This window comes from Enterobacter cloacae complex sp. P43RS, from assembly GCF_014930585.1.
Classification (GTDB): domain Bacteria; phylum Pseudomonadota; class Gammaproteobacteria; order Enterobacterales; family Enterobacteriaceae; genus Enterobacter; species Enterobacter bugandensis.
Window position 1 is genome coordinate 170,003 of sequence record NZ_JADBRJ010000005.1, and the last position, 115,343, is coordinate 285,345.

Below are 115,343 nucleotides of genomic sequence, written 5' to 3' on the forward strand. Positions count from 1 at the left end.
AAGTGGCCGCTCTCCTGTTTTTCCCCACCGAGGGAACTCCAGAAGCCGTCGTAATCGGCCAGCAGTTTTCCCTCTTTTTTCTTGCGGTAGCGCCAGCTGCGATAAATATGGGTGGCATTACTGACGGCAACAATCTGCGCGACCGGGAATGCGGCTCCGAACGTCATGGCGGCTTCAACCAGCAGGCGTTTCGGGAACAGACCGTGGCAGGCCTTCGTCGCTTTCTGGATCAGCTCATGGGGAACATGCGCTTTCGCCCCCTGCAAACCGCCGATGAACAGCGTCGATTTTCCTTCAAACTGGCAGAGCGTAAAGGTTAGCTCCGCCAGCACCGTATTCTGAACGTCGCAGAAGGTGAGGGTGGCCTCTCCCTCTTTATCCAGGAACGCATCGGCACACAGGCGGACGGTAAATTGCTGTTCATCTTTCCCGGTTAAGGTCAGCAGCGTAGTCCCCTGCGTCGAAAGATAGCCCTTCAGGAGCGTGGCCGGGAGCTGGCGGCTCATGGCCTGATAGTGCCAGTTCAGGGATTCCAGCGCGTGCTGGCGATCCATCTTCACCGTCAGCCAGGGACGATGAAGCCGACACGGCAGACCGGGCTGCACCTGCAGCATCTGCATCAGACGCGGCTGCTTAGCGAGGTTTGTTAACAGGCGAGACGTGCTCACGGGCGTCGCCAGAGAACGCAGCATGAACTTACGGCGATAGGCGGGGTTCTGCCATGCAAGGCCGGGCGCGATCTTGCCGAACGCCAGATTTTTGAAGAGCTGCCAGCCGGATGTCGGCTGCGTCAGGTTTGGAAGAGGTGTATCGACGATAGAAGACATGATAAATCCTGAGTCTTTTGGAATACCGCTATTTCAGCAGGGGAAATATCAACGTCTTGTAAACAAATTAGGGTGATTTCGGAGAACAGGGGTTTCGTTAAGGAGTCGTTTAGATAGAATCAACGTTTATTATTGCCAGAACATTTATTTGGAATATTTATGAACCTCAAGGGAAAACGCAGAACGCTGTTTCTGCTGCTGGCGCTGGTGATTGTAGCCGGTGGATTCTGGTTATGGCAGGTGCTTAACGCGCCTGTGCCGCAGTACCAGACGCTGATCGTCCGTCCGGGTGAACTGCAGCAAAATGTCCTTGCGACGGGCAAACTTGATGCGCTGCGCAAAGTTGACGTCGGCGCTCAGGTCAGCGGCCAGCTGAAAACGCTGTCGGTAGAGATTGGCGACAAGGTGAAAAAAGGCCAGCTGCTTGGCGTTATCGATCCCGAGCAGGCTGAGAACCAGATCCGCGAAGTGGAAGCGACGCTGATGGAGCTGCGCGCGCAGCGTGCGCAGGCGCAGGCAGAGCGTAACCTGGCGCAGGTGACGCTGACCCGCCAGCAGGCGCTGGCGAAAACCCAGGCTATCTCGAAACAGGATTTAGACACCGCCGCGACTGAACTGGCGGTGAAACAGGCGCAGATTGGCACGATCGACGCGCAAATCAAGCGTAACCAGGCCTCGCTGGATACGGCGAAAACCAATCTTGATTACACAAAGATCGTCGCGCCGATGGCCGGGGAAGTGACGCAAATTACCACGCTGCAGGGCCAGACGGTGATTGCCGCCCAGCAGGCGCCAAACATTCTGACGCTGGCGGACATGAGCACCATGCTGGTGAAGGCCCAGGTCTCCGAGGCGGACGTGATCCATCTTAAGCCGGGGCAGAATGCCTGGTTTACCGTACTCGGCGATCCTCAGACCCGCTACGAAGGCGTGCTGAAAGACATTCTGCCGACGCCGGAAAAGGTTAACGACGCCATTTTCTACTATGCGCGTTTTGAAGTGCCAAACCCGAAGGGCGTGCTGCGCCTGGACATGACCGCGCAGGTGCACATCCAGCTGACCGGCGTGAAGAACGTGCTGACCGTTCCGCTCTCCGCGCTGGGTGAATCCGCCGGGGACAATCGCTACAAGGTGAAAGTGCTGCGCAACGGTGAAACGCGCGAGCGCGAGGTGGTGATTGGCGCGCGCAACGACACTGACGTGGTGGTGGAGAAAGGGCTGGAAGAGGGCGAGGAGGTTGTTGTCAGCGAAAGCCTGCCCGGAGCCGCTAAATGACCGCGCTGCTTGAGCTGAAGGACATTCGTCGCAGCTATCCGTCCGGAGACGGCCCGGTGGAGGTGCTGAAGGGCATCTCCCTGCGCGTCGAAGCGGGCGAAATGGTGGCGATTGTCGGGGCATCGGGCTCCGGTAAATCGACGCTGATGAACATTCTCGGCTGTCTGGATAAACCCACCAGCGGTACGTACCGCGTGGCCGGGACGGACGTCTCGACGCTGGACGGCGACGCGCTGGCGAAGCTGCGCCGGGAACACTTTGGCTTTATCTTCCAGCGTTACCACTTGCTCTCTCACCTGAGCGCGGCGCAGAACGTGGAGGTTCCCGCGGTGTATGCGGGCGTTGAGCGGAAGAAACGCCTTGAGCGCGCGAAGGCGCTGTTAACGCGTCTGGGGCTGGCGGAGCGGGTGGAGTACCAGCCGTCGCAGCTGTCCGGCGGCCAGCAGCAGCGCGTGAGTATTGCCCGCGCCCTGATGAACGGCGGGCAGGTGATCCTTGCGGATGAACCGACCGGGGCGCTCGACAGCCGCTCCGGCGAAGAGGTGATGGCGATCCTGCACCAGCTGCGCGATCAGGGCCACACGGTGATTATCGTTACCCACGATCCGCAGGTGGCAAAGCAGGCCGAACGCATTATAGAGATCCACGACGGCGAGCTGGTGAGCAACCCGCCGCCGCGTGAGTCCCGCGCGGCGGCACCGAAGGAAGCGCTGCCTGCGTCGACCGGCTGGGCGCAGTTCTCCAGCGGCTTTCGTGAAGCGCTGACCATGGCCTGGCTGGCGATGGCGGCCAACAAAATGCGCACCCTGCTGACCATGCTCGGCATCATTATCGGTATTGCCTCGGTGGTGTCGATTGTGGTGGTGGGCGACGCGGCCAAGCAGCTGGTGCTGGCGGATATCCGCGCCATCGGGACCAATACCATTGACGTTTATCCCGGCAAAGACTTCGGCGACGACGAGCCGCAGTATCAGCAGGCGCTCAAGTATGACGATCTGGCGGCGATTCAGAAGCAGCCGTGGGTGAACTCCGCCACGCCTGCGGTCTCGCAAAACCTGCGTCTGCGCTACGGCAACATCGACGTGGCGGCCAGCGCCAACGGCGTGAGCGGCGACTACTTCAACGTCTACGGCATGACCTTCAGCGAAGGCGCCACCTTCAACGCCGAACAGCTGGCGGGGAGGGCGCAGGTGGTGGTGCTGGACGCCAACTCGCGCAGGCAGCTTTTCCCCAATAAAGCGAACGTGGTGGGCGAAGTGATCCTCGTCGGCAACATGCCTGCCACGGTCATTGGCGTGGCGGAAGAGAAGCAGTCGATGTTCGGCAGCAGCAAGATCCTGCGCGTCTGGCTGCCGTATACCACCATCTCCGGGCGGATTATGGGCCAGTCGTGGCTTAACTCCATCACCGTGCGCGTGAAGGAGGGCTATGACAGCGCGCTGGCGGAACAGCAGCTGGAACGGCTGTTAACGTTGCGACACGGGAAGAAGGATTTCTTCACCTGGAATATGGACGGCCTCTTGAAAACGGCGGAAAAGACCACACGTACTCTTCAGCTGTTCCTGACGCTGGTGGCGGTGATCTCGCTGGTCGTTGGCGGTATCGGGGTGATGAATATCATGCTGGTGTCGGTAACTGAACGCACCCGGGAGATTGGCATCCGCATGGCGGTCGGGGCCAGGGCCAGCGACGTGCTGCAGCAGTTTTTAATTGAAGCGGTGCTGGTATGCCTGGTGGGCGGCGCGATGGGCATTGCGCTCTCGATGATGATTGCCTTTGCGCTCCAGCTCTTTTTACCCGGCTGGGAGATTGGCTTCTCGCCGATGGCGATACTCACCGCGTTTTTGTGTTCCACCTTTACCGGGATTTTGTTTGGCTGGCTGCCTGCGCGCAACGCGGCGCGGCTGGATCCGGTGGACGCGCTGGCTCGGGAATAACCCGAAAATAAAAATGCCAGCCGATCGGGCTGGCATTTTGACTGCGTGATGTACACAATAAAACAGAGAGCTATGCAACCGTTTCTGCTTCAACGGGTACGATTAGGCTTGCATGATTGCCTTTTGGTCCCTGGTGTACATCGAACCGGACGGACTGCCCGGCTTTGAGCGTCCTGTAACCATCCATCTGAATGGTGGAATAGTGAGCGAAGATATCTTCGCCGCCGCCTTCGGGGCAGATGAAGCCAAACCCCTTGGCGTTGTTGAACCACTTAACAGTACCCATTTCCATGCTTCGACATCCTTCGTAAATCTTATAAATTAAGATGGAATGAACCGGTGGTGGAGTGGGGGCTGTTCAAAACCTCGCCATCTCACGCTTGTACAATTTAGATAAACGAAAGACGTCGTCAAGCGTTTGGCGCTGGAGTTGGGACAATAATCAACCAAAGTTTGAAGCAGTTAACGCTATTGCAACAGTTTGTGACAGACATCGCGGATGACAGTAATAGATGATTGTTATCTAACATCTGAGGTAGATTCAAAGTGGTTATGCAAAATGGGTAAGACCAACGACTGGCTGGATTTTGACCAGCTGGCGGAAGATAAAGTGCGCGACGCGCTAAAACCGCCATCTATGTATAAAGTTATGTTAATGAACGATGATTACACGCCGATGGAATTTGTTATTGACGTGCTACAAAAGTTCTTTTCTTATGATGTAGAACGTGCAACGCAACTGATGCTTACCGTTCATTATCGTGGCAAAGCTATCTGCGGCATTTTTACCGCCGAAGTGGCGGAAACCAAAGTGGCGATGGTGAACGACTATGCGAGGGAGAACGAGCATCCGTTGCTGTGTACGCTGGAAAAGGCCTGATAAGGCATAAAATTGGGGGAGGTGCCTATGCTCAATCAAGAACTGGAACTCAGTTTAAACATGGCTTTCGCCAGAGCGCGTGAGCACCGACATGAGTTTATGACCGTCGAGCATTTACTGCTCGCACTGCTTAGCAACCCATCTGCCCGCGAAGCGCTGGAAGCCTGCTCCGTGGATCTGGTGGCGCTACGTCAGGAACTCGAAGCCTTCATCGAACAAACCACACCGGTGCTGCCAGCCAGTGAAGAAGAGCGCGACACGCAGCCGACGCTCAGCTTCCAGCGCGTGTTGCAGCGCGCGGTTTTCCACGTCCAGTCTTCCGGACGTAGTGAAGTGACTGGCGCAAACGTCTTAGTCGCCATCTTCAGCGAGCAGGAGTCACAGGCTGCCTACCTGCTGCGCAAACACGAAGTCAGCCGCCTTGACGTGGTTAACTTTATTTCTCACGGAACGCGCAAAGACGAGCCTAACCAGGCATCGGATTCCAGCAATCAGGTCAATAACAATGAAGAGCAAGCAGGCGGGGAGGATCGTATGGAAAACTTCACCACCAACCTTAATCAGCTTGCTCGCGTTGGCGGCATCGACCCGCTGATTGGCCGCGATAAAGAGCTGGAGCGCGCGATTCAGGTGCTGTGCCGTCGCCGCAAGAACAATCCGCTGCTGGTGGGCGAGTCAGGCGTGGGTAAAACGGCGATTGCCGAAGGTCTTGCCTGGCGCATTGTGCAGGGCGACGTGCCGGAAGTGATTGCCGACTGCACCATCTACTCGCTGGATATTGGCTCGCTGCTGGCGGGCACTAAATACCGCGGTGATTTTGAAAAACGCTTCAAGGCGCTGTTAAAACAGCTGGAGCAGGACACCAACAGCATCCTGTTTATCGATGAGATCCACACCATCATCGGCGCAGGTGCGGCTTCTGGTGGCCAGGTGGATGCGGCAAACCTGATCAAACCGCTGCTTTCAAGCGGCAAGATCCGCGTGATGGGCTCCACGACGTACCAGGAGTTCAGCAACATTTTTGAGAAAGATCGCGCGCTGGCGCGTCGTTTCCAGAAAATCGACGTCACCGAGCCGTCGGTTGACGAAACGGTGCAGATCATCAACGGCCTGAAAACCAAGTACGAAGCGCACCACGACGTGCGTTACACCGCGAAAGCGGTGCGTGCGGCGGTGGAGCTGGCGGTGAAATACATCAACGACCGTCACCTGCCGGATAAGGCGATTGACGTGATTGATGAGGCCGGGGCGCGTGCGCGCCTGATGCCGGCCAGCAAGCGTAAGAAAACCGTTAACGTGGCGGATATCGAGTCCGTGGTCGCCCGCATCGCGCGTATTCCTGAGAAGAGCGTTTCTCAGAGCGATCGGGATACGCTGCGCACCCTCGGCAATCGCCTGAAAATGCTGGTCTTTGGTCAGGATAAAGCCATTGAGGCCTTAACCGAAGCGATCAAGATGGCCCGTGCTGGTCTGGGGCATGACCACAAGCCTGTTGGTTCCTTCCTGTTTGCCGGCCCGACCGGCGTGGGGAAAACCGAGGTGACGGTTCAGCTCTCCAAAGCGCTGGGCATTGAGCTGCTGCGCTTTGATATGTCCGAGTATATGGAGCGTCACACCGTCAGCCGTTTGATTGGTGCACCTCCGGGCTACGTGGGCTTTGACCAGGGCGGTCTGCTCACCGACGCGGTGATCAAGCATCCGCATGCGGTCCTGCTGCTCGATGAAATCGAGAAAGCGCATCCGGACGTGTTCAACATCCTGTTGCAGGTGATGGACAACGGGACGCTGACCGATAACAACGGGCGCAAGGCGGACTTCCGCAACGTGGTGCTGGTGATGACCACTAACGCCGGGGTACGTGAAACCGAGCGCAAATCCATCGGCCTGATCCACCAGGATAACAGCACCGATGCGATGGAGGAGATCAAGAAGATCTTCACGCCGGAGTTCCGTAACCGTCTGGACAACATTATCTGGTTCGATCATCTGTCTACCGAAGTGATCCATCAGGTGGTGGATAAGTTCATCGTCGAGCTGCAGGTTCAGCTGGATCAAAAAGGCGTCTCGCTGGAAGTGAGCCAGGAGGCCCGCAACTGGCTGGCCGAGAAAGGCTACGACCGCGCGATGGGGGCCCGTCCGATGGCGCGCGTGATTCAGGACAACCTGAAGAAACCGCTGGCGAACGAGCTGCTGTTTGGCTCGCTGGTAGACGGCGGCCAGGTGACCGTGGCGCTGGACCAGGCGAAGAACGAGCTGACGTACGATTTCCAGAGTGCGGCGAAGCACAAGCCGGAAGCGGCTCACTGAGTTGTAAGGTAAAAGCAAAACGGCAACTTCGGTTGCCGTTTTTAGTGTTTACAAGTAAAGATACGTATGGCCACATCAGAAAAAGGTCTCTTCGGCGTCTCTTTTTTATGCTACTGCTCTTTCATTCCATGAGTCTTTGAACATTATGTTCCCATCACAGTAAATCCATTCTATAGATTCATAACGAATTTCAATTTCTTCCATATGCTTACTTGCAACGCCTATTGGAAATAAAATGGGGGAAATCCTTGTAATTTTTACGTTCTCCATCTTTATATTAAAGTATTCTACTTCTATTCCTGCTTCATTAATCCTGTACATTTTAATTAAAGCAGTTTTAAGTGTTCTACCCTGACATACCGCCCTGAATAAATAGGGGGTGAGGCGATCTATCTCTTTTTCAAATGTAATTGGAACATGTAGACGTGTTCCAGTAAGTTTTCCTGTGTTAAAATCTGTAGGAATCCATACAGAATGATTGAACGATTTAAGTTCTGTCGAACCCAATCGTGTCGGCATTAAACATTCACCTGTTATAGGTGAGTTATTTTCATCAGTTAGCCACATATATGCTGGTATAGACATTTATTTTTTTCCTTTATAAAAAAGTACTAATGAAAATATAGTCACTACTATAGATACAATAATTATAAATGAAACCTTGTTATTATTTACTAGAGCCGAAACGAAAATGGAGATCATTATAATAAAAAAAATAATCCCCCAACCTATAAGATCATTAATGCAATCATCTTTAATACTGGTAAATAAACGCTTAACACAACGCCAAAGAAATTCATTTATCAAATCAAACATTATTACATCATTCTCTTTAATGCTTGGGTAATTTCCTCATTCGAGGCTAAGCTAATATTCAGATATCCTGCTTTCAGGATAATCGGTTCGATCAAGAAATACAGCATTTCTAATCCCTCTCTATATAAAGCATTATAAAATAATGGACAAAAATATTTTAGATTATTTGCACTTTCAGCAGCATGTTGAACAATGCCATAAATATTTGCGCCTCCCACCACCCATCCGACTCTGCTACCAATTTTTTTCATTAATGCACCTTGAACTACTAAACTCATCTTATTCCCGTAGCATATATAAGATGTCACAGTATATATTAAACCATTTTTTGAAATGTATTTTATAGAGTAGTGTGTTGTAAAGGGTGTTAATTTCTCAAGGATTGATTTTTTTTCTACTTCACTCTTATTTTTTAGAAGTGTTTCAATGTATATTTTTATCATCCGGAATATAACATCCCGATGCTTTATCAGTTCATACAGAGAAAACAAAAATCTTTTATCCTCAGATATTAGTTTATTACACACATCTTGATAATTGTCTGTGAGACAAGAAGTATAATAAAGTAATCGTGTTACGCCATCCTCCAGACCATTTAAATAATCTATGACCCCCTCTTTAACTCCAGCTAACGCTTTATCTAATCGCACTGCTAGCTCTTTATCGGTTCCAATTTTCCTAATGATTTCTTCGCTGTAATACATAATATATTCCTTTAGTTTAATGCGTTTATCTTCTTATACGAAAACATTTGATCAAGTGATCATGATCTCACTTTTGTTAAATAGGGAAAAAGATTACTCTTTATCATCTTGATGGATGAATGGACTTAAATAATTAATGTGGTGAATATAAAACTGGATTATCAGTTGTTTATTATTTTGATTGGCATATTTTCCGATTTCAAAGTGCGTCCAGAGAAGTAATCACGCATTCCAACCCGTCCTGCACCTCTCTCACTTAAATTACATTATTATTTGTTCTTTTTGGACGTCCTTTGTTGTAGGAGAGGGGGGAGAGCATGTGGCTGCAGAGGAATTTTGCGAGGCGCTTTCCAGTTTCTTTCGAAGTCAGTTGCTGGATAAATCCACAGTAATAAAATAGCGGCGCACCTGCAAAATCAGGTGCCGGGATTGGCGTCCTGATTACACACGAGAAATGATATTGATACGTCAACTATCATCAGGTTCGTTCACACTTTTGAAAGCTAGCGATATAATCCGCAGACTCAATTATGGTGGGCTGAACCGGGGCTTCTTTTGAAGCGCCGATTTCCCCGTGTGAGTCGGTACGCCAAACCGGTTCAGTCTGCCACCTGAGTTGGCGTTCGGGTGGAGATAACACCATTTCACACGGAGTCATGAACAAATGGAACATACAAATTTTTCTCAGTTTTACAGCGAACTCTCCCTCAACCCCGATCTCCCAACCCTGGCCGAGCGCTGCAAACTGCTCACCGAAATCCTGCTCGACTGCAAATCACTCCCACAAACGCAGCCCGTATGTCGTTGCCTCGGGGCTTATCTGGAAGAGGTAAAATCCGGCCTCACAGAATCCATGCGTGATTTTCAGGTGGTGGAATTTGAGGATGAAGCGGAACAATCGCGACAAAAAGAGTGGCTGCTGGAAGATACCGAAACGAAATGTGACTACTGCCGGGCGTTAAACCACGTACTGCTGGTATCGCATTTTGACCGCGATATGCTGCCGCATCTTACAGGACTGCTCCATGACATCACGCATTCTATGGCTGCAGATGTTGTTGCGCCTCAACGTTCAGAAACGGTAGTTCACATTATTTCCTGAATGTAGTTTGTGGCGTCCGGGGTAGGCCCCTGACGCCACTGGCTTGACCCTTTTTTTTGATGATTAAGTAACCTTTTGATTTATATAATGCGAATTTACGTTTCAGAAAAAAGGGTTTAATGCGGGAAAGTTGATTATTTTCTTTTCTAACAATAAGATGGCGTGGTTTCCTTTCAGTTCACTGCCGTACAGGCAGCTTAGAGAAACGATGCGACTTTTGCGGTAACTGGCTTGATAGTTCACTGCCGTACAGGCAGCTTAGAAATTTCTGAAAGCACTCTATATCCAACAACCAGAGTTCACTGCCGTACAGGCAGCTTAGAAATTTAGCATTGACCACGCAGCCAATATCTAAACAGTTCACTGCCTTACAGGCAGCTTAGAAACATGTCGTACCCAGCCAGCTCTAACGACCCTTCGTTCACTGCCGTACAGGCAGCTTAGAAATGTCCGCTTTGCAGCGACGCTTCCATCGTCTGGTTCACTGCCGTACAGGCAGCTTAGAAATTTTTCTGTGTTGGGTGTTGTGGGGTGGAATTGTTCACTGCCGTACAGGCAGCTTAGAAATACGGAACCCAGCTGATTAATCACAGGCTTTGTGTTCACTGCCGTACAGGCAGCTTAGAAATTGTCGATGCCGATGTTTCGCGCCACATTAGTGTTCACTGCCGTACAGGCAGCTTAGAAATCCCGGTCATGTTATCGGTCGGCAGATGCAGTCGTTCACTGCCGTACAGGCAGCTTAGAAATTGGTGGAAGTGGTGACTGGGGATGCTGAATAGTTCACTGCCGTACAGGCAGCTTAGAAAACAAGGTGATTCAGCAAACACTGGATCGCGTCGTTCACTGCCGTACAGGCAGCTTAGAAAACTCTTCCCACCTCGGGTTCAGCAGGCCACCAGTTCACTGCCGTACAGGCAGCTTAGAAATGATGAAGATTTACTTTTGACAAACTGCGCCAGTTCACTGCCGTACAGGCAGCTTAGAAAGCTGACGTTACCGGAACAGAACCGCCTGCAGCGTTCACTGCCGTACAGGCAGCTTTGAAAGCCCCTCTGGGCTTTAATGCCGTGGAAATGGCGTTACTGTCCCACAGACAGTACAAGTAAATCCATCCCTCACAAATATTCACCTTGTCTATTTAAAAACGAAATACCATCATCCACACGCTATCCATTTTCAGATTAAATAAAAATCCCATTCAGGGGTTAATTATATTTCCATGTATATATTATTTGTAAAAATAATACTTTTAAAAAATAATGTGTTTTTGTTTAGTTATCACAGAAATTTCCATTCATTTGATATATATCACATTTGTATTTCTCTCATCTCCGATAACATACCCGCACTCAATACCTTGAAATTAAAGCCGTTGCTATGCCTGCAAACAGCGTTACCCCAACAGATTTAAAAACCATCCTGCATTCAAAGCGCGCCAACATTTATTACCTGGAGAAATGCCGCATCCAGGTAAATGGTGGACGCGTTGAATATGTCACCCAGGAAGGAAAAGAGTCTTTTTACTGGAATATTCCCATCGCGAATACCACGGCAGTGATGCTGGGAATGGGAACATCCGTTACGCAAATGGCAATGCGGGAGTTTGCCCGGGCTGGCGTGATGGTCGGTTTCTGTGGAACGGATGGCACACCGCTGTATTCTGCGAACGAGGTGGATATCGATGTCTCATGGCTCAGCCCGCAAAGCGAATATCGTCCAACGGCGTATTTACAAAACTGGGTCTCGTTCTGGTTTGATGAAGAAAAACGTCTGCAGGCGGCAAAGCGTTTTCAATTTATCCGTTTACAGCAAATTGAAAAACAGTGGGAGAGGCTGCGGGTAAAGCGAGAAACGTCTTTTCAGCCCGATCGGGACGCGCTGGAGACTATTCTGGAGCGTGCGAAGCAGGGTATGGAAAACGCACAGGATCACACCTCGCTGATGCTCCAGGAAGCTTTGCTCACAAAATCGCTCTACAAACTGACCAGCCAGACGGTGGGCTATGGCAGCTTTACCCGCGCCAAACGGGGAGGCGGGGCGGATATGGCGAACCGTTTTCTCGATCAGGGCAACTATCTGGCCTACGGGCTGGCGGCTGTCGCGGCCTGGGTCACGGGCATTCCTCATGGTCTGGCCGTCATGCACGGAAAAACCCGACGCGGCGGGCTGGTTTTTGATATTGCCGATTTAATAAAAGACGCCCTCGTTATGCCGCAGGCCTTTATTGCGGCGATGGAGGGTGAGGATAATCAACAGTTTCGTCAGCGCTGCATCAACGCGTTTCAACAGGCAGAAGCGCTGGATGTGATGATCGCCACACCCACGGTTTAAGTGCACTGCCGTACAGGCAGCTTAGAAGACCAGCACGCCGGCGGCCATCGCTACACTATCGTGCACTGCCGTACAGGCAGCTTAGAAGTTCTGGAACACGACTGTGACCTGGTTGCCGGCGTGCACTGCCGTACAGGCAGCTTAGAAGGTTACCATTTAACGCAAATTCGTTAATATTAAGTGCACTGCCGTACAGGCAGCTTAGAAGAGCGCTTTCCTGGCTGAAGTGCGGGCGCAGGGTGTGCACTGCCGTACAGGCAGCTTAGAAGTTACCGAACGACGTCGGGGTAGTGCGCCTTAAGTGCACTGCCGTACAGGCAGCTTAGAAGTCCTGTTTAAGGATTAAGCCATGTCACCTGATGTGCACTGCCGTACAGGCAGCTTAGAAGAGCAAAATGAGCTATGAAACGCTGACGCGCTAGTGCACTGCCGTACAGGCAGCTTAGAAGATAAGCGCAAGCATGAAAGAGCCTATCCACATGTGCACTGCCGTACAGGCAGCTTAGAAGAAAAAGCAAACAGTATTACATGCGCATGGCTGGTGCACTGCCGTACAGGCAGCTTAGAAGGTAATTACGACGCTTCACGAAGGGTTTAATGCGTGCACTGCCGTACAGGAAGCTTAGAAGTGTGTCCGGTTGATTTACTGCCGTGGCTGGCGGTGCACTGCCGTACAGGCAGCTTAGAAGTACATGGGCCGCCGGTGCGGCGACGTTCGCAAGTGCACTGCCGTACAGGCAGCTTAGAAGACGTCTAACGGTTTCATGATTAACCATCTGACGGTGCACTGCCGTACAGGCAGCTTAGAAGACGGCTATCTGGGCAATGGGCCACGGCGAACTGTGCACTGCCGTACAGGCAGCTTAGAAGTTTCGATTATATCTGCCTCCTGAAGTGGGAGGGTGCACTGCCGTACAGGCAGCTTAGAAGAAAAACAGTCGTCATACGTGCGGCCAAACCACGTGCACTGCCGTACAGGCAGCTTAGAAACGTCGAAGTTTGAGAGGAGGATGGAAGGAAAGGTGCACTGCTGTACAGACAGCTTAGAAATTCAATCGAATTAACCGACAGTACCGGGAGTAGTGCACTGCCGCACACGCAGCTCAGCAAAATAGAAAATAAGGCCTAACAGTCGTCGCACCGTGCACTGTCGAACAGACAGACCTGAAGCTGGAACGAACGGCTAAATAATTGTTCAAATAATCAACAGCACCACTAAAAAATAAGGCCGGGAATATCCCGGCCTTATTTAATATTCATCTGCCATTACAGGCGAAAAAATTAGCGACTACGGAAGACAATGCGGCCTTTGCTCAGGTCGTACGGGGTCAGTTCAACAGTCACTTTGTCGCCCGTCAAAATGCGGATGTAGTTTTTGCGCATTTTACCGGAGATGTGCGCAGTTACCACGTGACCGTTTTCCAGCTCTACGCGAAACATGGTATTAGGCAACGTATCAAGTACGGTACCCTGCATTTCAATATTGTCTTCTTTGGCCATCTAATCCTCTGGGGTATCACTACCAAGTTTTGAACCGGCAAGATAATGCCGAAATTCATCAATTAAGTAAAGAATTGCGCGATTAAAACGCAGCAAAACAGTTTCGGCGCATTGCCCAAGCGTCACGGTACAACCGAACAGGAAGCGCATTCGTAAAGGGGAGACGACAGGATAAACGTCAGGACGTTATCTGAAGCGAGGGTCCCAAACGGCGGCGGGGCAACAGGCAGAAGCTACTCTGCGGCATAATTATAACACCCTCACAAAAAATATGCGGAAAACATTTAAGCATTGGGCATAAAGAGCGTTCCGGGGATCCAGAAGTCGCGTGGGAGCTTCTCCTGACGGCAGGCGTCAAGATGCTCGATATACTGTCGTCGCGGGATGTCAACTGCACCGAGAGAGGCCGTGTGCTCGTTCAGCACCTGACAATCGATCAGGCGTCCGCCGCGCTGGGCAAAGGCCTCGCAGAAGACCAGCAGCGCGGTTTTCGAGGCGTTAACCGCACGGGAGAACATCGATTCGCCGCAAAACAGCGTCCCTTGCGCCACGCCGTACATGCCGCCAACCAGTTCTCCCTTTTCCCAGACCTCAATGGAGTGGGCGTAGCCAAGCTCATGGAGCTGGTGGTAAGCGTTGACGATATCGGGGGTGATCCACGTCCCTTCATGGCGATCTTCGGCACAGCCTTCGATCACCTGCCCAAAGGCGTGATTCAGCGTGACGCGATACGGGGATTTAGCATGGAAACGCTTCATGCTGCGGCTCAGATGGAACTGCGCTGGCCACAGCACGGCGCGCGGGTCGGGAGACCACCATAAAATCGGGTCGCCGGGAGAAAACCACGGGAAGATGCCGCGCTGGTAGGCCATTAATAGCCGCGCAGGGCTAAGGTCACCGCCAAGGGCCAGCAGCCCGTTGGGCTCACGCAGCGCTCCCTCCGGCGAAGGAAACGCGATGTTATGACGAGAAAGCTGGACCAGGCGCATGACAGCAAAACTCCAGTACGCGAGTGAGGACGCTACAAATATAGTCTACAGACGCTGTTTGAACTGGTAGTAGCGACCCTGTTTCGCCAACAGCTCTGCGTGACTACCTTGCTCAATAATGTGTCCGTTGTCCATCACAATTATCCGATCAAAACTTGCCAGCCCGCGCAGGCGGTGCGTCACCATCAGGACGGTTTTTCCTGCCATAACGTTTGCCAGTAAATCAAGGATTTGACTCTCGGTTGTCGCATCAAGCCCTTCTGTAGGTTCGTCGAGCAGCATCAGAGGTGCATCATGCAGCAGCGCACGCGCAATGGCCAGACGGCGCAGCTCTCCGCCGGAAAGCTGACGACCGCCTTCTCCCAGCCAGCTGTTCAGTCCTTCGTCCTCAAGCAGCTTTTGCAGTCCGACCTGCTTCAGTACGGCGCGAAGATCATCGTCCGAAGCCTCCGGCGCGGCCAGCAGCAGGTTATCGCGCAGGGTGGCGCTAAACAGATGCACGCGCTGTGGAACAACGCTCACGGTCTTGCGCAGGGCCTGCTCGCTGAAATCAGTCAGCAACGTGTTGTTAAAACGAATCTGACCGTGCTGTGGATCCCAGACGCGCGTCAGCAGCTGCAGCAGCGTCGACTTACCGCAGCCGGTACGGCCGAGGATCGCAATCCGCTGTCCTGCATTAACGGAAAGGTTGATACCTTCCAGCGCGTTCTGCGCCTGTTTGTCATAGGCGAAGGTCACGTTATCAAGCGTCAGCGCCACCTGCTCAGGCACGGTGGTTTGCCCGGCACTGAACGTGACTTCAGGCTTTTGTTCGGCAATCTGGGTGATGCGCAAGGCAGAGGCGATCACCTGTCCAAGATGCTGGAAAGCGCCCGTCACCGGGGCCAGTGCCTCAAATGCGGCCAGCGCGCAGAAAACAAAGAGGGCAATAAGAGGGCCTGGCTGGGTATTACCGCCAATCCCGCCGGATGCCAGCCACAGCATGGCGATCACCGCCACGCCGCCGATTAACACCATCAGCGCCTGCGAGAAGGCCGTCAGTTCCGACTGGCGGCGCTGGGCTTCATGCCAGTTCAGCTCCGTACTTTCCATTCGGGCACGGTAGCGCTTGCTGGCACCAAAAATGGTCAGCTCCGCCTGGCCCTGAAGCCAGGAGGTCAGCTGCTGGCGGTAATCCCCGCGCAGCCGCGTCAGGTTTTCCCCGGTGGATTTTCCGGCGCGGTAAAAGAGCGGCGGCAGAATGATAAGCGTCAGCAGCATGATCCCGCCCAGCGTCAGCGCAACGGGAACATCCAGAACGGACAGCCCCAGCGTAACTACCACAATCACCACAAACGCGCCCACTATCGGGGAGATCACCCGCAGGTAAAGGTGGTCCAGCGTGTCGACATCCGCAACGACACGGTTCAGTAATTCGCCCTGGCGAAAACGCGCCAGCCCGGCAGGGGAGAGGGGAAGCAGTTTGCTGAAGGTGTAAATGCGCAGGTGCTGCAGGACGCGGAACGTCGCGTCGTGGCTGACCAGCCGCTCGAAATAGCGTCCGGCAGTACGGGTAATGGCGGTACCCCGCACGCCTGCCGCCGGCAGCATATAGTTGAAGCTGTATAATCCGGCGAACCCGGCTACGGCGGAGGCCGACAGGAACCAGCCGGAAAGCGTGAGCAGGCCGATGCTGGCAAGCAGCGTGACAATCGCCAGCACGATCCCCAGCGTCAGCATCCACTTGTGGCGTTTATAGAGCGCAAGATAAGGCAGCAGAGCACGCATCAGATGTCCTCCTGACGGTTCGCCAGCAGGGCGGCGAACGGCCCCTGCGCGGCAACAAGCGCGGCGTAATTGCCTTGCTCAACAATATGACCGTTTTCCATCACCCAGATCTCATCCCAGTCAGCAATGCCTTCCAGCTGATGGGTAACCATCAGGGTGGTTTGCTGCAGGGAAGCGGCGCTCAGGGCCGCCATGACGCGCTGCTCGCTGTGTGAATCCAGGCTGGCAGCAGGCTCATCCAGCAGCATCAGCTGGCACGGGTTCAGCAGCGCACGGGCGACGGCCACGCGCTGTGCCTGGCCGACAGACAGCCCGGCAGACTGATCGCCTACCACGGTATCGACACCCTGCGGGAGCAGCGGCAGAAATTCACTGACCCACGCGCGGTCGAGAACGGACTGCAGTTCGTCTTCACGAGCATCCGGGCGTGCCAGGAGCACGTTTTCGCGCAGCGTGGAAGCAGGTAGCTGAGGGTTTTGTCCGACCCAACTGAGCTGCTTACGCCAGGCGTCGGGATCGAGATTACGCAGTTCAGTTTTGTTTATCCGCAGCGAACCGGTGTAGGCCATAAAACCGGATAACGCATTCAGCAGAGAACTCTTCCCTGAACCGCTGGTGCCGACCAGCACCACGCGTTTTCCGGCGGGCAGGCTAAAGTTCAGCGGGCCAGCCAGCACTTTTCCTTCCGGCGAGAGAATGCAGAAATCGCTCGCTTCGACGGTTACCGGCTCTTTAGCGTTCAGCGCCACGTCACCGCGCTCCGGGTGCGCCAGCGGCGTCTCCAGGAAGGTTTTCAGGCTGTCGGCCGCGCCAACGGCCTGCGCTTTGGCATGATAGAAGGTCCCCAGGTCGCGAAGCGGCTGGAAAAACTCCGGAGCCAGGATGAGCGCGAGGAAACCGGCAGAAAGGGTCACCGCCGTGCCGTAGTGGCCGAAATCCAGCGCGCCGAGATAGGAGAAACCGAAATAAACCGCCACGAGGGCAATCGACAGCGAGGTAAAGAATTCCAGCACGCCGGACGAGAGGAACGCCAGGCGTAACACTTCCATCGTGCGCTGGCGGAAGTCCTGTGATGCCTGGCGAATGTTCTCGGTTTCCGCTTCACCGCGACCAAAAATACGCAGGGTTTCCATCCCGCGCAGACGATCGAGGAAATGTCCGCTCAGCCGGCCCAACGCCAGGAAATTTCGGCGGTTGGCATCAGCCGCACCCATGCCGACCATCGCCATAAACAGCGGGATCAGCGGGGCGGTCCCCAGCAGGATCAGCGCCGCCACCCAGTTCACCGGGAAGATGGCAATAACAATCAACAGCGGCACAAAAACCGCCAGCGCCATCTGCGGAAGATAGCGCGCGTAGTAATCGTGCATATCGTCGATCTGCTCAAGGATCAGCGTCGCCCAGCTTCCGGCCGGTTTACCCTGGATCCACGCGGGCCCGGCTTCCTGCAGGCGGTCGAGTACCTGACGACGGATCTCGTAGCGGATATGCTGTCCGGCGTGGAAGCCGACACGTTCACGCAGCCACACCACCCAGGCGCGCAGGACAAAAACCAGGATCAGAACAATAAAGGGCAGCAGGAGCGCTTCGCGGGGAATGTTCTCCATAATCATGTGATTAAGAATGCGGGCCAGCAGCCATGCCTGGGCAACAATCAACAGACCGCTAACGAACCCCAGAAGACGGGAGATCGTAAGCCAGCGGCGGGAAATAACGCTTTGCTGTTTCAGCCAGCGTGTTAACTCTTGTTGACGGGTTTTTTCCATTGCGTATTTTGCAGGTGACGTTATAAGAAATTAGACATCTGCATGTTACACGCGAGCAAAAATAAAGGCGACCTGTGGCCGCCTTTATTTACGTTTGTTACTGACTTGTAAAGATTATTTACCTTGTTCAGCCAGTCCGTCGAGGTAGCGTTCAGCGTCCAGCGCGGCCATACAGCCGGTGCCCGCAGAGGTGATCGCCTGACGATAAATATGGTCCATCACATCACCGGCAGCGAACACGCCCGGGATGCTGGTCTGGGTCGCGTTACCATGAATGCCGGACTGCACTTTGATATAGCCGTTTTCCAGCTCCAGCTGGCCTTCGAAGATCGCGGTGTTCGGGCTGTGGCCGATTGCCACAAACAGGCCCGCCACTTCCAGCGTTTCGACGTTATCGGTGTTCTGGGTATCACGAATGCGCAGACCCGCAACGCCCATCTGATCGCCGGTGACTTCTTCCAGGGTACGGTTGGTGTGCAGCACGATGTTGCCGCTCGCCACTTTATCCATCAGGCGCTTAATGAGGATCTTCTCGGCGCGGAAGGTGTCACGACGGTGGATCAGATGCACCTCAGAGGCAATGTTCGCCAGGTACAGCGCTTCTTCCACCGCGGTGTTACCGCCGCCGATAACCGCGACTTTCTGGTTACGGTAGAAGAAACCGTCGCAGGTCGCACAGGCAGAGACGCCGCGGCCTTTGAACGCTTCTTCAGACGGCAGGCCGAGATAACGGGCAGAGGCGCCGGTGGCAATGATTAGCGCATCGCAGGTGTATTCACCGCTGTCACCCGTCAGGCGGAACGGACGGTTCTGCAAATCCACTTTATTAATGTGGTCGAACAGGATTTCGGTTTCGAATTTGGCGGCATGCTCGTGCATGCGTTCCATCAGCAGCGGCCCGGTCAGATCGTTCGGGTCGCCCGGCCAGTTTTCCACTTCCGTGGTGGTGGTCAACTGACCGCCTTTTTCCATGCCGGTGATCAGTACCGGCTGCAGGTTTGCGCGTGCAGCATAGACCGCCGCGGTATATCCCGCAGGTCCAGAACCAAGGATTAACAACTTACTGTGTTTGGTCGTGCCCATGAGATCCCCATTGTTGTTGGCAGGCAATGGGCTGGATTGTAGGGAATTTGTTGCCGTAAAAAAAGAGCACTGGGATTTTGCTTTCGATATATGTAATAGCTGCGCCCGATGAATCCAGTGCCGTTACGTCACGTTTTCTACTGAAAACCGCTCGTTTATAAAGCAGTAAAATGAGGATTAATACCCCCCCGTAATGAATATCCGGCATCTTGTACTAAAAAACGATGTTTTGCTTTGACAATCCCCTGCGCATTTGCGAAAACATTCAAGGAAGAAAAAAAACCGCGTTAACCGTATGCCGCATAGGCATGCACGTAAATGCCATTTTTACCGTGTCAGTGAAATCTACGCATGGCGTGGACAGACGCCATACGTGATGTCGGTGACAGCCTTCGGGCAGCGGTCTTCTTACCAACAGAACCCGAATCCGCATCGCGTCTAATACATAACCAGGCGATGTGATGACTAACGGGTACAGGCTCTGAACAGTGATGTGCACAGGGTCCAGGCAGGAGTAGGGAAGGAATACAGAGAGACAATAATAATGGTAGATAGCAAGAAGCGCCCTGGCAAAGATCTCGACCGTATCGATCGTAACATTCTTAATGAATTGCAAAAGGATGGGCGTATTTCCAACGTCGAGCTTTCAAAACGTGTGGGACTTTCCCCGACGCCGTGCCTTGAGCGTGTGCGCCGACTGGAAAGACAGGGTTTTATTCAGGGCTATACGGCTCTGCTGAACCCGCATTATCTGGATGCCTCACTTCTGGTATTTGTTGAGATTACTCTGAATCGTGGTGCGCCGGATGTGTTTGAGCAATTTAACGCCGCTGTACAAAAACTTGAAGAAATTCAAGAGTGTCATCTGGTGTCCGGTGATTTCGACTACCTGTTGAAAACCCGTGTGCCTGATATGTCCGCCTACCGTAAGCTGCTGGGGGAAACCCTGCTGCGTCTGCCAGGCGTGAACGACACCCGTACCTATGTGGTGATGGAAGAGGTCAAACAGAGCAATCGTCTGGTTATTAAGACGCGCTAACACGGAACAGGTGCAAAATCAGCGTAGTTTGATTACACTCCTGTTAATCCATACAGCAACAGTGCCGGGGAGTCCCGGCGCTGTTGTCCGTTTTAGCAAACAGGCAGGATATGCCTGATACCTGGAGAGCCTTTCTTGAGCCAGGAATACACTGAAGACAAAGAAGTCACACTATCGAAGCTAAGCAGCGGACGTCGTCTCCTCGAGGCTTTGCTGATCGTTATTGCCCTTTTTGCCGTCTGGCTGATGGCAGCCTTACTCAGTTTCAACCCCTCCGATCCCAGCTGGTCGCAAACCGCGTGGCATGAGCCTATCCATAATTTAGGTGGCGTACCCGGAGCCTGGCTTGCGGACACGCTCTTTTTCATTTTCGGTGTGATGGCCTACACCATTCCCGTCATAATCATTGGCGGATGCTGGTTTGCATGGCGTCATCGTCAGAACGATGATTACATCGACTATTTTGCGGTTTCCCTGCGCCTGATTGGCGCCCTGGCGCTGATCCTCACCTCCTGCGGGCTGGCGGCGATTAATGCCGATGATATCTGGTACTTCGCCTCCGGTGGGGTGATTGGCAGCCTGCTGAGCTCTGCGCTACAGCCGATGCTTCACAGCAGCGGCGGCACGCTGGCGCTGCTCTGCATCTGGGCGGCCGGGCTGACGCTGTTTACCGGCTGGTCATGGGTGAGCATTGCCGAGAAGATCGGCAGCTTTATTCTGACGATCCTGACCTTTGCGAGCAACCGTACCCGCCGCGACGACACGTGGGTCGATGAAGAAGAATATGAAGATGAGTACGAAGAGGAAGACGATGCGCCGGTGCAACGTCGTGAATCTCGTCGTGCCCGTATTCTGCGCGGTGCCCTGGCGCGTCGCCAGCGCGTTGCTGAAAAATTTGCCAACCCGCTTGGACGTAAAACCGATGCGGCGCTCTTCTCCGGTAAGCGTATGGATGAAGACGAGCAGGTGGAGTACCGCTCAGCGGGTAGTACAGTCGATCCTGATGATGTGCTTTTCTCCGGCAACCGTGCGATGCCGGGTGATTTCGATGAATACGATCCGCTGCTTAACGGCCATACCGTTACCGCACCGGTTGCCGCGGCCGCAGCCGCAACGACAGCATCACAGGCGTATGCCGCGCCTGTCGAAGCCGTGATGCCATCCGCGCCGGTTCCGCCTCCGGAATCCGCTATTCAGCAGCCTCAGGTTGCCTGGCAGACCGCGCCGGGTGTCCACACGCCGGAGCCTGTTATCGCGCCGGAACCAGAGAGCTATATCCCCGTGCAACAGGAGCAGTGGCAGCAGCCCTATCAGCAGCCGCAACCTGAGTATGAACAGCAGCACTATGAGCAGCCTGTGGCCCAGCCTTATCAGGAGTACGTGCCTGAACCGGTTGAACCTGTGCAGCCTTATGTCGAGCCTCAGCCTGAACCTGAGGTGGTGGAAGAGGTGAAACCGTCTCGTCCGCCAATGTACTATTTTGAAGAAGTTGAAGAACGCCGTGCTCGTGAGCGCGAACAGCTGGCGGCATGGTATCAGCCTGTGCCTGAACCGGTGCAGGAACCTGCTCCAAAAGCCCCGTCGGTTTCGGTTCCACCGGTCGACCCGACGCCTGCTGTTGCCCCCGTAGCGGAAAGCGTGAAGCAGGCTACCGCAGCCGCAGCGGCGGCGGCACCTGTCTTTAGCCTGGCAACGGGCGGTGCGCCGCGTCCGCAGGTGAAAGAGGGAATTGGTCCGCAATTGCCTCGCCCTAACCGCGTCCGCGTTCCAACCCGTCGTGAGCTTGCCTCCTATGGGATCAAGCTGCCTTCCCAGCGGATGGCCGAAGAGAAAGCGCGTGGGACGGACTACGAAGATGAGGCTGATGAAATGCAGCAGGACGAGCTGGCGCGCCAGTTCGCCGCGCAGCAGAATCAGCGCTACGGTGAAGACTATCAGCATGATGAACCGATGCTGGAAGACGAAGATGACGCGGCTGAAGCCGAATTAGCGCGTCAGTTTGCGGCAACCCAGCAGCAGCGTTACTCAGGTGAACAGCCAGCTGGTGCGAACCCGTTCTCATTATCGGATTTCGAGTTCTCGCCGATGAAAGATCTGGTGGATGATGGCCCGAGCGAGCCACTGTTCACCCCGAGCGTGATGCCTGAAGCAGAGCCTGTGCGCCAGCAGCCAGCGCCGCAGGCACAGACTTACGCGCAGCCGCAGCAACCTGTTCAGCAGCCGTATGCGCAACCGCAGCAGCCACAACAGCAGCCGCCGCAGTACCAGCAGCCAGCACCGCAGCCGCAGGAGAGCCTGATTCACCCGCTGCTGATGCGTAACGGTGATAGCCGTCCGCTGCAGCGTCCGAGCACGCCGCTGCCTTCGCTGGATTTGTTGACGCCGCCACCGGCTGAAGTCGAACCGGTTGATACGTTTGCCCTGGAGCAGATGGCCCGTCTGGTGGAAGCCCGTCTGGCAGACTTCCGCATCAAGGCGGACGTGGTGAACTACTCGCCCGGTCCGGTGATCACCCGCTTCGAACTGAACCTGGCGCCGGGCGTCAAAGCCGCGCGTATTTCTAACCTCTCCCGCGACCTGGCGCGTTCTCTGTCTACCGTGGCGGTACGTGTGGTCGAAGTGATTCCGGGTAAACCGTACGTTGGCCTTGAGCTGCCGAACAAGAAACGTCAGACCGTTTACCTGCGTGAAGTGCTGGATAACACCAAGTTTCGCGATAACCCATCTCCGCTGACCGTGGTGTTGGGTAAAGATATCGCCGGCGACCCGGTAGTAGCAGACCTCGCGAAAATGCCTCACCTGCTGGTAGCGGGTACCACCGGTTCCGGTAAATCGGTCGGCGTGAACGCCATGATCCTGAGCATGCTCTACAAAGCGCAGCCTGAAGACGTGCGTTTCATCATGATCGACCCGAAAATGCTCGAACTGTCGGTCTACGAAGGCATTCCGCACCTGCTGACGGAAGTGGTCACCGACATGAAGGACGCCGCCAACGCCCTGCGCTGGAGCGTCAATGAAATGGAGCGTCGCTACAAGCTGATGTCTGCGCTGGGCGTGCGTAACCTGGCCGGTTATAACGAGAAGATCGCCGAGGCGGCGCGCATGGGTCGTCCGATTCCGGACCCATACTGGAAGCCGGGTGACAGCATGGATGCCCAGCATCCTGTGCTGGAGAAACTGCCTTATATCGTCGTGCTGGTGGATGAATTCGCCGACCTGATGATGACCGTCGGGAAGAAAGTGGAAGAGCTGATCGCGCGTCTGGCACAGAAAGCGCGTGCGGCAGGTATTCACCTGGTGCTGGCGACCCAGCGTCCGTCCGTGGACGTTATCACCGGTCTGATTAAGGCGAATATTCCGACCCGTATTGCGTTTACCGTTTCGAGCAAAATCGACTCCCGTACCATCCTTGACCAGGGCGGCGCTGAGTCGCTGCTGGGAATGGGTGACATGCTGTACTCCGGCCCGAACTCCACCTCTCCGGTGCGCGTACACGGCGCGTTTGTTCGCGACCAGGAAGTACACGCCGTGGTGCAGGACTGGAAGGCGCGCGGACGTCCGCAGTACGTTGACGGCATTACCTCCGACAGCGAAAGCGAAGGCGGCGGTGGTGGCTTTGACGGCGGCGAAGAGCTGGATCCGTTATTCGACCAGGCGGTTAATTTCGTTACTGAAAAACGCAAAGCGTCCATCTCTGGCGTGCAGCGTCAGTTCCGCATCGGCTATAACCGCGCGGCGCGCATCATCGAGCAGATGGAAGCGCAGGGCATTGTGAGCGAGCAGGGGCACAACGGTAACCGTGAGGTGCTGGCTCCGCCGCCGTTTGATTAACCTTCAGCGATTGCAAAGAAGGGTAAATCAGCAAAAATTAAGCATATTCTTCTGTCGCCTGCCTTCGGGCAGGTCCAGAATAGAAACGGAAACCCCATTTCGGGAAGACGTATTTTAAGGAATAACAATGAAAAAAATCGCCATCGCCTGTGCATTACTCACCAGTTTTGTAGCCAGCAGCGTCTGGGCTGATGCAGCCAGCGACCTTAAAAGCCGACTGGATAAAGTAAGCAGCTTCCACGCCAGCTTCACGCAAAAAGTGACGGACGGCAGCGGCAACGCGGTGCAGGAAGGACAGGGTGATTTGTGGGTGAAACGCCCCAATCTGTTTAACTGGCACATGACCCAGCCGGATGAGAGCATCCTGGTTTCTGACGGTAAAACCCTGTGGTTCTTCAACCCGTTTGTTGAGCAGGCCACTGCGACCTGGCTGAAAGACGCGACCAGCAACACACCGTTTATGCTGATCGCCCGCAACCAGACCAGCGACTGGCAGCAGTACAACATTAAACAGAACGGTGATGAATTTGTCCTGACGCCGAAAGGCAGCAACGGCAATCTGAAGCAGTTCACCATCAACGTAAGCACCAACGGTACCATTAATCAGTTCGGCGCGGTTGAGCAGGACGATCAGCGCAGCAGCTACCAGCTTAAGTCTCAGCAAAACGGCGCCGTTGACGCATCGAAATTCACCTTTACCCCGCCGCAGGGCGTAACGGTGGACGACCAACGCAATAAGTAAGAGGCGTGAGTGAGCAACCTGTCGCTCGATTTTTCAGATAATGCGTTTCAACCTCTGGCCGCCCGTATGCGGCCAGAAAATTTAGCGCAGTACATCGGTCAGCAGCATCTGCTGGCTGCGGGGAAACCCTTGCCGCGCGCTATTGAGGCGGGGCATCTGCACTCCATGATCCTCTGGGGGCCGCCCGGCACCGGAAAAACCACGCTCGCTGAAGTGATCGCCCGCTATGCCAACGCGGACGTTGAGCGTATCTCGGCGGTAACGTCTGGCGTGAAGGAGATCCGCGAGGCGATCGAGCGCGCGCGTCAGAACCGTAATGCCGGACGCCGCACCATTCTCTTTGTCGATGAAGTCCACCGCTTCAACAAGAGCCAGCAGGATGCTTTCCTGCCGCACATTGAGGACGGGACGATCTTCTTCATTGGTGCGACCACCGAAAACCCGTCGTTTGAACTCAACTCGGCCCTGCTGTCCCGCGCCCGCGTCTACCTGCTTAAATCCCTGACCACGGAAGATATCGAAAAGGTTCTGACCCAGGCTATGGACGACAAAGCGCGGGGTTACGGCGGGCAGGATATCGTTCTGCCTGACGACACGCGACGTGCGATTGCGGAGCTGGTCAACGGCGATGCGCGCCGCGCGCTGAACACGCTCGAAATGATGGCCGATATGGCCGAAGTGGACGATGCGGGCAAGCGCGTATTGAAGCCTGAACTGCTCACGGAAATTGCCGGCGAGCGCAGCGCGCGTTTCGATAATAAAGGCGACCGTTTCTACGACCTGATCTCGGCGCTGCATAAGTCCGTACGCGGCAGCGCGCCGGATGCGGCGCTCTACTGGTACGCACGTATCATTACCGCAGGTGGCGATCCGCTATACGTTGCGCGCCGCTGTCTGGCGATTGCGTCAGAAGATGTTGGCAATGCTGATCCACGCGCCATGCAGGTTGCGCTTTCAGCCTGGGACTGCTTCACCCGCGTAGGCCCGGCGGAAGGCGAACGCGCCATTGCGCAGGCGATTGTCTATCTGGCCTGCGCGCCGAAAAGCAATGCGGTCTATACCGCGTTCAAAGCGGCGATGTCGGATGCGCGCGAGCGCCCGGACTACGATGTGCCGGTTCATCTGCGCAATGCGCCAACCAAACTGATGAAAGAGATGGGTTACGGGCAGGAGTATCGCTACGCCCATGATGAGCCTAACGCCTACGCCGCCGGGGAGGAATATTTCCCGCAGGAGATGGCACAAACGCGCTATTATCATCCCACAAACAGAGGTCTTGAAGGCAAGATTGGTGAAAAGCTCACCTGGCTCGCCGGACAGGATCAAAATAGCCCTATAAAACGCTACCGTTAGTTCAATCGTTGCGGTAATGTTGGCAATTGTATCCTTGTGACCGCAGGCTGTGGTCACATTTCCTATTTTAATTCGATAAGCACAGGATAAGCATGCTCGATCCCAATCTGCTGCGTAATGAGCCAGACGCAGTCGCTGAAAAACTGGCACGCCGGGGCTTTAAGCTGGATGTAGATAAGCTGCGCGCTCTTGAAGAGCGTCGTAAAGTACTGCAGGTACAAACTGAAAATCTGCAGGCAGAGCGTAACTCTCGATCGAAATCCATTGGCCAGGCGAAAGCGCGCGGGGAAGATATTGAGCCATTACGCCTGGAAGTGAACAAGCTGGGTGAAGAGCTGGATCAGGCGAAAGCGGAGCTGGACGTTCTTCAGGCCGAAATTCGTGACATCGCTCTGGCTATCCCGAACATTCCTGACGACAGCGTGCCTGTCGGCAAAGACGAGAACGACAACGTTGAAGTGAAGCGCTGGGGTACGCCTCGCGAGTTTGACTTCGAAGTGCGCGATCACGTGACGCTGGGCGAAATGCACGCGGGCCTGGACTTTGCCGCTGCGGTTAAGCTGACCGGCTCTCGCTTCGTAGTAATGAAAGGTCAAATTGCCCATCTGCACCGTGCCCTGGCGCAGTTCATGCTGGATCTGCACACCGAGCAGCACGGCTACAGCGAAACCTATGTTCCGTATCTGGTTAACCACGATACGCTGTACGGTACGGGCCAGCTGCCGAAATTTGCCGGCGATCTGTTCCATACCCGTCCGCTGGATGAAGAAGCAGACAGCAGCAACTATGCGCTGATCCCAACCGCGGAAGTGCCGCTGACCAACCTCGTGCGTGATGAGATCATTGACGAAGACGATCTGCCAATCAAGCTGACGGCACACTCTCCGTGCTTCCGTTCAGAAGCCGGTTCTTACGGTCGCGACACCCGTGGTCTGATCCGTATGCACCAGTTCGACAAAGTCGAGATGGTGCAGATCGTCCGTCCGGAAGAATCCATGGACGCGCTGGAAGAGATGACTGGCCATGCGGAAAAAGTGCTGGAGCTGCTGGGCCTGCCGTATCGCCGCATGGCGCTGTGCACCGGTGACATGGGCTTTGGTGCCTGCAAAACCTTCGACCTGGAAGTCTGGGTGCCTGCACAGAATACCTACCGTGAAATCTCCTCCTGCTCTAACGTCTGGGATTTCCAGGCGCGCCGCATGCAGGCACGCTGCCGCAGCAAATCTGACAAGAAAACCCGTCTGGTGCATACCCTGAACGGTTCTGGTCTGGCTGTTGGCCGTACGCTGGTTGCCGTGCTGGAAAACTACCAGCAGGCAGATGGCCGCATCGAGATCCCTGAAGTGCTGCGTCCATACATGAAAGGCCAGCAGTACATCGGCTAATTCTTTGCCTCACAACAAAAAAGCGCCTTCGGGCGCTTTTTTTATGCCTCTGAATTGACACGACGCAATACCCCCTCCCTCTAAAGTAGTAATACTCCTCCGAATGAAAGTCAGCATAAGACGCTGATAACGAAGTAATTCGTTATTTACAAAACTATATAGCGGTTCGTGCCGCCTCTTTTTTCTTTGTGAGCAACCAAAGTGAGTCTCTATGAAAATCAAAGCGCCTGAAGCGTTAATGGCTGCCGAGGTCACTCGCCGTGGGTTGATGAAAACCACGGCAATAGGCGGCCTGGCTGTAGCCAGCAGCGCCTTCACGCTCCCTTTTACCCGGCTGGCGTCGGCGGCGGACGCACTATCCGCAGCCGCAGCTCCGGAAAAAGTGGTGTGGAGTGCGTGTACCGTAAACTGCGGTAGCCGTTGTCCGCTGCGTATGCACGTGGTGGATGGCGAAATTAAGTATGTCGAAACCGACAACACCGGGGACGATAACTACGAAGGGTTACACCAGGTTCGCGCCTGCCTGCGCGGTCGCTCCATGCGTCGCCGCGTCTACAACCCGGATCGTCTGAAATACCCAATGAAGCGTGTCGGTAAGCGTGGGGAAGGGAAGTTTGAGCGCATTAGCTGGGACGAAGCCTACGACATTATCGCCACCAACATGCAGCGCCTGATCAAAGAGTACGGCAACGAGTCCATCTATCTGAACTATGGCACCGGGACGCTGGGCGGCACGCTGACCCGCTCCTGGCCACCGGGTAAAACGCTGGTCGCGCGTCTGATGAACTGCTGCGGCGGTTATCTCAACCACTACGGCGACTACTCTTCTGCACAGATTGCCGCAGGTCTGAACTATACCTATGGCGGCTGGGCCGACGGCAACAGCCCGTCCGATATCGAAAACAGTAAGCTGGTCGTCCTGTTCGGTAACAACCCGGGCGAAACCCGCATGAGCGGCGGCGGGGTGACGTACTACCTCGAACAGGCCCGCGCCAAATCTAATGCCCGCATGATCATTATCGATCCGCGCTATACCGACACCGGTGCCGGGCGCGAAGATGAGTGGATCCCCATTCGTCCCGGTACCGATGCGGCACTGGTTTCCGCGCTGGCGTGGGTGATGATTACTGAAAACCTCGTCGATCAGCCGTTCCTTGATAAATACTGCGTCGGTTATGACGAGAAAACGCTGCCAGCCAGTGCCCCTGCCAATGGTCACTACAAGGCATATATTCTCGGCCAGGGCAGCGACGGCGTAGCGAAAACGCCGGAGTGGGCCTCCACCATCACCGGTATTCCGGTCGAGCGCATTGTTCAGCTGGCGCGTGAGATAGGTTCAGCTAAACCGGCCTACATCAGCCAGGGCTGGGGACCGCAGCGTCATGCGAATGGTGAAATCGCCACCCGCGCTATCTCCATGCTTTCAATTCTGACCGGCAACGTCGGCGTTCATGGCGGTAACACCGGCGCGCGCGAAGGTTCTTATGAAGTGCCGTTTGAGCGGATGCCGACGCTGGATAACCCGGTTCAGACCAGCATCTCCATGTTTATGTGGACTGACGCAATCGAGCGCGGTCCGGAAATGACCGCGCTGCGCGACGGCGTTCGGGGCAAAGACAAGCTGGATGTGCCGATCAAGATGATCTGGAACTACGCCGGCAACTGCCTTATCAACCAGCACTCGGAAATCAACCGCACCCATGAAATTCTGCAGGACGACAAGAAGTGCGAGATGATTGTGGTGATCGACTGCCACATGACCTCCTCGGCAAAATATGCCGATATTCTGCTGCCGGACTGCACCGCGTCTGAGCAGATGGATTTCGCGCTGGACGCTTCCTGCGGCAACATGTCCTACGTGATCTTTACCGACCAGGCCATCAAACCGCGCTTCGAGTGCAAAACCATCTATGAGATGACCTCCGAACTGGCGAAGCGATTGGGCGTCGAACAGCAGTTTACCGAAGGGCGTACTCAGGAAGGGTGGATGCGCCATCTGCACGAGCTCTCTCGTAAAGCAATTCCCGATCTGCCGGACTTCGACACCTTCCGCAAGCAGGGCATGTACAAGCAGCGTGACCCGGAAGGGCATCACGTGGCGTATAAAGCGTTCCGTGAAGATCCGCAGGCGAATCCGCTGACCACGCCGTCGGGCAAAATCGAAATCTACTCCGAAGCGCTGGCAAAAATCGCGTCTACCTGGGAGCTGCCGGAAGGAGATGTTATCGATCCGCTGCCGATCTACACGCCGGGGTTCGAAAACTATAACGATCCGCTGACGGCGAAATTCCCGCTGCAGCTGACCGGTTTCCACTATAAGGCGCGTGTGCACTCCACCTACGGCAACGTTGACGTACTGAAGGCCGCCTGCCGCCAGGAGATGTGGATCAACCCGATGGATGCCAAAGCACGTGGTATCCGTAACGGGGATCGCGTGCGTATCTTTAACGGTCGCGGCGAGGTACACATTGAAGCCAAAGTGACACCGCGCATGATGCCTGGCGTAGTGGCACTGGGGGAAGGGGCCTGGTACAGCCCGGATGCCAACCGCATCGACCAGGCAGGCAGTATTAACGTCCTGACCACGCAGCGTCCGTCGCCGCTGGCGAAAGGCAACCCGTCTCACACAAACCTTGTCCAGGTTGAAAAGGTTTAAGGAGTAACCGATGACAACCCAGTATGGATTTTTCATTGATTCCAGCCGTTGCACCGGGTGCAAAACCTGCGAGCTGGCCTGTAAAGATTATAAAGATCTCACCCCGGACGTGAGCTTCCGCCGCATTTACGAATACGCCGGGGGCGACTGGCAGGAAGATAACGGCGTCTGGCATCAGAACGTCTTTGCCTATTACCTGTCGATTGCCTGTAACCACTGTGAAGATCCGGCCTGCACCAAGGTGTGCCCGAGCGGGGCGATGCACAAGCGGGAGGACGGTTTTGTGGTGGTGGATGAAGATGTCTGCATCGGCTGTCGCTACTGCCATATGGCGTGCCCGTACGGCGCGCCGCAGTACAACGCCGCCAAAGGACATATGACCAAGTGCGACGGCTGCCACAGCCGCGTAGCGGACGGCAAAAAGCCAATCTGCGTAGAGTCCTGCCCGCTGCGCGCGCTGGATTTTGGTCCGATAGAAGAGCTGCGTCAGAAACACGGCCAGCTTGCCGCAGTGGCACCGCTGCCGTCCGCGCACTTCACCAAGCCGAGTATTGTCATTAAACCTAACGCCAACAGCCGTCCGACGGGTGACACCACCGGCTACCTGGCAAATCCGAAGGAGGTGTGAGATGGGAAGTGGATGGCATGAATGGCCGCTGATGATCTTCACGGTCTTTGGGCAGTGCGTAGTGGGCGGCTTTATTGTTCTGGCGCTGGCGCTGTTAAAAGGGAACCTCAATGCCGAACAGCAGCAGCGTTTAGTGTTGAGCATGTTTGGCCTGTGGGTGCTGATGGGGATTGGATTTATCGCCTCTACGCTGCACCTGGGCTCACCGATGCGCGCGTTTAACTCCCTGAACCGCGTGGGGGCGTCGTCGCTCAGTAACGAAATTGCCAGCGGGGCAATCTTCTTTGCCGTCGGCGGGCTGGGGTGGCTGCTGGCTGCGTTGAAGAAATTGCCTGCGGGCCTGCGCAGCCTGTGGCTGATCGTCACCATGGTACTGGGCGTGGTGTTCGTGTGGATGATGGTGCGCGTCTATAACACCATCGATACCGTTCCAACCTGGTACAGCGTCTGGACGCCGATGAGCTTCTTCCTGACGATGTTTATCGGCGGGCCGCTGCTGGGCTACCTGCTGCTGCGCGTGGCGGGGGTAAACGGTTGGGCAATGCGTCTGCTGCCAGCCGTTTCGCTGCTGGCGCTGGTGGTGAGCGCGATGGTCGCCCTGATGCAGGGGGCCGAGCTGGCAACCATTCACAGCTCTATCCAGCAGGCTTCTGCGCTGGTGCCGGACTACGGTTCGCTGATGGCCTGGCGTGTGGTGTTGCTGGCAGCTGCGCTGGTGTGCTGGATCGGCCCTCAGCTTAAAGGTTATCAGCCTGCACTGCCGCTCCTGTCACTGGCTTTTGTGCTGGTGCTGGCAGGGGAGTTAATTGGTCGCGGTGTGTTTTACGGCCTGCATATGACGGTCGGTATGGCTATCGCCAGCTAATTTCATTTTTCGTTATAAAAAGCCGGGACATAGCGCCCGGCTTTTCTTTTTTTCATTCATGAAATTTTTCGACTGTCGTTTTGTTTTAATTTCGGTCATTAATAAATAAAAACAGATACATAATTAATATCTATAGCAGGCGCTGCATTAGCAGGATAAGTTTTTTAAATCGACAGGGAACATATTGTGCGAGCCGGCTAAATCTGTGGATTGACTTTGTTTTTGCCAGTGGCATGATGCGCACGAAATCTGAACTTCCTCACGGTTTTTAATCCATGACCACCTATACCCGGCCAGTGCTCCTGTTGCTCTGTGGCCTGCTTCTGTTGACCCTGGCGATCGCCGTGCTAAACACGCTCGTCCCGCTGTGGCTCGCCCATGAAAACTTACCGACCTGGCAGGTGGGTATGGTCAGCTCGTCCTTTTTCACCGGGAACCTGTTGGGCACATTATTAACCGGTAGCCTGATTAAGCGTTTTGGCTTTAATCGCAGCTATTATCTGGCCTCGCTGATTTTCGCTGCCGGGTGCGCCGGTCTGGGTCTGATGGTGGGCTTCTGGAGCTGGATGGCATGGCGCTTTATCGCCGGCGTCGGCTGCGCGATGATTTGGGTGGTGGTTGAAAGCGCGCTGATGTGTAGCGGTACCTCCCGCAACCGCGGACGTCTGCTGGCGGCCTATATGATGGTTTACTACGTCGGTACCGTTCTGGGTCAACTGATGGTCAGCAAACTGCCAACCGACCTGATGAGCGTGCTGCCGTGGGTAACCGGCATGGTGCTGGCCGCGATCCTGCCGCTGCTCTTTACGCGCATTGTGAACCAGAACAGCGAACATCAGGAAGCGACCCACGTCTGGCCGATGTTGAGACTTCGTCAGGCGCGTCTGGGCGTAAACGGCTGCATTATTTCGGGAATTGTACTGGGCTCGCTCTATGGCCTGATGCCGCTCTACCTGAATCATCAGGGCGTCAGCGATTCCGGAATTGGTTTCTGGATGGCGGTGATGGTCAGTGCAGGTATTGTGGGGCAATGGCCGATTGGCCGCCTGGCGGACCGCTTTGGTCGTCTGCTGGTGCTGCGCGTTCAGGTCTTCGTGGTGATCATGGGATGCCTTGCGATGCTCAGCAACGCCGCGATGGCGCCTGCACTGTTTATTCTCGGGGCCGCAGGATTCACGCTTTACCCGGTCGCGATGGCGTGGGCCTGTGAGAAAGTAGAACATCACCAGCTCGTGGCAATGAACCAGGCGCTATTATTAAGCTATACCATCGGTAGCCTGCTGGGACCGACATTTACCGCGATGCTGATGCAGAATTATTCCGACAATTTGCTGTTTATCATGATTGCCAGCGTGTCGTTTATTTATCTCCTGATGCTGCTGCGCAAAGCGGGCGAGCATCCAACCCCTGTGGCGCACGCCTGATTAAATAAAAGCCTGTCGATGACAGGCTTTTTTGTCCCTGTCACATATAAGACTTTTACGCATTGTTTGTTTTTCCCGCCTGGCGATAATTCAAATGAGTTCTACCACAAAAGGCAACAATCATGTCTATACGTCGTTTTTCCACTACCGCACTTGCCGTAGTGTTGTCTTTAACGTTTGCAACGGCTCCGGTCATGGCTAATCCTGGAAACGGGAATGGCGGTGGTCATGGAAACAGTGGCGGACAAGGTAATGGCGGCAATCATGGTAACGGAAATTCTGGTAATTCCGGTAACCATGGTAATAAGCAAAATAGCGGAAAGGAAAACCCTGGAAAATCGGATAAGAGCTTCAAAAACAGCAAAGATGTCGGTAATGACGTCGACGCTCGCGTGAGCTTCGATCATGCTCGCCACCTGGCACTGAATTATGGCTTAACGGGCTATGAGTCTCTGCCTCCGGGGATTGCGAAAAACCTCGCACGCGGTAAACCGCTTCCTCCGGGCATTGCGAAGAAGACCGTACCAGCCTCTATGCTCGGCCAGCTTCCTTCCTACCCGGGCTATGAATGGCGCGTGGTCGGGGACGATCTGGTCTTAATTGCGCTGAGTACGGCGATTGTGACCTCCGTAATTAACGGCGTCTTTAAATAGAATATAAAAAGGCCCGGTTCTTACCGGGCCTTCTCTTTAATACATGACCTTGTGGCCGTACTGCTCAAGAATACCTTTCACGCGTTCCATCGTCTCTTTTTTCGGCGGCTTCACGCCATCAAGCTTGTACTCTTCGCCCATCGCCACCCATTTATGTTTACCCAGTTCGTGATAGGGCAGAAGCTCGATTTTCTCGACGTTGCCCATGTCGCGGGTAAATTCACCCAGGCGATGCGCGGAGTCATCGTCATCTGACCAGCCGGGAACAACAACGTAGCGGATCCAGGTTTTGATGCCTTTATCGGCGATGTACTTGGCAAACTCCAGCGTACGGTGGTTAGAAACACCAACCAGATTCTGGTGGATCTCATCGTTCATCTGTTTGAGATCGAGCATCACCAGATCGGTCACGTCGAGCAGTTCATCAATGACCGGATCGTAGCGGCGCACAAAGCCGTTGGTGTCGAGACAGGTATGAATGCCTTCTTTATGGCAGGCGCGGAACCAGTCGCGGACAAACTCAGCCTGAAGAATAGCTTCACCGCCGGACGCGGTCACGCCACCGCCGGATGCGTTCATAAAGTGGCGGTAGGTCACCACCTCTTTCATCAGATCTTCCACGGTGACTTCTTTACCGCCGTGCGTGTCCCAGGTGTCGCGGTTATGGCAGTACAGGCAGCGCATCAGGCAGCCCTGGAAAAAGGTAATAAAGCGGATCCCCGGGCCATCGACGGTGCCACAGGATTCAAAGGAGTGAATGCGACCAATAGTTGACATTGCGGTGATATCTCCGAATTTGGCCCATCCGGGGGCCTGTGTAGTTGCACAGCTCAAAGGCTATGTCGAGTCTGTTTTGGCTGTTATCCATAAAGTATAGATAGCGGACAAAAGAGACTGGTGAAGCGAGGGTGTTAAAAAGGCCCCACTTGCGTGGAGCCTTTATTGTACGCTTTTTAACGCGTGATTTCAGTCAATTCCACTTACATGGACTGAGTGAAAGTACGGGTGATAACGTCCTGCTGCTGTTCTTTCGTCAGGGAGTTAAAACGTACTGCGTAGCCAGATACGCGGATGGTCAGCTGAGGATATTTCTCAGGATGTTCCATCGCGTCGAGCAGCATTTCACGGTTCATTACGTTCACGTTCAGGTGCTGACCACCTTCGATGGACGCTTCGTGGTGGAAGTAACCATCCATCAGACCCGCGAGGTTAGTTTTACGCACTTCGTCGTCTTTACCCAGCGCGTTTGGCACGATAGAGAAGGTGTAAGAGATACCATCTTTCGCGTAAGCAAACGGCAGTTTAGCAACGGAGGTCAGAGAAGCTACAGCACCTTTCTGGTCACGACCGTGCATTGGGTTAGCACCTGGGCCAAATGGCGCGCCAGCACGACGACCGTCTGGGGTGTTACCGGTTTTCTTACCATACACAACGTTAGAGGTGATGGTCAGAACAGACTGAGTCGGGATAGCGTTACGGTAGGTAGTGAGTTTCTGAATTTTCTTCATGAAACGTTCTACCAGGTCAACCGCCATGTCATCAACGCGAGCGTCGTTGTTACCAAACTGCGGGTATTCGCCTTCGATTTCGAAGTCTACGGCCAGGCCGTCTTCGTCACGAATTGGTTTAACTTTCGCGTATTTGATTGCAGACAGGGAGTCAGCCGCAACGGACAGACCTGCGATACCACACGCCATGGTGCGGATAACGTCACGGTCGTGCAGCGCCATCAGAGAGGCTTCGTAGCTGTACTTGTCGTGCATGTAGTGGATAACGTTCAGCGCGGTCACGTACTGCTTAGCCAGCCAGTCCATGAAGTGGTCCATGCGCTCCATGACTTCGTCATAGTTCAGCACGTCACCTTTAATTGGCTCAGACTTAGGACCAACCTGCATTTTCAGTTTTTCATCAACGCCGCCGTTGATAGCGTACAGCATGGTTTTCGCCAGGTTTGCACGCGCACCGAAGAACTGCATTTGTTTACCAACAACCATTGGGCTTACGCAGCAAGCGATAGCGTAGTCGTCGTTGTTGAAGTCCGGACGCATCAGGTCATCGTTCTCGTACTGCAGAGAAGAGGTGTCGATGGACACTTTAGCGGCGAATTTCTTGAAGTTCAGAGGCAGTTTTTCAGACCACAGAACGGTGATGTTTGGCTCCGGAGAAGGACCCATGGTGTACAGGGTGTTCAGGAAGCGGAAGCTGTTTTTGGTTACCAGCGTACGGCCGTCAACGCCCATACCGCCGATAGATTCGGTTGCCCAGATTGGGTCACCAGAGAACAGTTCATCATATTCTGGGGTACGCAGGAAGCGAACCATACGCAGTTTCATGACCAGGTGGTCAATCATTTCCTGAGCGTCTTGCTCGGTGATTTTACCTGCTTTCAGGTCACGTTCGATGTACGCATCCAGGAAGGTGGATACGCGGCCGAAGGACATTGCTGCACCGTTCTGAGACTTAACAGCGGCCAGGTAGCCGAAGTAGGTCCACTGGATAGCTTCCTGAGCGTTGGTCGCAGGACCAGAGATATCGCAGCCGTATTTAGCCGCCATCTCTTTGATCTGACCCAGCGCGCGGTGCTGTTCAGCAATTTCTTCACGCAGACGGATAGTCGCTTCCAGGTTTACGCCGTTTTCCAGGTCAGACTGCAGGGAAACGAACTGCGCGTATTTGTCTTTCATCAGGAAGTCGATACCGTACAGCGCAACGCGACGGTAGTCACCGATGATACGGCCACGGCCATAGGCATCTGGCAGACCGGTCAGAACGCCAGATTTACGGCAGTTCAGAATGTCTTTGGTATAAACATCGAATACGCCCTGGTTATGGGTTTTGCGGTATTCGGTGAAGATTTTTTTCAGCATTGGATCCAGCTCGCGGTTATACGCTTTGCAGGAACCTTCAACCATTTTGATACCACCGAACGGGATGATGGCGCGTTTCAGTGGTGCTTCAGTCTGCAGACCAACAATTTTCTCAAGGGCTTTGTTGATGTAGCCAGCATCGTGAGAAGTGATGGTGGATGCAACGGAGGTGTCAAAATCAACTGGCGCGTGAGTGCGGTTTTCCAGTTTAACGCCTTCCATTACGCTGTCCCACAGCTTGGTGGTCGCGTCAGTTGCGCCAGCCAGGAAGGATTCGTCACCTTCATACGGGGTATAGTTTTTCTGAATGAAGTCACGGACGTTGACTTCATTCTGCCAGTCACCTTTCGCAAAACCTTCCCAGGCTGTGGCTAACTTTTCATTAAGCTCGGACATGTAACACCTACCTTCTTAAGTGGATTTTTTATTTACTGCCTGAGACAACCATTAATGATGGTCGCCGCCACGCAGGTAAATGACCCAGTATGTCAACCCAACTAACAGACCCCCACCGATAATGTTCCCGATAGTGACGGGGATCAGGTTATCAGTAATGAAATTCATAATAGTCAGGTGAGAGAAACTTTCCGGGGATGAACCAACTGCGGTCCAGAACTCCTGGCTTGCAAAGTTGCGGATAACAATCCCCATCGGGATCATGAACATATTCGCAATACTGTGCTCGAAGCCGCTGGCAACAAACATCGCAACCGGCAGAACCATAATCATGGCTTTATCCATCAGGCTACGGCCAGAGTAGCTCATCCAGACCGCCAGGCAGACCATCAGGTTTGCGAGGATGCCGAGAGCAACGGCTTCGATAAATGTGTGATGCATTTTGTGGTCAGCGGTTTGCAGGACATTAAGCCCCCAGCCACCGTTGGCGGTCATATACTCGCCAGAGAGCCACATCAACAGAACAAAGAGCAGACAGCCAATCAGGTTACCAACGTAGACGTTAAGCCAGTTGCGCGCCAGTTGACCCCAGGTAATTCTTCCGCTGGCTTTCGCCACAACAATCAGCACCGTTGAGGTGAAGAGGTCGGCGCCGCAAATGACGCAGAGAATCAGACCCAGTGAGAAGCAAATGCCGCCAATCAGTTTGGCCATGCCGAAAGGCATTCCGGCAGTACCGGTGGTGGCGGTGATGTAGAAGACGAAAGCGATAGAGATGAACACACCAGCGGTGATCGCCAGATAGAACGTCTTCATCGGGTGTTTCGTTGCTTTATAGACACCCGCTTCTTCGGCAACTTTTGCCATCGCGGCGGGGAGTAAAAGATCAAAAGGGTTGTCAGCTTTCACACTAACTCTCTCTTTATTAAGTCGGCGACGAGATACTAACAAAGCATTATAGAAGAGAAATTGATATAGATCATATCTCGCCTGGCTTATAGGCCCGCAGTATGTATGGTTTTACAACAAATGCGGAGTAAGTATTTGATTATCCGTATAAAAATAAATTTTAAAAGTTATGAAAAGAGTTGAATTTTTTCGTTCGGCCCCCTTCGAAACAGTTAATTAATATGGAGTATTTACCATAAAAAGTAACAATAAAGCCCAGGCAAATATTATTATATTTACCCGTGTTTAACTTTATTATTACAATCAACAATCATTGCCGAAGAGAATAAAAAAAGGGGCAATGAAATTGCCCCGTAATATAGCCCAGACGATTAAATACGCCTACTGCCGTTAATGTTATATGCGCTTATTTTGACCAGTAAGCGGCTTTTGCTTTCTGCAGCTTTTCATAGGCCTTCAGCAGAGACTGATGCGCCGGGAAGGCTTTCAGATCGCTGTCAACCGCCTGCAGACCGTAGAACGGCTCTTCACCGCTCAGCGCCGCGCTGGCGGCTTCAACCGCTTCAGCACCGTACATACGTACGAAAGCGTTCAGGTACTGCAGTGGCTCGCGATCGTCTTCCTGAGCAAGCAATAGCAGGGTTTGCAGGCAGCGGTAATAGTTGGTGCGCTCGGCGGAGAAGACCGACTGGTTAAACTCCATGGTCCATTCTGTCCAGGCCAGAGCCTGATCCAGATCGCCGCCCGCGAGGGCCAGCATCGCTTTCAGTTCACCGATGCGCAGCGTGTACCAGCCGTTGTCTTTCCCGGTCGCCAGACCCAGCAACTCGCGCACGCGGGTAAAGTCATCGTGGCCTTCATCGTCCAGCTGGGCTATCAGGTTAAGATAATCTTCTTTTTCCCACTCGCTGCCCGGCAGAGCCAGCAGCGTTTCGCGCAGATGGGCGCCCATGCTGTTGTTCGCCAGCCACAGATCTTCCGCCGGGTAGATATCGGACATGCCTGGTACGATGATGCGGCACGCGTAAACGCCCAGGTGTTCGTAGTCGGCAATGTAGACTTCCTGATCTTCGGCGTCGAAGATTGCCATCAATGTAGCGAACTCTTCTTCAGTGGTACCGGCAAAGCTCCAGTCCACGAACGGATAGTCCGCGTCCTGCTTGAACATATCCCAGGAGATTAAACCGCTGGAGTCGATGAAGTGGGTTTCGAGGTTGGTGTGCTCGGCCACTTCTTCATCGTCAAACGTTGGCGGGGTGAATACGTCGAGATCTTTCAGGCTACGGCCCTGCAGCAGCTCGGTCACGGTACGCTCCAGCGCCACGCCGAAGTCAGGGTGCGCGCCGAAGGAGGCGAAGCAGGTTCCGTTAGTCGGGTTAAACAGCACGACGCAGATAACCGGATATTTACCGCCCAGCGAGCCGTCATACGCAAAGATTGGGAAACCTTCCGCTTCCAGTTTGGCGATGGATTCCACCACGCCCGGGTAGCGCGCCAGCACGTCTGCCGGAATTTCAGGCAGGCTGATGGATTCGGCAATAATGCGGTTTTTGATATGACGCTCGAAGACTTCAGAGAGACCCTGCACGCGCGCTTCATTGCGGGTGTTACCGGCGGACATACCGTTAGACACATACAGGTTGCCGACGATGTTCATCGGGATATAGACGGTCTGCTCGTCAGACTGACGGGTGAACGGCAGGGCGCAGATCCCACGCTCTTCATTCCCAGACTGCAGATCGATCAGCATGCTGGCGGTCAGTTCGTTTTCCGGATCGTAGAAGGCACGCAGACGGCCATCCAGAATGCCTTCCGGCAGTTCATCGTCTTCGGTCAGCGGGAACCATTTTTCGTTCGGATAGTGAACGAACGGGCCGTTGGCGATGGTTTCACCCAGCCAGAAGTCAGCGAAGAAATAGTTGGTGGACAGACGCTCAAAATACTCACCCAGCGCAGAGGCCAGTGCCGCTTTTTTCGTCGCACCTTTACCGTTGGTAAAGCAGAGCGCGCAGTCTTTGTCGCGAATGTGCACGGACCAGACGTGAGGCACCGGGTTCAGCCAGGAGGCTTCTTCGATGTTAAAGCCCAGGTCGGTCAGTTTCTGCTGGAAGCGAGCGATGGAATCTTCCAGAGCGGCGTCTTTGCCGGGGATAAACGTTTGAGTCATGGCGTTCACTTTTATCGTACGTAAAGCGCGCAATGATACGGGTTTTGCGTGACGGGTGCTATCTCCGGCGAAAATAAATGGCTGAGCTATGCTTAGTAGCAGTAACTGACTGTTAAGGCATAGAAAAATGAAAGCATTTGATCTCCAGCGGATGGCGTTTGATAAAGTTCCACCTGAATTTCTGGGCGAAGTGGCGCTGCGCAGCCTGTATACCTTCGTACTCGTCTTCCTGTTTCTCAAAATTACCGGCCGTCGTGGCGTTCGTCAGATGTCGCTGTTTGAAGTGCTGATCATCCTGACGCTGGGCTCGGCTGCGGGGGACGTCGCGTTTTATGACGACGTGCCGATGGTGCCGGTGTTTATCGTTTTTGTTTCCCTCGCCTTGCTTTACCGGCTGGTGATGTGGCTGATGTCAAAAAGTGAAAAGCTGGAAGATCTGCTTGAAGGGAAACCGGTCGTTATTGTCGAGGACGGTCAACTGGCCTGGGAAAATGTGCAAAGCGCCAATATGACCGAGTTTGAGTTCTTTATGGAGCTGCGCCTGAATAGCGTTGAACAGCTCGGACAGGTGCGGCTGGCGATCATGGAAACCAATGGGCAAATCAGCGTCTATTACTATGCTGACGACGACGTTAAGCCCGGCCTGTGTATCCTGCCGGATATGTTAGTAGAACGGTTCAGGGTGATACCTGAAACCGGGGAGTATGCATGTATAAAATGTAGTCATGTTGTGGGGATGCATGCGGGCGATCATCAATTATGCCCTCGTTGTGCAAATCCGGAATGGACAAAGGTTAGCCGGGCTAAACGCCTCGTCTGACAGCGATTTTGTCGGTTTTGTGACGACGAGGCGGCAGATTGTTTTGTGTGACGAAGGGCACATTTCCCCGGTCATAAGTTTTAGACATTGCGGCGCGTGTCACTGAATGATAAAACCGATATCCACAGTTATAACTTATGGCTTTTAGCGTGGTGAGGGGAAATGGCTCAAGTCTTTAATTTCAGTTCAGGTCCGGCAATGTTACCGGCAGACGTGCTCAAACAGGCTCAACAGGAGCTGTGTGACTGGAACGGTCTGGGTACGTCGGTGATGGAAATCAGCCACCGTGGTAAAGCGTTTATTCAGGTGGCGGAAGAGGCAGAAAAGGATTTTCGCGATCTGCTGAACATTCCCTCGAACTACAAAGTATTGTTCTGTCACGGCGGTGGACGCGGCCAGTTTGCGGGCATCCCGCTCAATCTGCTGGGCGACAAAACCACCGCTGATTACGTCGATGCCGGCTACTGGGCAGCCAGTGCGTTAAAAGAAGCGCACAAATACTGCACGCCGAACGTTATCGACGCCAAAGTGACCGTTGACGGTCTGCGCGCCGTGAAGCCGATGAGCGAGTGGCAGCTGTCTGACAACGCCGCGTATCTCCACTACTGCCCGAACGAAACCATCGACGGCATCGCCATTCACGAAGAGCCAGACTTTGGCGACAATGTCATTGTGACGGCGGACTTCTCTTCAACCATTCTGTCCACTCCGCTGGACGTCAGCCGCTACGGCGTCATTTACGCAGGTGCTCAGAAAAACATCGGTCCTGCTGGGCTGACTATTGTCATCGTCCGTGAAGACCTGCTGGGGAAAGCCCATAAGTCCTGCCCGTCAATCCTGGATTACACCGTCCTGAATGACAACGACTCCATGTTCAACACCCCACCTACGTTTGCCTGGTATCTCTCCGGCCTGGTCTTCAAATGGCTGAAGCAAAACGGCGGCGTGGCGCAGATGGACAAGATCAATCAGCAGAAAGCCGAACTGCTGTACGGCACGATCGACAAGAGCGATTTCTACCGTAACGATGTGGCGAAAGCGAACCGTTCCCGCATGAACGTACCGTTCCAGCTGGCAGACAGCAGCCTGGACAGCGTGTTCCTGGAAGAGTCGTTCGCGGCGGGTCTGCACGCGCTGAAAGGCCATCGTGTGGTTGGCGGGATGCGTGCCTCTATCTATAACGCCATGCCGCTGGAAGGCGTTAAAGCCCTGACCGATTTCATGATCGACTTCGAACGTCGTCACGGTTAATTTGCTGTTTTTCACCCCCGCAGCGTCCCTGCGGGGTTTTTATTATGTTGAGTTGAGAGTTTAGTTTTCATGGAATCCCTGACGTTACAACCTATCGCGCGGGTAGATGGCACCATCAATCTGCCTGGTTCAAAAAGTGTCTCGAACCGCGCTCTGCTGCTGGCAGCTCTGGCAAACGGCACCACCGTCCTCACCAACCTGCTGGACAGCGATGACGTGCGCCATATGCTCAATGCGCTGAAAGCGTTGGGCGTTCATTACACACTCTCTGACGATCGTACCCGCTGCGAAGTGACCGGCAACGGCGGCGCGCTGCAGGCGAGTGACGAGCTTGAACTGTTTCTGGGTAACGCGGGTACCGCGATGCGTCCGCTGGCGGCAGCCCTGTGCCTCGGGAGCAATAACATCGTGCTGACCGGCGAGCCGCGCATGAAGGAGCGTCCGATCGGCCATCTGGTAGATGCCCTGCGTCAGGGCGGCGCGCAGATTGAGTATCTGGAGCAGGAAAGTTACCCGCCACTGCGTCTGCGCGGGGGCTTTACCGGCGGTACCGTCGAGGTTGACGGCAGCGTCTCCAGCCAGTTCCTGACGGCGCTGCTGATGACCGCGCCGCTGGCCCCGCAGGATACGGTTATCACGATTAAAGGTGAGCTGGTCTCCAAACCGTATATTGATATTACGCTGCATCTGATGAAAACCTTCGGCGTTGAGGTTGAAAACCAGTCTTATCAGCGCTTTGTCGTGCGTGGGGCGCAGCAGTACCAGTCGCCGGGCAACTACCTGGTTGAAGGCGATGCTTCATCCGCATCCTATTTCCTTGCCGCTGGCGCGATTAAAGGCGGTACGGTAAAAGTGACCGGCATTGGCCGCAACAGCGTGCAGGGCGATATTCGTTTTGCTGACGTGCTGGAAAAAATGGGCGCGGTTGTCACCTGGGGGGATGATTTCATCTCCTGTACCCACGGTGAGCTGAACGCCATCGACATGGACATGAACCATATCCCGGATGCGGCGATGACCATTGCCACGGCGGCGCTGTTTGCCAAAGGCACCACCACGCTGCGCAACATTTATAACTGGCGCGTAAAAGAGACGGACCGCCTGTTCGCGATGGCAACCGAGCTGCGTAAAGTCGGCGCTGAGGTAGAAGAGGGCGAAGATTACATTCGCGTTACCCCTCCGGCAAAACTGAACTTTGCTGAAATCGGGACCTATAACGATCACCGTATGGCGATGTGTTTCTCGCTGGTGGCGCTGTCCGATACCCCTGTGACCATTCTCGATCCGAAATGTACGGCGAAAACCTTCCCGGACTATTTCGAACAGCTGGCGCGCATTAGCACCCTGGCATGATGAAGTCTTGCCGCATCACCTGATGCGGCATTTCCTTACGCTTCCTGACGATCTTTCCCGCTCATTTCTTCTACACTCTGCTTCTATCATTCCGTAATTTGCACGCAAAGGTAACAGTTGCGCACGTTGGCGCGTATAATGCGCGGCGTTCATGTTAACGGTATGCCTTATTTAAGGAGAAAAAGATGACGGCAGTTGCCCCGGTAATCACCATTGATGGGCCGAGTGGCGCAGGGAAAGGTACTCTGTGCAAAGCGATGGCGGAAGCATTGCAATGGCATCTTTTAGATTCGGGAGCAATCTATCGCGTGCTGGCGCTGGCTGCGCTGCATCATCACGTGGATGTCGCCTCTGAAGAAGCGCTGGTACCGCTGGCTGCGCATCTGGATGTGCGTTTTGTTTCTACCGATGGCAACCTGGAAGTGATCCTGGAAGGGGAAGACGTGAGCGGCGAAATCCGTACGCAGGAAGTCGCTAATGCGGCCTCCCAGGTGGCGGCTTTCCCACGCGTTCGTGAGGCGCTGCTGCGTCGCCAGCGAGCGTTTCGTGAAGCCCCGGGTCTGATCGCTGATGGACGCGACATGGGAACCGTGGTCTTCCCTGATGCGCCAGTAAAAATCTTCCTTGACGCCTCTTCGGAAGAACGTGCTCAACGCCGTATGCTTCAGTTGCAGGAAAAGGGGTTTAGTGTTAACTTTGATCGCCTTTTATCCGAGATAAAAGAGCGCGATGACCGCGATCGTAACCGCGCCGTCGCACCGCTTGTTCCTGCAGAAGATGCATTAGTTCTGGATTCAACCAGTTTAACTATTGAGCAAGTGATTGAAAAAGCGCTACAATATGCGCGCCAAAAACTGGCACTCGCGTAATCGCGACCGATTTAGCAGTACCCCCGCTGCAATGGATTGACGGCGGGTATGTGAAACAACCCCATCCGGCACGGAGCCAGGTGGACGTTAATATTAACCTGAAGATTAAACATGACTGAATCTTTTGCTCAACTGTTTGAAGAATCCTTAAAAGAAATCGAAACCCGTCCGGGTTCCATCGTTCGCGGTGTTGTTGTTGCTATCGACAAAGACGTAGTACTGGTTGACGCCGGTCTGAAATCTGAGTCCGCCATTCCGGCTGAGCAGTTCAAAAACGCCCAGGGCGAGCTGGAAATCCAGGTTGGTGACGAAGTTGACGTTGCTCTGGACGCAGTAGAAGACGGCTTCGGCGAAACCCTGCTGTCTCGTGAGAAAGCTAAACGTCACGAAGCATGGATCACGCTGGAGAAAGCTTACGAAGAAGCTGAAACTGTGGTCGGTGTTATCAACGGCAAAGTTAAAGGTGGCTTCACTGTTGAGCTGAATGGTATTCGTGCGTTCCTGCCAGGTTCACTGGTAGACGTTCGTCCAGTCCGTGACACCCTGCACCTCGAAGGCAAAGAGCTTGAGTTCAAAGTAATCAAGCTGGACCAGAAGCGTAACAACGTTGTTGTTTCCCGTCGTGCCGTTATCGAATCCGAAAACAGCGCAGAACGCGATCAGCTGCTGGAAAACCTGCAGGAAGGCATGGAAGTCAAAGGTATCGTTAAGAACCTCACTGACTACGGCGCATTCGTTGACCTGGGCGGCGTTGATGGCCTGCTGCACATCACCGACATGGCGTGGAAACGCGTTAAGCACCCAAGCGAAATCGTGAACGTGGGCGACGAAATCACTGTTAAAGTGCTGAAGTTCGACCGCGAGCGTACTCGTGTATCCCTCGGCCTGAAACAGCTGGGCGAAGATCCATGGGTAGCTATCGCTAAGCGTTACCCAGAAGGTACTAAACTGACTGGTCGCGTAACCAACCTGACCGACTACGGCTGCTTCGTTGAAATCGAAGAAGGCGTTGAAGGCCTGGTGCACGTTTCCGAAATGGACTGGACCAACAAAAACATCCACCCATCCAAAGTTGTTAACGTTGGTGATGTAGTGGAAGTGATGGTTCTGGATATCGACGAAGAACGTCGTCGTATCTCCCTGGGCCTGAAGCAGTGCAAAAACAACCCATGGCAGCAGTTCGCGGAAACCCACAACAAGGGCGACCGTGTTGAAGGTAAAATCAAGTCTATCACTGACTTCGGTATCTTCATCGGCCTGGACGGCGGCATCGATGGCCTGGTTCACCTGTCTGACATCTCCTGGAACGTTGCAGGCGAAGAAGCAGTTCGTGAATACAAAAAAGGCGACGAAATCGCTGCAGTTGTTCTGCAGGTTGACGCAGAGCGTGAGCGTATCTCCCTGGGCGTTAAACAGCTCGCAGAAGATCCGTTCAACAACTGGGTTGCACTGAACAAGAAAGGCGCAATCGTAAACGGTAAAGTGACTGCAGTTGACGCTAAAGGCGCAACCGTAGAACTGGCTGACGGCGTTGAAGGTTACCTGCGCGCTTCTGAAGCTTCACGTGACCGCGTTGAAGATGCCACTCTGGTTCTGAACGTAGGCGACGACGTTGAAGCTAAGTTCACCGGCGTTGACCGTAAGAACCGTGCAATCAGCCTGTCTGTACGTGCTAAAGACGAAGCTGATGAGAAAGATGCAATCGCAACTGTTAACAAACAGGAAGATGCAAACTTCTCTAACAACGCAATGGCTGAAGCTTTCAAAGCAGCTAAAGGCGAGTAATATCAGGTTCTCAGCATCATTTGAGCTGTAACGCATTTACAGCGCGAAGGATGATGAGCAGACTTGACAGATTGCAGGATTCGTCCTGTAATCAATAACAAAGGGCGGCTACGGCCGCCCTTGTTTAATGAGCTGTTCAGCTAATTGGTTTGAAAGGAACCGGAGGAATCATGACCAAGTCAGAATTGATTGAAAGACTTGCCAGTCAGCAACCGCATATCCCTGCCAAGGCAGTGGAAGATGCCGTAAAAGAGATGCTGGAGCATATGGCCTCCACTCTTGCCCAGGGCGAGCGCATTGAAATCCGCGGTTTCGGTAGTTTTTCTCTGCACTATCGTGCTCCACGTACCGGGCGTAACCCGAAAACTGGTGATAAAGTCGAGCTGGAAGGGAAGTACGTTCCACACTTTAAGCCGGGTAAAGAACTGCGCGATCGCGCCAATATTTACGGCAACTGAGTTTAGCCAGCCGGTTAAACTGGGTTCGAAAGAAAGCACCTGCGGGTGCTTTTTTTGTTTCCGTCACTTTCATTCTGAAGGTGTCTCGCATTTTAAGTTGCGTTTTCTGCAATGCGCTAAAAACCTTGCAGCGCTTGCTGTAGATTGCATTTTTCACACCTGACACTCCGCTCGATCTGCCCGCATACTGCCACCCAGAAACAGGGAGGTAGCAATGGGAATTCCCGCTTTAGGTATCTGCGCCATTCTGGCGATAGCCCCGTTACTCTGGTTACCTGAACTGCCATCGCGTTATACCATCTGGATAATGATGGCTGGCGGGGTTGCACTAGCCGCACGCCAAAACGTACGGCTGAAGTATGTGGGGATGACGCTGTTATTTTGCGTGTGGGGCATTCTGGCCGCGCAAGAGAGCGTCTGGCCGATGCAGCATTTAACCGCAGGTGCCGTGCAGGCCGAGGTGGAGATCGCCGCGACTGATGGTGCAACTGTGCATCAGGGAAAAATACTCACCGTTGATGGCCAGCGCTGGTGGGCGTCAACGGGCGTCACGCTTTATGGTCATTATCTGCCGCAGAAAGCGTGTGCCGGTCAGCGCTGGGCGATGACGCTCCGGCTCAGGCCTGTACACGGCGAACTGAACGACGGAGGGTATGACCCCCAGCGCAGCGCTATTGCCCGCCATCAAACGCTAAGTGGGCGTTTTACCCATGCAGAACTCATCGATGGACGCTGCAGCCTGCGAGCGCAATACCTGACATCGCTGCAAAACCGACTTTCAGTTTATCGCTGGGGCGCGGTTATCCTCGGGCTGGGCATGGGAGAACGTCTGGATGTCCCCAGGGAAATAAAAGACCTGATGCGTGAAACCGGCACGCTGCATCTGATGGCGATTTCGGGTCTGCATATCGCGCTGGCGGCCTCCATCGTCTGGTTTCTTGTACGCGGGCTTCAGTTTTTATTACCTTGCCATCGGGTCAACTGGCAAATGCCTCTGCTGGCGGGGTTATTCTTTGCTGCTTTCTACGCCTGGCTGACCGGTCTGCAACCGCCCGCGCTACGCACGATCATCGCACTTGCTGTACTGGCGGCGCTGCGGATCGGTTCCCGGCAATGGTCTCCATGGCAGGTGTGGATCTGCTGTGTCGCGACGATCCTGATAAGCGATCCCTTAGCCATACTTTCGCAGAGTCTGCTTTTGTCTGCATTTGCCGTCGCCGCGCTGATTTTCTGGTTTCAGTGGTTGCCGCTTCCTCACTGGCAGTGGGCTCGCCGGATACGTCCGCTGCTGAACCTGGTCTATCTGCAGGTCGGCATGCTGTTACTTCTCATGCCGCTACAGGTTCTGATTTTCCATGGCTTTAGCATTTCATCGTTGATCGCCAATTTCTTTGCCGTGCCGTTGGTGACGTTTGTCTGCGTACCGCTGATTTTACTCGGCATGCTGCTCCATCTGCTGCCGCTGGCGGGGCTGGAAAGCGGCATCTGGTATGCAGCCGATAAGACGCTTGCCGGGTTGTTCTGGTTGCTGATGCGCCTGCCAGACGGCTGGCAGAGTGTGGACCAGCGCTGGCAGTACATGACGTTACTGCCGTGGCTTATCCTCATCGGCTGGCGTTTCCGTGCCTGGAAAACCGTTCCTGCCGTTTGTCTGGCGGGAAGTGTCTTGCTGGCTTCTCCCCTCTGGCGGACGGCGAAAAGCGACGCCTGGACGCTCCATATGCTGGACGTGGGGCAGGGGCTGGCAATGGTTATTGAACGACAGGGAAAAGCCATTCTTTACGATACCGGGCTTGCCTGGCCGGGCGGGGATAGTGCACAGCGGTTAATTATTCCATGGCTGCGCTGGCATCATCTGCAGCCGGAAGGCGTTATTCTCAGCCATGAGCATCTCGACCATGCGGGAGGCCTTGTATCGCTGCAAAAAACATGGCCCGAAATGTGGGTAAGAAGTCCGTTGCACCAGACCGGGCATCGTCCCTGCTTTCGCGGGCAAAGATGGCAATGGCAGGGGTTAACGTTCACCGTCCACTGGCCCACTGAAAATTATCCGGCTCAGGGTAACAATCACTCCTGCGTGGTAAAAATTGACGACGGCGAGCAGAGCGTTCTGCTGACGGGAGACATTGAAGCACAGGCAGAACAGGCTATGCTTAGCCATTACTGGCAGCATCTGACGTCCACCCTCATACAGGTACCTCATCACGGCAGCAATACCTCGTCGTCATTGCCGCTGGTACAGCGGGTTGAGGGGCTGATAGCTCTGGATTCAGCGGCCCGCTATAACGCATGGCGATTCCCGTCTGCTAAAGTAGTCCGGCGCTATCGAAAAGAGGGATATATCTGGCACGATACCCCCCATTCCGGGCAAATATCGGTGACATTTTCGCACCATCGCTGGCAAATCCGGCGCGTGCGGGATCAATTTTTACCCCCCTGGTATCATCAGTGGTTTGGCGCGCCCGTAGATAACGGGTAGAATATGCGGCTATTTCAACAAATGCTGGTTTTTTGAATGCATAACGACAAAGATCTCTCCACGTGGCAAACCTTCCGCCGACTCTGGCCGATGATTGCTCCCTTTAAAGCAGGCCTGATCGTGGCGGGTGTAGCGTTAATCCTCAACGCAGCCAGCGATACTTTTATGTTATCGCTCCTCAAACCGTTACTGGACGACGGTTTTGGTAAAACGGATCGCTCAGTGTTGCTATGGATGCCTCTGGTGGTTATCGGGCTGATGATCTTACGTGGTATCACCAGCTATATCTCCAGCTACTGCATTTCCTGGGTTTCCGGGAAAGTGGTTATGACCATGCGCCGTCGTCTGTTCAGCCACATGATGGGCATGCCGGTCTCATTCTTTGACAAGCAATCCACCGGGACGCTGCTGTCTCGTATTACCTACGATTCAGAGCAGGTTGCCTCCTCCTCTTCAAGCGCGCTGATTACCGTCGTGCGCGAAGGAGCGTCGATCATCGGTCTGTTTGCAATGATGTTCTATTACAGCTGGCAGCTGTCGCTGATCCTTATCGTGCTGGCACCGGTCGTGTCCATTGCTATCCGCGTTGTCTCAAAGCGCTTCCGCAATATCAGTAAGAATATGCAGAACACCATGGGGCAGGTGACGACCAGCGCAGAACAGATGCTGAAAGGGCACAAAGAAGTGTTGATCTTCGGCGGTCAGGAAGTTGAAACCAAACGCTTTGACAAAGTCAGCAACAAAATGCGTCTGCAGGGGATGAAGATGGTCTCGGCCTCTTCCATCTCTGACCCGATCATTCAGCTGATTGCCTCACTGGCGCTGGCGTTCGTTCTTTATGCGGCAAGCTTCCCGAGCGTAATGGAGACGCTGACGGCGGGTACTATCACCGTAGTCTTCTCCTCGATGATTGCCCTGATGCGCCCGCTAAAATCCCTGACGAACGTGAACGCCCAGTTCCAGCGCGGGATGGCCGCCTGCCAGACGCTGTTCAGCATTCTGGATTCTGAACAGGAAAAAGACGAAGGTACACGCGAGGTAGAGCGCGCGCGTGGCGACGTGGAGTTCCGCAACGTGACCTTCACCTATCCAGGCCGCGAAACGCCGGCTCTGCGCAATATCAACCTGACGATTCCGGCAGGTAAAACCGTTGCGCTGGTAGGCCGCTCCGGCTCCGGTAAATCCACCATTGCGAGCCTCATCACTCGTTTCTACGATATTAACGAAGGTGAGATCCTGCTGGATGGTCACGACCTGCGGGAGTACACCCTGCAGTCGCTGCGTAACCAGGTTGCGCTGGTTTCTCAGAACGTGCATCTCTTCAACGATACGGTTGCCAACAACATTGCTTATGCGCGCACTGACGAGTACAGCCGCGAGCAGATTGAGAACGCCGCGCGTATGGCGTATGCAATGGACTTTATCAACAAGATGGATAACGGTCTGGATACGATCATCGGTGAAAACGGGGTACTGCTCTCCGGCGGTCAGCGCCAGCGTATTGCCATTGCGCGCGCGCTGCTGCGCGATAGCCCGATACTGATCCTGGACGAAGCAACATCTGCACTGGATACGGAATCTGAACGCGCGATTCAGTCGGCGCTGGATGAACTGCAAAAGAACCGTACGTCGCTGGTGATTGCGCACCGTCTGTCCACTATTGAGCAGGCAGATGAGATCGTCGTGGTTGAAGACGGCATCATTGTTGAACGCGGAAGCCATGCCGATCTGCTGGAACATCGTGGCGTTTACGCCCAGCTTCATAAGATGCAGTTCGGCGAATGATTGCACGCATCTGGTCCGGTGAATCCCCGCTGTGGCTGCTGCTTTTGCCGCTCTCCTGGCTGTACGGCCTGGTGAGCGGCATTATTCGCCTGTTTTACCGTCTGGGGATCAAGCGTGCCTGGCGCGCGCCGGTTCCGGTAGTCGTGGTGGGTAACCTCACGGCGGGCGGCAACGGCAAAACGCCAGTGGTGATCTGGCTGGTGGAGCAGTTGCAAAAACGCGGCATCCGCCCTGGCGTGGTGTCGCGTGGGTATGGTGGTAAAGCGGCGCACTACCCATTGCTGCTGTCGGCGGAAACCACGACCGCAGAAGCGGGTGATGAGCCAGTATTGATTTTCCAGCGTACCGGTGCGCCGGTTGCGGTCTCCCCGGTGCGCAGCGACGCCGTGCAGGCCCTGCTTGCTGAACACGCGGCACAAATCATCATCACTGACGACGGCCTGCAGCATTACGCTCTGGCGCGTGATAAAGAGATTGTAGTTATCGACGGCGTGCGTCGTTTCGGCAACGGCTGGTGGCTGCCCGCTGGCCCCATGCGTGAACGCGCTTCGCGTCTGAAGTCCGTTGATGCGGTGATTGTTAACGGCGGTGAAGCAAAGTCGGGTGAAATTCCTATGCGTCTGTTACCGGGAATGGCGGTCAACCTGGTGACGGGTGAACGCCGGGCGGTTGCAGAACTGCCTTCGCTGGTGGCAATGGCGGGTATTGGTCATCCGCCGCGCTTCTTCGCGACGCTGGAGCAGTGTGGCGCCCGGCTGGAAAAACGCGTTCCGCTGGCTGACCATCAGGCGCTGGTGGCAGAGCAGGTTGAGGCGCTTACCGCGCCTGGCCAGACGCTCATTATGACCGAAAAAGATGCGGTGAAATGCCGTGCCTTTGCGAAAGAAAACTGGTGGTATCTGCCGGTTGACGCTGAACTCAGCGGCGAACAGCCGGAACAATTGCTTAAGGAACTGATTGCGTTGGTGCAGTAGAGGCTTACGCGGTTCTGGTGGCGCTTTGACTGACAGGAAAACGCATGTCTTTACCGCAACTCTCGCTTTCAGCCGCACGTCATTTACACCTTGCCGCGCAGGGGCTGCTCAAAAAGCCCCGTCGCCGCGCGCAGCCTGCCGATATCCTCTCTACCGTCCAGCGCATGTCGCTGCTCCAAATCGACACCATTAACATTGTCGCCCGTAGCCCTTACCTGGTGCTGTTTAGCCGCCTGGGGAGTTATCCTCCGCAGTGGCTGGATGAGGCGCTCTCCAAAGGGGAGTTGATGGAGTACTGGGCTCACGAAGCCTGCTTCCTGCCCCGTAGCGATTTCGCCCTGGTACGTCACCGTATGCTTGCTCCGGAAAAGATGGGATGGAAATACCGGCAGGCGTGGATGGAGGAACATGAGGCCGAAATAGAGCAGCTTATCAGCCATATTCAGGAAAACGGCCCCGTTCGATCCGCCGATTTTGAACATCCGCGCAAAGGTGCAGGCGGATGGTGGGAGTGGAAGCCGCACAAGCGTCATCTTGAAGGGTTGTTCACGTCAGGCAAAGTCATGGTCATTGAACGGCGTAATTTTCAGCGCGTTTATGATCTGACGCATCGCGTGATGCCTCACTGGGACGACGAGCGGGATCTGCTTACCCAGGAGACGGCCGAGGCCATCATGCTGGAGAACAGCGCCCGCAGCCTGGGCATTTTCCGTCCGCAATGGCTGGCAGACTATTACCGCCTCCGTCAGCCTGCGCTGAAGCCTCTGCTGGAGATGTGGCAGCGTGAACAGCGAGTTATTCCCGTTATGGTGGAAACGCTGGGAGAAATGTGGCTGCATGCGGATCTTGTCCCTCTGCTGCCCGAGGCTCTGGAGGGGAAACTCCGGGCGACCCACAGCGCGGTGTTGTCACCTTTCGATCCGGTGGTTTGGGACAGAAAACGCGCCGAGCAGCTGTTTGACTTCAGCTACCGGCTGGAATGCTATACCCCGGCGCCAAAGCGGCAATACGGCTACTTTGTTTTACCGCTGCTGCACAAGGGACAACTGGTCGGACGGATGGATGCCAAAATGCACCGCAAGACCGGCACGCTTGAAATCATTGCCCTTTATCTGCAAGAGGGCATCAGGGTCACGGCGAGCCTGGAAAAAGGGTTAACGTCCGCCATTAGCGAGTTCGCGCGCTGGCAGGAGGCTCGCGACGTAACGCTTGGCCGGGTACCTGACGGGTTATTCACATCCTGTCGAAGTGGCTGGGAAACAGGCACGCCCTGAAAAGGGAATGTGTTAAGCTTTAGTGATTACCCATACGGAGGAACTATGGATCACCGTTTACTTGAAATTATTGCCTGCCCGGTATGCAACGGCAAACTCTACTACAGCCAGGACAAACAGGAGCTGATCTGCAAGCTGGACAGTCTGGCCTTCCCGCTGCGTGACGGCATTCCGGTACTGCTGGAAAATGAAGCCCGTTCCCTGGTGGCAGAAGAGAGCAAACCATGAGTTTTGTTGTTATTATTCCTGCACGTTATGCCTCAACGCGTCTGCCGGGTAAACCGCTGGTAGATATCAACGGCAAGCCGATGATTGTGCATGTCCTTGAGCGGGCGCGTGAGTCCGGTGCCGACCGCATTATCGTAGCAACCGATCATCCTGATGTCGCCCGTGCGGTTGAGGCCGCAGGCGGTGAGGTGTGCATGACCCGCGCCGATCACCAGTCCGGCACCGAGCGTCTGGCGGAAGTGGTTGAGAAATGTGGTTTCAGTGACGATACGGTCATCGTAAACGTGCAGGGCGACGAGCCGATGATCCCGGCCGTTATTATCCGTCAGGTGGCGGAAAACCTGGCGCAGCGTCAGGTCGGTATGGCGACGCTCGCGGTGCCTATTCATCACGCTGAAGAGGCATTCAATCCGAATGCGGTGAAGGTGGTGATGGATGCCGAAGGCTATGCGCTCTATTTCTCCCGCGCTACGATTCCGTGGGATCGCGATCGCTTTGCGCTCTCTAAAGAGACCATCGGTGATTCTTTCCTGCGTCATATTGGGATCTACGGCTATCGCGCCGGCTTTATTCGCCGCTATGTAGCCTGGGCGCCGAGCCCGCTGGAGCATATCGAAATGCTGGAACAGCTTCGCGTGCTCTGGTATGGCGAAAAAATCCACGTTGCCGTTGCCCGCGAAGTACCGGGAACGGGCGTTGATACGCCGGAAGATCTTGAGCGCGTCCGCGCCGAGTTGCGCTAATCCCGCCTGCATCCCTCCTTTCGGAGGGATGTCCTCTCCCCGCAAATTCCCCTTTCTTTACCCTAATTGATCTCTTCCGGGTGACATCTTCACGCTGTGCGCTCATTATAAAAGCAGTATTCTTAATGGGGGTAATCTCATATGGAACAGCTGCGTGCCGAACTTAGCCATCTGCTGGGTGAGAAGTTAAGCCGGGTCGAATGCGTGAGTGAAAAGGTCGATACCGCGCTCTGGTCGTTGTATGACGGCCAGGGCAACCCGATGCCGCTGATGGCACGAAGCTTCTCGTCGCCGGGCGTGGCCAGGCAGCTTGCCTGGAAAATGTCGATGCTGGCACGGGAGGGAACCGTCCGTATGCCGACCGTGTACGGCGTGATGACCCACGAGGAACATCCCGGCCCGGACGTACTGCTGATTGAGCGTTTACGCGGTGTGCCGGTAGAAGCGCCCGCGCGTACGCCGGAACGCTGGGAACAGCTGAAGGATCAGATTGTTGAGGCGCTGCTGGCCTGGCACCGACAGGATAGCCGCGGGCTTGTTGGTCCGGTTGACAGCACCCAGGAAAACCTGTGGCCGCTGTGGTATCGCCAGCGGGTGGAAGTGCTGTGGGGGACGCTTAACCAGTTCAACAATACCGGTTTGACCATGCAGGACAAACGTATTCTGTTTCGCACCCGCGAGTGCTTACCGGCGCTGTTCGACGGCTTTAACGACAACTGCGTGCTGATCCACGGCAATTTTACTCTGCGCAGTATGCTCAAAGACTCCCGCAGCGATCAGCTCCTGGCGATGCTAGGGCCGGGGATCATGCTCTGGGCACCGCGGGAATATGAGCTGTTCAGGCTCAGCGACAGCGGGGCGGCGGAAGGTTTACTGTGGCACTACCTTCAACGCGCGCCCGTTGCAGAGGCGTTTCTCTGGCGTCGCTGGCTTTATCTGCTCTGGGACGAAGTGGCGCAGCTGGTCAACACCGGACGTTTCAATCGCGCCAACTTCGATCTGGCGGCTAAATCACTCTTGCCCTGGCTCGCCTGACGAGCCTTTCAGCCACTGCCAGAGGCGTCCGAGCGTCTCGTAGCCAACGCGATCGCTATGCATCAACCACATCGGAGAGGGGATCACCCGTTCCCATGGGTTGAGCGGCGCGCTGATGGCCATCTGGTTTGCCGGTGCGGGAAGCGGGTGCAAACCTTGCTTCTCGAAGAAAATCATCGCTCTTGGCAGGTGCGAGGCGGAGGTCACCAGTAAGAACGGAACATCGCCAATCGCCTGCTTCACCGCGGCAGCCTCTTCCTCGGTATCCTTTGGGCTGTCCAGCGTGATGATAGAGGAACGCGGTACGCCGAGCGATTCCGCGATTCTGGCCCCCGCTTCAGCCGTACTCACCGGGTTGGTTTTGGCCGCTGCGCCGGTGAAGATCATTTTTGATCCCGGATTCGCCAGCCACAGGCGAATACCTTCGTTTAGCCGTGGCAGGCTGTTGTTGATCAGGTTCGAACTGGGGGCCCAGTCAGGGTCCCAGGTATACCCGCCGCCCAGCACAACGATGTAATCAACTTTCTGGTTTCCCTGCCACGTAGGGTACCTGTTTTCGATGGGGCGCAGCAGTCCATCCGCCACTGGCTGCAGGCTCAGCAGCAGCAGGACCAGCCAGCCGAACGTAATAAGCGTTTTGCCACTCTTCTGAAAGCGACTAAACCACACCAGCGCCAGCCCCAGCGCGATGATGATAAGCAGCAGCGGAAGGGGAAGCATCATCCCTCCAACATATTTCTTAAGGGTAAAAAGCATCCTTTTTGGTTCCTTTTTTGACCATACAGCAGATGATTACCGGTGATATTACACCAGAGAGGTTCATTCTCCGCGCGGGTGTGACAAAATAGCGGTTTTGCAGTTAGCGAGTGGAACTCTCCCAATGCGGGATCGCAATTTTGATGACATCGCGGAAAAGTTTTCGCGCAACATTTATGGCACCACGAAAGGGCAGCTCCGTCAGACGATCCTCTGGCAGGATCTGGATACCATTCTGGCGGGCTTTGGCGGCCAAACGTTGCGCGTGCTGGACGCCGGAGGTGGTGAAGGGCAGACGGCCATAAAAATGGCTGAACGTGGTCATCACGTCACGCTTTGCGATCTTTCTGCTGAAATGGTCGCCCGCGCGACGCGTGCGGCAGAAGAGAAAGGTGTGAGCGACAACATGCATTTTATACAATGCGCCGCTCAGGACATCGCGCAGCATTTGGAAACCCAGGTTGATCTGATATTGTTTCATGCGGTGCTGGAGTGGGTTGCCGATCCGCAAAGCGTGTTACAAACCCTGTGGTCAATGTTACGTCCGGGCGGTACGCTGTCGCTGATGTTCTACAATGCTAACGGCTTCCTGATGCACAACATGGTGGCAGGGAACTTCGACTATGTTCAGGTCGGGATGCCGAAAAAGAAAAAACGCACGCTTTCCCCGGACTATCCGCGCGATCCGCAGCAGGTTTACGGCTGGCTGGAAGAGATTGGCTGGCAGATCGTCGGGAAGACGGGCGTCAGGGTGTTTCATGATTATCTGCGTGAAAAACACAAACAGCGTGACTGTTTTGACACCTTAACAGAATTAGAAACGCGGTATTGCCGCCAGGAGCCGTTCGTCAGCCTTGGCCGCTATATTCACGTCACCGCGCACAAGCCGCAGATGCAAGGATAACCTATGAGTGAATTTTCCCAGACAGTCCCCGAACTGGTTGCCTGGGCCAGGAAAAACGATTTCTCCATCTCGCTGCCGGTAGACAGACTCTCTTTCCTGCTGGCGGTTGCCACGCTGAACGGCGAACGGCTGGATGGTGAAATGAGCGAGGGTGAACTGGTGGATGCGTTCCGCCACGTCAGTGATGCGTTTGAGCAAACCAGCGAAACCATTAGCGTGCGTGCCAATAACGCAATAAACGATATGGTGCGTCAACGTCTGCTGAACCGCTTTACCAGCGAGCAGGCGGAAGGAAACGCCATCTATCGCCTGACCCCGCTGGGCATCGGCATCACCGACTACTACATTCGCCAGCGCGAATTTTCCACGCTGCGTCTCTCCATGCAGCTCTCGATCGTGGCGGGTGAGCTTAAACGTGCCGCCGACGCGGCCGATGAAAACGGTGACGAATTCCACTGGCACCGCAACGTTTACGCGCCGCTGAAATACTCGGTGGCCGAGATTTTCGACAGTATCGATCTCACTCAGCGTCTGATGGACGAGCAGCAGCAGCAGGTGAAAGACGATATCGCGCAGCTGCTGAACAAAGACTGGCGTGCGGCCATCTCCAGCTGTGAACTTTTATTGTCAGAAACCTCCGGTACGCTGCGTGAGCTGCAGGATACGCTGGAGGCCGCAGGGGACAAGCTGCAGGCCAACCTGCTGCGCATCCAGGATGCGACCCTGGCGCACGACGATCTGCATTTTATCGACCGTCTGGTGTTTGATCTGCAGAGCAAACTTGACCGCATTATCAGCTGGGGCCAGCAGTCGATCGATCTGTGGATCGGCTATGACCGCCACGTGCATAAATTTATCCGTACCGCGATTGATATGGATAAAAACCGCGTCTTTGCTCAGCGTCTTCGTCAGTCGGTACAGACCTACTTTGATGCACCGTGGGCGCTAACCTATGCCAATGCCGATCGTCTGTTGGATATGCGCGACGAAGAGATGGCGCTGCGCGATGAAGAGGTCACCGGTGAACTGCCGCCGGATCTGGAGTACGAAGAATTCAACGAAATTCGTGAGCAACTTGCGGCGATGATCGAAGAACAGCTCGCCGTCTACAAAACCAGACAAGCGCCGCTGGATCTTGGGCTCGTGGTGCGCGACTATCTGGCGCAATATCCGCGCGCGCGCCACTTCGACGTTGCCCGCATTGTGGTAGACCAGGCGGTGCGCCTGGGTATCGCGCAAGCAGACTTTACCGGACTGCCGCCGAAGTGGCAGCCAATTAACGATTACGGAGCCAAGGTACAGGCGCATGTCATTGACAAATATTGAACAAGTGATGCCAGTTAAGCTGGCACAGGCGCTGGCGAATCCGTTATTTCCGGCGCTGGACAGCCAGCTGCGTGCCGGTCGTCACATTGGCCTGGACGAGCTGGATAATCACGCCTTTTTGATGGACTTCCAGGAGTACCTGGAAGAGTTTTACGCCCGCTATAACGTGGAGCTTATCCGCGCGCCGGAAGGCTTTTTCTATCTGCGCCCGCGTTCCACGACCCTGATCCCGCGCTCCGTGCTCTCCGAGCTGGACATGATGGTTGGCAAAATTCTTTGCTATCTCTACCTCAGCCCGGAACGCCTGGCAAATGAAGGCATCTTCACCCAGCAGGAGCTGTACGATGAACTGCTGACGCTGGCGGATGAGAGCAAGCTGCTTAAGCTGGTGAATAACCGTTCGACGGGGTCGGATCTTGACCGTCAGAAATTACAGGAAAAGGTTCGCTCTTCCCTGAACCGTCTGCGCCGTCTGGGGATGGTCTGGTTTATGGGCCACGACAGCAGCAAATTCCGCATCACGGAATCGGTCTTCCGCTTCGGCGCCGACGTGCGTGCGGGCGATGACGCGCGTGAAGCGCAGCTTCGCATGATCCGCGACGGTGAAGCGATGCCGGTGGAAAACCATTTGCAGCTCAATGATGAGCATGAAGAGAATCTGCCGGATAGCGGGGAGGAAGAGTAATGATTGAACGCGGTAAATTTCGCTCACTGACGCTGATTAACTGGAACGGCTTCTTTGCCCGAACCTTCGATCTGGATGAGCTGGTCACGACGCTCTCCGGTGGTAACGGGGCAGGTAAATCCACCACCATGGCGGCGTTTGTAACGGCGCTGATCCCCGACCTGACGCTGCTTCACTTCCGTAACACCACCGAAGCGGGCGCGACAAGCGGCTCCCGCGATAAAGGCCTGCACGGTAAGCTGAAAGCGGGCGTCTGTTATTCCGTGCTGGACGTCATCAACTCCCGTCACCAGCGCGTGGTGGTGGGCGTACGTCTGCAACAGGTTGCCGGCCGCGACCGTAAAGTGGATATCAAACCGTTCGCCATTCAGGGGCTGCCAACCTCCGTACAGCCGACCGCGCTGCTGACGGAAACGCTGAATGAACGCCAGGCGCGCGTCCTGACGCTGCAGGAGCTGAAGGACAAGCTTGAAGCCATCGAAGGGGTGCAGTTTAAGCAGTTCAACTCCATTACCGACTACCACTCCCTGATGTTCGATCTGGGCGTGGTGGCGCGCCGTCTGCGCACCGCTTCAGACCGTAGTAAATACTACCGTCTGATCGAAGCCTCCCTGTACGGCGGTATCTCCAGCGCCATTACCCGTTCCCTGCGTGACTACCTGCTGCCGGAAAACAGCGGCGTGCGTAAGGCCTTCCAGGACATGGAGGCGGCACTGCGTGAAAACCGCATGACGCTGGAAGCGATTCGCGTTACCCAGTCTGACCGCGACCTGTTTAAACATCTGATCAGCGAAGCGACCAACTACGTGGCGGCGGACTATATGCGCCACGCCAACGAGCGCCGCGTCCATCTCGATCAGGCATTAGAATATCGCCGCGAGCTGTTTACCTCCCGTAAACAGTTAGTGGCCGAGCAGTACAAGCACGTCGAAATGGCGCGCGAGCTGGGTGAGCACAACGGTGCCGAAGGCGATCTGGAAGCCGACTACCAGGCCGCCAGCGATCACCTGAACCTGGTGCAGACCGCGCTGCGTCAGCAGGAAAAGATCGAACGCTACGAAGCGGACCTCGATGAGCTGCAAATTCGTCTCGAAGAGCAGAATGAAGTGGTGGCCGAAGCCGCCGAGATGCAGGAAGAGAACGAAGCCCGCGCCGAAGCCGCCGAGCTGGAAGTGGACGAGCTGAAAAGCCAGCTTGCGGACTACCAGCAGGCGCTGGACGTGCAGCAGACGCGTGCGATTCAGTACAACCAGGCGCTACAGGCGCTACAGCGTGCGAAAGAGCTGTGCCATCTGCCAGACCTGACGCCGGAAAGTGCCGACGAGTGGCTGAACACCTTCCAGGCCAAAGAGCAGGAAGCCACCGAGAAACTGCTCTCGCTTGAACAGAAAATGAGCGTCGCGCAAACGGCGCACAGCCAGTTTGAACAGGCTTATCAGCTGGTAGTTGCCATTAACGGCCCGCTGGCGCGTAGCGAAGCCTGGGACGTTGCCCGTGAACTGCTGCGCGACGGCGTCAACCAGCGCCATCTGGCCGAGCAGGTGCAGCCGCTGCGTATGCGCCTGAACGAGCTGGAACAGCGTCTGCGCGAGCAGCAGGAAGCCGAACGTCTGCTGGCCGAGTTCTGCAAGCGTCAGGGTAAACATTACGATTTCGACGAGCTTGAGGCCCTGCATCAGGAGCTTGAAGCGCGTATTGCGGCCCTGTCCGATACCGTATCAAATGCCAGCGAACAGCGTATGACGCTGCGTCAGGAGCTGGAGCAGCTTCAGTCCCGTTCGAAGGCGCTCCTGCAGCGTGCGCCGGTCTGGCTGGCAGCGCAAAGCAGCCTGAACCAGCTCAGCGAACAATGCGGCGAGCAGTTCGAATCCAGCCAGCAGGTGACCGAATACCTGCAACAGCTGCTGGAGCGCGAGCGCGAAGCCATTGTTGAACGTGACGAAGTGGGTGCCCGCAAGCGTGACGTCGATGAAGAAATCGAGCGCTTAAGCCAGCCGGGCGGGTCAGAAGATCCGCGTCTGAACACGTTAGCCGAGCGTTTTGGCGGCGTACTGCTGTCTGAGATTTACGATGACGTTGGCCTGGACGATGCGCCATACTTCTCCGCGCTGTACGGTCCATCCCGCAACGCAATTGTGGTGCCGGATCTGTCGCTGATTTCTGAGCAGCTCGCAGGGCTGGAAGATTGCCCGGAAGATCTCTACCTGATCGAAGGGGATCCGCAGTCGTTCGATGACAGCGTTTTCAGCGTTGACGAGCTGGAAAAAGCGGTGGTGGTGAAAATCGCCGACCGCCAGTGGCGTTACTCCCGCTTCCCGGAGCTGCCGCTGTTTGGCCGCGCCGCGCGCGAAAGCCGCATCGAGAGCCTCCACGCCGAGCGTGAAACGCTGTCTGAACGCTTTGCCACTCTGTCGTTTGACGTACAGAAAACCCAGCGTCTGCACCAGGCGTTCAGCCGCTTTATCGGCAGCCATCTGGGCGTGGCGTTTGAAGCCGACCCGGAAGCGGAAATCCGCAAGCTCAACACCCGCCGTGGCGAGCTGGAGCGCGCGATTGCCAGTCATGAAAGTGACAACCAGCAGAGCCGCGTCCAGTTCGAACAGGCGAAAGAGGGCGTCGCTGCCCTTAACCGCATTCTGCCGCGCCTGAACCTGCTGGCGGATGACACGCTGGCCGACCGCGTGGATGAGATCCAGGAACGTCTGGATGAAGCCCAGGAAGCCGCGCGCTTCGTGCAGCAGCACGGCAACCAGCTGGCGAAGCTGGAGCCCGTCGTGTCTGTATTGCAGAGCGACCCGGAACAGTTCGAGCAGTTAAAAGAAGATTATGCCTGGTCGCAGCAGGTGCAGCGCGAAGCGCGTCAGCAGGCGTTTGCCCTGACGGAAGTGGTGCAGCGTCGTGCGCACTTCGGCTACTCCGATTCGGCTGAAATGCTGAGCGGTAACAGCGACCTGAATGAAAAACTGCGCCAGCGCCTTGAGCAGGCGGAAGCGGAACGTACCCGCGCTCGCGAAGCGATGCGCAGCCACTCCGCTCAGCTGAACCAGTACAACCAGGTACTGGCTTCGCTGAAAAGCTCCTTCGACACCAAGAAAGAGCTGTTAAACGACCTGCAGAAAGAGCTGCAAGACATTGGCGTTCGTGCCGACAGCGGGGCGGAAGAGCGCGCGCGCATTCGTCGTGATGAGCTGCATAGCCAGCTCAGCAATAACCGCGCGCGTCGTAATCAGCTGGAAAAAGCGCTCACCTTCTGCGAAGCGGAAATGGATAACCTGACCCGCCGCCTGCGCAAGCTGGAGCGCGACTATCATGAAATGCGCGAGCAGGTCGTGACGGCGAAAGCGGGCTGGTGCGCCGTGATGCGGATGGTGAAAGATAACAACGTTGAACGTCGCCTGCACCGTCGCGAGCTGGCATACCTTTCTGCCGATGAGCTGCGTTCGATGTCGGATAAGGCGCTGGGTGCGCTGCGTCTGGCGGTGGCGGATAACGAACACCTGCGCGATGTGCTGCGCATGTCAGAGGATCCGAAACGTCCTGAACGTAAAATTCAGTTCTTCGTTGCGGTTTATCAGCACCTGCGCGAGCGTATTCGTCAGGACATTATCCGTACCGACGATCCGGTCGAAGCCATCGAACAGATGGAAATCGAGCTGGGCCGCCTGACGGAAGAGCTTACCTCCCGCGAGCAGAAGCTGGCGATCAGCTCCCGCAGCGTGGCGAATATCATTCGCAAAACCATTCAGCGCGAGCAGAACCGTATCCGCCAGCTGAACCAGGGGCTGCAGAGCGCCTCGTTTGGTCAGGTCAACAGCGTGCGTCTTAACGTCAACGTGCGTGAAGCCCACGCGACGCTGCTGGACGTGCTCTCTGAGCAGCACGAGCAGCATCAGGATCTGTTCAACAGCAACCGTCTGACCTTCTCCGAAGCGCTGGCGAAGCTGTATCAGCGCCTGAATCCGCAGATTGACATGGGCCAGCGTACGCCGCAAACCATCGGTGAAGAGCTGCTGGACTATCGTAACTACCTGGAAATGGAAGTTGAGGTAAACCGTGGTTCAGACGGCTGGCTGCGTGCGGAATCCGGAGCGCTGTCGACCGGTGAAGCGATTGGTACCGGGATGTCGATTCTGGTGATGGTGGTGCAGAGCTGGGAAGATGAAGCGCGCCGCCTGCGCGGGAAAGACATCTCCCCATGCCGACTGCTGTTCCTCGATGAAGCGGCGCGTCTTGATGCCCGCTCGATTGCCACGCTGTTTGAGCTTTGCGAACGTCTCGATATGCAGCTCATCATTGCGGCACCGGAAAACATCAGCCCTGAAAAAGGCACCACCTATAAGCTGGTGCGTAAAGTGTTCCAGAACAGCGAACACGTGCACGTTGTCGGGTTGCGTGGCTTTGCGCCGCAGCCGCCAGAATCATTGCCGGAAACCACGGCAGACGCTTCCTGAGGCGTTTTGTTACAAAGAGCGGCGCAGAAGCGCCGCTTTTTTTATTCTCTTAACTTGTGTTCAGGGCTGCGTTATCTTTAAACTTCTTTACATAAGGTAAGGCAACAGAGTTGTCGTCTACCTATAATAAAATAAAGCCCCACCGTGATGGGCATGTCGTGAAAACAGGGGGCAAGGGATGTTGCTAAAGAAAGAATGTGGTCGTCAGCTGTCAGCGCTGAGTTTATGTCTGGCAGTGATGTTTGCTCCACTGTTAACCGCCCAGGCCGACGAGCCTGAAATTGTGCCGACTGACAGCACCGCAATGACAGGCGCGCAGCCGACGTCATTGTCTCAGCCGCTGGAACAGTCTACGGCAACGGCCATCATGGCCGGGATTAAGCCGCTGCCGGAAGGCATCGACGTTGAATCGCTCAGCCAGCAGCTCCAGACAGGCCTGCCTTCAGGCTACACGCCTGCCTATATCAATCAGCTCACGCTGCTTTATGCTGCCCGCGATATGAAACCCATGTGGGAAAATCGTGAAGCCGTGCGCGCCTTCCAGCAACAGCTGGCGGAAGTGGCGATTGCGGGATTCCAGCCGCAGTTTACGAAGTGGGTTGAGCTGTTAACCGATCCTGCCGTCACCGGTCAGGCGCGGGACGTGGTCCTTTCCGATGCCATGATGGGCTACCTGCAGTTTGTGGCGGGTATTCCGGTCAATGGCAACCGCTGGCTGTACAGCGATAAGCCCTATAAGCTGGCGACGCCAGCCCTGTCGGTGATTAACCAGTGGCAATTAGCGCTGGATAACGGCGACCTGCCGCGCTTCATTGCCAGCCTCGCGCCGGCGCATCCACAGTATGCCACGATGCACCAGTCGCTCCTCGCGCTGGTGGGAGACTCGCGTCCATGGCCGCAAATGCGGGGGACCGCAACGCTGCGTCCGGGTCAGTGGAGCAGCGATGTGCCAGCCCTGCGCGAGATCCTTAAACGCTCCGGTATTCTTGATGGCGGGCCGAAGATTGCCCTGCCGGGCGACGATCCGCAAAGCGCGGTGGTCAGCCCGTCAGCGCCCATAAAAGAGAACAAGGCCACTACCCTGAGCAATAAGCCCGAGGCTTACGATCGTGAGCTGGTCGCCGCGGTTAAACAGTTCCAGGCCGCTCAAGGGCTGGGAGCCGATGGCGTCATTGGACCTTCAACGCGTGACTGGCTTAACGTATCGCCTGCGCAGCGGGCCGGGGTGCTGGCGCTTAATATTCAGCGTTTACGTTTGCTGCCGGGCACGCTGTCTACCGGCATTATGGTCAATATCCCGGCCTATTCACTGGTTTATTATCAGGATGGTAGCGAGAAGCTGGCCTCGCGCGTGATTGTCGGGCGCCCGGACCGCAAAACGCCGATGATGAGCAGTGCGTTAAATAATGTGGTGGTTAATCCGCCGTGGAACGTGCCGCCGACGCTGGCGCGTAAGGACATTCTGCCTAAGGTCTGGAACGATCCGGGTTATCTGGAACGTCACGGCTATACGGTCATGCGTGGCTGGAACAGTAAAGAGGCGATCGATCCTTACATGGTCGACTGGTCGACGATCACGGCCTCCAACCTACCGTTCCGCTTCCAGCAGGCTCCCGGAGCGCATAACTCGCTGGGGCGCTACAAATTCAACATGCCAAGTTCAGATGCTATCTATCTGCACGATACGCCGAACCACAATCTGTTCCAGAAAGATACCCGGGCACTGAGTTCAGGCTGCGTGCGCGTGAATAAAGCCTCGGAGTTGGCCAACATGCTGCTGCAGGATGCGGGCTGGAACGATACGCGTATTTCTGACGCTCTGAAGCAGGGTGATACGCGCTACGTGAATATTCGCCACAACATTCCGGTTAATCTTTATTATCTGACAGCGTTTGTGGGTGAAGACGGTCGCACTCAGTACCGTACAGATATTTACAATTATGATCTCACCGCGCGATCCGGCGCACAAATTTTGCCAAAAGCGGAACAATTAATCAGGTAAATGAAGTAGTTCGGGAAAAATGATTGTCGTAAGTTATGGTGAATCGGGGCCAATATCGCTGTAAGCCGCGTATTCACTGGGGTTGGGCGCCTTGACGTACCCTGTTTTGCCAGTTAAGGTGCCCTTCGTGCGCTAAGCATATTACGATTTCCTTGACCTGTAGACCTGATTATCATGGACAAATTTGACGCTAATCGCCGCAAGCTGCTGGCGTTAGGTGGTGTTGCGCTTGGCGCAGCGGCCATCTTACCGACGCCAGCATTTGCCACCCTCTCGACACCTCGTCCGCGCGTTTTAACGCTCAGCAATCTTCACACCGGTGAGTCGCTAAAAGCGGAGTTTTTCGATGGCAGAGGCTATATTCAGGATGAATTAGCAAGACTCAACCATTTTTTCCGTGATTTCCGCGCGAATAAAGTAAAAGCCATCGACCCAGGACTGTTTGATCAGCTTTTCCGCCTTCAGGGCCTGCTGGGCACCAGCAAGCCGGTGCAGCTTATTTCTGGTTATCGCTCAATTGATACCAACAATGAACTGCGCGCCCATAGCCGTGGGGTAGCGAAAAAAAGCTACCACACGAAGGGACAGGCAATGGATTTCCACATTGAAGGCGTTTCGTTAGCCAATATTCGCAAAGCCGCGTTATCTATGCGCGCGGGTGGTGTAGGATATTACCCCAGCAGCAACTTTGTGCATATTGATACCGGGCCGGTTCGGCACTGGTAATAACGAAACACAGGAGCAGTATGAACTATCGTATTATTCCGGTTACCGCGTTCTCCCAGAACTGTTCATTAATCTGGTGCGAGCAAACCAAACTGGCCGCGCTTGTCGATCCCGGCGGTGACGCTGAGAAAATCAAGCAGGACGTTGCCGACAGCGGCGTGACGCTGATGCAGATTTTACTGACGCATGGTCACCTCGACCACGTAGGCGCAGCGGCTGAACTGGCTAAACACTACGGTGTGCCGATTATTGGCCCGGAAAAAGAAGATGAGTTCTGGCTGCAGGGGTTACCCGCCCAAAGCCGCATGTTTGGCCTTGATGAGTGTCTGCCATTGACGCCCGATCGCTGGCTGAATGAAGGAGAGCGCGTTAACGTAGGGAATGTGACTTTACAGGTGTTGCATTGTCCTGGGCATACGCCAGGCCATATCGTCTTCTTTGACGACCAGTCCCGTCTGCTGATTTCCGGCGATGTGATTTTCAAAGGGGGCGTAGGACGCAGCGATTTTCCGCGCGGCGATCACGGGCAGCTGATTCAGTCGATCAAACAGAAGTTATTGCCGCTGGGTGATGACGTAACGTTTATCCCTGGACACGGTCCGATATCGACGCTGGGCTATGAACGGCTCCATAACCCGTTTCTTCAGGATGAAATGCCTGTCTGGTAACCAGCATAAAAAAAGCCTGCTTAACGCAGGCTTTTTTGTGGGCGCAAATTACAGGACGGCGACAATCGCTTCGCACAGTGGCGCCATGTTGTCAGGGGTCATGCCTGCAACGTTTACGCGGCCAGAGGCTACGGCGTATACGCCAAACTCTTCACGCAGACGCAGAACCTGCTCTTTGGTCAGGCCGCTGAACGAGAACATACCGTTCTGTTTGATGATGAAGCTGAAGTCGCGGTCAGCGCCTTTCTCCGCCAGGGTGTTCACAAACAGCAGGCGCATGCGCTGGATACGCTGACGCATATCGTTCAGCTCTTGTTCCCAAATCGCGCGCAGCGCATCGTTGCTCAGAATGGTCGCAACAACAGACGCACCGTGTGCCGGCGGGTTAGAGTAGTTTGCGCGGATAACGGACTTCATCTGGCTAAACGCGCGATCGACGGTCTCATCGTTAGCCGCAACCAGCGTACAGGCGCCTACACGCTCATTGTACAGACCAAAGTTCTTGGAGTAGGAGCTTGCAACGATCAGCTCCTGATGCACGGCGGCGAACGCGCGCAGGCCTTCGGCATCTTCTTCCAGGCCGCGGGCGAAGCCCTGGTAAGCAAAGTCAAACAGCGGCAGCCAGCCTTTTTCTACGGAGAGCTTCGCCAGGTGTTCCCACTGCTCAAGCGTTGGATCGATACCGGTTGGGTTGTGGCAGCAGCCGTGGAACAGCACCACGTCACCCGCCTGCGCTTCGCTCAGGCTTGCCAGCAGGCCGTCAAAGTCCAGAGAGTGATTGGCCGCGTCGTAGTAAGCATATTCACGCACTTCCAGGCCCGCAGAGTTAAAGACGCTCTTGTGGTTCGGCCAGCTTGGATTGCTCACCCATACGCGCTTCACAGAGGTGTTTTTCGCAAGGAAATCCGCCGCCACGCGCAGCGCGCCGGTACCGCCAGGGGTCTGTGCCGTGCGGGCACGTTTGTCACTCACAATTGCGCTGCCTTTACCGAACAGCAGCTCCTGGGTGCAGCGACCAAATTCAGGGATACCATCAATACCGAGGTAGTTTTTGGTGGTTTCGTTTTCCAGCAGATACTGCTCAGCTTTCTTAACGCTGGTCAGTACCGGAGTTTTGCCGGTTTCATCTTTATATACACCAATACCCAGGTTGATTTTGCCAGGGCGGTCGTCGGCACGAAACAGATCGGCCAGGCCCAGAATAGGGTCGGCAGGAGCGGCGGTAATGTTCTCAAACATGACGAAGTTCCATTGTGATTACAGAAGTGAAATCCGCTATCAGGTTAACGGTAGATTTACAAAATGCCAACCGTTTGCGACGAAAAGCGTGCGGCTTTTCAAAAGTCGCCATTATTTTCTGTCAGGCATAAAAAAACAGGGCCGAAGCCCTGTTCATTATGCATATAACAAAGTGGTGTTCTGATTAGAACTGGTAGGTTACACCCACAGCAGCCATATCGTCGTTGCCGTTCAGACCGCCAACAGCTTTCGCGTAGTCGGTGTCTTTATCCAGCAGGTTGATGTAGTAGTCAGCCCACACGTTGAAGTTTTTGTTGAAGTAGTAAGTGGTACCAACCTGGATGAATTTAGCCAGGTCTGCATCGCCACCGCTGAAGCCGCCGACGGCAGCCAGGTCTTTACCTTTGGTCTGCACGTAGGAGATTGCTGGACGCAGGCCGAAGTCGAACTGGTACTGAGCAACCACTTCGAAGTTCTGAGTTTTGTTAGCAAAACCTGCATCACCGCTGGAACCGGTACGGGTGGTGTTGCGGGTTTCTGCATAGGTAGTTGCCAGGTAGAGGTTGTTGGCGTCGTATTTCAGACCCACGCCCCATGCTTCAGCTTTATCACCCTGGCCATCAGCTTTCTGGTTCAGAGTACGGTTAGCGTTGCTGTAGGATGCGATTGCACCGAAGCCTTCGCCGAAGTCGTAACCCAGAGAGTAACCTACGCCGTCGCCGTTAGAGGTTTTAACGTCAGCACGGTCGTTTTTACCCTGGTACTGAACGCCCAGGCTCAGGCCGTCAACCAGACCGAAGAAATCGCTGTTACGGTAGGTCAGCAGGCCGGTGCTGCGGCTGGTCATGAAGTTATCAACGTAGTTACCGCCCCAGGTCATCCCGGAGAAGGACGGTGCCATATCGGTGTATGACTCAACGTCGTATACGATACCGTAGTTACGACCGTAGTCGATGCTGCCAGCGTCGCCCGCTTTCAGACCAGCAAAGGCCAGACGGTTTTTGTTAGACTGAGCGGTGTTCTCAGCCTGGTTAGCCATGAAGCGGTATTCCCACTGGCCGTAACCGGTCAGCTGGTCGTTGATCTGAGTTTCGCCTTTGAAACCGATCTGCGCGTAGGTAGCGTCGTTATTGTTGGTGTCATCGCCGGAGGTCACGAAATCGTGCTCGGCGTTAACTTTACCGTAGAAGTCCAGTTTGTTGCCGTTCTTGTTATAGATTTCTGCAGCGTTAGCTGCACCGGCTACCAGCAGGGCAGGGATTACCACTGCCAGAATATTGCGCTTCATCATTATTTATTACCCTCATTGGTTTTTTTATGACACTCGCCACTGCCGTCAATAAATTCTGTCAATAAATATTTCCGGAACTATTGATGAGAGTTTGGTGTCTTTATGTATCTGACAGGCATCTTTCCATTCACCGAAGCGTTTCGCTAGCCTGAAAGTGCTACAATTCTCAAGATTGAGTTACAGAAAGAAAATATGTGTAACTAAATGTGTATTTTTGGGAACTTTGTGAACCATCTCAAATTTCAGAACCCCCTGGCGAATTAAGCATCGGTTTGTTTCCTATATATATGAATTCCTTATGTTTAATTTGGATAAAGGCAATTCCTATAAACGAATGTTAAACGACTCGTTTTTTCTTATGACCCAAAAAAGACTTCTGGATGGCTGAAAAATTGGTTGAAATTTGTGCTATTACTTCAGAATGTAATAATCGCAATAAGAATGAGGTTAATTTTTTGTGGCTGGATATTTCGCGGAAACAAAACGTAACAGGTAGCGGTTGTGACGGGGTAGTGGTTTAAAAACGCTGACTTTACGCTGACAAAAACTGACAGGGCAGAATAAAATAATGGCCAGCAAATGCTGGCCATTGTCTGTTGCGTTGCTTAGAAGCTGGCGTTGCGTGGTGTACGCGGGAACGGAATTACGTCACGCACGTTCTGAACGCCGGTAACGTAGGCGATCAGACGCTCGAAGCCCAGACCGAACCCAGCGTGCGGAACGGTGCCATAACGGCGCAGGTCGCGATACCAGCTGTAGTCCGCAGGGTTGAGACCCATCTCTTCCATGCGCGCGTCAAGCACGTCCAGACGCTCTTCACGCTGAGAACCACCAATGATTTCACCGATGCCCGGCGCCAGTACGTCCATCGCTGCCACGGTTTTCCCGTCTTCGTTAAGGCGCATATAGAAGGCCTTAATGTCTTTCGGGTAGTTTTTAACGACAACCGGCGCTTTGAAATGTTTCTCGGCGAGATAGCGTTCGTGCTCAGACGCCAGATCGACGCCCCAGTAAACCGGGTTCTCAAACTTCTCACCGCATTTCTCGAGGATCGCTACCGCGTCGGTATAGTCCACCTGCGCAAAGTCGGCAGAGACGAAACGCTCCAGACGTGCCACAGCATCGCTGTCTACGCGTTCGGCGAAGAACTTCATGTCGTCAGGACGCTCTTCCAGCACCGCTTTGAAGACGTATTTCAGCATCGCTTCTGCGAGACCTGCTACGTCATTCAGATCGGCAAACGCCACTTCCGGCTCCAGCATCCAGAACTCCGCCAGGTGGCGGCTGGTGTTGGAGTTTTCGGCGCGGAAGGTTGGGCCGAAGGTATAGATCTTAGACAGCGCACAGGCGTAGGTTTCGCCGTTGAGCTGGCCGGATACCGTCAGGAAGGCTTCTTTACCAAAGAAGTCTTTGTCGTAGTCGACTTTACCTTCCGGCGTGCGCGGCAGGTTTTCCATGTCCAGCGTCGAGACGCGGAACATTTCGCCTGCGCCTTCCGTATCGGACGCGGTGATCAGCGGGGTAGACACCCAGAAATAACCCTGCTCATCGAAGAAGCGATGCAGCGCCTGGGCCAGCGTATGACGCACGCGAGCCACCGCACCAATCAGGTTGGTACGCGGACGCAGGTGTGCGACCTCACGCAGGTATTCAATGCTGTGACGTTTTGCCGCCATCGGGTAGGTGTCCGGATCTTCAACCCAGCCAGTCACTTCAATGGCAGAAGCCTGGATCTCGAAACTCTGGCCCTGGCCCGGGGATGCCACAACCACACCGGTGACGATAACGGAACAACCCGTCGTCAGGCGCAGAACGTCATCATTGTAATTGGGCAGAGAATTATTAATGACGGCCTGTACAGGATCAAAGCAGGAACCGTCATAGACGGCAAGGAAGGAGATGCCAGCTTTAGAATCTCGGCGAGTACGCACCCATCCGCGCACGGTGACCTCCTGGTCAACGGCGACACGGCCCTGGAGTACGTCGGCTACAGGCACAACGCTCATAATATTCTCTCTGTTAATAGTCGGAAAAAATAAACACTTGTCCACCCCAAGACGGGGGGATATCTATGTTACCTGCCAACCGCTATCAGACAAGTAAATTTCGCAGTCAAAAGAGAAGAATTGAGAAATAAATAAGGGAAGGGAGCCCTGAAGGCTCCCGTAAGCGCTTAACTGGCTTTTTTGATCTGGGGCAGATCGAACGCTTTGCGCAATGCGCGAACAAACGCTTTGTCATGGCAGATGGTTTTACCCGGGCTGTCGGAGAGCTTTGCCACCGGCTTGCCGTTACATTCCACCAGCTTTATCACAATATTCAGAGGTTTTACCTGAGGAATGTCGCAGGTCAACCGGGTACCGATCCCGAAGCCCAGATTAATTCTGGCATTGAAATGACGATACAGTTCGACGGCTGTCGCCAGGTCGAGATTATCGGAGAAGACCAGCACCTTGCTCATCGGGTCAATGCCGAGTTTTTGGTAATGAGCAATCGCCTTTTCGCCCCATTCAACCGGATCCCCTGAGTCGTGGCGTAACCCCTGGTAACGCTCAGCGAACTCGGGACCAAAGTCGCGCAGGAAGGCATCCATCGTAATACAGTCGGTCAGGGCGATCCCGAGTTGATTCGGGTACTCTTCAAGCCACGCAGCCAGCGCCGCACGCTGGCTGTTAGCCAGGTCCGGGCTAATTTGCTGATGCGCCTGGAACCACTCGTGCGCCTGAGTGCCCATTGGCGTCAGGTTGAGGCGACGCGCCAAATCGTAGTTGCTGGTACCCACGAACCACGGCTCCTGCTGCAGACGTTCAACGATAGCCTGCTGAACCTCGCGAGAGAAGCGGCGACGGGTGCCGAAATCCATCAGGCGGAAGCGGGAAATATCCAGCCCTTCGGTCAGCGTTGAGAATGCCTCAAGTTTGTTCTCCAGCGAGGCGACCGCCTGTTCGACGCCCGTTTCAGGCGAACGGTAGCGGTGAGCCAGCTCGCTGATGACGGCCAGAAGCGGCACTTCCCACATGATCACTTCCCGCCACGGACCTTCAAGACGAATATCCAACTTGCCGTTTTCGTTGGTCACGGTGACCTGTTCAGGCTTATAGCGGAAGTCGCGCAGCCAGTTCAGATAGTCCGCTTTAAAGAAAGGCAGGCCAGAAAGCCACTGATATTCGTCATCGGTGAGCGCCAGATGCTGCATCGCATCGACCTGTTCACGAATGGAATCTGCGTAGATACCGAGCAAGTCGTCACCACGGCAGCGGAATTCCGCCGCGACGTGAACGTCATAGTAATGGTGGAAAACGGCTTGCTGCATATGCAGTTTATACGCGTCGGTATCCAGCAACGTATGCAGAACCGGAGAAGCGAATTGAGTCATAGGTGCGCTGTAGCATCCTCTCACGGGAGCGTTTAGTACAATAAACAACTCCGGAGTATACCTTGTTTAGTGATTTATTGAACCCCGATCACAACATAAGCACACTTTATGGTCGAGAGCATTTCGTGCCCCGTGTTATACAAATGTAGCGAAAAAGGTGTTTAAGCCTGAAAAGATGAAGATTCTGCATAGCGCGTTTTACGCAACAGGAATATATTGAAACGTTACTCGACAAACGATGCATAAGGTTTTCTATGACACAACAGCCACAAGCCAAATACCGCCACGACTACCGTGCGCCGGAATACCTGATTAGCGATATCGACCTGACTTTTGACCTGGATGCCACAAAAACCGTTGTGACGGCGGTAAGCCAGGTGACGCGCCACAGCGCGACTGCCGTACCGCTGCGTCTGGATGGCGAAGACTTGACGCTGGTCTCCCTGCACATTAACGATGAAGCCTGGTCAGATTATAAAGAAGAAGGCAACCAGCTGGTCATCGACAACCTGCCGGAACGCTTTACGCTGCGCATCGTGAATGAAATCAGCCCTGCCGCCAACACGGCGCTGGAAGGGCTCTACCAGTCAGGCGTGGCGCTCTGTACCCAGTGTGAAGCCGAAGGCTTCCGCCACATTACCTGGTACCTGGACCGCCCGGACGTGCTGGCGCGCTTTACCACCAAAATCATTGCCGATAAAACCCTCTATCCGTTCCTGCTCTCCAACGGTAACCGCGTGGGTGAGGGCGAGCTGGAAAATGGCCGTCACTGGGTGCAGTGGCAGGATCCGTTCCCGAAACCGTGCTACCTGTTTGCGCTGGTGGCGGGTGATTTCGACGTGCTGCGCGATACCTTCAAAACCCGCTCTGGCCGCGAAGTGGCGCTGGAGCTGTTCGTTGACCGCGGCAACCTTGACCGCGCGCCGTGGGCGATGACTTCACTCATTAACTCCATGAAGTGGGATGAAGAGCGTTTCGGCCTCGAATACGATCTCGACATCTATATGATCGTCGCCGTCGACTTCTTCAACATGGGCGCGATGGAGAATAAAGGCCTTAACATCTTTAACTCCAAGTACGTGCTGGCGCGTACCGATACCGCTACCGATAAAGACTACCTCGATATCGAACGCGTTATCGGCCACGAGTATTTCCATAACTGGACCGGTAACCGCGTCACCTGCCGCGACTGGTTCCAGCTGAGCCTGAAAGAGGGGCTGACCGTCTTCCGCGATCAGGAGTTCAGCTCCGATCTGGGCTCGCGGGCGGTCAACCGCATCAACAACGTGCGCACCATGCGCGGCCTGCAGTTTGCGGAAGATGCCAGCCCAATGGCGCACCCGATCCGTCCGGATAAAGTCATTGAGATGAATAACTTTTACACCCTGACGGTGTACGAGAAGGGCGCTGAAATTATCAGGATGATCCACACCCTGCTGGGTGAAGAGAATTTCCAGAAAGGGATGCAGCTTTACTTCGAACGTCACGACGGCAGCGCGGCTACCTGCGACGACTTCGTGCAGGCGATGGAAGACGCGTCCAACGTTGATCTTTCTCACTTCCGCCGCTGGTACAGCCAGGCCGGGACCCCGATTGTCACCGTTAAGGACGACTACAACCCGGAAACCGAGCAGTACACTCTGACCATCAGCCAGCGCACGCCGCCAACCGCCGAGCAGGAAGAAAAATATCCGCTGCACATTCCGTTCAGCATTGAGCTGTACGACAACGAAGGCAACGTCATCCCGCTGCAGAAGGGCGGCCACCCGGTGCACCACGTGCTGAACGTGACCCAGGCAGAGCAGACCTTTATCTTCGATAACGTCTACTTCCAGCCGGTGCCTGCGCTGCTGTGCGAGTTCTCCGCGCCGGTGAAGCTGGAGTACAAGTGGAGCGACCAGCAGCTGACGTTCCTGATGCGTCACGCCCGCAACGATTTTTCCCGCTGGGACGCGGCGCAGAGCCTGCTGGCAACCTACATCAAGCTTAACGTGAACCGTTACCAGCAGGGCCAGCCGCTGACGCTGCCGGTGCATGTGGCAGACGCGTTCCGCGCCATCCTGCTGGACGAGAAGATTGACCCGGCGCTGGCGGCTGAAATTCTGACGCTGCCGTCCGCGACTGAAATTGCGGAGCTGTTCGACATTATCGACCCGATTGCCATCGTGGCGGTGCGCGAAGCGCTGACCCGCACGCTGGCGACCGAACTGGCGGATGAATTCCTGGCGCTCTACAACGCTAACAAGCTTGACGCGTATCGCGTGGAGCATGCGGATATCGGCAAGCGTACCCTGCGCAATACCTGCCTGCGCTATCTTGCGTTTGGTGAGGCCGAACTGGCGAACACGCTGGTGAGCAAGCAGTATCACGAAGCGGATAACATGACTGATGCGCTCGCGGCCCTGGCGGCAAGCGTTGCCGCTGAACTGCCGTGCCGCGATGCGCTGATGCAGGAGTATGACGACAAGTGGCACCAGGATGGCCTGGTGATGGACAAGTGGTTTATTCTGCAGGCGACCAGCCCGGCGGCCGATGCGCTTAGTAAGGTTCGCAGCCTGCTGAAGCACCGTTCGTTCACCATGAGCAACCCGAACCGCGTTCGCTCGCTGATTGGCGCATTTGCCAGCAGTAACCCGGCCGCGTTCCACGCCGAAGACGGCAGCGGATACCAGTTTATGGTGGAAATGCTGACCGAGCTGAACAGCCGTAACCCGCAGGTTGCATCACGTCTGATTGAGCCGCTGATCCGCCTGAAACGCTATGATGCGCAGCGCCAGGCGAAGATGCGCGCCGCGCTTGAGCAGCTGAAAGGGCTGGAAAATCTGTCTGGCGATCTGTACGAGAAGATTGCTAAGGCGCTGGCCTGATGTAAAAAAGCCCGGTGGCGCTACGCTAACCGGGCCTACGTGGGGGCGCGGGGCATCGGTTTTCTCCCTCTCCCACGGGGAGAGGGCCGGGGTGAGGGCATCAGGCATTGGCCTTTATCCGCTGAATCTCCGCTTCCCCACGTTTCATCACCCGATCCAGCACTTCGGCTTCCAGCTCCGCCAGTCTGGCCAATCCCACGCGGCGAGGACGCGGGATGTCCACCGTCAGATCCAGACCAATTTTACCTTCTTCTATTAACAGCACCCTGTCTGCCATCGCCACGGCTTCGCTCACGTCATGCGTCACCAGCAGTACCGTAAAGCCGTGCGCCTGCCAGAGGGATTCAATCAGATCCTGCATTTCTATCCGCGTGAGGGCATCAAGAGCGCCGAGTGGCTCATCAAGCAGCAGCAGGCCGGGACGGTGAATCAACGCTCGCGCCAGCGCCACGCGCTGCTTCTGGCCGCCCGACAGCGCCGCAGGCCATTCACCTGCACGGTTTTCCAGCCCGACGGCGGCCAGCGCCTGACGGGCTTCATCCCGCCAGTTGCCTTTGAGCCCCAGCCCGACGTTATCAATCACCGTTTTCCACGGCAGCAGGCGCGCGTCCTGAAACATCATGCGCGTATCGTCCTGAATATTGGCCAGCGGCGTGGTTCCTGCCAGAATCTGTCCACCGTTGGGGGCCTCCAGCCCGGCTAAAAGACGCAGGAGTGTGCTTTTTCCGCCGCCGCTGCGCCCGACTACAGCCACAAACTGGCCGGCGGGAATGTGCAGATCCAGCCCGTTAAGGATAGTGTTTTCGCCGTAGCGTTTGGTTACGCCGTTCAGCAGCAGCGGCGTGCCCTGATTTAGTCGTGCGGTATTCATGCTTTCGCCTCCTGAAGGGTATAGGCCGGGTTCCAGCGCAGCCAGCTGCGCTCCAGCCACTGTGCGCTGACGTCGGCGAGTTTGCCGAGCAGTGCATACAGAATGATGGCGACCACCACCACGTCCGTTTGCAGGAATTCGCGGGCGTTCATCGCCAGATAGCCAATACCGGAGTTGGCTGAGATGGTTTCCGCCACAATCAGCGTCAGCCACATCAGGCCGAGCGCAAAGCGCACCCCGACCATAATGGAGGGCAGGGCGCCCGGCAGAATCACGTGAGCAAAGAGGGAAAAACCCGATAAGCCGTAGCTGCGCGCCATCTCCACCAGACCGCGATCGATATTGCGGATGCCGTGCCAGGTGTTGATGTAGATCGGGAACAGCGTGCCCAGCGCCACGAGGAAGATTTTGGCGCTCTCATCGATCCCAAACCACAAAATGACCAGCGGGATCAGCGCCAGATGCGGCACGTTGCGCAGCATCTGGATGGAGGTATCCAGCAGCCTTTCCCCCCAGCGTGAAAGGCCGCTGATCAGACCCAGCACCAGACCGATGCTGCCGCCGATGGAAAACCCAATCACCGCGCGCCAGGAGCTGATCGCCAGATGTTGCCACAGCTCTCCGCTGACGCTCAGCGACCAGAACGCTTCGATAACGCCCTCCGGAGAGGGCAAAATGCGGCTCGACAGCCAGCCGGTAGACGATGCGAGCTGCCAGAGCGCCACAATGCCGACGGGTAAAAACCACGGCGCGGCGCGCAGCAGCCATTTTTGTGAGGTGGCAGACATGGTCACTCCTTAGCTCTGTGCGGCTTTACGGGGAATGAATTCGTTCGCCACGGCTTCGCCCTGCAGCTGGAGCCGCTGCGGCTGCGGAACCTCCGGAATGGCGACATCCAGGTGCGGGAACAGCAGTTCGCCCACCTTGTACGCCTCTTCCAGGTGCGGGTAACCGGAGAGAATGAAGCTGTCGATGCCCAGCTCGGCATATTCATTGATGCGCGCGGCCACGGTCGGCCCGTCGCCCACCAGCGCCGTGCCCGCACCGCCGCGCACCAGGCCGACGCCTGCCCACAGGTTCGGGCTGATCTCCAGATTCTCGCGCTTGCCGTTGTGCAGGGAGGCCATCCGGTGCTGTCCGACGGAGTCGGTTTTGGCAAACGCAGCCTGCGCCTTTGCGATGGTCTCGTCGTCCAGATGGGAAATCAGGCGGTCTGCGGCCTGCCAGGCTTCTTCATTGGTTTCGCGCACAATCACGTGCAGGCGAATCCCGAAGCGCACTTTGCGGCCATGGGCGGCGGCTTTGGCGCGGACCTGGGCAATTTTCTCTTTCACCAGCTCGGGCGGCTCGCCCCAGGTCAGATAGAGATCGACCTGCTCGGCGGCCAGATCCTGGGCCACATCCGACGAACCGCCAAAATAGAGCGGAGGGCGCGGCTGCTGCACCGGCGGGAAGTAGAGCTTCGCGTCGCGAACGTGAATATGCTTACCTTCAAAGGTGACGGTTTCGCCTTCCAGCAGGCGTCGCCAGACGCGGGTAAATTCGGCGGAGGCTTCATAGCGCTCGGTATGGTCGAGGAACACGCCGTCACCCGCCAGCTCCTGCGGATCGCTGCCCGTCACCAGGTTAAACAGAGCGCGGCCGTTGGAGAGCCTGTCCAGCGTTGCTGCCTGACGCGCCGCCACGGTGGGTGAAACGACGCTCGGGCGCAATGCAACAAGGAATTTAAGGCGCTGGGTGACCGGGATCATCGACGCGGCCACCAGCCAGGCATCCTCGCACGAGCGTCCGGTCGGGATCAGCACGCCGGTAAAACCGATTCGGTCCGCCGCCTGGGCAATCTGCTGAAGATAGCCATGGTCAACCGGGCGCGAGCCCTCTTCTGTACCAAGATAGTGTCCATCACCGTGGGTGGGTAAAAACCAGAAAAGATTCAGACTCATGATTTAGCTCCTTCTTTGCCAGCGGGCTGCCAGATGCGTTCGCGAATATCGACCTGTTTTGGTACCAGGCGGTTTTGATAGAAGAGGTCAGCAGTCTGTTGCTGAAGCGCGGCGACGTGCGCGTCGACAGGCGCAATGGTGGTGGGCGGACGGTGACTGAGGTAGCTCGCGATCACCGGCTCAGGTAAGCCCATGGTTTTTGCCAGCAGAGTGATGCTCGCCTGACGCTGGCTCTGGGTCAGGGCATCTGCCTGCGTAAAAGTATCCAGTACGCCCTGAATAAACGCGCCGTTTTTTTCGGCGTAAGGGCGTGAGGCGAGGTAGAACGAACCGGTTTGCTTCAGCGTGGTACCGTCTTTCAGCACCCGTACGCCACCCTGCAGTAATGCCGCGGAGTAGTAAGGATCCCAGATAGCCCAGGCATCAACGTTCTTCTGCTGGAACGCGGCGCGCGCGTCGGCGGGCGTCAGGTAAACGGGCTGAATGTCGGTGAACTTGAGCCCGGCTTCCTGTAAGGCGCGCAGCAACAGGTTGTGCGAGCTGGAACCTTTCTGGAAAGCGACCTTACGCCCTTTAAGGTCGGAGACGCTTTTAATGTCACTGTTTTCAGGTACCAGGATGACTTCGGCTTTCGGCTTAGCGGGTTCTACACCGACGTATACCAGGTCTGCCCCGGCAGCCTGAGCGAAAATAGGCGGGATGTCGCCCGTACTGCCCAGATCGATACTGCCGACGTTCAGGGCTTCAAGCATCTGCGGCCCTGCCGGGAATTCCACCCATGAGAATTTGGTGTCCGGGAAGCGTTTTTCCAGCAGCTGGTGGCTTTTTGCCAGCACCATACTGACGCTGCCTTTTTGGTAGCCAATCCGTAAACTGTCCGGTGCGGTTTCTGCGGCATGTGCCAGCGCGGTAAACGCCATCAGGCCAGCCAGTCCGAGGCGGGTTAAGGTTTTAAACATGTGCGACTCCCTGCGGCGGATTAAAAGAAGGAACCTGGATATCCCGGCGATGCAGCGCGTGCCAGAAAGTTTCCAGCGAGGCATCAAGGCGCGTTTGCAGATTCGGCGTGAAGTGCGGCTTATGCTGGTAGTCAATGACCTGCGAATCATCCGCGAAAACGCCGTGAAGGATCTCCTGCGCCTTCAGGGCGTTCAGCACCGGCTTCAGGGCGTAATCCACCGCCAGTAAATGTGCCACCGTGCCGCCCGTTGCCAGCGGCAGAACCACTTTGCCGTCCAGTGCGCGCTCGGGGAGAAGATCGAGCAGCGTTTTCAGCGCGCCCGAAAAAGAGGCTTTATAAATCGGGGTCGCAACGATGAGGCCGTCCGCTTCCTTGAGCTGCTCAGTGAGGGTTTTCAGCGCGGGGCTGTCGAAGCGGGCATACAGCAAATCTTCAGGTTCGAAGTTATGCAGATTCCAGTGGCACACTTCCACGTCCAGGGCATTGAGCTTGTCGCGGGCATATTCCAGCAGGGCGCTGGAACGCGAAGGGAATCGTGGACTTCCGGCCAGGGTAATAACGCGCATACTTCCTCCTTATAACCAATTGTTTGCTTTTGTCTAACATTCATAACAATTTTCAGGAGTGTGACACCGCGCGGTTATTCCACTAAATGATTTATCCGCAATTAAACTGCGAAAAACTGCATAAGAAAGAGAGTGGGAGGTAAACGATTGCGTTTTACGCCGATTTTTTTGCCGCAGGTCAATTCCCTTTCGTGACGGGATCGCCCATAATCCCCTCCCGGTTTGCACACCGGGAATCCAGGAGAGTTCATGTACTACCCCTTCGTTCGTAAAGCCCTTTTCCAGCTCGACCCCGAGCGCGCTCATGAATTTACATTCCAGCAATTACGTCGTATTACAGGAACGCCTCTGGCGGCCCTGGTGCGTCAAAACGTGCCGGAAAAGCCTGTGCAGTGCATGGGGCTGACCTTTAAAAATCCGCTTGGTCTGGCGGCTGGTCTGGACAAAAATGGCGAGTGCATTGATGCCCTGGGCGCGATGGGCTTTGGCTCCATCGAAATTGGTACCGTCACGCCGCGCCCGCAGCCGGGAAATGACAAGCCGCGCCTGTTCCGCCTGGTCGAAGCCGAAGGGTTGATCAACCGCATGGGCTTTAATAACCTCGGCGTTGATCATTTGGTAGAGAACGTGAAGAAAGCCCATTTTGATGGGGTGTTAGGCATCAATATTGGCAAGAATAAAGATACGCCGGTTGAGCAGGGTAAAGATGACTACCTGATTTGTATGGAAAAAGTCTACGCCTATGCCGGGTATATCGCGGTGAATATTTCCTCGCCCAATACCCCGGGGCTGCGCTCCTTACAATATGGCGAAGCGCTGGACGATCTTCTGAGTGCCATTAAAAATAAACAAAATGAACTCCAGGCGATCCACCATAAATATGTTCCGGTCGCGGTGAAGATCGCGCCGGATCTTTCTGTCGAAGAATTGATCCAGGTTGCCGACAGTTTGGTTCGCCATAATATTGACGGGGTGATTGCAACGAATACCACGCTCGATCGTTCGCTCGTTCAGGGAATGAAAAACTGTGACGAAGCGGGTGGGTTAAGTGGCCGTCCGGTACAATTAAAAAGCACCGAAATTATTCGCGCGCTGTCTGCGGAATTAAAAGGCCGTTTACCGATTATTGGCGTCGGCGGTATCGACTCGGTGATTGCTGCGCGCGAGAAGATGGCGGCCGGTGCGTCACTGGTGCAAATCTATTCCGGCTTTATTTTTAAAGGGCCGCCTTTGATTAAAGAAATCGTTACACATATCTAATCTTTTTTCTTAATCAGACAACCAGGGCTTTATTTCCAGCCCTGGTTGTTTTATATTCCGTCACTGTTGCTTATTTAGACATTATCGTCTTTTATTACTAGTGTTATAAACGAAGCGGCGAACAGGACATTTTTAGTACAGGACGTTTGGGGACGGGAGAGACACATGCGAATTAAACCTGACGATAACTGGCGCTGGTATTTTTGCGACGAGCATGACCGTATGATGCTCGATTTAGCCAATGGCATGTTGTTTCGTTCTCGTTTTGCCCGCCGAATGTTAACCCCGGACGCGTTTTCTCCATCGGGCTTTTGCGTTGACGATGCGGCGCTTTATTTCTCCTTTGAAGAAAAATGCCGCGACCTGATGCTCTCTAAAGAGCAGCGTGCCGAACTGGTATTAAATGCGCTGGTGGCTATCCGTTTCCTGAAACCGCAAATGCCGAAAAGCTGGCATTTCCTGCCTCACGGCATGGACTGGACGCCAGCAACGGGCGATGCGGCCAGCGTTAACCTGAGCGATACCGCCGAAGAGGTGAGTTTGTTAGTGGTTGAGCCGGGCGAAAACGCCGCACTCTGTCTGCTGGCGCAGCCCGGCGTGACGATTGCCGGGCGCGTAATGCAGTTAGGTGATGCGATCAAAGTCATGAATGACAGGCTGAAGCCACAGCTGCGCGTCGATGCCTTCAGTCTCGAACAAGCGGTTTAAGCTTCCAGTTGTACCGACGTTTTCGGTACGCAGCTACAGCACAGGATTGTGCCGTCATTTCCAATTGCAGATTTTTTCAGCGCACTCACTTCTCCCTCCAGCAGCTTGATGCGGCAGCATCCGCAAATTCCCGCGCGGCAGGAATACGGTACGCGAATACCGGCTTGCTCCAGCTGCTCCAGTAAAACCTGCTGATTGTTGCCACGAATAACCTTGCCCTGCCAGTGAATATCCACCCCAGTGGCGACATTCGTCTCAACCTCGACCATTTCTTCTTCCTGGCCTGAGCCGTACACTCGCGCCGGCCCGCGGGCGAGAATTTCAACTTCATCACCTACGCGAATCGCGCCGCTGGATCGCGGGATCAGGTTCTGGCCGAAATCGACATCGCCGATGTCCTTCGCGGTACGGAACGATTGCAGCGTTTTCAGCGGCTCGCCGGAAGGATGCTTCTGGCCTTTCTCAGGACTTACCGTGGTGAAAATGCAGCGGCTGCAGGGTTTGACGACATCAAAGATGACGCTGCCGATGCGGATGACTTTCCAGGTATCTTCATCCCATGCGTCCGCTCCGGTCACGACCAGATTTGGGCGGAACTGTTCCATCTGTACGCTGGCTTTACAGCGATTCTGTAAATCACGCAGAGACGCTTCGTTGGTGAGCAGGAACGGGAAGCCATCCGCGAAGGAGAGGGGAACGGCATCGTGGCGCTTTACGCGACGCGTCAGTTCCGGCCCAACCCACCGCAGCTGCACGTCGCGGGAGAAGAAGCCGCTCAGCCAGCGGTTAATTTCATCCGGCGCGATGCGTGCGGTAAAATGGTTGCCCCATACTTCCGTTGGCGCGTCGACAGCCGCAAAATCCGCAAAGCGAATCACCGCGCTGGAACCGTCCGGCGCGGTAAGGTGCAAACCGTCGTGAAGCGGGGAAGGGGTAAAGCGAACCATCTGAGGGAACTGGCGTGCGGTGATAAACGTACCGTCAGGCTCGGTGACCATAAAAATACGATCGAAGGCGAACCCGCTCATGTCTGCCAGCGCGTGAGTGACGCCGATGCCGCGCATGGATTTCACCGGATGAATAAAAAGCCTGGATAACGTCGCCACTGCACACTCCCTCGAATGAAAATAAGCCTTCAACTTTATGACATACACGCCATATTAGCTATAATGCGCGACAATTTTCTAAGAGTAAAAGTGACGATATGAATTCTCTGTTTGCCAGTACGGCCCGTGGGCTGGAAGAGCTGTTAAAAACTGAACTGGAAAGCCTGGGCGCGCAAGAGTGCCAGGTGGTTCAGGGTGGTGTCCATTTTGAGGGCGACACGCGGCTTATTTACCAGAGCCTGATGTGGAGCCGCCTGGCGTCGCGCATCATGCTGCCGATGAAGGAGTGCAAGGTCTATAGCGATCTTGACCTCTATACCGGCGTACAGATGATCGACTGGACAGAGATCTTCACGCCAAATGCCACCTTTGCGGTGCATTTCAACGGCGTGAACGACGAGATCCGCAACAGCCAGTACGGTGCCCTGCGCGTAAAAGACGCCATTGTGGACTGCTTCGCGCGTAAAAATAAGGAACGTCCAAACGTCGATCGCGAAAACCCCGATCTGCGTATTAACGTCTGGCTGAACGGCGACACGGCAAGTATCTCTCTCGATCTGAGCGGCGCGGGCCTGCACCTGCGCGGCTACCGCGATCGTACCGGCATGGCACCCATCAAAGAGACCCTGGCGGCCGCCATCGTGATGCGCTCCGGCTGGCAGCCGGGCACGCCGCTGCTCGATCCGATGTGCGGTTCCGGTACGCTGCTGATTGAAGCGGCTATGCTGGCAACCGACCGCGCGCCGGGACTGCACCGCGGTCAGTGGGGGTTTAAAGGCTGGGCACAGCATGACGAAGCGCTCTGGAAAGAGGTCAAAGACGACGCGCAGACCCGCGCGCGCAAAGGCCTGGCGGAGTATACCTCCCACTTCTACGGCTCGGATAGCGACCCGCGCGTCATTGAGCGCGCGCGCAGCAACACCCGTCGCGCCGGTATCGGCGAGCTGGTCACCTTCGAGGTGAAAGACGTAGCGAACCTGACCAACCCGCTGCCGAAGGGCCCGTACGGGACCGTAATCAGCAATCCGCCATACGGTGAGCGTCTCGACAGCGAGCCTGCGCTGATTGCCCTGCACAGCCTGCTGGGCCGCAATATGAAGGACTACTTCGGCGGCTGGAATCTGTCTCTGTTCAGCGCCTCGCCGGAGCTGCTGAGCTGCCTGCAGCTGCGTGCCGATCGCCAGTTTAAAGCGAAAAATGGCCCGCTGGACTGCGTGCAGAAAAACTACCATCTGGCAGAGAAAGCGGCGGACAGCAAGCCAACCGGCGTGGCAGAAGATTACGCCAACCGCCTGCGCAAAAACCTGAAGAAATTTGAGAAGTGGGCCAAGCAGGAGGGCATTGAATGCTATCGCCTGTACGATGCCGACCTGCCGGAGTACAACGTGGCGGTTGACCGCTATGCGGACTGGGTGGTGATTCAGGAATATGCTCCGCCGAAAACCATCGATGCGCAAAAAGCGCGCCAGCGCATGCTGGACGTCATTGCGGCCACCATTGCCGTGCTGGGGATTGCGCCGAACAAGCTGGTGCTGAAAACCCGCGAGCGTCAGAAAGGTAAAAACCAGTACCAGAAGATGGGCGAAAAGGGCGACTTTATCGAAGTGGGCGAATACAACGCGCGCCTGTGGGTGAACCTGACCGACTATCTTGATACCGGCCTGTTCCTCGACCACCGCATCGCCCGCCGCATGCTCGGCCAGATGAGCAAGGGCAAGGACTTCCTGAATCTCTTCTCCTACACCGGGAGCGCCAGCGTGCATGCCGGTCTCGGCGGCGCGCGCAGCACTACCACGGTGGATATGTCCCGCACTTATCTCGAGTGGGCCGAGCGTAACCTGCGTCTGAACGGCTTAACCGGGCGTCAGCATCGCCTGATGCAGGCCGACGTGCTGGGCTGGCTGCGCGATACCGACGAGCAGTTCGACCTGATCTTTATCGATCCGCCGACCTTCTCTAACTCCAAGCGCATGGAGGATAGCTTTGACGTTCAACGCGATCACCTGCGCCTGATGACCGACCTGAAGCGCCTGCTGCGTAAAGGCGGCACCATTATGTTCTCGAACAACAAACGCGGCTTCCGTATGGATCATGACGGTTTAGCAGCCCTGGGACTGAAAGCACAAGAAATCAGTCAAAAAACGCTGTCTCAGGACTTCGCCCGTAACCGTCAAATTCATAACTGCTGGTTGATTACCGCGGTCTGAAAGGAAAAATAAATGTCATTAATTAGTATGCACGGTGCGTGGCTCTCTTTCAGCGACTCACCGCTTCTCGATAATGCGGAACTGCATATCGAAGATAACGAGCGCGTCTGTCTGGTGGGCCGTAACGGCGCGGGTAAATCCACGCTGATGAAAATCCTCAACCGCGAGCAGGGGCTGGATGACGGCCGCATCGTATACGAGCAGGATCTGATCGTCTCCCGCCTCCAGCAGGATCCGCCGCGTCATGTGACCGGCAGCGTGTACGATTTCGTGGCGGAAGGCATCTCAGAGCAGGCGGAGTACCTGAAGCGCTATCACGAGATTTCGCATCTGGTGATGACCGACCCGAGCGACAAGAATCTCAACGAACTGGCGAAAGTGCAGGAGATGCTCGATCACCACGGTTTGTGGCAGCTGGAAAACCGCATTAACGAGGTGCTGGCGCAGCTCGGGCTGGAACCCGACATGGAGCTGTCGGCGCTCTCCGGCGGCTGGCTGCGTAAAGCGGCGCTGGGGCGCGCGCTGGTCAGCGGCCCTAAGGTACTGCTGCTGGACGAACCAACCAACCACCTGGATATCGAAGCGATTGACTGGCTGGAAGGTTTCCTGAAAACCTTCAGCGGCACCATCATCTTCATCTCGCACGACCGTTCGTTTATTCGCAATATGGCGACGCGCATTGTCGACCTCGACCGCGGCAAGCTGGTCACCTATCCCGGCGATTACGACACCTATCTGCTGGAGAAAGAAGAAAACCTGCGCGTGGAAGAGCTGCAGAATGCGGAGTTCGACCGCAAGCTGGCGCAGGAGGAGGTCTGGATCCGCCAGGGCATCAAAGCCCGCCGTACCCGTAACGAAGGCCGCGTGCGTGCCCTGAAGGCGATGCGTCGCGAGCGCAGCGAGCGCCGCGAAGTCATGGGCAGCGCCAAAATGCAGGTGGAAGAGGCGTCCCGCTCCGGCAAGATTGTCTTCGAAATGGAAAACGTTAACTACCAGGTTGACGGCAAGGTGCTGGTGAAAGATTTCTCTGCGCAGGTTCAGCGCGGGGACAAAATTGCGCTCATCGGCCCGAACGGCTGCGGCAAAACCACGCTGCTGAAGCTGATGCTGGGCCAGCTGCAGGCCGACAGCGGTCGCATTCACTGTGGCACCAAGCTGGAAGTGGCCTACTTCGATCAGCACCGCGCGGAGCTGGATCCGGACCGCACGGTGATGGACAACCTCGCCGAAGGTAAACAGGAAGTGATGGTAAACGGCAAGCCGCGTCACGTGCTGGGCTACCTGCAGGACTTCCTGTTCCACCCGAAACGCGCCATGACACCGGTGCGCGCGCTGTCCGGCGGGGAACGTAACCGTCTTCTGCTGGCCCGTCTGTTCCTGAAGCCAAGTAATCTGTTGATCCTCGATGAACCGACGAACGATTTGGATGTCGAAACGCTGGAATTACTCGAAGAGCTGATCGATGGGTATCAGGGAACCGTGATGCTGGTTAGCCACGATCGTCAGTTCGTGGATAACACCGTGACCGAGTGCTGGATCTTCGAAGGTGAAGGGCGAATTGGTCAGTACGTGGGCGGTTATCACGACGCAAAAGGGCAGCAGTCGCAGTCTCTGGCGCAGAAACAGTCGAAGTCCAGAACAAGTTCTGAACCTGCTGTAACAAAAGCAGAAACTGTCAAGAAAACCTCGGCTAAACTAAGCTATAACCTGCAGCGCGAACTGGAGGGGCTACCTCAGCGTCTTGAAGAGCTGGAGGCCGCGCTTGAGGGGCTGCAAGCGCAGGTTGCTGATGCCTCATTCTTTACCCAATCGCATGACTATACTCAGAAAGTACTGGCTGAAATGTCCGCGGCTGAAAAAGCCCTGGAAGAAGCATTTGAGCGCTGGGAGTACCTTGAGTCTCTGAAAAACGGCGCATAACAGGGATTAAATATGTGTGACCAGCACCATGCCGACAGGCATATATTATGCTCGCAATGCGATATGCTCGTGGCGTTGCCAGAGCTTGGTCACGGACATAAAGCCCAGTGTCCACGCTGTGGCGCGACGTTGACAACCGAGTGGGACGCGCCGCGGCAGCGTCCCACCGCTTACGCGCTGGCAGCACTGTTCATGCTGCTGCTCTCCAATCTCTTCCCCTTCGTCTATATGAAGGTAGGCGGGATGACAAGCCAGGTGGATCTGCTTGAAATCCCGGGCGTGATGTTCTCGGAAGATTACGCCAGCCTCGGCACCTTTTTTCTGCTATTCGTCCAGATAGTCCCGGCGTTTTGCCTGGTCGTCATCCTGCTGCTGGTTAACCGCGTCAGGATGCCGTCATCGCTGAAAATCCGGCTCGCGCGCATCCTTTTTCAGCTCAAAAGCTGGGGGATGGCCGAGATCTTTCTCGCAGGGATACTGGTCAGTTTCGTGAAGCTGATGGCGTACGGCGACGTGGGGATAGGCAGCAGCTTTATTCCCTGGTGTCTGTACTGTGTCCTGCAGCTGCGTGCTTTCCAGTGCGTGGACAGGCGCTGGGCCTGGGACGATATCGCCCCGGCACCGACGCTCGCGCAGACGGTGAAGGTCGGCGTGCCGGGTATCCGCCAGGGGCTCCGTTCTTGTCCGTGCTGTACCGCCGTGCTGCCCGCCGATCTTGAGGTTTGTCCGCGCTGCGAAACGAAGGGCCATGTTCGCCGTAAAAATAGCCTGCAGTGGACGATGGCACTGCTGGTCACGTCCGTCATGCTGTATCTGCCCGCTAATATTCTGCCGATTATGATCACCGATTTGCTCGGCGATAAAATGCCCTCGACGATCCTCGCCGGGGTCATACTGCTGTGGAGCGAAGGATCCTATCCTGTCGCCGGCGTGATTTTCATCGCCAGTATCATGGTGCCCACTTTAAAAATGATCGCCATTGCCTGGCTCTGTTGGGATGCAAAAGGCCACGGAAAACGCGACAGCGAACGCATGCATCTGATTTACGAAGTGGTCGAATTTGTCGGTCGTTGGTCAATGATCGACGTGTTTGTGATTGCCGTTCTCTCTGCGCTGGTGCGGATGGGCGGTTTGATGAGTATTTATCCCGCGATGGGGGCTTTAATGTTTGCACTGGTGGTGATTATGACCATGTTTGCGGCCATGACCTTCGACCCTCGTTTATCGTGGGATCGTGAGCCTGAATCAAGCCATGAGGAAGAGTAAGAGCATGGAAAATAAGAGTGGAGAGGCGAAAGTGCAGAAGGTCAAAAACTGGTCGCCGGTGTGGATTTTCCCCATCGTGACCGCGCTGATCGGTGCATGGATCCTGTTTTATCACTACAGCCATCAGGGACCGGAAGTGACGCTGATTACCACCAATGCCGAAGGAATTGAGGGCGGTAAAACGACCATCAAAAGCCGCAGCGTGGATGTGGGCGTGGTGGAAAGCGCAACCCTGACCGACGATTTAACCCATGTGGAGATTAAGGCGCGTCTTAATGCCGGCATGGAAAAACTCCTGCACGGCGATTCTGTTTTCTGGGTGGTTAAACCGCAGGTGGGACGTGAAGGGATCAGCGGCTTAGGAACGCTGCTCTCAGGTGCCTACATCGAACTGCAGCCGGGTGCAAAAGGCAGCCAGCCGGCGCAGTACCAGCTTCTGGATTCACCGCCGCTAGCACCGCCTGATGCAAAAGGTATCCGCGTGATCCTCGACAGTAAAAAAGCGGGCCAGCTCACGGCGGGCGACCCGGTACTTTTCCGCGGCTATCGCGTGGGTTCGGTGGAGAAGAGCACCTTCGATCCTCAGAAAAGATCCATCAGCTATCAGCTGTTCATCAATGCGCCTAACGATCGTCTGGTTACCAGCAACGTCCGTTTCTGGAAAGACAGCGGCATCGCGGTGGATCTGACCTCGGCGGGCATGCGTGTAGAAATGGGCTCGCTGACAACACTGTTTGGCGGCGGCGTGAGTTTTGACGTACCCGAAGGTCTGGACCTGGGGCAGCCGGTTGCGGAGAACACCGCTTTCCGCCTGTTCGACGATCAAAAAAGCATTCAGGATGCACTCTATACCGATCACATCGACTACCTGATGTTCTTTAAGGATTCTGTTCGTGGCCTGCAGCCTGGGGCGCCCGTTGAGTTCCGCGGTATTCGTCTGGGGACGGTGGGACAAGTGCCTTACTTTGTTCCAGGCCTTAAGCAGATGCTTGATGATGATTACCGTATTCCGGTGCTGATCCGCATTGAGCCTGAGCGCCTGATCAACCAGATTGGTGAGAATCAGGATATCGGCGAGCACATCACCGACCTGATGAATCGCGGTCTGCGCGGCTCGTTGAAAACCGGTAACCTGGTGACCGGCGCACTGTATGTCGATATGGACTTCTATCCAAAAGCGCCGCCGATTACCGGTATGCGTGAATTTGGTGGTTACAAGATCATCCCAACGGTAAGCAGCGGTCTGGCCCAGATCCAGCAGCGTCTCATGGAAACGCTGGATAAAATTAACAATCTGCCTCTGAACCCGATGATTGAGGCGGCGACAGGTTCGTTACATCAAAGCCAGGCGACAATGCAGCGCCTGCAGACCACGCTGGATAACATCAACAAGATTACTGCAAACCAGAGTATGCAGCAGCTGCCGCAGGATATGCAGAAAACGCTGCGCGAGCTGAACCGCAGTATGCAGGGCTTCCAGCCTGGCTCGGCGGCGTACAACAAGATGGTGGCAGATATGCAGCGTCTCGATCAGGTCTTGCGTGAACTGCAGCCGGTTCTGAAAACGCTCAACGAGAAGAGCAACGCGCTGGTGTTCGAAGCGAAAGATAAAAAGGATCCTGAGCCGAAGAGGGCGAAACAATGAAAAAATGGCTAGCGATTGCAGGAGCGATGGTACTCACGGCCTGTAGCTCCGGGAGCGAAACGAAAAGCTACTACCAGCTGCCTCTGGTGACGCAGGCGGTTACGCAAAGTTCCGCCTCGCAGGGTAACCGTCTGCTGTGGGTTGAGCAGGTCGCCGTTCCGGATTACCTGGCCGGCAACGGGGTGGTCTATCAGACCAGCGATGTACAGTACGTTATCGCCAACAACAACCTGTGGGCCAGCCCGCTGGACCAGCAGTTACGCAATACGTTGGTGGCGAATCTGGGCAGCCAGCTTCCGGGCTGGGTTGTTGCCTCCCAGCCTTTGGGAAGCGATCAGGACACGCTGAACGTCACGGTAACGGGCTTCCACGGCCGTTATGACGGTGCCGTTGTCATCAGCGGCGAGTGGCTGTTGAATCATCAGGGACAGCTGATTAAGCGTCCTTTCCATCTGGAGCTGAAGCAGCAGAAGGATGGCTATGATGAAATGGTGAAAGTGCTGGCTCAGGGTTGGGCGCAGGAGTCAGCCAGTATCGCCAGGGAAATTTCCCGACTGCCATAAGTAAAATTCATCGTCAAAAACCGCAATCGGCCTGGTGCTGATTGCGGTTTTTTTTTCGTTGTTGCGTCAGGTTGTTACTTGTGCCGGGTCACAATTTTTGTACAAATGATCTTCTGGCTAGCTCACAAATATGACACCCGTATGAATTTTGAACATTGACGCTGGGACTAATTCGGGGTATTCGTTATCTGTGCCTGCGCATCTGGCGCGGACACTGTTTTCTTTCCACCAGACAAAAGAATGAGGGAAACGAGGCATGAAGAGACAGAAACGAGATCGCCTGGAACGGGCTCATCAACGTGGTTATCAGGCCGGCATCGCTGGACGTTCGAAAGAAATGTGTCCTTATCAGACGATAAATCAAAGGTCACAATGGCTTGGAGGCTGGCGAGAAGCCATCGGCGACAGGGCACTTATAGCCTGATAACGTCTCTTTAAAAAAAGAAACCTCCGCACTGCGGAGGTTTCGCCTTTCCGGGGTCGCTTAAAGCGATATCAGAACGCGGAAGTGTCCTGGAACAGACCCACTTTCAGATCGTTCGCGGTATAGATCAGACGACCGTCTACCAGCACTTCGCCATCCGCCAGGCCCATAATCAGGCGACGGTTAACGATGCGCTTGAAGTGAATACGATAGGTGACTTTCTTCGCCGTAGGCAGAACCTGACCAGTGAATTTCACTTCGCCCACGCCTAGCGCGCGGCCTTTACCTTCACCACCCAGCCAGCCCAGATAGAAGCCAACCAGCTGCCACATGGCATCCAGGCCCAGGCAGCCAGGCATTACCGGATCGCCAATAAAGTGGCAACCGAAGAACCACAGGTCCGGGTTGATATCGAGTTCTGCTTCTACGTAACCCTTATCGAAGTTGCCGCCGGTTTCGGTCATTTTCACGACACGGTCCATCATCAGCATGTTCGGGGCCGGTAACTGTGGGCCTTTCGCGCCAAACAGTTCTCCGCGACCAGAGGCAAGAAGATCTTCTTTTGTATAGGATTCGCGTTTATCTACCATGTTCTCAGTAAGCCTTATTTTAGTGAAGGACGCAGGATAGCTAACACGTGTACGCTGAACAAGTCCGATCAGTTCGAACTGAACCAGCCCAGCCAGCGTAACGGCCATGGATAACGATGGCGAGCATCCTGCTGCGTCGCCTGAGCAATGCGCTCCTGGATAGTCTGCATCAAAGTTGTCTGACCTTCGCCATCCCAAACCAGGTTTGTCAGTAAGGGTAGTGCATCCTCAATCCCTTCGATGGCCCAGATGGCGAATTGTTCCTGTTCAACCGCGTCCAGAATATCCTGGCACAGGCTGAGATGGCGTACGTTAGGCGCCGGAATAATCACACCCTGTTTGCCGTTTAAACCGCGCTGCTGACAGACAGAGAAGAAGCCTTCAATTTTTTCGTTCAGACCGCCAACGGGCTGAGCACGACCAAATTGATCGACCGAACCAGTAATAGCAATGTTCTGGTTGATCGGCACGTCCGCCAGGGCGCTGATTAAGGCGCACAGCTCCGCCATTGAGGCACTATCGCCATCCACTTCGCTGTAGGACTGCTCAAACGTCAGCGAGGCGGAGAAGGGGATTTGCTGCTCAAGCTGCAGCTCAGACATCAAAAATGCCTGCATGATCATCATGCCTTTGGCGTGAATGTTGCCGCCCAGTTCGGCCTTGCGTTCAATATCGGTAAACTCGCCGTCGCCAATATGCACAACGCAGCTGATTCGCGAGGGTTCACCGAACGCGCGCGGATGGCCAGGAAACTCGATCACCGAGAGGGCGTTGATCTGCCCAACGCGTTCGCCTTCTGTCTCGACCAGAATTTGTTCCAGCAGAATTTCATCCTGCATGCGGTCAGCAAGATAGCCTTCGCGCCACTCTCGCTGCGCCAGCATCTGCGTGAGCTGTTCACCAGTAAATGCACCGTTACCGCTGATCGTACCGACTTCACGCAGCTGCTTGCCGATCCAGAGTGGGCAGAGCGGCAAGGTTTCCTGGTCACCGGTATAGCGAACAGCTTCGCGGATTAAACCCGGCCACGCATCGGCGGCAGGCGCTGGCAATGCAAAACGTTCCGCCACGGCCATCACCCACTGACACCACTGCGCCATGTCGTCCGCATCGGCAATCTGAATGTTGTCTTCGTATTCGCTGTAAACTGCCTGTTCGGCCAGTTCCGGCTCCATCTCCTGGAAGTCCGCCAGCGATTCGCGGTCACCCATCAGCACGACGGTCAGCGACAGCGGCATTGACGGCACGGAGACAGGAAGAGGACGAGACTCGTCGTAACCGACCCAGTCAAAGCGCTGTTGGATCACAACGGTTTTCAGACGCATCCACAGCAGCGGCTGCGAGAGCAAAGTGCGCAGAGAGATGATGAGCACGCCGCCGTTTGCACGATGCACCAGCCCCGGCTGCAGGGAAAGCTCGCCGTTAAACTGGCGCAGACAGCCAAACAGCTGTTCAGCCTCGACCCAATTAGCGGTAATTACCTCGCCGTTAGCAGCAAAACGACCGTCGGCCTGGTCCGCCGGTCCGAAGGTAATATTATGCCCCGCGATACGATACTGGCCGCCAAATACCGCGGTGGTGTCTGGCCGCAGCTGGCGCGTGGCATCCCCAAGCAGCGACAGATATTCCGCTTCTTCCGGGGCTTTCAGCAGCATGAAGGGCGATGTCGCCCACGGGCTTAACGTCTGCTCCAGCGCATAATGTAAGCGTGGTTGCGTATCGCTAAGGATGAATTCGTGTTCTTTTGCGAGATCGGGCTGTGCAAACAGTTCCTGATAGCTCTCGGCATCCGGAACAAGGTCACGCCATGCTAGTTTCGTAATGGTCAAAGTTGATGTTTTTTAGTCAGATGTAAAAGCGTGGAGTATACCGTAAGCGGGGGGCTCTACCCAAGCAGGATTGGTGTTTCAGCAGGCGGATTGGCTGCAGTCACTCACAGGATATGATTTCTTTTCAGCAGATTGCTAAAAAACTGATATTCTGAACAGAGTTACGTGGTAACACTGAGATCGCAATGAAATATCAACAACTGGAAAATCTCGAAAGCGGCTGGAAATGGAAGTACCTGGTCAAAAAGCACCGTGAAGGGGAGCTGATCACCTGCTACATCGAAGCCAGCGCTGCGCAAGAAGCCGTGGATATTTTGCTGACCCTCGAAAATGAACCGGTACAGGTCAATGGCTGGATTGAGAAGCACATTAATCCTGCGTTGTTAAACCGGATGAAGCAAACTATCCGCGCGCGACGTAAACGGCATTTTAATGCTGAGCATCAGCATACCCGGAAAAAATCCATCGACCTGGAGTTCGTGGTCTGGCAGCGTCTGGCCGGGCTGGCACAACGGCGTGGTAAGACCCTGTCGGAAACCATCGTGCAGTTGATTGAGGATGCCGAACATAAAGAGAAGTACGCCAACCAGATGTCGTCGCTGAAAAACGACCTTCAGGCGTTGTTGGGCAAAAAATAGATTTTTGTTTTCTTCAGACAATAAAAAACCCCGCATGGCGGGGTTTTTTTATAAGACGATAACTTATGCCGCTGGCTGAGTTACAACGTCTTTAACGCCTTTAACTTCGATCTCTACGCGACGATCTGGTGCCAGGCAGTCGATCAGTGCAGCGCGAGCTTTAACGTTGTCACAGGTGTTGCCAGTAACTGGGTTAGATTCGCCCATACCACGTGGGGAGATCTTGTTAGCTGGGATACCTTTAGAGATCAGGTAATCAACAACAGACTGAGCACGTTTCTCAGACAGTTTCTGGTTGTAAGCGTCAGAACCGATGCGGTCGGTGAAGCCCAGAACCACTACAGAACCGTCTTTAGGATCCAGGTTGCTCAGCTGGGTGTACAGCTGATCCAGTGCCTGCTGACCTTCTGGTTTCAGGGTCGCTTTGTTGAAGTTGAACAGAACGTCAGACTTCAGAGTGAAGTGCTTGGTCTGTACTTCTGGAGCTGGAGCCGGCGCTGGAGCAACAACTGGTGCTGCATCTTCCTGCTGGCCGAAACGGTAGGAAACACCTACGCTCAGCATGCCGTTGTCTGGACGAACGCCAACGGTAGCACCGTCACCGATGTTGTTAACCCACTGGTATTCCAGACGGGTAGCGATGTCACGGGTCATAGCCCACTCAACGCCACCAGCGAATACTGGGGAAACGCCAGTGTCATGGTCGTCGCCAGCGATGTTGTTGCTGGAGTCTGCACGCCATACCATGCCGCCCAGACGGGTGTACACGTCCAGATCGTCAGTTACTGGGTAACCCAGTTTAGCGGTCAGCTGAACGCCCTGAGCTTTGAAAGCGCCATTGATGGTGTCGCCTTTGTATGGCATACGACCTAACCAGTCGTAACCCATTTCAAAGCCAACATACGGGTTAACCTGATAGCCACCGAACGCACCTGCACCAAGCTGGCTCTCGTGAGTAGGGCCATCGTTGTTCAGGCTGCTGTTGTACCAGCCAGTGTCATGGAACTGAGACCAGCCCAGTTTACCACCTGCATACCAGGTATTATCTTTCGGAGCGGCCTGCGCTACGGTAGCGAAGCCAGCCAGTGCCACTGCAATCGCGATAGCTGTCTTTTTCATTTTTTGCGCCTCGTTATCATCCAAAATTCGCCATGAAGGTCTCAAGAGAGAATCACGGTTAAATCCTTCACCGGGGGGCGTGGTCAAATATAAATCTACCGATATCTTCGGCTTAGGCCGAGCACCCCTGGCGATGTAAAGTCTACAACGTAGCTGAAAACTTACAAGTGTGAAGTCTGTCAGGCATATGAAAAAAAAAGTTCCGTATACCTATTATTTAACATTTTTAGAACGAATTTTGTGCAATAAAATTAAGGAGAACCGCACCAGACAAGCCTTGCCGCAATTTTGAGGCCGGGAACTAAAACCGCATCCTGCGGTCAAAAAAAATTCCAGGAAAAATCTTAATTTCACTCAATGATACAAATTTGAGTGAATTTTTAGCCCAGAAAGTTGTCCTCTGCGATAAGAATCTGGACGAACCGGGCGCATGATAAACCCGATCGCATTCCCTTCTTCAGCCGCTTCGGTCAGACGAAAATGTTCCTCTTCCGTCAATTCTTCCGGTAACCACCCGATCACCACGCTGTAATTTCCGGTGCGTAACGCGCGAATCATCGATTCGACGGTATCGCAGGGAGAAAGCTGGTTGATCTGCATAACCTTTGCCAGCGGCAGGCCCGCAGACTGCACCCATTGGCGGCTCAGTTTTTGCTGTGGCGTCAGCCAGAGCTGCCAGCGTGATTGCTGACCAAGCTGCTGTAATAACGGAAGCAGCAGGAGTTGGGTCAACAGAGGCTGGTCTTCACGGTAAACCACTTCACTAATAAGCCCCGTCGAAGCACCCCCAACGGTGTTCTGCGCGACAGTGCCCGCGGTAGAGGAGAGAGAAGTTGAGCGATTTGCATAGCCTGAAGTGTACATATTCATTCCAGCCCTGTAGTTACTGTATGGATATACAGTAACCCCTGTATGCATAAAGATCAACCTCATTTTCGGAAAGCGACTCGCAAAATTCATTCAATGTTGATGCCCTTCGAAAAATCATCTTGCTCAACGACGCTAAGTTGCCTATTTTCCTGCTAACGGATCCGCTAGTAAGAAATTTCGTTGTTACTTTATGATTTTGAAGGGAAATATCATGAAAAAGATATCTTATGAACGGATTTATAAATCCCAGGAATACCTGTCACCACTGGGTGAAATTCATCATCGCGCGCTGTTCGGCGGCTATACCCTGGCAGTGGATGATGCGGTTTTTGCCATGGTGTCAGAAGGTGAGCTCTACCTCCGTGCCTGTGAAGAAAGTGCGAAATACTGTGTGAAAAATGCCGCGTCTTTTTTGACCCTGATGAAGCGGGGCCGTCCGGTGCTTCTCAACTATTACCGGGTGGATGACGGGCTATGGCAGGACAGGGAGCGTCTGCTTCAGCTCTCCACTTTCGCACTTAATGCGGCAAGAAAAGAGCGTTACCAGCGGCATCAGCGCAATCGACTTAAGGACCTGCCAAACCTGACCTTTCAGCTGGAAGTGCTGCTCTTTGAAGCGGGCATCACCAACGAAGAAACACTGCGGGCGCTTGGCGCAAGGGAGAGCTGGCTGAAGATGCGGGCGAAAAATAAAGCGCTGAGTATCAAAGTGCTATTCGCGCTGGAAGGGGCGATCGAGGGGCTGCATGAGGCGGCACTCCCGGCCGGCATTCGCCGGGAGTTGACGGAGTGGTTTAATGCGCTGCCTGAGCCACTGGAGAATCACTCCTCCAGGTAGCGATTTGCTGTTGCAGCCGGCAAATTTCTGGCAGCAGGGCGATGAGCAGGCCAATCTGCTGTAACACCAGAGGCGCTTTGCTGTCGTTTCCGGGCTCAAGATGCGCAATACGTTGGGTAAGTTCATCCAGCGCCTGTCTCACGCGCGGTTCATCGGCTGGCCGGTGATGCAGTGCATCATCGACATAACAGACCGCGTCATCCAGCAGATTGAGGATGCCCGGGTTGGTGAGTTTTTCGCGGTGGGCGCCCAGCGTGGAAATATAGCTGGTGAAGGTATGGTTCAGGCAGAGCAGCCGGAAAGCCGTCTCACGAATCTCGGCCGTGGCGCGAGGCTCCGTTGACATGTTAGAGACCACCGAGGCCAGTTCCGCATCGCTGTTGTGCGCATCGCGGCGCGCTATCCGGTAAGCCAGGCGGTTATCGCGGCCCTGATGATACTGCTCAAGGATGGCATCCAGGTATCGGCAGTTGGCGATCATAGCCCTGTCTAACACGCGCGGTAGATTACGGAAACGCCAGTCCGGCCAGATAAAGCTGACGGCGGCCCAGGCGATAGCGCAGCCAATCAGGGTATCGAGTACGCGGGGCAGGGCGACCTCGAACCCTTCACCCAGCAGGTTAAAGCAGAGCAGAACCAGCAGCGTGATGAACATTGTGGCATGGGCGTACTGCACGTTGCGAAACGCGAAGAACAGCACGCCGGTGATCACGATCAGGATCAGCTGTCCTTCAATGGACGGCACGAAATAGAGCACCGGAAGGCCGATCGCGACGCCGACTAGGGTGCCGATAATACGCAATGCCAGGCGGTGTCGGGTGGCGTTATAGTTCGGCTGACAGACAAACAGGCTGGTCAGCAGGATCCAGTAGCCGTGGTGCAAACCGGTTATCTGGATAAAAGCATACCCCACGCATAAGACCAGGGACATTCGCACCGCGTGACGAAACAGCGCCGACTCCGGCGTGAAGTTGCGGCTCAGCCTTAGCCACATATCGCTCACGCTGTGCACGCTGTCATCTGCAAGCTGGTTATCCACCTCGCTGCCCGGCAGTGCCATCGCCTGCTCGGACTCAATCGTCGCCAACTGAGCATCAATCGCCCGCAGGTTGTTGAGCAGAAAACCCAGCGCTTTGATCTGTTCCGGTGACGTTCCGCTGGCCTGCACGCGGTCGAGCGCCGCATCAAGATGGCTAAACACGCGTTCGAAGCGGGAGTCGTGCTGATAGGGCGTGCGCAAAAGAATGGAGCGCGCGAGCTGCTGGCATGCCTGTGACTGCATGGACAGCAGGCGCTGAAAGCGGAACATGACGTCGCTGTAGCGGAACTTCTCGCGCAGGGCGGCATACTGAACGTGTGAGGAGCTGGCGCGCTCATGAATGTCCTGAGCGGCAAAATAGTAGTGCAAGGTTCTGCGCGTGCCGCGCTGGCCGCGATCCCCGCGCAGACGGGTAAGCAACGAGGCTTTCGTCTGGTTAAGGGTGGCGACCAGCTGGCCGTTTGCCAGCGCCAGATCGTAAAGCGGCGCCTGGCTTTCTTCCTCAATATCCGGGTCGAACAGCCGGGATTTCAGTTCCAGATAATGGGCTAGCTGCTCATAGCTGCGGGCAAGGTTATCCTGCAGAGGACGAACCGGGAAGATTAGGTGGCCGGTTAACGTCAGCAGGTTATACCAGATGGCGCCCAACAGCAGCAGCACAGGCTGCTGATACCACTGGTCGTACAGGGAAACGCCCAGCATGGTATAGATGGCGATCAGCAGGGCCCCAAAGGCGATAGTGGCATAGCGCTGCCCCAGACCGCCCAGCAAAATAAACCCGCTGGTGGAGAGTGTAAGGCCAAGGGCAAACAGCCACGGCCAGGGGAAAAGTAACTCAACGGACGCGGAGGCGATAAAAAAACAGACGAGCGTAATGACCAGATTCCGCAAACGCCCGGCCAGGCGATCGTCCAGATCCGCCAGCGCTCCGGCCACCACCCCCAGCGTGAGCGGGATGGTGAGCTTGACATCATTCAGCCACCACGGCAGGGCCGCCGTGCCGCAAAGCGCGATAAATATCCTGACGTTGTAGAGCCAGGCGCTGTTCCAGGTATAACGGCGAAGCAGTGGACTTAGCATAAACGCGGCCAGTCCTTATTTACTGAAAACGACGACGTGCGTTCGCTTCACGCGCCGCCTGGGCCACTTCGACCGGAACCACCCTGCGCCCGACGGGCCAAAGGGCGATGGCGGCGATCTTAAAGTTCGCGAGCCCGACCGGAATACCAATTATTGAGATGCACTGCGCAATACCGGCAAAAATATGCATGATGCACAGCCACCAGCCGAAGAAAATCAACCACAGAATGTTTAGCAAAGTTCCCCCCGTATTCATCAGGGCACTCTTGCTCTCCGGGTTCAGCTCGTTAACGTGGATAGCTTCATTACCGTAGGGGATGAACGAGAGTTTCGTGATTTCCCAGCAGGAACGGGTCAGGGGAAGGGTGAAGATCAGGACGATGCTCACCAGCGTGGCAAAAAGCCAGGAAAGGGTGGTGGCAAAACCGCCCAGCACAAAATTCAACACATTCAGAACGGTACGCATAAACCCTCACTTCCTTTCGATAAAATTAACGCCCAATGATTGTAACGTTTTTTTAGGCTGGAGCACCTTAAAACTGGCAGTTAAACTGTCAGGTAAATTATCTCTTCGTGGATTTGGCGGGACATGGAACTGAAAGCAACTTCTTTAGGCAAACGCCTGGCGCAACACCCCTATGACAGAGTTGTTCTGCTCAACGCCGGGGTTAAAGTCTCCGGAGAACGCCACGAATACCTTATTCCGTTTAATCAGCTTCTGGCTATTCACTGCAAGCGCGGGCTGGTGTGGGGCGAGCTTGAGTTCGTTCTGCCTGACGACAAAGTCGTGCGCCTTCACGGTACCGAGTGGGCGGAAACCCAGCGTTTCCACCATCACCTGAACGCGCTCTGGCAGCAGTGGAGCCACGACATGAGCGTGATTGCCGCTCAGGTGCTGCAGCAGGTGCTGGACGATATCGCGCAAAGCAACGCGCAGCAAACGTGGCTGACGCGCCAGCAGACCGCCGGCCTGCAGCAAAAGATTCGACAGGCACTTTCGGCGCTGCCGCTCTCCGTGACGCGTCTTGATGAGTTCGACAATTGTCGCGATGCCTGGCGTCAGTGCCAGGCCTGGCTGAACGATATGGATAAAAGCCGGCTGGCGCATAACCAGGCCTGGACGGACGCCATGCTCACCCAATACGCCGACTTTTTCAGTACGGTGGAGTCTTCACCGCTCAACCCTGCTCAGGCGCGCGCGGTGGTGAACGGAGAGCAGTCGCTGCTGGTGCTGGCGGGGGCCGGAAGCGGTAAAACGTCGGTGCTGGTGGCGCGTGCGGGCTGGCTTCTCACCACCGGGGAGGCCGTTGCCGATCAGATCCTGCTTCTGGCTTTTGGCCGTAAGGCGGCACAGGAGATGGACGAACGCATCCAGGAACGGCTGCACACCCGGGATATTACCGCCAGAACCTTCCATGCCCTCGCGCTGCATATCATTCAGCAGGGCAGTAAAAAAGTGCCTGCCATCAGTAAACTGGAAAACGACGCGCAGGCGCGACAGGCGTTGTTTATTAAAACGTGGCGTCAGCAGTGCAGTGAGAAAAAGGCGCAGGCGAAAGGGTGGCGTCAATGGCTGGAAGAGGAACTCAACTGGGAGGTGCCGGAGGGCAGCTTCTGGCAGGATGAAAAACTGGCGCGTCGGCTCGGCTCGCGTCTTGACCGCTGGGTCAGCCTGATGCGGATGCACGGCGGCTCGCAGGCAGAGATGATTGAAAGCGCGCCGGAGGCGATCCGCGATCTGTTTTCAAAACGGGTCAAGCTGATGGCTCCGCTATTGAAAGCCTGGAAAACCGCGCTGAAAGAGGAAAATGCCGTTGATTTCTCCGGTCTTATCCATCAGGCGATCGTCATTCTGGAGAAGGGGCGCTTTGTCAGCCCGTGGAAGCATATTCTGGTGGATGAGTTTCAGGATATCTCACCCCAGCGTGCGGCACTGCTCTCGGCGCTGCGGGCGCAAAATAAACATACCTCGCTGTTCGCGGTGGGGGACGACTGGCAGGCCATCTACCGTTTCAGCGGGGCGCAGCTCTCGCTGACGACCGCCTTCCACCACTATTTTGGCGAAGGCGACCGTAGCGATCTGGACACGACCTACCGCTTCAATTCACGGATTGGTGAGATCGCCAATCGCTTTATCCAGCAGAACCCGCACCAGCTGGCCAAGCCGCTAAACAGCCTGCGGGCAGGGGATAAAAAAGCGGTCACCCTGCTGGCGGATGACCAGCTGGAGCCGCTGCTGGACAAGCTCAGCGGCTATGCGAAACCCGATGAACGTATCCTGGTGCTGGCGCGTTATCATCACCTTAAGCCTGCTGCGCTGGAAAAAGCCGCTACCCGCTGGCCGAAACTGCAGCTTGAATTTATGACCATTCACGCCAGCAAAGGGCAGCAGGCCGATTATGTGATTGTGGTGGGGCTGAAGGAGGGCAGCGACGGATTCCCGGCTCCGGCCCGCGAGTCGGTTATGGAAGAGGCTCTGCTGCCGGTGCCGGAAGACTTCCCTGATGCCGAAGAACGGCGTTTGCTGTACGTGGCCATCACCCGCGCGCGTCACCGCGTGTGGCTGCTGTTCAATAAAGAGGAGCCATCCGTGTTTGTCGATATATTGAAGAGTATTGACGTGCCGGTGGCGCGGAAGCCATAACGGCGTCAGGCAAGATTTCCAGGCCGGGTAGACGTAGCCGCCACCCGGCAAAAAAAGCTACTTCAGTCTCTCGGAAAGATAGCGCTGATAGTCCGGAATAAGGATCTCAACCGGCGAGTTAAACTGCGGTGATTCAATGATAAAATCCGCCGTTGACAGGTTCGTCGCCACCGGAATATTCCACACCGTTGCCAGACGCAGCAGCGCTTTGACATCCGGATCGTGCGGAACCGCATTCAGCGGATCCCAGAAGAAGATCAGCACATCAATTTTCCCTTCGGAAATCTGCGCCCCGACCTGCTGATCGCCGCCCATCGGGCCGCTCAGCATCGCATTCACCTCCAGACCCGTTTCGCGCTGGATCAGGTTACCGGTAGTGCCGGTCGCCGACAGGGCGTGCTTTTCCAGCAGCGGCTGATGGCGGCGAACCCAGTTAAGCAGCATTTGTTTACAGTGATCGTGCGCCACCAGCGCAATATGTTTGCGTTCAGGCAGCGTGCGTGTTGTCAGTTCCATAATCATATCCATCAGGTTAACTGACTACACGATGACGGGAACCGTCTGACGCTGCAAGAGAAAGGCGTAAAAAATGTGGCTTAAGATGAAGGTTGTTGCTTTGCCCACTGTAAAAACCGGGCGCGCGTGTCGGGATCGGCCTGCTGGAACCAGAATTTAAGGCGCTGTTCCGTCAGGCTCTGGGACTGCGGCGGAATGACGTCCAGTTCCGAGACGCCGGATAGCAGCGTACTGTCGTCCGCCATCATGGTGGCAAACTGCGGAAGGGAGGCGCGTTTGCCGGCTTTGTTATAGACCTGCGTTGCGGCCTCGTAGTCCGGGCTTTTTGTGGCGCTGGTCAATGCCAGAATATCCAGCTTGACCGGGATCTGCATTGCATTCCCGTCCAGCAGCTCAACGCGCGGCGAGGCGTCGAAGACCGCTGATTCCTTCTCCGTTTCAAGGCGAGGCAGGGTAATGTTCACCTGGCTGATTTGCCGGGTATTAAAGCTGACAATCAGCGGCGGAGAGATGTACATCCGCTGCTCATGGTTAGTCAGGCCGATCGCTTTTTCGACCCGGAACACCAGCTGATGCGGCCCGTTATCTAACTCAATGCTGTCAGCCCCGCGCAATAACGAGCTGGAAACCTTTTTCCCGTCCAGAACCAGAAGATCAATGTCGCCAGAGAGCCGAAGCGTGGTGGCAAAAACGCAAACCGGCATCGCTAACGCAATCAGAGCAGTGGCAAAACCGGTTTTCATAGAAGGCTCCCGTCAGAGATACTGTCGCCGCATTAATGTATCTAAATCTTTCGATAATCACGTTTACTAACATATAGACATATTTTGCCGTTTTGCCCTCATACATCTGTATGGGATGGATGGTTGAGATGTGCGCTTTGGCGTACACTTTTAAAAAAGCCAGGAGAAAAACCATGAAAGAGAACGATATTGCCGAGATTCTGACATCCACGCGTACCATTGCGCTGGTGGGCGCGAGCGATAAACCCGATCGTCCCAGCTATCGGGTGATGAAATACCTTCTCGATCAGGGCTATCACGTCATCCCGGTGTCGCCAAAAGTGGCGGGTAAAACCTTACTGGGCCAGCAGGGTTATGCCACGCTCGCTGACGTGCCGGAAAAAATTGATATGGTCGATGTCTTCCGTAATTCCGAGGCGGCGTGGGAAGTAGCGCAGGACGCGATTGCCGTCGGGGCGAAAACATTGTGGATGCAGCTGGGCGTGATTAACGAGCAGGCTGCCGTGCTGGCGCGGGATGCGGGATTGAAGGTGGTTATGGATCGCTGTCCGGCGATCGATATCCCCCGTCTGGGGCTGGCGAAGTAATAAAAAAAAGCCCGTTCATCGGGCTTTTTTTACACGCTTAGTTCCGCAGGCGCGGAGCCTGTAACTGTTTGCGGATAGTCTGAGCAAGTTCATCCATCGTGGGTTGTTCCGGATGCTCTTCCTGCAGCTCGCTACTTAGCTGCGCTTCGGCAAGGTAGGTATGTACGGGTTGTCCGTCGTCACCTTCCATCACCACATGGTACCAGGGTGCAGCGCGAAGCTCTGCGTTCACCGCCAGTTCGTCCGCTGACGGTTCATCAAGGGAATACTCCGGGTCGATATCCACGACCACACCCAAATACCCAAGCAAAGTGTGGCGGACCTGCTGGCCGATACCGAATTTGCTGGCAATCATAGTCACCTCCCGGGAAATACGACTTACACATTAAGTGCGGGCAATATTTCTCTTTTCAAGTTACATGACGCGACAGGCAAACCCTTTCAGATACAGTCCTTCCGGGTAGGTAGCAATCACGGGGTGATCGGCTGCCTGACGGAACTGCTCTATAAATTGTACATCACGACCAGCATCTATTGCGGCATCGGCGATGATTTTTTGGAATAAATCGGTGGTCATCAGCCCGGAGCAGGAGAAGGTGAGCAGCACCCCGCCCGGGTTCAGCAGCTGGATGGCCAGCATGTTGATATCCTTATACCCACGGCAGGCGCCCATCAGCTGGCTTTTGTTTTCCACAAACTTTGGCGGATCCATCACGATGACGTCGAACTTCTCGCCCTGATCGCGATATTTACGCAGCAGCTTGAAGACGTCGTCGCGTATAAATTCGGCTTTGCTCAAGTCCAGTTTGTTCAGCTCGACGTTCTGTTTTGCCACGTCCAGCGCTTCCTGCGAGGTATCCACGCTGACCACCTGGGCACAGCCGCCCATCAGCGCCGAAACGGCAAAACCGCCGGTGTAGGAGAAGCAGTTCAGCACGCGTTTGTCGGCAACGTACTGACGCGTAGCCAGGCGGCTGTCGCGCTGGTCAAGGTAGTAACCCGTTTTGTGCCCGCCCTGAATATCCACCAGCAGCTTCATACCGTGCTCTTCAATCGGCAGCAGGGCAGGCGGCAGTTCACCCGTGACCGGGCCCTGCGTCAGCTCCATGCCCTCTTTTTTGCGCACCGCCACGTCGCTGCGGTCGTAAATAGCGCATTCCGGGAACAGGGTTTGCAGGGCGCTAATCAGCGCGGCACGCTGGTATTCCGCCCCGGCGCTGAGGAGCTGCAGCACCAGGAAGTTGCCGAAGCGATCGATGGTCACGCCCGGCAGGCCGTCGGACTCACCGGCAATCAGGCGATAGCTGTCCAGCCCGTCGCGCTTTGCCAGCCACTCGCGCCACTGCTGCGCCTGCTGCAGGCGGCGGACGAAGAAGTCAATGTCGATGGTTTCGTCTTTATCGAAGGTCCAGACGCGTGCGCGGATCTGAGACGCTGGCGAGTAAGCGCCTCGCGCTAACCATTTCCCCTGATGGTCAACAATATCAATGGTTTCACCGAGGCTGGCTTTGCCTTCCATACGGGCAACCGCGCCGGAAAAGACCCAGGGATGACGGCGCAGTAATGATTTCTCGCGCCCTTTGGCTAACACTAAACGTACACTCATAATTTGCTGTTCTGTCGATTTCAGGGAAATGGCGCGTAGAGTAGCACATTCAGCCAGGCGCAATCATCTGCGGATGTCGTTGAGCGTTTCGGCAGATCGTGGAGGAGGTGAGAATGGCCGTGGCGCTGTCACAGTTACAGTCGACTCGCTTACCGATCGGTGAAATCGCATTACAATGTGGGTATCTTTCCAGCTCTCGTTTCACCGCCCGTTTCCGGCAGCACTATGGCTGTTTACCGAAAACGCTACGTTAAGGAGAAGAAAAATGTCAAAAGTCTGCACCATTGCCTGGGTCCACGGCCTTGTTCAGGGCGTCGGGTTCCGCTACAGCACCCAGCGCGAAGCGATGACGCTTGGGCTAACGGGATACGCGCGAAATATGGACGACGGCAGCGTTGAGGTGGTCGCCTGCGGCGACGCGGAGCAGGTTGAAAAACTGATGGCGTGGCTGAAAGCAGGCGGGCCGCGCAGCGCCCGAGTTGATAAGGTCTTAACGGAACCGCATCAACCCGGCAGGGAATATGTGAACTTCGGTATTCGGTATTAAATACACTTCACCGGTTTAGGCAGGCCGGCAATTTTGGTGGCCTGTTTTGCCGGGCCCTTCGGGAACAGGCGATACAGATAGCGGCTGTTGCCTTTTTCTTCGCCAAATTTGTTGGCCATTGCTTTAACCAGCATGCGGATCGCCGGAGAGGTGTTGAATTCGAGATAAAACTCGCGCACAAAACGGACCACCTCCCAGTGTTCGGGGGAGAGGGCGATACCTTCGTTTTCGGCGATTTTCTCCGCCAGCGGCTCGCTCCATAGCGTGGTGTCTTTCAGATAGCCTTCGCTATCGGTCTCAATTTCCTGGCCTGCAAAAATGAACATAGTGCTCTGTCGATAAAGTAAAAACCGCCCCTAGTCTAGCAAATAAGGGGCGGCGTGAGAAACCTCGACCTACAGAAGAAGCTGGAGCAGATTGTTGGCATTAAGCTTTTTCAGCGCGTTGCATTTATACGTCGATACCTGTTTTTCGCTCATCTGCGTCATATGCGCGACATGCCGTACCGATTGTCCGTTCACCAGCCTGTCGAGCACGTTGAACTCCATGCCTGTCAGGCAACAATTCAGGGTGCGCACCCGGCGGGGCTCTCTGGCAAGCAGATACGCCGCATCCGCAACGGCAATCCGGTCATCAATGATATATAAGGTCAGCGTGGCAAACCGCTTTCGCAGATGGGTAGCCAGTGCCCAGCCTTTTTCATTGCACACCAGATAAACCGTTCCTTCCCAGCGCCTGGCTTCCAGCTCCAGAAGAATGTCGACCAGCGCCAGGTGCGTCCCCGCGACGGAAAAGCGGCAGCGAACAACGAGGGTGCCGCAGGCCAGCAGCGAACGGCACCACTTTACCGTACCGCTCGAAACCTGCGTCTGAGCGTTACGGCGCAGAAGGGCGTAGCGCAACCCTTCGGCATAAAAACGATTGTTGTCGAGGATGGCGTAACTCACGATGGCCTCTTTATAAGGTACTGGGCGTATAGATAACGCGTAGGGTGCCGGTGTAATCCCCGGCATTTTTGCTGCTGGCAGCAAACGCGGGCGTTTTCAGAATGATGGGGGCGGGGACACAAAGTACGCTCTCCCGTCCACCCGGCAGCACAACCTGACGCAGATATTGCGGGTCATTAGTGCCCTGCCAGATCAGCGTTTTGCCATTCGCCGCGGTTTCTGCTGCGCCCGTTACCGGGTTGATCACCGTAACCTGATAATCGAGCCGATCCCGTGCTTCGATCTGGCTTCCACCGCGTCGTCTGACGGAAAACGCTCCCTCAGTACGGCCCGTGGCCGCTAAACCGTCATCCTCAAAGCGCAGATAGACGCGCGTGCTGGCGCTGTTTTTACCGTCATACAGGCACATATCCAGCGCGCTCTCGCCCTGGATTTCGCTGCCGCCGGGCCCCCCCGGAAAATTGGTCAGATTGAGGTTAACCAGCGGGGTTGAGTGGGGGAAGGCCGGCAGATAAATCTGCTGGTTACCTGGATCGACCACCTCAATGCGTATCGTCGCCTGCCAGCGGGCTATGGTGAGGTAGCCCGGACACCCGACGTTGACATCGTTAAAGTTGCCCCCGCAGTCGGCGCTTCCCCATTCGCGCAGGTTCTGCTTCAGCGTTGCGGTCCAGATGCCCGGCTGGGCGAGCTTATCCAGTTCGCCTTTAACGATGTAAAAATCAAAATAGGGTTCCCGGTTCCAGGCCGAGAGATCGCCGGTACCGCCGCTGACAAAGCTGGCAAAGGTGAAAACTTTGTTGTTGATAAACATATGTTTTTCCCCATAGATCTTCACATCTGCTGTTTTATTTGTCGACGTGTGGGTAAAACGCAGCGTAATGGTGTAGGGGGCGGCCGGGTTCGCGGTAAACCAGACCGGCGCTGTCATACACGCTCCGTTCGTCGGGTCGGTGCGGGACTCGCAGGTCAGGGTGTTGCGTCCCCACTTTTGCGGGTCGATAGTGTCGTAACCGCTCGGTTCATGGACCCAGATATCAAAACGCGCAGGCGGCACCGCGCGATCGTAGCTAATCCCTACGCTGGAATTTCTTCCGGCAGGGACGCCCGCCAGCGTCTGACAGCTCCACAGCGTCAAAAAAAGTAAAACAAAGAGGTAGTTGTTCACATCATTTCCCTTTGGTGAGGTGCTCTGCATTCATGGCCGTTGGCCCCGTAGGCACGTTCCGCCCGGCGAGCATCAGTTGCGCCTGGTGCTGGACCGAATCCGGCAGGGCGGAGAAAGTGAGTTCCCGACACGGGATCGACCCGACGTAACGCACCACGTCGCGCATGCTTTTCACGCTCAGTTCACACTGATAAAACTGCTGCTGACGCACCAGATAAAGGTTGCGCAGCAGGGCGTCGCTCTGGGCGCTGAAACCGCCATTGCCGAGATCGTTCCAGCCGTTCACGTTCAGCGGTACGCCGCCCACGAACGGCGAATGATGTTCGTCAGTGAGCTGGCCGAGCCAGGTGTAGCGGGTGGTGGTTTGCACGTCCCGGCGAAGCATTTTGCCCGGCACCATAAAGAGCGTCCGGCTCCCGGAACCCTGCGTGATTTCACTGCTTCCGCCTGATGAGACGTTCAGCGACTCATTAACCGTCAGCGTTGTTGGCTGATAACCCGGCACCGCAAAAAGGGCACGGCTGTTGGCCGGGATATCCGCGGTGCCGCCGTTATCCAGCGAGACGGCGACGCGTGAATCCCGGGAATCCTCAGGCGTAGCCACGTTTACCGCAACGGCAGAAGCCGGGCGTCCATCGCCCCAGCGGCCAAGCCACAGCCCTGAGCGCGACAGGGCGAGGGTGGAGCTGTAGTTGCCGCTGCTGCTTAACGTATGGCGCCCATCCTGGCGGTCCCATGCGTCGCTCACCGTCAGGCTGGCGTTACCAAAACGTCCTCCCTGGCGCGTATACGCTGAGGCATTGAGCGAATCGCTGTTGATCCCCGACGCGCTCAGCCCGTATTCATTCTCGCCGCGCGCGTCGGCATACCAGTTGTACGCCACGTTGTAGCTCAGCTGGTTTTTCTGATGCTGCTGGTGCTGCCAGGTTGCACCAAGCGAGGTATAGCCTGACGCATCGCCCTGACGCTTATGCGCCAGTGAGAGGCTAACGCTCAGATAGCCGCCTTTGTCTTTTCCGTCGCGAGAGTGGTCGTTGCGCATAAACAGGTTAATGCTGCTGTTGATGTTCAGACCGCGCGCGCTAATGGTATTACTCAGCCCGCCTTGCCAGGCCTGCGTGCGGGAGCGGGTCATATACACCGGCTCCCACGGCAGGCCGGAATCGTGACGAGCGTCATGGTCAGGCAGTTCCCGGCGCGTAACGTAGCGCCCTTCGTTGCGGTTATCCGAATACCCCAGGTTGGCGTACCACGAGCCGACAGGCACGGAGAACATGACCGAGAGGCTACGATAACAGCCGTTGACGGCGTCAAAACCTGCGCTGCGGGTATCACAATTTTCTGCGGATAACGCGTTGCGGTAGAAGCTCAGCGAAAACCCGTCGTTATAGCTGATTTGCTGAATATTGCCGCGTTGGCCCTTGCTGCCGTAGAGGTAGCTAAAGCGTGTGCTTAATACCCCGTCGATCGGGCCCGCGTTAAAGCCGCGGCTCCAGTCGAGGGCATTTTCCAGGAAGTGCTGCCTTTTCATGACGGTTGCGCCGCTGGTCAGCGCCAGCGTCGGGGTGACGGGCAGGCGTATACCCGCCTGTGCGACCGGGCTGCGTTCATCATTGCGACCGTTATTAGCCGTTTCCCCTGCCTGCATAAACCACTCGACGCGGTCGAATGGCGTAATGCCCGTACGGGTAAACGGAACCTGCTCGGTACGCGTCAGTCGGTTGTTTTCGTATACTGACAGCGTCACGGTATAGCTTCCATCCGGAAACGCGCGCGTATCCAGAGTTTGTGCCCCGGCATTGAGGTAAAAGCTGGCCAGCAGCTCCTTGCCGCGGCGCGCGTCGATACGCGCATCGTGCGAAAGCAGCACCGTAATGGGCGTGCCCTTCGATTGCTGAACCGGGTTGATCCATGCCCGGGTCGAGCCCGCGCGCAGGCCACGAATTTTGCCCAGCGGCAGCTGGCTGAGGTTAATATTCCCCCCGGCGTTGCTGAACAGGTCGCGGGTATCCATCTCGCCTATCTGTAGATAATATTCACGCCATAAATCCTGGCGGAACCAGGCATTGTTAACGGTTATTTCCTGCTGCTGCTGATGACGCGAGCGTTGTCCCAGCCAGGTCCAGTCGAGGTTAAGATAGCCGTCCTGGGTCAGCGCCAGCGCCCCGTTGCCCTGAACGGTGGCAGACTGATAATCCCTGTCGGCAACGAAATTGATATTTTGCTGATGAATCAACGCGTTTTCGCTGTCCTGGGTGGGCTGATACCACTGGTTTTCCTCCGAGGGCTTTGGCAAAAAGCGCTTATCAAAAAACAGGTTTATGCGAGCATTGTTTTCGTCATAGATGATGGCCGCACGGCGGGTTTCGAGATAATCACACCCCGTCGCGGAGCCGTTGCTGCTGCAGGCCAGGTTGCCGTTACGGGCAAGCGGAACGGCCAACGCTGCGGAAACGGAGCCGATAAGGGCAGGATCGTCGTTAAACTGACGTTTGATGGCCGCGACCACGGTTTCAGGCGCGACAAAACTGACCGTTTCAAGATTGATATCGGTTTCGAAAAGGCCAAGCGACTCGCCGTATAAGCTCACCTCTGTCCACATGCGCTGCGTTTTCGCCAGGTCCTCGAATCCGGCCGGGACGGCCATCTCAGCGCAGGCGAGGTGGACAGATGCGGGTAATAAAGCAACAAAAAGGAGAGTATTTCTGTGAAACGCCATGAACGAGCCTCGACATCATCCTGACGTCAGAGGGCGGGCGCCCTCTGACGTTATTCCTTAGGTGCTATGGTGTTACGCACCGCCTTCCGTGGTGGTCGCCTGAGTCAGCATCAGGCTTACAACGCCGCTGTACTGGCCGGTTTTCAGAATGCCTTTGGTGGTCTGGGAAATGGTCAGAGGCAGAACCGCAGAACCGTTTTCAATGCTGCCCGGGAACAGTTCGGTTCCGGTAAATTCGGCATCGGTGGTGGACAGAGTTTTATCACCCAGAAGAACCGTCATCGGTACAATCTGATCCCCATCCGTGTTGGTGAGCTTAGCTGCGCTAACGAGGCGTACTTTGACGTTACTGGTAGCGGAGTTGGACCATACCTTGGTGTTCAGGCGGTAGCTTTCCAGGCCCCGACCCGGCAGATACTGCATGTCGATGCTGGCTGGCAGCGGCGTGTTATCGGCCTGGGTCATATCCAGCTGTGAATCAACGCTGGCGTTGACGGTAATATCTTTCTGGATCGCCAGCGCGCTGGCAGATGTGGTCATCGCGGCAACGATCATCAGAGGTTTAATAAATTTACGCATTGATATCTCCATATTTTACAAATGAGCACCCTGGCTCTTTAAACAAACCACAAGGGTTTTTACAGTGACGTCGTGTTATTGCACGACGGGTAAGTCAGCTTCTTCAGCGGTTTTTTTCATCCAGTTGAAGTAGCGGAATTTGTATTTCTTGCCGTTTACCTGATTAAGCGTTTTTAATTTCCGCTCGGTATCCGGATAAATCGTGGCGTCTTCTTTAATCCATTTACAGACGTCGTCTGACTGACAAATACCGATCTCCCTGAGCGGCACGCGCAGGGTGCCGGCGTTGGTGACGGTCCCCCGTGCGGGATCGATATGCAGCGAAACGCGCTCCGTGGCAGGGGCCAGATGTACCAGCGCCCCCCAGATAACATTGACCCCAAGCTTTGCCGTCGCTGCCGTGCTTTCGGGCTGGCCGGGAATAATGCTGTCCGGCTGTTTCACCCCTTCAAAATAGACTCGCCAGGTGGTCTCTTTTTCCGGCGGCGTCAGTGAAACAAGGCGCACCACGCGCATTGCGCCTGCAGCCAGGGCAAATTTATCGGGCGTCACCACGACGCCGCCTTCTTTCCACGAAGCAACGTCAATCTCTTTTTCCTGGGCCGTTCCGGGGTTAAGAATTTTCTTTTGCCTCACCCGAATGAACTGAATATCATCCGTTTTCGATGCCACTTTTATTTGCGCTGCGCCGGCGCTATCCACGTTAAGTTCCATTGGATAGACGCTCATATTGGCCATTGTCATTTCTGAGAAAAATGACAGCGACAGCGCGGCGACATAAAACGCGGTTGTCATATTCACTTTTTGTTTCTGTTTCACATTCAGCCTGCCTGCTCTGAGTTCTTGTGCGGTTTTTAACACCAGGACACCGTCTGCTTTCGTATCGCTTCAGGGCAGGGAAACTTTAACCAGAACAGCAGGTTGTGAAAATTTGTATTAGTTAACCGCTGATATACAGTGATTTATCCTGATTTGCTGGGCTTAAAGTTGTATAGTTAAAAGAAAATGCCGCTACCCAGGATGGGAAGAAAATTCCTGTTGATGAAAAAAGAACCAGCTCAGGAAGCGATTTTCTTGCCGATGTCACAGGGATAAAAAAGCCTGCGGTAATAGCTGAGAGTGAAATATGTTTTTTATATGCAATAATTCGTTGTTATTTGATCCTGAAGCACATGCAATTAGTCTTGTTGGTCAACCGGAGTCTGTATTAACGCTCTCGGCGCCAGCCGTTCGCCTTTTACAGGAGTTTATTCGTCATAAAGGGCACGATCTGAGTCGGGAGGAATTAATTACGCGCGTCTGGGAGGAGTATGGCTTTACGCCGTCTGGAAATAACCTCAACAAAGCGGTCAGTGAATTACGCAAAGGCTTCCAGTCTCTTGGGGAACATCATAATTTCATTGTGACGATCCCCCGGTATGGATTCCGTTTTGTTGCCGATGTGATTTGCCAGCCTGCGCAAATTGTTCAACCCGCTGAAGCACAGCCGAACTCTTCCGTCGTGCCGTCAGAGGCAAAACGTCAGCGTATTTCCCTTAAATGGGGCGCCGCGGCGGCGGTATTGTTAGCATCAGCACTGGGGTTAGGCTTGCTGTTTAACCAGCAGCAGAAGATCGCTATACCGATGACGCCAAAGCCCGTCGCGCAGAAAATAGCGGGCTGTAGCATCTGGCTTATTAACGATCATGGCCGGCCGCTGGTGCTCTCGAAACTGGCGGGGCTGCTGGAGGCGAATAATGTGGCGTGCGCGCGCGAAGCGTACAATATCTACTATTTCAGCGCCCGCTTTAACCTTGCAGTTGCGGATGAAGTGTTCATTGGTGCATGCCCGGTCAATAAAACCAGCCTGTGCAAAACCATTCGCTATAAAAGCGGGGCAGAAAAATGAAAATGAGGCTTCTGTTTGCTGCGGGTGGGGCGCTTGCTGGCGGCGCGCTGGCGCTCTTTATTTATTCCGGGGGCATATATAAGCGTGATGCGCTGGCCTGCAGTACGGAATTTAACTTTACGCGTAACGAGGGAAAAGCGAATGAGGTCCGGGTCAATACCGTGGCCCAGTTCTATTTTCATCGGGACGGCACCGGCTTAACAACGTACAAAGGTGCAGCTATGGCTGAAGGCCGGGGCATGATCGTTGACAGGGATGTGGATTTTACCTGGTCGCGACGGGATGATGATAACGTTATCGTGTTGAGCTACACCAAAACCTGGCGTCGGCATAATGACAATACCCCGGACGAAAAGTGGGGAGGCTTTGCGAGGCCGACAGCCCGCTATTACCTGACGATCTCCGAGCTTGCGCCCGCCGTGTGGCTGATACAGGACCGGCTCTATCCCACCTATATTTGCCGCGGTGACTAGGGCATAAAAAAAGGAGAATGCCTGAGGCATTCTCCTTTTTGTTTCAGCAGGTCTGCTTAATCGCGGCTGGCGAAGCCCAGGATGCTCAGCAGGCTGACGAAGATGTTGTACAGCGACACATACAGGCTCACGGTCGCGCGGATGTAGTTGGTCTCACCGCCGTGAATAATGTTGCTGGTTTCATACAGGATCGCGCCGGATGACAGCAGGATAAACACCGCGCTAATCGCCAGGTGCAGGGCAGGCAGCTGCAGGAAGATGTTTGCCACCATACCAATCAGCACCACTACGATACCCGCCATCAGCATACCGCCGAGGAAGGACATATCCTTGCGCGTGGTCAGCACGTAGGCCGAGCAGCAGAAGAACACCAGCGCGGTACCGCCCAGCGCCATGCCAATCACGTCACCCATACCGGCAGACAGGTACGCGTTCAGGATCGGCCCCAGGATATACCCCAGGAAGCCGGTGAAGGCGAACGCGGAAAGAATACCGACCGGTTTATCAGCGGTTTTGTAGGTCAGGAACATCAGACCGTACATCCCCACCAGCGTCAGGATCAGGCCCGGAGACGGCAGCATCAGCACGGTACTGGCGGTAGCGGTGATCGCTGAAAACGCCAGCGTCAGGCTGAGCATGAAATAGGTATTGCGCAGCACCTTGTGGGTGCTGAGTAGCGATGTGCGGTCGCGTGAGGAAGTAATTATACGATCCATGAGTCACTCTCTTATGACAGATGTAATTAACGGAAAGAATAGGAAACGGCGCGCCAGTCTCAAAGTGGTTTTACCCATCTTTACTCAGCACGTTAGCGCTGAAGGTGGTCGTTTCTTCTGCAAAAGCATATGTAACCAGTATGAACGGCGGTTTAAAAGTATTTACCAGATCAACCTCTTATAGGTTACTGAAAAATATTGCGTTATTGCCTTTCGGGCGCTAAGAGTTATCTCCGGATCGTCATAAAACAGACAATAAGGCGAAGGAAATGAAACCACAAACACGCACGCGCTTTACGCTCTCTTTACTCACCGCCGGGATCCTGTGCGCCAGCACGGCGACCTGGGCGGCTAACGTGCCAGCAGGAACAGCGCTGGCCGAAAAACAGGAACTGGTCAGAAACAATGGCAGCGAACCGGCCTCGCTCGACCCGCACAAAGTCGAAAGCGATGTCGAATTCAATATTATCAGTGATTTATTCGAAGGGCTGGTGAGCGTCTCCCCGTCAGGAGAAATCCAACCCCGGCTGGCTGAAAAATGGGAGAACAAGGACAACACCGTCTGGACGTTCCACTTACGTCCGGGCATTACCTGGAGCGACGGGACGGCCATTACCGCAGAGGATGTGGTCTGGAGCTGGCAGCGCCTGGTTGATCCAAAAACCGTTTCACCGTACGCCAGCTATCCCGGCAACATGCATATCGTCAACGCGGCCGATATCGCTCAGGGGAAAAAATCCCCCGACACGCTGGGCGTAAAAGCAATTAACGATACCACGCTGGAAGTGACGCTCACCCAGCCCAACGCGGCGTTCCTGGCGATGCTGGCGCACCCGTCGCTGGTGCCGGTGGATAAAGTGCTGATTGGCCGTTTCGGCGAAAAGTGGACCAAACCGGAGCATTTCGTCAGCAGCGGAGCGTATAAGCTGTCCCAGTGGGTGGTCAACGAACGCATTGTGGCGGAGCGTAACCCGCGCTACTGGGATAACGCGCATACCGTTATTAACAAAGTCACCTATCTGCCGATCACCTCCGAGGCCTCGGATGTGAACCGCTATAAAGCGGGCGAAATTGATATTGTTTATACGGTACCCATTAACCAGTTTGCTCAGCTGAAGAAAACGCTGGGCAGCCAGCTGGACGTCTCCCCGCAGCTGGCGACCTATTACTACGAATTCAACACCACCCGTCCGCCGTTCAACGATGCCCGCGTGCGCAAG

General features: G+C 55.2%; 94 protein-coding genes, 1 pseudogene and 2 CRISPR repeat arrays (2 of these 97 running past the window's edge). Of the genes and pseudogenes, 54 read left to right on the forward strand and 41 right to left on the reverse strand.

Going from position 1 to position 115,343, the window contains the following annotated elements:
* Positions 1-827, reverse strand: partial view of a VirK/YbjX family protein gene (locus IM294_RS12275; RefSeq protein WP_045630014.1) — the 5' portion only. Its footprint begins 130 nt before the window's first position; the window shows 827 of its 957 coding nt (coding positions 1-827); the start codon lies at positions 825-827; its stop codon lies beyond the left edge, outside the window.
* Positions 828-986: 159 nt separating this feature from the next.
* On the opposite strand from IM294_RS12275, the gene macA reads away from it, so the two are divergent.
* Positions 987-2,102: a macrolide transporter subunit MacA gene (macA, locus tag IM294_RS12280; RefSeq protein WP_041910641.1), complete on the forward strand. Its 1,116-nt coding sequence runs from the start codon at positions 987-989 to the stop codon at positions 2,100-2,102.
* Positions 2,099-4,039, forward strand: coding sequence for a macrolide ABC transporter ATP-binding protein/permease MacB (macB, locus tag IM294_RS12285; RefSeq protein ID WP_126817690.1), 1,941 nt, complete (start codon positions 2,099-2,101; stop codon positions 4,037-4,039). Before macA ends, macB begins: the two co-directional genes overlap by 4 nt.
* Before the next feature lie 70 nt (positions 4,040-4,109).
* On the opposite strand, the gene cspD is transcribed toward macB, so the two are convergent.
* Positions 4,110-4,331: a cold shock-like protein CspD gene (cspD, locus tag IM294_RS12290; RefSeq protein ID WP_006809408.1), complete on the reverse strand. Its 222-nt coding sequence runs from the start codon at positions 4,329-4,331 to the stop codon at positions 4,110-4,112.
* Between the two features lie 267 nt (positions 4,332-4,598).
* On the opposite strand from cspD, the gene clpS reads away from it, so the two are divergent.
* Complete coding sequence (gene clpS, locus IM294_RS12295; RefSeq protein ID WP_006174393.1) at positions 4,599-4,919, forward strand: ATP-dependent Clp protease adapter ClpS; 321 nt, start codon at positions 4,599-4,601, stop codon at positions 4,917-4,919.
* Positions 4,920-4,946: 27 nt separating this feature from the next.
* Complete coding sequence (gene clpA / locus IM294_RS12300) at positions 4,947-7,226, forward strand: ATP-dependent Clp protease ATP-binding subunit ClpA (RefSeq protein WP_028012550.1); 2,280 nt, start codon at positions 4,947-4,949, stop codon at positions 7,224-7,226.
* A 105-nt stretch (positions 7,227-7,331) separates the two neighbouring features.
* On the opposite strand, the gene IM294_RS12305 is transcribed toward clpA, so the two are convergent.
* A complete protein-coding gene (locus tag IM294_RS12305; RefSeq protein WP_126817688.1) occupies positions 7,332-7,811 on the reverse strand; it encodes a type VI secretion system tube protein TssD in 480 nt (159 codons plus the stop codon).
* A gap of 233 nt (positions 7,812-8,044) precedes the next feature.
* Positions 8,045-8,746, reverse strand: coding sequence for a hypothetical protein (locus IM294_RS12310; RefSeq protein WP_126817687.1), 702 nt, complete (start codon positions 8,744-8,746; stop codon positions 8,045-8,047).
* Positions 8,747-9,410: 664 nt separating this feature from the next.
* On the opposite strand from IM294_RS12310, the gene IM294_RS12315 reads away from it, so the two are divergent.
* Together IM294_RS12315 and cas1f are read left to right on the forward strand one after the other, a co-directional pair.
* Positions 9,411-9,848: a hypothetical protein gene (locus IM294_RS12315; RefSeq protein ID WP_126817685.1), complete on the forward strand. Its 438-nt coding sequence runs from the start codon at positions 9,411-9,413 to the stop codon at positions 9,846-9,848.
* 176 nt (positions 9,849-10,024) lie between these two features.
* A CRISPR array of direct repeats spans positions 10,025-10,897; the repeat unit is 28 nt; unit sequence GTTCACTGCCGTACAGGCAGCTTAGAAA.
* 331 nt (positions 10,898-11,228) lie between these two features.
* Entirely contained in the window at positions 11,229-12,182 is a 954-nt protein-coding gene (cas1f, locus tag IM294_RS12320; RefSeq protein WP_193360350.1) for a type I-F CRISPR-associated endonuclease Cas1f, read from the forward strand.
* Positions 12,183-13,292: a CRISPR direct-repeat array (repeat unit 28 nt; unit sequence GTGCACTGCCGTACAGGCAGCTTAGAAG). It abuts the gene before it with no gap.
* Between the two features lie 171 nt (positions 13,293-13,463).
* On the opposite strand, the gene infA is transcribed toward cas1f, so the two are convergent.
* The 5 genes from infA to trxB form a co-directional block, all read right to left on the reverse strand.
* A complete protein-coding gene (infA, locus tag IM294_RS12325; protein WP_002211347.1) occupies positions 13,464-13,682 on the reverse strand; it encodes a translation initiation factor IF-1 in 219 nt (72 codons plus the stop codon).
* Between the two features lie 284 nt (positions 13,683-13,966).
* Entirely contained in the window at positions 13,967-14,671 is a 705-nt protein-coding gene (gene aat, locus IM294_RS12330; RefSeq protein WP_126817673.1) for a leucyl/phenylalanyl-tRNA--protein transferase, read from the reverse strand.
* Positions 14,672-14,716: 45 nt separating this feature from the next.
* The gene (gene cydC, locus IM294_RS12335) at positions 14,717-16,438 is read right to left on the reverse strand and encodes a cysteine/glutathione ABC transporter ATP-binding protein/permease CydC (RefSeq protein ID WP_126817671.1); all 1,722 of its coding nucleotides are present in this window, start codon (positions 16,436-16,438) and stop codon (positions 14,717-14,719) included.
* Positions 16,438-18,204 (reverse strand): cysteine/glutathione ABC transporter permease/ATP-binding protein CydD, encoded by a 1,767-nt coding sequence (gene cydD / locus IM294_RS12340; RefSeq protein WP_126345188.1) that lies wholly within the window; start codon positions 18,202-18,204, stop codon positions 16,438-16,440. Before cydD ends, cydC begins: the two co-directional genes overlap by 1 nt.
* A gap of 114 nt (positions 18,205-18,318) precedes the next feature.
* Positions 18,319-19,287, reverse strand: a complete 969-nt coding sequence (gene trxB, locus IM294_RS12345; protein ID WP_028012555.1) for a thioredoxin-disulfide reductase — start codon at positions 19,285-19,287, stop codon at positions 18,319-18,321.
* A 544-nt stretch (positions 19,288-19,831) separates the two neighbouring features.
* Here trxB and lrp point away from each other — a divergent pair.
* From lrp to IM294_RS12395, 10 genes are all read left to right on the forward strand, one after another.
* Positions 19,832-20,326 (forward strand): leucine-responsive transcriptional regulator Lrp, encoded by a 495-nt coding sequence (gene lrp / locus IM294_RS12350; RefSeq protein WP_000228469.1) that lies wholly within the window; start codon positions 19,832-19,834, stop codon positions 20,324-20,326.
* A gap of 135 nt (positions 20,327-20,461) precedes the next feature.
* Positions 20,462-24,157 (forward strand): DNA translocase FtsK 4TM domain-containing protein, encoded by a 3,696-nt coding sequence (locus IM294_RS12355; protein ID WP_126817669.1) that lies wholly within the window; start codon positions 20,462-20,464, stop codon positions 24,155-24,157.
* A 127-nt stretch (positions 24,158-24,284) separates the two neighbouring features.
* On the forward strand, positions 24,285-24,899 hold the full coding sequence (gene lolA / locus IM294_RS12360; RefSeq protein ID WP_028012557.1) for an outer membrane lipoprotein chaperone LolA: 615 nt from the start codon (positions 24,285-24,287) through the stop codon (positions 24,897-24,899).
* 9 nt (positions 24,900-24,908) lie between these two features.
* Positions 24,909-26,252 carry a replication-associated recombination protein RarA gene (gene rarA, locus IM294_RS12365; RefSeq protein ID WP_028012558.1) on the forward strand — a complete coding sequence of 448 codons (1,344 nt, stop codon included), beginning with the start codon at positions 24,909-24,911 and terminating at the stop codon, positions 26,250-26,252.
* 92 nt (positions 26,253-26,344) lie between these two features.
* Positions 26,345-27,637, forward strand: a complete 1,293-nt coding sequence (gene serS, locus IM294_RS12370; RefSeq protein WP_008499983.1) for a serine--tRNA ligase — start codon at positions 26,345-26,347, stop codon at positions 27,635-27,637.
* A 211-nt stretch (positions 27,638-27,848) separates the two neighbouring features.
* Positions 27,849-30,293 (forward strand): dimethylsulfoxide reductase subunit A, encoded by a 2,445-nt coding sequence (dmsA, locus tag IM294_RS12375; RefSeq protein ID WP_028012559.1) that lies wholly within the window; start codon positions 27,849-27,851, stop codon positions 30,291-30,293.
* A gap of 10 nt (positions 30,294-30,303) precedes the next feature.
* Positions 30,304-30,921: a DMSO/selenate family reductase complex B subunit gene (locus IM294_RS12380; RefSeq protein ID WP_014883208.1), complete on the forward strand. Its 618-nt coding sequence runs from the start codon at positions 30,304-30,306 to the stop codon at positions 30,919-30,921.
* A gap of 1 nt (position 30,922) precedes the next feature.
* Positions 30,923-31,786, forward strand: a complete 864-nt coding sequence (locus tag IM294_RS12385) for a dimethyl sulfoxide reductase anchor subunit family protein (RefSeq protein ID WP_028012560.1) — start codon at positions 30,923-30,925, stop codon at positions 31,784-31,786.
* A 275-nt stretch (positions 31,787-32,061) separates the two neighbouring features.
* A complete protein-coding gene (locus IM294_RS12390; RefSeq protein ID WP_045261768.1) occupies positions 32,062-33,210 on the forward strand; it encodes an MFS transporter in 1,149 nt (382 codons plus the stop codon).
* Between the two features lie 122 nt (positions 33,211-33,332).
* A complete protein-coding gene (locus IM294_RS12395) occupies positions 33,333-33,863 on the forward strand; it encodes an anti-virulence regulator CigR family protein (protein ID WP_047368209.1) in 531 nt (176 codons plus the stop codon).
* A gap of 36 nt (positions 33,864-33,899) precedes the next feature.
* Here the strand turns inward: IM294_RS12395 and pflA are convergent, their stop codons facing one another.
* The 4 genes from pflA to ycaO form a co-directional block, all read right to left on the reverse strand.
* Positions 33,900-34,640 carry a pyruvate formate lyase 1-activating protein gene (pflA, locus tag IM294_RS12400; protein WP_028012563.1) on the reverse strand — a complete coding sequence of 247 codons (741 nt, stop codon included), beginning with the start codon at positions 34,638-34,640 and terminating at the stop codon, positions 33,900-33,902.
* A 203-nt stretch (positions 34,641-34,843) separates the two neighbouring features.
* Positions 34,844-37,126, reverse strand: coding sequence for a formate C-acetyltransferase (gene pflB, locus IM294_RS12405; RefSeq protein WP_023338210.1), 2,283 nt, complete (start codon positions 37,124-37,126; stop codon positions 34,844-34,846).
* A 51-nt stretch (positions 37,127-37,177) separates the two neighbouring features.
* The gene (gene focA, locus IM294_RS12410) at positions 37,178-38,035 is read right to left on the reverse strand and encodes a formate transporter FocA (protein WP_193360351.1); all 858 of its coding nucleotides are present in this window, start codon (positions 38,033-38,035) and stop codon (positions 37,178-37,180) included.
* Positions 38,036-38,441: 406 nt separating this feature from the next.
* Positions 38,442-40,202, reverse strand: a complete 1,761-nt coding sequence (ycaO, locus tag IM294_RS12415; protein ID WP_185860340.1) for a 30S ribosomal protein S12 methylthiotransferase accessory factor YcaO — start codon at positions 40,200-40,202, stop codon at positions 38,442-38,444.
* 127 nt (positions 40,203-40,329) lie between these two features.
* Here ycaO and IM294_RS12420 point away from each other — a divergent pair, with 127 nt between their 5' ends.
* The 13 genes from IM294_RS12420 to IM294_RS12480 all read left to right on the forward strand — a co-directional run bounded on the left by IM294_RS12420 (position 40,330) and on the right by IM294_RS12480 (position 55,256).
* A complete protein-coding gene (locus IM294_RS12420; RefSeq protein WP_028012566.1) occupies positions 40,330-41,022 on the forward strand; it encodes a DUF421 domain-containing protein in 693 nt (230 codons plus the stop codon).
* A 162-nt stretch (positions 41,023-41,184) separates the two neighbouring features.
* Positions 41,185-42,273: a 3-phosphoserine/phosphohydroxythreonine transaminase gene (gene serC, locus IM294_RS12425; RefSeq protein ID WP_047368210.1), complete on the forward strand. Its 1,089-nt coding sequence runs from the start codon at positions 41,185-41,187 to the stop codon at positions 42,271-42,273.
* Between the two features lie 69 nt (positions 42,274-42,342).
* On the forward strand, positions 42,343-43,626 hold the full coding sequence (aroA, locus tag IM294_RS12430; protein ID WP_126326577.1) for a 3-phosphoshikimate 1-carboxyvinyltransferase: 1,284 nt from the start codon (positions 42,343-42,345) through the stop codon (positions 43,624-43,626).
* Positions 43,627-43,811: 185 nt separating this feature from the next.
* Entirely contained in the window at positions 43,812-44,495 is a 684-nt protein-coding gene (gene cmk, locus IM294_RS12435; RefSeq protein WP_013097305.1) for a (d)CMP kinase, read from the forward strand.
* A gap of 111 nt (positions 44,496-44,606) precedes the next feature.
* Positions 44,607-46,280, forward strand: a complete 1,674-nt coding sequence (gene rpsA, locus IM294_RS12440) for a 30S ribosomal protein S1 (protein WP_008499966.1) — start codon at positions 44,607-44,609, stop codon at positions 46,278-46,280.
* Positions 46,281-46,450: 170 nt separating this feature from the next.
* Positions 46,451-46,738, forward strand: a complete 288-nt coding sequence (gene ihfB, locus IM294_RS12445; RefSeq protein WP_008499965.1) for an integration host factor subunit beta — start codon at positions 46,451-46,453, stop codon at positions 46,736-46,738.
* Between the two features lie 214 nt (positions 46,739-46,952).
* A complete protein-coding gene (locus IM294_RS12450) occupies positions 46,953-49,217 on the forward strand; it encodes a ComEC family protein (protein WP_126817663.1) in 2,265 nt (754 codons plus the stop codon).
* A gap of 36 nt (positions 49,218-49,253) precedes the next feature.
* Entirely contained in the window at positions 49,254-51,002 is a 1,749-nt protein-coding gene (gene msbA, locus IM294_RS12455) for a lipid A ABC transporter ATP-binding protein/permease MsbA (RefSeq protein WP_028012570.1), read from the forward strand.
* Entirely contained in the window at positions 50,999-51,976 is a 978-nt protein-coding gene (gene lpxK, locus IM294_RS12460; protein ID WP_028012571.1) for a tetraacyldisaccharide 4'-kinase, read from the forward strand. The genes msbA and lpxK overlap by 4 nt, the downstream gene beginning before the upstream one ends.
* A gap of 44 nt (positions 51,977-52,020) precedes the next feature.
* Positions 52,021-53,250 (forward strand): winged helix-turn-helix domain-containing protein, encoded by a 1,230-nt coding sequence (locus IM294_RS12465; protein ID WP_126817661.1) that lies wholly within the window; start codon positions 52,021-52,023, stop codon positions 53,248-53,250.
* 45 nt (positions 53,251-53,295) lie between these two features.
* Positions 53,296-53,478, forward strand: coding sequence for a protein YcaR (ycaR, locus tag IM294_RS12470; protein ID WP_006174474.1), 183 nt, complete (start codon positions 53,296-53,298; stop codon positions 53,476-53,478).
* The gene (gene kdsB / locus IM294_RS12475; RefSeq protein ID WP_028012573.1) at positions 53,475-54,221 is read left to right on the forward strand and encodes a 3-deoxy-manno-octulosonate cytidylyltransferase; all 747 of its coding nucleotides are present in this window, start codon (positions 53,475-53,477) and stop codon (positions 54,219-54,221) included. Before ycaR ends, kdsB begins: the two co-directional genes overlap by 4 nt.
* 141 nt (positions 54,222-54,362) lie before the next feature.
* Positions 54,363-55,256, forward strand: a complete 894-nt coding sequence (locus IM294_RS12480) for a YcbJ family phosphotransferase (protein WP_028012574.1) — start codon at positions 54,363-54,365, stop codon at positions 55,254-55,256.
* Here IM294_RS12480 and elyC read toward each other — a convergent pair.
* Positions 55,233-56,012, reverse strand: coding sequence for an envelope biogenesis factor ElyC (elyC, locus tag IM294_RS12485; protein ID WP_028012575.1), 780 nt, complete (start codon positions 56,010-56,012; stop codon positions 55,233-55,235). The genes IM294_RS12480 and elyC overlap by 24 nt on opposite strands.
* A gap of 124 nt (positions 56,013-56,136) precedes the next feature.
* On the opposite strand from elyC, the gene cmoM reads away from it, so the two are divergent.
* The 7 genes from cmoM (at position 56,137) to IM294_RS12520 (ending at position 66,774) form a co-directional block, all read left to right on the forward strand.
* On the forward strand, positions 56,137-56,916 hold the full coding sequence (gene cmoM, locus IM294_RS12490; RefSeq protein ID WP_047368216.1) for a tRNA uridine 5-oxyacetic acid(34) methyltransferase CmoM: 780 nt from the start codon (positions 56,137-56,139) through the stop codon (positions 56,914-56,916).
* Positions 56,917-56,919: 3 nt separating this feature from the next.
* Positions 56,920-58,242 (forward strand): chromosome partition protein MukF, encoded by a 1,323-nt coding sequence (gene mukF, locus IM294_RS12495; protein WP_041910621.1) that lies wholly within the window; start codon positions 56,920-56,922, stop codon positions 58,240-58,242.
* On the forward strand, positions 58,223-58,927 hold the full coding sequence (gene mukE, locus IM294_RS12500) for a chromosome partition protein MukE (RefSeq protein ID WP_008499954.1): 705 nt from the start codon (positions 58,223-58,225) through the stop codon (positions 58,925-58,927). Before mukF ends, mukE begins: the two co-directional genes overlap by 20 nt.
* The gene (gene mukB / locus IM294_RS12505) at positions 58,927-63,378 is read left to right on the forward strand and encodes a chromosome partition protein MukB (protein ID WP_193360352.1); all 4,452 of its coding nucleotides are present in this window, start codon (positions 58,927-58,929) and stop codon (positions 63,376-63,378) included. The genes mukE and mukB overlap by 1 nt, the downstream gene beginning before the upstream one ends.
* Positions 63,379-63,556: 178 nt before the next feature.
* Positions 63,557-65,380: a L,D-transpeptidase gene (gene ldtD, locus IM294_RS12510; RefSeq protein ID WP_126817659.1), complete on the forward strand. Its 1,824-nt coding sequence runs from the start codon at positions 63,557-63,559 to the stop codon at positions 65,378-65,380.
* 174 nt (positions 65,381-65,554) lie between these two features.
* Positions 65,555-66,106, forward strand: coding sequence for a YcbK family protein (locus IM294_RS12515; protein WP_048999377.1), 552 nt, complete (start codon positions 65,555-65,557; stop codon positions 66,104-66,106).
* Positions 66,107-66,126: 20 nt separating this feature from the next.
* Positions 66,127-66,774 carry an MBL fold metallo-hydrolase gene (locus IM294_RS12520; protein ID WP_049136519.1) on the forward strand — a complete coding sequence of 216 codons (648 nt, stop codon included), beginning with the start codon at positions 66,127-66,129 and terminating at the stop codon, positions 66,772-66,774.
* 48 nt (positions 66,775-66,822) lie between these two features.
* Here the strand turns inward: IM294_RS12520 and aspC are convergent, their stop codons facing one another.
* The 4 genes from aspC to pncB form a co-directional block, all read right to left on the reverse strand.
* Complete coding sequence (gene aspC / locus IM294_RS12525; RefSeq protein WP_008499949.1) at positions 66,823-68,013, reverse strand: aspartate transaminase; 1,191 nt, start codon at positions 68,011-68,013, stop codon at positions 66,823-66,825.
* A 184-nt stretch (positions 68,014-68,197) separates the two neighbouring features.
* Entirely contained in the window at positions 68,198-69,304 is a 1,107-nt protein-coding gene (locus IM294_RS12530) for a porin (protein ID WP_041910616.1), read from the reverse strand.
* A gap of 605 nt (positions 69,305-69,909) precedes the next feature.
* Entirely contained in the window at positions 69,910-71,310 is a 1,401-nt protein-coding gene (gene asnS / locus IM294_RS12535; RefSeq protein WP_048960458.1) for an asparagine--tRNA ligase, read from the reverse strand.
* Between the two features lie 167 nt (positions 71,311-71,477).
* Positions 71,478-72,680, reverse strand: a complete 1,203-nt coding sequence (gene pncB, locus IM294_RS12540) for a nicotinate phosphoribosyltransferase (protein ID WP_126817657.1) — start codon at positions 72,678-72,680, stop codon at positions 71,478-71,480.
* Between the two features lie 254 nt (positions 72,681-72,934).
* On the opposite strand from pncB, the gene pepN reads away from it, so the two are divergent.
* Positions 72,935-75,547, forward strand: a complete 2,613-nt coding sequence (gene pepN / locus IM294_RS12545; protein WP_028012586.1) for an aminopeptidase N — start codon at positions 72,935-72,937, stop codon at positions 75,545-75,547.
* 100 nt (positions 75,548-75,647) lie between these two features.
* Here pepN and ssuB read toward each other — a convergent pair whose 3' ends face one another.
* Genes ssuB through ssuE form a run of 5 tightly spaced genes read right to left on the reverse strand, consistent with a single transcriptional unit; the run spans position 75,648 to position 79,888 of the window.
* Complete coding sequence (gene ssuB / locus IM294_RS12550) at positions 75,648-76,418, reverse strand: aliphatic sulfonates ABC transporter ATP-binding protein (protein WP_126817655.1); 771 nt, start codon at positions 76,416-76,418, stop codon at positions 75,648-75,650.
* Entirely contained in the window at positions 76,415-77,206 is a 792-nt protein-coding gene (gene ssuC, locus IM294_RS12555) for an aliphatic sulfonate ABC transporter permease SsuC (RefSeq protein WP_047368223.1), read from the reverse strand. Before ssuC ends, ssuB begins: the two co-directional genes overlap by 4 nt.
* A 9-nt stretch (positions 77,207-77,215) precedes the next feature.
* Positions 77,216-78,361, reverse strand: coding sequence for an FMNH2-dependent alkanesulfonate monooxygenase (gene ssuD, locus IM294_RS12560; protein WP_045330795.1), 1,146 nt, complete (start codon positions 78,359-78,361; stop codon positions 77,216-77,218).
* The gene (locus tag IM294_RS12565) at positions 78,358-79,320 is read right to left on the reverse strand and encodes a sulfonate ABC transporter substrate-binding protein (RefSeq protein WP_045630032.1); all 963 of its coding nucleotides are present in this window, start codon (positions 79,318-79,320) and stop codon (positions 78,358-78,360) included. The genes ssuD and IM294_RS12565 overlap by 4 nt, the downstream gene beginning before the upstream one ends.
* Positions 79,313-79,888 carry an NADPH-dependent FMN reductase gene (gene ssuE / locus IM294_RS12570; RefSeq protein WP_028012591.1) on the reverse strand — a complete coding sequence of 192 codons (576 nt, stop codon included), beginning with the start codon at positions 79,886-79,888 and terminating at the stop codon, positions 79,313-79,315. The genes IM294_RS12565 and ssuE overlap by 8 nt, the downstream gene beginning before the upstream one ends.
* A gap of 249 nt (positions 79,889-80,137) precedes the next feature.
* On the opposite strand from ssuE, the gene pyrD reads away from it, so the two are divergent.
* Together pyrD and zapC are read left to right on the forward strand one after the other, a co-directional pair.
* Entirely contained in the window at positions 80,138-81,148 is a 1,011-nt protein-coding gene (pyrD, locus tag IM294_RS12575; protein ID WP_045261711.1) for a quinone-dependent dihydroorotate dehydrogenase, read from the forward strand.
* 165 nt (positions 81,149-81,313) lie between these two features.
* Positions 81,314-81,856, forward strand: a complete 543-nt coding sequence (gene zapC / locus IM294_RS12580) for a cell division protein ZapC (protein ID WP_028012593.1) — start codon at positions 81,314-81,316, stop codon at positions 81,854-81,856.
* Here zapC and IM294_RS12585 read toward each other — a convergent pair.
* A complete protein-coding gene (locus tag IM294_RS12585) occupies positions 81,853-82,962 on the reverse strand; it encodes a YcbX family protein (RefSeq protein ID WP_047364230.1) in 1,110 nt (369 codons plus the stop codon). The genes zapC and IM294_RS12585 overlap by 4 nt on opposite strands.
* Positions 82,963-83,060: 98 nt before the next feature.
* On the opposite strand from IM294_RS12585, the gene rlmKL reads away from it, so the two are divergent.
* The 6 genes from rlmKL (at position 83,061) to rmf (ending at position 90,987) form a co-directional block, all read left to right on the forward strand.
* Positions 83,061-85,169 (forward strand): bifunctional 23S rRNA (guanine(2069)-N(7))-methyltransferase RlmK/23S rRNA (guanine(2445)-N(2))-methyltransferase RlmL, encoded by a 2,109-nt coding sequence (gene rlmKL / locus IM294_RS12590; RefSeq protein ID WP_126817653.1) that lies wholly within the window; start codon positions 83,061-83,063, stop codon positions 85,167-85,169.
* A 12-nt stretch (positions 85,170-85,181) separates the two neighbouring features.
* A complete protein-coding gene (locus IM294_RS12595; RefSeq protein WP_059354522.1) occupies positions 85,182-87,089 on the forward strand; it encodes an ABC transporter ATP-binding protein in 1,908 nt (635 codons plus the stop codon).
* 12 nt (positions 87,090-87,101) lie between these two features.
* Positions 87,102-88,355: a membrane integrity-associated transporter subunit PqiA gene (gene pqiA, locus IM294_RS12600; RefSeq protein WP_028012597.1), complete on the forward strand. Its 1,254-nt coding sequence runs from the start codon at positions 87,102-87,104 to the stop codon at positions 88,353-88,355.
* A gap of 4 nt (positions 88,356-88,359) precedes the next feature.
* Positions 88,360-90,000 (forward strand): intermembrane transport protein PqiB, encoded by a 1,641-nt coding sequence (gene pqiB / locus IM294_RS12605; protein ID WP_028012598.1) that lies wholly within the window; start codon positions 88,360-88,362, stop codon positions 89,998-90,000.
* A complete protein-coding gene (gene pqiC, locus IM294_RS12610) occupies positions 89,997-90,563 on the forward strand; it encodes a membrane integrity-associated transporter subunit PqiC (RefSeq protein WP_028012599.1) in 567 nt (188 codons plus the stop codon). The genes pqiB and pqiC overlap by 4 nt, the downstream gene beginning before the upstream one ends.
* Positions 90,564-90,819: 256 nt before the next feature.
* Positions 90,820-90,987 (forward strand): ribosome modulation factor, encoded by a 168-nt coding sequence (gene rmf / locus IM294_RS12615; protein ID WP_013097261.1) that lies wholly within the window; start codon positions 90,820-90,822, stop codon positions 90,985-90,987.
* 71 nt (positions 90,988-91,058) lie between these two features.
* Here the strand turns inward: rmf and fabA are convergent, their stop codons facing one another.
* Together fabA and IM294_RS12625 are read right to left on the reverse strand one after the other, a co-directional pair.
* Positions 91,059-91,577, reverse strand: a complete 519-nt coding sequence (gene fabA / locus IM294_RS12620; protein WP_000227926.1) for a bifunctional 3-hydroxydecanoyl-ACP dehydratase/trans-2-decenoyl-ACP isomerase — start codon at positions 91,575-91,577, stop codon at positions 91,059-91,061.
* A gap of 68 nt (positions 91,578-91,645) precedes the next feature.
* On the reverse strand, positions 91,646-93,406 hold the full coding sequence (locus IM294_RS12625; RefSeq protein WP_126817651.1) for a Lon protease family protein: 1,761 nt from the start codon (positions 93,404-93,406) through the stop codon (positions 91,646-91,648).
* Positions 93,407-93,591: 185 nt separating this feature from the next.
* On the opposite strand from IM294_RS12625, the gene matP reads away from it, so the two are divergent.
* Positions 93,592-94,044, forward strand: a complete 453-nt coding sequence (gene matP, locus IM294_RS12630) for a macrodomain Ter protein MatP (RefSeq protein ID WP_023332611.1) — start codon at positions 93,592-93,594, stop codon at positions 94,042-94,044.
* Between the two features lie 63 nt (positions 94,045-94,107).
* On the opposite strand, the gene ompA is transcribed toward matP, so the two are convergent.
* Together ompA and sulA are read right to left on the reverse strand one after the other, a co-directional pair.
* Positions 94,108-95,163 carry a porin OmpA gene (gene ompA / locus IM294_RS12635; RefSeq protein ID WP_108780329.1) on the reverse strand — a complete coding sequence of 352 codons (1,056 nt, stop codon included), beginning with the start codon at positions 95,161-95,163 and terminating at the stop codon, positions 94,108-94,110.
* 354 nt (positions 95,164-95,517) lie between these two features.
* Entirely contained in the window at positions 95,518-96,027 is a 510-nt protein-coding gene (sulA, locus tag IM294_RS12640; protein WP_041910604.1) for an SOS-induced cell division inhibitor SulA, read from the reverse strand.
* Between the two features lie 217 nt (positions 96,028-96,244).
* On the opposite strand from sulA, the gene IM294_RS12645 reads away from it, so the two are divergent.
* Positions 96,245-96,871 (forward strand): TfoX/Sxy family DNA transformation protein, encoded by a 627-nt coding sequence (locus IM294_RS12645; RefSeq protein WP_041910603.1) that lies wholly within the window; start codon positions 96,245-96,247, stop codon positions 96,869-96,871.
* On the opposite strand, the gene yccS is transcribed toward IM294_RS12645, so the two are convergent.
* The gene (gene yccS, locus IM294_RS12650; protein WP_126817649.1) at positions 96,828-98,990 is read right to left on the reverse strand and encodes a YccS family putative transporter; all 2,163 of its coding nucleotides are present in this window, start codon (positions 98,988-98,990) and stop codon (positions 96,828-96,830) included. The genes IM294_RS12645 and yccS overlap by 44 nt on opposite strands.
* Positions 98,991-99,009: 19 nt before the next feature.
* Positions 99,010-99,456, reverse strand: a complete 447-nt coding sequence (locus IM294_RS12655) for a YccF domain-containing protein (protein ID WP_041910601.1) — start codon at positions 99,454-99,456, stop codon at positions 99,010-99,012.
* Between the two features lie 123 nt (positions 99,457-99,579).
* Between IM294_RS12655 and helD the strand changes: the two genes are divergently transcribed.
* Positions 99,580-101,634, forward strand: a complete 2,055-nt coding sequence (helD, locus tag IM294_RS12660; RefSeq protein WP_045261704.1) for a DNA helicase IV — start codon at positions 99,580-99,582, stop codon at positions 101,632-101,634.
* A 57-nt stretch (positions 101,635-101,691) separates the two neighbouring features.
* Here the strand turns inward: helD and mgsA are convergent, their stop codons facing one another.
* Together mgsA and IM294_RS12670 are read right to left on the reverse strand one after the other, a co-directional pair.
* Positions 101,692-102,150: a methylglyoxal synthase gene (mgsA, locus tag IM294_RS12665; protein WP_041912035.1), complete on the reverse strand. Its 459-nt coding sequence runs from the start codon at positions 102,148-102,150 to the stop codon at positions 101,692-101,694.
* A gap of 80 nt (positions 102,151-102,230) precedes the next feature.
* Positions 102,231-102,893, reverse strand: a complete 663-nt coding sequence (locus tag IM294_RS12670; protein ID WP_126817647.1) for a DUF2057 family protein — start codon at positions 102,891-102,893, stop codon at positions 102,231-102,233.
* 173 nt (positions 102,894-103,066) lie between these two features.
* On the opposite strand from IM294_RS12670, the gene IM294_RS12675 reads away from it, so the two are divergent.
* Positions 103,067-103,480 carry a CoA-binding protein gene (locus IM294_RS12675; protein ID WP_028012609.1) on the forward strand — a complete coding sequence of 138 codons (414 nt, stop codon included), beginning with the start codon at positions 103,067-103,069 and terminating at the stop codon, positions 103,478-103,480.
* A gap of 37 nt (positions 103,481-103,517) precedes the next feature.
* Here the strand turns inward: IM294_RS12675 and hspQ are convergent, their stop codons facing one another.
* Both hspQ and rlmI read right to left on the reverse strand, forming a co-directional pair.
* Positions 103,518-103,835: a heat shock protein HspQ gene (hspQ, locus tag IM294_RS12680; protein ID WP_008499919.1), complete on the reverse strand. Its 318-nt coding sequence runs from the start codon at positions 103,833-103,835 to the stop codon at positions 103,518-103,520.
* A gap of 60 nt (positions 103,836-103,895) precedes the next feature.
* Positions 103,896-105,086 (reverse strand): 23S rRNA (cytosine(1962)-C(5))-methyltransferase RlmI, encoded by a 1,191-nt coding sequence (rlmI, locus tag IM294_RS12685; RefSeq protein ID WP_045261702.1) that lies wholly within the window; start codon positions 105,084-105,086, stop codon positions 103,896-103,898.
* A gap of 22 nt (positions 105,087-105,108) precedes the next feature.
* Here rlmI and IM294_RS22255 point away from each other — a divergent pair.
* Positions 105,109-105,340 (forward strand): annotated as a pseudogene (locus IM294_RS22255) (helix-turn-helix transcriptional regulator); the annotation flags it as partial.
* Between the two features lie 11 nt (positions 105,341-105,351).
* A complete protein-coding gene (gene yccX / locus IM294_RS12695) occupies positions 105,352-105,633 on the forward strand; it encodes an acylphosphatase (protein ID WP_048999181.1) in 282 nt (93 codons plus the stop codon).
* Here the strand turns inward: yccX and tusE are convergent.
* From tusE to IM294_RS12725, 6 genes are all read right to left on the reverse strand, one after another.
* Entirely contained in the window at positions 105,630-105,959 is a 330-nt protein-coding gene (gene tusE, locus IM294_RS12700; RefSeq protein ID WP_028012611.1) for a sulfurtransferase TusE, read from the reverse strand. The genes yccX and tusE overlap by 4 nt on opposite strands.
* 69 nt (positions 105,960-106,028) lie before the next feature.
* Complete coding sequence (locus tag IM294_RS12705) at positions 106,029-106,580, reverse strand: LuxR C-terminal-related transcriptional regulator (RefSeq protein WP_126817645.1); 552 nt, start codon at positions 106,578-106,580, stop codon at positions 106,029-106,031.
* Between the two features lie 10 nt (positions 106,581-106,590).
* Entirely contained in the window at positions 106,591-107,748 is a 1,158-nt protein-coding gene (locus tag IM294_RS12710; protein WP_185860339.1) for a CfaE/CblD family pilus tip adhesin, read from the reverse strand.
* A 1-nt stretch (position 107,749) separates the two neighbouring features.
* The gene (locus IM294_RS12715; protein WP_126817642.1) at positions 107,750-110,467 is read right to left on the reverse strand and encodes a TcfC E-set like domain-containing protein; all 2,718 of its coding nucleotides are present in this window, start codon (positions 110,465-110,467) and stop codon (positions 107,750-107,752) included.
* 72 nt (positions 110,468-110,539) lie between these two features.
* A complete protein-coding gene (locus tag IM294_RS12720) occupies positions 110,540-111,046 on the reverse strand; it encodes a CS1 type fimbrial major subunit (RefSeq protein ID WP_028012615.1) in 507 nt (168 codons plus the stop codon).
* A 75-nt stretch (positions 111,047-111,121) separates the two neighbouring features.
* Entirely contained in the window at positions 111,122-111,841 is a 720-nt protein-coding gene (locus tag IM294_RS12725) for a fimbrial protein (protein WP_227015620.1), read from the reverse strand.
* A gap of 331 nt (positions 111,842-112,172) precedes the next feature.
* Between IM294_RS12725 and IM294_RS12730 the strand changes: the two genes are divergently transcribed.
* Together IM294_RS12730 and IM294_RS12735 are read left to right on the forward strand one after the other, a co-directional pair.
* Complete coding sequence (locus IM294_RS12730) at positions 112,173-112,934, forward strand: winged helix-turn-helix domain-containing protein (RefSeq protein ID WP_063154537.1); 762 nt, start codon at positions 112,173-112,175, stop codon at positions 112,932-112,934.
* Positions 112,931-113,407 carry a hypothetical protein gene (locus IM294_RS12735; RefSeq protein ID WP_047368236.1) on the forward strand — a complete coding sequence of 159 codons (477 nt, stop codon included), beginning with the start codon at positions 112,931-112,933 and terminating at the stop codon, positions 113,405-113,407. The genes IM294_RS12730 and IM294_RS12735 overlap by 4 nt, the downstream gene beginning before the upstream one ends.
* Before the next feature lie 56 nt (positions 113,408-113,463).
* On the opposite strand, the gene yccA is transcribed toward IM294_RS12735, so the two are convergent.
* The gene (gene yccA / locus IM294_RS12740; protein ID WP_013097244.1) at positions 113,464-114,123 is read right to left on the reverse strand and encodes an FtsH protease modulator YccA; all 660 of its coding nucleotides are present in this window, start codon (positions 114,121-114,123) and stop codon (positions 113,464-113,466) included.
* Between the two features lie 269 nt (positions 114,124-114,392).
* Between yccA and IM294_RS12745 the strand changes: the two genes are divergently transcribed.
* Positions 114,393-115,343 carry the 5' portion of an ABC transporter substrate-binding protein gene (locus tag IM294_RS12745; RefSeq protein ID WP_028012619.1) on the forward strand. Its footprint extends 678 nt past the window's final position, so the window shows 951 of its 1,629 coding nt (coding positions 1-951); the start codon lies at positions 114,393-114,395; its stop codon lies off the right edge, out of view.

What these genes read in the sequence shown, in the direction of transcription:
- macA (WP_041910641.1), top strand. Translation starts at nt 987, where the DNA reads ATGAACCTCAAGGGAAAACGCAGAACGCTGTTTCTGCTGCTGGCGCTG.
- macB (WP_126817690.1), top strand. Translation starts at nt 2,099, where the DNA reads ATGACCGCGCTGCTTGAGCTGAAGGACATTCGTCGCAGCTATCCGTCC.
- cspD (WP_006809408.1), bottom strand. Translation starts at nt 4,331, where the DNA reads ATGGAAATGGGTACTGTTAAGTGGTTCAACAACGCCAAGGGGTTTGGC.
- clpS (WP_006174393.1), top strand. Translation starts at nt 4,599, where the DNA reads ATGGGTAAGACCAACGACTGGCTGGATTTTGACCAGCTGGCGGAAGAT.
- clpA (WP_028012550.1), top strand. Translation starts at nt 4,947, where the DNA reads ATGCTCAATCAAGAACTGGAACTCAGTTTAAACATGGCTTTCGCCAGA.
- IM294_RS12305 (WP_126817688.1), bottom strand. Translation starts at nt 7,811, where the DNA reads ATGTCTATACCAGCATATATGTGGCTAACTGATGAAAATAACTCACCT.
- IM294_RS12310 (WP_126817687.1), bottom strand. Translation starts at nt 8,746, where the DNA reads ATGTATTACAGCGAAGAAATCATTAGGAAAATTGGAACCGATAAAGAG.
- IM294_RS12315 (WP_126817685.1), top strand. Translation starts at nt 9,411, where the DNA reads ATGGAACATACAAATTTTTCTCAGTTTTACAGCGAACTCTCCCTCAAC.
- cas1f (WP_193360350.1), top strand. Translation starts at nt 11,229, where the DNA reads ATGCCTGCAAACAGCGTTACCCCAACAGATTTAAAAACCATCCTGCAT.
- infA (WP_002211347.1), bottom strand. Translation starts at nt 13,682, where the DNA reads ATGGCCAAAGAAGACAATATTGAAATGCAGGGTACCGTACTTGATACG.
- aat (WP_126817673.1), bottom strand. Translation starts at nt 14,671, where the DNA reads ATGCGCCTGGTCCAGCTTTCTCGTCATAACATCGCGTTTCCTTCGCCG.
- cydC (WP_126817671.1), bottom strand. Translation starts at nt 16,438, where the DNA reads ATGCGTGCTCTGCTGCCTTATCTTGCGCTCTATAAACGCCACAAGTGG.
- cydD (WP_126345188.1), bottom strand. Translation starts at nt 18,204, where the DNA reads ATGGAAAAAACCCGTCAACAAGAGTTAACACGCTGGCTGAAACAGCAA.
- trxB (WP_028012555.1), bottom strand. Translation starts at nt 19,287, where the DNA reads ATGGGCACGACCAAACACAGTAAGTTGTTAATCCTTGGTTCTGGACCT.
- lrp (WP_000228469.1), top strand. Translation starts at nt 19,832, where the DNA reads ATGGTAGATAGCAAGAAGCGCCCTGGCAAAGATCTCGACCGTATCGAT.
- lolA (WP_028012557.1), top strand. Translation starts at nt 24,285, where the DNA reads ATGAAAAAAATCGCCATCGCCTGTGCATTACTCACCAGTTTTGTAGCC.
- serS (WP_008499983.1), top strand. Translation starts at nt 26,345, where the DNA reads ATGCTCGATCCCAATCTGCTGCGTAATGAGCCAGACGCAGTCGCTGAA.
- dmsA (WP_028012559.1), top strand. Translation starts at nt 27,849, where the DNA reads ATGAAAATCAAAGCGCCTGAAGCGTTAATGGCTGCCGAGGTCACTCGC.
- IM294_RS12380 (WP_014883208.1), top strand. Translation starts at nt 30,304, where the DNA reads ATGACAACCCAGTATGGATTTTTCATTGATTCCAGCCGTTGCACCGGG.
- IM294_RS12385 (WP_028012560.1), top strand. Translation starts at nt 30,923, where the DNA reads ATGGGAAGTGGATGGCATGAATGGCCGCTGATGATCTTCACGGTCTTT.
- IM294_RS12390 (WP_045261768.1), top strand. Translation starts at nt 32,062, where the DNA reads ATGACCACCTATACCCGGCCAGTGCTCCTGTTGCTCTGTGGCCTGCTT.
- IM294_RS12395 (WP_047368209.1), top strand. Translation starts at nt 33,333, where the DNA reads ATGTCTATACGTCGTTTTTCCACTACCGCACTTGCCGTAGTGTTGTCT.
- pflA (WP_028012563.1), bottom strand. Translation starts at nt 34,640, where the DNA reads ATGTCAACTATTGGTCGCATTCACTCCTTTGAATCCTGTGGCACCGTC.
- pflB (WP_023338210.1), bottom strand. Translation starts at nt 37,126, where the DNA reads ATGTCCGAGCTTAATGAAAAGTTAGCCACAGCCTGGGAAGGTTTTGCG.
- ycaO (WP_185860340.1), bottom strand. Translation starts at nt 40,202, where the DNA reads ATGACTCAAACGTTTATCCCCGGCAAAGACGCCGCTCTGGAAGATTCC.
- IM294_RS12420 (WP_028012566.1), top strand. Translation starts at nt 40,330, where the DNA reads ATGAAAGCATTTGATCTCCAGCGGATGGCGTTTGATAAAGTTCCACCT.
- serC (WP_047368210.1), top strand. Translation starts at nt 41,185, where the DNA reads ATGGCTCAAGTCTTTAATTTCAGTTCAGGTCCGGCAATGTTACCGGCA.
- aroA (WP_126326577.1), top strand. Translation starts at nt 42,343, where the DNA reads ATGGAATCCCTGACGTTACAACCTATCGCGCGGGTAGATGGCACCATC.
- cmk (WP_013097305.1), top strand. Translation starts at nt 43,812, where the DNA reads ATGACGGCAGTTGCCCCGGTAATCACCATTGATGGGCCGAGTGGCGCA.
- rpsA (WP_008499966.1), top strand. Translation starts at nt 44,607, where the DNA reads ATGACTGAATCTTTTGCTCAACTGTTTGAAGAATCCTTAAAAGAAATC.
- ihfB (WP_008499965.1), top strand. Translation starts at nt 46,451, where the DNA reads ATGACCAAGTCAGAATTGATTGAAAGACTTGCCAGTCAGCAACCGCAT.
- IM294_RS12450 (WP_126817663.1), top strand. Translation starts at nt 46,953, where the DNA reads ATGGGAATTCCCGCTTTAGGTATCTGCGCCATTCTGGCGATAGCCCCG.
- msbA (WP_028012570.1), top strand. Translation starts at nt 49,254, where the DNA reads ATGCATAACGACAAAGATCTCTCCACGTGGCAAACCTTCCGCCGACTC.
- lpxK (WP_028012571.1), top strand. Translation starts at nt 50,999, where the DNA reads ATGATTGCACGCATCTGGTCCGGTGAATCCCCGCTGTGGCTGCTGCTT.
- IM294_RS12465 (WP_126817661.1), top strand. Translation starts at nt 52,021, where the DNA reads ATGTCTTTACCGCAACTCTCGCTTTCAGCCGCACGTCATTTACACCTT.
- ycaR (WP_006174474.1), top strand. Translation starts at nt 53,296, where the DNA reads ATGGATCACCGTTTACTTGAAATTATTGCCTGCCCGGTATGCAACGGC.
- kdsB (WP_028012573.1), top strand. Translation starts at nt 53,475, where the DNA reads ATGAGTTTTGTTGTTATTATTCCTGCACGTTATGCCTCAACGCGTCTG.
- IM294_RS12480 (WP_028012574.1), top strand. Translation starts at nt 54,363, where the DNA reads ATGGAACAGCTGCGTGCCGAACTTAGCCATCTGCTGGGTGAGAAGTTA.
- elyC (WP_028012575.1), bottom strand. Translation starts at nt 56,012, where the DNA reads ATGCTTTTTACCCTTAAGAAATATGTTGGAGGGATGATGCTTCCCCTT.
- cmoM (WP_047368216.1), top strand. Translation starts at nt 56,137, where the DNA reads ATGCGGGATCGCAATTTTGATGACATCGCGGAAAAGTTTTCGCGCAAC.
- mukF (WP_041910621.1), top strand. Translation starts at nt 56,920, where the DNA reads ATGAGTGAATTTTCCCAGACAGTCCCCGAACTGGTTGCCTGGGCCAGG.
- mukE (WP_008499954.1), top strand. Translation starts at nt 58,223, where the DNA reads ATGTCATTGACAAATATTGAACAAGTGATGCCAGTTAAGCTGGCACAG.
- mukB (WP_193360352.1), top strand. Translation starts at nt 58,927, where the DNA reads ATGATTGAACGCGGTAAATTTCGCTCACTGACGCTGATTAACTGGAAC.
- ldtD (WP_126817659.1), top strand. Translation starts at nt 63,557, where the DNA reads ATGTTGCTAAAGAAAGAATGTGGTCGTCAGCTGTCAGCGCTGAGTTTA.
- IM294_RS12515 (WP_048999377.1), top strand. Translation starts at nt 65,555, where the DNA reads ATGGACAAATTTGACGCTAATCGCCGCAAGCTGCTGGCGTTAGGTGGT.
- IM294_RS12520 (WP_049136519.1), top strand. Translation starts at nt 66,127, where the DNA reads ATGAACTATCGTATTATTCCGGTTACCGCGTTCTCCCAGAACTGTTCA.
- aspC (WP_008499949.1), bottom strand. Translation starts at nt 68,013, where the DNA reads ATGTTTGAGAACATTACCGCCGCTCCTGCCGACCCTATTCTGGGCCTG.
- IM294_RS12530 (WP_041910616.1), bottom strand. Translation starts at nt 69,304, where the DNA reads ATGATGAAGCGCAATATTCTGGCAGTGGTAATCCCTGCCCTGCTGGTA.
- asnS (WP_048960458.1), bottom strand. Translation starts at nt 71,310, where the DNA reads ATGAGCGTTGTGCCTGTAGCCGACGTACTCCAGGGCCGTGTCGCCGTT.
- pncB (WP_126817657.1), bottom strand. Translation starts at nt 72,680, where the DNA reads ATGACTCAATTCGCTTCTCCGGTTCTGCATACGTTGCTGGATACCGAC.
- pepN (WP_028012586.1), top strand. Translation starts at nt 72,935, where the DNA reads ATGACACAACAGCCACAAGCCAAATACCGCCACGACTACCGTGCGCCG.
- ssuB (WP_126817655.1), bottom strand. Translation starts at nt 76,418, where the DNA reads ATGAATACCGCACGACTAAATCAGGGCACGCCGCTGCTGCTGAACGGC.
- ssuC (WP_047368223.1), bottom strand. Translation starts at nt 77,206, where the DNA reads ATGTCTGCCACCTCACAAAAATGGCTGCTGCGCGCCGCGCCGTGGTTT.
- ssuD (WP_045330795.1), bottom strand. Translation starts at nt 78,361, where the DNA reads ATGAGTCTGAATCTTTTCTGGTTTTTACCCACCCACGGTGATGGACAC.
- IM294_RS12565 (WP_045630032.1), bottom strand. Translation starts at nt 79,320, where the DNA reads ATGTTTAAAACCTTAACCCGCCTCGGACTGGCTGGCCTGATGGCGTTT.
- ssuE (WP_028012591.1), bottom strand. Translation starts at nt 79,888, where the DNA reads ATGCGCGTTATTACCCTGGCCGGAAGTCCACGATTCCCTTCGCGTTCC.
- pyrD (WP_045261711.1), top strand. Translation starts at nt 80,138, where the DNA reads ATGTACTACCCCTTCGTTCGTAAAGCCCTTTTCCAGCTCGACCCCGAG.
- zapC (WP_028012593.1), top strand. Translation starts at nt 81,314, where the DNA reads ATGCGAATTAAACCTGACGATAACTGGCGCTGGTATTTTTGCGACGAG.
- rlmKL (WP_126817653.1), top strand. Translation starts at nt 83,061, where the DNA reads ATGAATTCTCTGTTTGCCAGTACGGCCCGTGGGCTGGAAGAGCTGTTA.
- IM294_RS12595 (WP_059354522.1), top strand. Translation starts at nt 85,182, where the DNA reads ATGTCATTAATTAGTATGCACGGTGCGTGGCTCTCTTTCAGCGACTCA.
- pqiA (WP_028012597.1), top strand. Translation starts at nt 87,102, where the DNA reads ATGTGTGACCAGCACCATGCCGACAGGCATATATTATGCTCGCAATGC.
- pqiB (WP_028012598.1), top strand. Translation starts at nt 88,360, where the DNA reads ATGGAAAATAAGAGTGGAGAGGCGAAAGTGCAGAAGGTCAAAAACTGG.
- pqiC (WP_028012599.1), top strand. Translation starts at nt 89,997, where the DNA reads ATGAAAAAATGGCTAGCGATTGCAGGAGCGATGGTACTCACGGCCTGT.
- rmf (WP_013097261.1), top strand. Translation starts at nt 90,820, where the DNA reads ATGAAGAGACAGAAACGAGATCGCCTGGAACGGGCTCATCAACGTGGT.
- fabA (WP_000227926.1), bottom strand. Translation starts at nt 91,577, where the DNA reads ATGGTAGATAAACGCGAATCCTATACAAAAGAAGATCTTCTTGCCTCT.
- matP (WP_023332611.1), top strand. Translation starts at nt 93,592, where the DNA reads ATGAAATATCAACAACTGGAAAATCTCGAAAGCGGCTGGAAATGGAAG.
- ompA (WP_108780329.1), bottom strand. Translation starts at nt 95,163, where the DNA reads ATGAAAAAGACAGCTATCGCGATTGCAGTGGCACTGGCTGGCTTCGCT.
- sulA (WP_041910604.1), bottom strand. Translation starts at nt 96,027, where the DNA reads ATGTACACTTCAGGCTATGCAAATCGCTCAACTTCTCTCTCCTCTACC.
- IM294_RS12645 (WP_041910603.1), top strand. Translation starts at nt 96,245, where the DNA reads ATGAAAAAGATATCTTATGAACGGATTTATAAATCCCAGGAATACCTG.
- yccS (WP_126817649.1), bottom strand. Translation starts at nt 98,990, where the DNA reads ATGCTAAGTCCACTGCTTCGCCGTTATACCTGGAACAGCGCCTGGCTC.
- IM294_RS12655 (WP_041910601.1), bottom strand. Translation starts at nt 99,456, where the DNA reads ATGCGTACCGTTCTGAATGTGTTGAATTTTGTGCTGGGCGGTTTTGCC.
- helD (WP_045261704.1), top strand. Translation starts at nt 99,580, where the DNA reads ATGGAACTGAAAGCAACTTCTTTAGGCAAACGCCTGGCGCAACACCCC.
- mgsA (WP_041912035.1), bottom strand. Translation starts at nt 102,150, where the DNA reads ATGGAACTGACAACACGCACGCTGCCTGAACGCAAACATATTGCGCTG.
- IM294_RS12670 (WP_126817647.1), bottom strand. Translation starts at nt 102,893, where the DNA reads ATGAAAACCGGTTTTGCCACTGCTCTGATTGCGTTAGCGATGCCGGTT.
- IM294_RS12675 (WP_028012609.1), top strand. Translation starts at nt 103,067, where the DNA reads ATGAAAGAGAACGATATTGCCGAGATTCTGACATCCACGCGTACCATT.
- hspQ (WP_008499919.1), bottom strand. Translation starts at nt 103,835, where the DNA reads ATGATTGCCAGCAAATTCGGTATCGGCCAGCAGGTCCGCCACACTTTG.
- rlmI (WP_045261702.1), bottom strand. Translation starts at nt 105,086, where the DNA reads ATGAGTGTACGTTTAGTGTTAGCCAAAGGGCGCGAGAAATCATTACTG.
- yccX (WP_048999181.1), top strand. Translation starts at nt 105,352, where the DNA reads ATGTCAAAAGTCTGCACCATTGCCTGGGTCCACGGCCTTGTTCAGGGC.
- tusE (WP_028012611.1), bottom strand. Translation starts at nt 105,959, where the DNA reads ATGTTCATTTTTGCAGGCCAGGAAATTGAGACCGATAGCGAAGGCTAT.
- IM294_RS12715 (WP_126817642.1), bottom strand. Translation starts at nt 110,467, where the DNA reads ATGGCGTTTCACAGAAATACTCTCCTTTTTGTTGCTTTATTACCCGCA.
- IM294_RS12720 (WP_028012615.1), bottom strand. Translation starts at nt 111,046, where the DNA reads ATGCGTAAATTTATTAAACCTCTGATGATCGTTGCCGCGATGACCACA.
- IM294_RS12725 (WP_227015620.1), bottom strand. Translation starts at nt 111,841, where the DNA reads ATGACAACCGCGTTTTATGTCGCCGCGCTGTCGCTGTCATTTTTCTCA.
- IM294_RS12730 (WP_063154537.1), top strand. Translation starts at nt 112,173, where the DNA reads ATGTTTTTTATATGCAATAATTCGTTGTTATTTGATCCTGAAGCACAT.
- IM294_RS12735 (WP_047368236.1), top strand. Translation starts at nt 112,931, where the DNA reads ATGAAAATGAGGCTTCTGTTTGCTGCGGGTGGGGCGCTTGCTGGCGGC.
- yccA (WP_013097244.1), bottom strand. Translation starts at nt 114,123, where the DNA reads ATGGATCGTATAATTACTTCCTCACGCGACCGCACATCGCTACTCAGC.